This window comes from Bacteroides sp. NSJ-48, from assembly GCF_014287405.1.
Taxonomy (GTDB): Bacteria; Bacteroidota; Bacteroidia; order Bacteroidales; family Bacteroidaceae; genus Bacteroides; species Bacteroides stercoris.
Window position 1 is genome coordinate 56139 of sequence record NZ_JACOOD010000002.1, and the last position, 115343, is coordinate 171481.

At 45.0% G+C, this 115343-nt stretch carries 111 protein-coding genes and 6 pseudogenes (1 of these 117 only partly in view); 63 read left to right on the plus strand and 54 right to left on the minus strand.

The features are described from left to right. The first annotated feature begins 19 nt into the window (after positions 1–19). From H8S52_RS01280 to H8S52_RS01335, 12 genes are all read left to right on the plus strand, one after another. Positions 20–2383: a DUF5689 domain-containing protein gene (locus H8S52_RS01280; protein ID WP_186909212.1), complete on the plus strand. Its 2364-nt coding sequence runs from the start codon at positions 20–22 to the stop codon at positions 2381–2383. A 78-nt stretch (positions 2384–2461) separates the two neighbouring features. Continuing rightward, positions 2462–3661, plus strand: coding sequence for a DNA/RNA non-specific endonuclease (locus H8S52_RS01285; RefSeq protein WP_370527529.1), 1200 nt, complete (start codon positions 2462–2464; stop codon positions 3659–3661). A 14-nt stretch (positions 3662–3675) separates the two neighbouring features. After that, entirely contained in the window at positions 3676–4713 is a 1038-nt protein-coding gene (locus tag H8S52_RS01290) for an endonuclease/exonuclease/phosphatase family protein (RefSeq protein ID WP_186909213.1), read from the plus strand. Between the two features lie 12 nt (positions 4714–4725). Beyond that, positions 4726–7467, plus strand: coding sequence for a TonB-dependent receptor (locus H8S52_RS01295; RefSeq protein WP_186909214.1), 2742 nt, complete (start codon positions 4726–4728; stop codon positions 7465–7467). Between the two features lie 21 nt (positions 7468–7488). Then, positions 7489–8508 carry a DUF5689 domain-containing protein gene (locus H8S52_RS01300; protein WP_222620277.1) on the plus strand — a complete coding sequence of 340 codons (1020 nt, stop codon included), beginning with the start codon at positions 7489–7491 and terminating at the stop codon, positions 8506–8508. Between the two features lie 216 nt (positions 8509–8724). Continuing rightward, complete coding sequence (locus H8S52_RS01305; RefSeq protein WP_186909215.1) at positions 8725–9063, plus strand: hypothetical protein; 339 nt, start codon at positions 8725–8727, stop codon at positions 9061–9063. Positions 9064–9629: 566 nt separating this feature from the next. Continuing rightward, positions 9630–11474 (plus strand): zincin-like metallopeptidase domain-containing protein, encoded by a 1845-nt coding sequence (locus H8S52_RS01310; protein WP_186909216.1) that lies wholly within the window; start codon positions 9630–9632, stop codon positions 11472–11474. A gap of 22 nt (positions 11475–11496) precedes the next feature. Then, positions 11497–12642 carry a hypothetical protein gene (locus H8S52_RS01315; protein WP_186909217.1) on the plus strand — a complete coding sequence of 382 codons (1146 nt, stop codon included), beginning with the start codon at positions 11497–11499 and terminating at the stop codon, positions 12640–12642. 26 nt (positions 12643–12668) lie between these two features. After that, positions 12669–14573: a hypothetical protein gene (locus tag H8S52_RS01320; protein ID WP_186909218.1), complete on the plus strand. Its 1905-nt coding sequence runs from the start codon at positions 12669–12671 to the stop codon at positions 14571–14573. 5 nt (positions 14574–14578) lie between these two features. Further along, positions 14579–15613, plus strand: a complete 1035-nt coding sequence (locus tag H8S52_RS01325; RefSeq protein ID WP_186909219.1) for a hypothetical protein — start codon at positions 14579–14581, stop codon at positions 15611–15613. A gap of 65 nt (positions 15614–15678) precedes the next feature. Continuing rightward, on the plus strand, positions 15679–17283 hold the full coding sequence (locus tag H8S52_RS01330) for a toprim domain-containing protein (protein WP_117742225.1): 1605 nt from the start codon (positions 15679–15681) through the stop codon (positions 17281–17283). A gap of 152 nt (positions 17284–17435) precedes the next feature. Further along, positions 17436–17591, plus strand: a complete 156-nt coding sequence (locus H8S52_RS01335) for a hypothetical protein (RefSeq protein ID WP_186909220.1) — start codon at positions 17436–17438, stop codon at positions 17589–17591. 34 nt (positions 17592–17625) lie between these two features. Here H8S52_RS01335 and H8S52_RS20130 read toward each other — a convergent pair. The 7 genes and pseudogenes from H8S52_RS20130 to H8S52_RS01365 form a co-directional block, all read right to left on the minus strand. After that, positions 17626–17736, minus strand: a pseudogene (locus tag H8S52_RS20130) (IS66 family insertion sequence element accessory protein TnpB); the annotation flags it as partial. A 325-nt stretch (positions 17737–18061) separates the two neighbouring features. Then, positions 18062–20380, minus strand: a complete 2319-nt coding sequence (locus tag H8S52_RS01340) for an SIR2 family protein (RefSeq protein ID WP_117742222.1) — start codon at positions 20378–20380, stop codon at positions 18062–18064. A 288-nt stretch (positions 20381–20668) separates the two neighbouring features. Continuing rightward, positions 20669–21304 (minus strand): recombinase family protein, encoded by a 636-nt coding sequence (locus H8S52_RS01345; RefSeq protein ID WP_186909221.1) that lies wholly within the window; start codon positions 21302–21304, stop codon positions 20669–20671. Next, positions 21301–22017 (minus strand): Abi family protein, encoded by a 717-nt coding sequence (locus H8S52_RS01350; protein ID WP_186909222.1) that lies wholly within the window; start codon positions 22015–22017, stop codon positions 21301–21303. Before H8S52_RS01350 ends, H8S52_RS01345 begins: the two co-directional genes overlap by 4 nt. A gap of 300 nt (positions 22018–22317) precedes the next feature. Then, positions 22318–23952: a type IV secretory system conjugative DNA transfer family protein gene (locus H8S52_RS01355; protein ID WP_255469950.1), complete on the minus strand. Its 1635-nt coding sequence runs from the start codon at positions 23950–23952 to the stop codon at positions 22318–22320. Beyond that, a complete protein-coding gene (locus tag H8S52_RS01360) occupies positions 23949–24872 on the minus strand; it encodes a DUF5712 family protein (protein ID WP_117742277.1) in 924 nt (307 codons plus the stop codon). Before H8S52_RS01360 ends, H8S52_RS01355 begins: the two co-directional genes overlap by 4 nt. Further along, the gene (locus H8S52_RS01365; RefSeq protein ID WP_186909223.1) at positions 24865–25458 is read right to left on the minus strand and encodes a BfmA/BtgA family mobilization protein; all 594 of its coding nucleotides are present in this window, start codon (positions 25456–25458) and stop codon (positions 24865–24867) included. Before H8S52_RS01365 ends, H8S52_RS01360 begins: the two co-directional genes overlap by 8 nt. Before the next feature lie 1170 nt (positions 25459–26628). Between H8S52_RS01365 and H8S52_RS01370 the strand changes: the two genes are divergently transcribed. Then, positions 26629–27912 (plus strand): hypothetical protein, encoded by a 1284-nt coding sequence (locus H8S52_RS01370; protein WP_117742275.1) that lies wholly within the window; start codon positions 26629–26631, stop codon positions 27910–27912. 11 nt (positions 27913–27923) lie between these two features. Next, positions 27924–28826 (plus strand): hypothetical protein, encoded by a 903-nt coding sequence (locus H8S52_RS01375; RefSeq protein ID WP_186909224.1) that lies wholly within the window; start codon positions 27924–27926, stop codon positions 28824–28826. Between the two features lie 154 nt (positions 28827–28980). On the opposite strand, the gene H8S52_RS01380 is transcribed toward H8S52_RS01375, so the two are convergent. The 21 genes and pseudogenes from H8S52_RS01380 to H8S52_RS20135 form a co-directional block, all read right to left on the minus strand. After that, positions 28981–29430: a hypothetical protein gene (locus H8S52_RS01380; protein WP_117742273.1), complete on the minus strand. Its 450-nt coding sequence runs from the start codon at positions 29428–29430 to the stop codon at positions 28981–28983. A 26-nt stretch (positions 29431–29456) separates the two neighbouring features. After that, the gene (locus H8S52_RS19865; protein WP_370527536.1) at positions 29457–29975 is read right to left on the minus strand and encodes a phosphoadenosine phosphosulfate reductase family protein; all 519 of its coding nucleotides are present in this window, start codon (positions 29973–29975) and stop codon (positions 29457–29459) included. Between the two features lie 12 nt (positions 29976–29987). Continuing rightward, complete coding sequence (locus H8S52_RS19870; protein ID WP_255469951.1) at positions 29988–30422, minus strand: hypothetical protein; 435 nt, start codon at positions 30420–30422, stop codon at positions 29988–29990. Positions 30423–30449: 27 nt separating this feature from the next. Continuing rightward, positions 30450–30746: a hypothetical protein gene (locus H8S52_RS01390; protein WP_186909225.1), complete on the minus strand. Its 297-nt coding sequence runs from the start codon at positions 30744–30746 to the stop codon at positions 30450–30452. A gap of 86 nt (positions 30747–30832) precedes the next feature. Beyond that, positions 30833–31000: a hypothetical protein gene (locus H8S52_RS01395; RefSeq protein WP_181979038.1), complete on the minus strand. Its 168-nt coding sequence runs from the start codon at positions 30998–31000 to the stop codon at positions 30833–30835. 96 nt (positions 31001–31096) lie between these two features. Further along, complete coding sequence (locus tag H8S52_RS01400) at positions 31097–31582, minus strand: hypothetical protein (RefSeq protein WP_186909226.1); 486 nt, start codon at positions 31580–31582, stop codon at positions 31097–31099. A 374-nt stretch (positions 31583–31956) separates the two neighbouring features. Further along, on the minus strand, positions 31957–32727 hold the full coding sequence (locus H8S52_RS01405; protein WP_186909227.1) for an N-6 DNA methylase: 771 nt from the start codon (positions 32725–32727) through the stop codon (positions 31957–31959). Positions 32728–32735: 8 nt separating this feature from the next. After that, complete coding sequence (locus H8S52_RS01410) at positions 32736–33053, minus strand: DUF2958 domain-containing protein (protein ID WP_117742269.1); 318 nt, start codon at positions 33051–33053, stop codon at positions 32736–32738. Positions 33054–33594: 541 nt separating this feature from the next. Beyond that, positions 33595–33768: a DpnD/PcfM family protein gene (locus H8S52_RS01415; RefSeq protein ID WP_117742268.1), complete on the minus strand. Its 174-nt coding sequence runs from the start codon at positions 33766–33768 to the stop codon at positions 33595–33597. 59 nt (positions 33769–33827) lie between these two features. Beyond that, entirely contained in the window at positions 33828–35525 is a 1698-nt protein-coding gene (locus H8S52_RS01420) for a ParB/RepB/Spo0J family partition protein (protein ID WP_186909228.1), read from the minus strand. Between the two features lie 473 nt (positions 35526–35998). Beyond that, positions 35999–36586 (minus strand): hypothetical protein, encoded by a 588-nt coding sequence (locus H8S52_RS01425; RefSeq protein WP_117742266.1) that lies wholly within the window; start codon positions 36584–36586, stop codon positions 35999–36001. 88 nt (positions 36587–36674) lie between these two features. Further along, positions 36675–36965 (minus strand): HTH domain-containing protein, encoded by a 291-nt coding sequence (locus H8S52_RS01430; protein WP_186909229.1) that lies wholly within the window; start codon positions 36963–36965, stop codon positions 36675–36677. Then, entirely contained in the window at positions 36962–37294 is a 333-nt protein-coding gene (locus H8S52_RS01435) for a hypothetical protein (protein ID WP_147331250.1), read from the minus strand. Before H8S52_RS01435 ends, H8S52_RS01430 begins: the two co-directional genes overlap by 4 nt. A 29-nt stretch (positions 37295–37323) precedes the next feature. Then, entirely contained in the window at positions 37324–37875 is a 552-nt protein-coding gene (locus H8S52_RS01440; RefSeq protein WP_117742263.1) for a M23 family metallopeptidase, read from the minus strand. A 1-nt stretch (position 37876) separates the two neighbouring features. Further along, positions 37877–39070: a conjugative transposon protein TraN gene (gene traN, locus H8S52_RS01445; protein WP_186909230.1), complete on the minus strand. Its 1194-nt coding sequence runs from the start codon at positions 39068–39070 to the stop codon at positions 37877–37879. A gap of 18 nt (positions 39071–39088) precedes the next feature. Further along, positions 39089–39187 (minus strand): annotated as a pseudogene (locus H8S52_RS19875) (methyltransferase); the annotation flags it as partial. Between the two features lie 2 nt (positions 39188–39189). After that, positions 39190–40212, minus strand: coding sequence for a conjugative transposon protein TraM (locus H8S52_RS01450; protein ID WP_186909231.1), 1023 nt, complete (start codon positions 40210–40212; stop codon positions 39190–39192). 6 nt (positions 40213–40218) lie between these two features. After that, positions 40219–40857: a hypothetical protein gene (locus H8S52_RS01455; protein ID WP_117742260.1), complete on the minus strand. Its 639-nt coding sequence runs from the start codon at positions 40855–40857 to the stop codon at positions 40219–40221. Positions 40858–41022: 165 nt separating this feature from the next. Then, positions 41023–41844, minus strand: a complete 822-nt coding sequence (locus tag H8S52_RS01460) for a type IV secretion system protein (protein ID WP_117742259.1) — start codon at positions 41842–41844, stop codon at positions 41023–41025. After that, positions 41841–42398 carry a hypothetical protein gene (locus tag H8S52_RS01465; protein ID WP_147331249.1) on the minus strand — a complete coding sequence of 186 codons (558 nt, stop codon included), beginning with the start codon at positions 42396–42398 and terminating at the stop codon, positions 41841–41843. Before H8S52_RS01465 ends, H8S52_RS01460 begins: the two co-directional genes overlap by 4 nt. 12 nt (positions 42399–42410) lie before the next feature. Then, on the minus strand, positions 42411–44519 hold the full coding sequence (locus tag H8S52_RS20135) for a conjugal transfer protein (RefSeq protein ID WP_186909232.1): 2109 nt from the start codon (positions 44517–44519) through the stop codon (positions 42411–42413). A 475-nt stretch (positions 44520–44994) separates the two neighbouring features. Here H8S52_RS20135 and H8S52_RS01475 point away from each other — a divergent pair, with 475 nt between their 5' ends. The 30 genes from H8S52_RS01475 (at position 44995) to H8S52_RS19790 (ending at position 72333) form a co-directional block, all read left to right on the plus strand. After that, the gene (locus tag H8S52_RS01475; protein ID WP_007569236.1) at positions 44995–46125 is read left to right on the plus strand and encodes a site-specific integrase; all 1131 of its coding nucleotides are present in this window, start codon (positions 44995–44997) and stop codon (positions 46123–46125) included. Positions 46126–46382: 257 nt separating this feature from the next. After that, positions 46383–47027, plus strand: a complete 645-nt coding sequence (locus H8S52_RS01480) for a hypothetical protein (protein ID WP_044301893.1) — start codon at positions 46383–46385, stop codon at positions 47025–47027. A gap of 198 nt (positions 47028–47225) precedes the next feature. After that, the gene (locus H8S52_RS01485; protein ID WP_004294465.1) at positions 47226–47600 is read left to right on the plus strand and encodes a helix-turn-helix domain-containing protein; all 375 of its coding nucleotides are present in this window, start codon (positions 47226–47228) and stop codon (positions 47598–47600) included. Further along, positions 47578–48702: an AAA family ATPase gene (locus H8S52_RS01490; RefSeq protein WP_007569240.1), complete on the plus strand. Its 1125-nt coding sequence runs from the start codon at positions 47578–47580 to the stop codon at positions 48700–48702. The genes H8S52_RS01485 and H8S52_RS01490 overlap by 23 nt, the downstream gene beginning before the upstream one ends. 81 nt (positions 48703–48783) lie before the next feature. Continuing rightward, positions 48784–49671, plus strand: a complete 888-nt coding sequence (locus H8S52_RS01495; RefSeq protein ID WP_007569241.1) for a toprim domain-containing protein — start codon at positions 48784–48786, stop codon at positions 49669–49671. Positions 49672–49912: 241 nt separating this feature from the next. Then, on the plus strand, positions 49913–50362 hold the full coding sequence (locus H8S52_RS01500) for a hypothetical protein (protein ID WP_007569247.1): 450 nt from the start codon (positions 49913–49915) through the stop codon (positions 50360–50362). Position 50363: 1 nt separating this feature from the next. After that, positions 50364–50690, plus strand: a complete 327-nt coding sequence (locus H8S52_RS01505; protein ID WP_004289321.1) for a DUF4134 domain-containing protein — start codon at positions 50364–50366, stop codon at positions 50688–50690. Between the two features lie 74 nt (positions 50691–50764). Beyond that, positions 50765–51130 carry a DUF4134 domain-containing protein gene (locus H8S52_RS01510; protein WP_007569248.1) on the plus strand — a complete coding sequence of 122 codons (366 nt, stop codon included), beginning with the start codon at positions 50765–50767 and terminating at the stop codon, positions 51128–51130. Positions 51131–51142: 12 nt separating this feature from the next. Further along, positions 51143–51439 carry a DUF4133 domain-containing protein gene (locus tag H8S52_RS01515; protein WP_007569249.1) on the plus strand — a complete coding sequence of 99 codons (297 nt, stop codon included), beginning with the start codon at positions 51143–51145 and terminating at the stop codon, positions 51437–51439. 106 nt (positions 51440–51545) lie between these two features. Beyond that, positions 51546–54251 carry a helicase HerA domain-containing protein gene (locus tag H8S52_RS01520; RefSeq protein ID WP_080783882.1) on the plus strand — a complete coding sequence of 902 codons (2706 nt, stop codon included), beginning with the start codon at positions 51546–51548 and terminating at the stop codon, positions 54249–54251. Between the two features lie 24 nt (positions 54252–54275). Further along, a complete protein-coding gene (locus H8S52_RS01525) occupies positions 54276–54686 on the plus strand; it encodes a DNA-directed RNA polymerase subunit alpha C-terminal domain-containing protein (protein ID WP_007569251.1) in 411 nt (136 codons plus the stop codon). Between the two features lie 33 nt (positions 54687–54719). Continuing rightward, complete coding sequence (locus H8S52_RS01530; protein WP_032587840.1) at positions 54720–57275, plus strand: hypothetical protein; 2556 nt, start codon at positions 54720–54722, stop codon at positions 57273–57275. Beyond that, the gene (locus H8S52_RS01535) at positions 57272–57994 is read left to right on the plus strand and encodes a hypothetical protein (protein WP_007569256.1); all 723 of its coding nucleotides are present in this window, start codon (positions 57272–57274) and stop codon (positions 57992–57994) included. Before H8S52_RS01530 ends, H8S52_RS01535 begins: the two co-directional genes overlap by 4 nt. Positions 57995–58149: 155 nt before the next feature. Continuing rightward, a complete protein-coding gene (locus H8S52_RS01540; RefSeq protein ID WP_007569258.1) occupies positions 58150–58908 on the plus strand; it encodes a site-specific DNA-methyltransferase in 759 nt (252 codons plus the stop codon). Positions 58909–58983: 75 nt separating this feature from the next. Beyond that, a complete protein-coding gene (locus H8S52_RS01545; RefSeq protein ID WP_007569261.1) occupies positions 58984–59751 on the plus strand; it encodes a DUF5045 domain-containing protein in 768 nt (255 codons plus the stop codon). A gap of 13 nt (positions 59752–59764) precedes the next feature. Beyond that, positions 59765–60898 carry a membrane protein gene (locus H8S52_RS01550; RefSeq protein WP_008655099.1) on the plus strand — a complete coding sequence of 378 codons (1134 nt, stop codon included), beginning with the start codon at positions 59765–59767 and terminating at the stop codon, positions 60896–60898. A 27-nt stretch (positions 60899–60925) separates the two neighbouring features. Beyond that, the gene (gene traK, locus H8S52_RS01555) at positions 60926–61540 is read left to right on the plus strand and encodes a conjugative transposon protein TraK (RefSeq protein ID WP_007569263.1); all 615 of its coding nucleotides are present in this window, start codon (positions 60926–60928) and stop codon (positions 61538–61540) included. A gap of 13 nt (positions 61541–61553) precedes the next feature. Further along, entirely contained in the window at positions 61554–61937 is a 384-nt protein-coding gene (locus tag H8S52_RS01560; protein ID WP_007569264.1) for a hypothetical protein, read from the plus strand. A gap of 72 nt (positions 61938–62009) precedes the next feature. Next, positions 62010–63161, plus strand: a complete 1152-nt coding sequence (traM, locus tag H8S52_RS01565) for a conjugative transposon protein TraM (protein WP_007569265.1) — start codon at positions 62010–62012, stop codon at positions 63159–63161. A 13-nt stretch (positions 63162–63174) separates the two neighbouring features. Further along, entirely contained in the window at positions 63175–63528 is a 354-nt protein-coding gene (locus H8S52_RS01570) for a hypothetical protein (RefSeq protein ID WP_007569266.1), read from the plus strand. Continuing rightward, positions 63525–64337, plus strand: a complete 813-nt coding sequence (locus H8S52_RS01575; protein WP_007569267.1) for a site-specific DNA-methyltransferase — start codon at positions 63525–63527, stop codon at positions 64335–64337. The genes H8S52_RS01570 and H8S52_RS01575 overlap by 4 nt, the downstream gene beginning before the upstream one ends. A 9-nt stretch (positions 64338–64346) precedes the next feature. Beyond that, positions 64347–65198, plus strand: coding sequence for a conjugative transposon protein TraN (gene traN / locus H8S52_RS01580; RefSeq protein ID WP_007569269.1), 852 nt, complete (start codon positions 64347–64349; stop codon positions 65196–65198). After that, positions 65195–65707 carry a hypothetical protein gene (locus tag H8S52_RS01585; RefSeq protein ID WP_007569273.1) on the plus strand — a complete coding sequence of 171 codons (513 nt, stop codon included), beginning with the start codon at positions 65195–65197 and terminating at the stop codon, positions 65705–65707. Before traN (H8S52_RS01580) ends, H8S52_RS01585 begins: the two co-directional genes overlap by 4 nt. A gap of 7 nt (positions 65708–65714) precedes the next feature. Further along, positions 65715–66386 (plus strand): hypothetical protein, encoded by a 672-nt coding sequence (locus H8S52_RS01590; RefSeq protein WP_007569275.1) that lies wholly within the window; start codon positions 65715–65717, stop codon positions 66384–66386. 4 nt (positions 66387–66390) lie between these two features. Then, positions 66391–66873, plus strand: coding sequence for a hypothetical protein (locus H8S52_RS01595; RefSeq protein WP_007569279.1), 483 nt, complete (start codon positions 66391–66393; stop codon positions 66871–66873). 7 nt (positions 66874–66880) lie between these two features. After that, positions 66881–69067 carry a type IV secretory system conjugative DNA transfer family protein gene (locus H8S52_RS01600; RefSeq protein ID WP_007569281.1) on the plus strand — a complete coding sequence of 729 codons (2187 nt, stop codon included), beginning with the start codon at positions 66881–66883 and terminating at the stop codon, positions 69065–69067. 228 nt (positions 69068–69295) lie between these two features. After that, positions 69296–70060, plus strand: coding sequence for a type IV toxin-antitoxin system AbiEi family antitoxin (locus H8S52_RS01605; RefSeq protein ID WP_032571833.1), 765 nt, complete (start codon positions 69296–69298; stop codon positions 70058–70060). Beyond that, complete coding sequence (locus H8S52_RS01610; RefSeq protein WP_007569286.1) at positions 70053–70964, plus strand: nucleotidyl transferase AbiEii/AbiGii toxin family protein; 912 nt, start codon at positions 70053–70055, stop codon at positions 70962–70964. The genes H8S52_RS01605 and H8S52_RS01610 overlap by 8 nt, the downstream gene beginning before the upstream one ends. Next, positions 70862–71473, plus strand: a complete 612-nt coding sequence (locus H8S52_RS01615) for a GNAT family N-acetyltransferase (protein WP_225719309.1) — start codon at positions 70862–70864, stop codon at positions 71471–71473. Before H8S52_RS01610 ends, H8S52_RS01615 begins: the two co-directional genes overlap by 103 nt. Continuing rightward, the gene (locus tag H8S52_RS19790; protein ID WP_007569291.1) at positions 71470–72333 is read left to right on the plus strand and encodes an AraC family transcriptional regulator; all 864 of its coding nucleotides are present in this window, start codon (positions 71470–71472) and stop codon (positions 72331–72333) included. The genes H8S52_RS01615 and H8S52_RS19790 overlap by 4 nt, the downstream gene beginning before the upstream one ends. A gap of 14 nt (positions 72334–72347) precedes the next feature. Here the strand turns inward: H8S52_RS19790 and speD are convergent. Further along, positions 72348–73859, minus strand: a pseudogene (speD, locus tag H8S52_RS19885) (adenosylmethionine decarboxylase); the annotation flags it as partial. Positions 73860–73965: 106 nt separating this feature from the next. Between speD and H8S52_RS01625 the strand changes: the two are divergent. Next, a pseudogene (locus H8S52_RS01625) lies at positions 73966–74259 on the plus strand (type IV secretory system conjugative DNA transfer family protein); the annotation flags it as partial. A 405-nt stretch (positions 74260–74664) separates the two neighbouring features. Next, on the plus strand, positions 74665–75558 hold the full coding sequence (locus tag H8S52_RS01630; RefSeq protein WP_007569300.1) for a DMT family transporter: 894 nt from the start codon (positions 74665–74667) through the stop codon (positions 75556–75558). Between the two features lie 2 nt (positions 75559–75560). Here H8S52_RS01630 and H8S52_RS01635 read toward each other — a convergent pair whose 3' ends face one another. Next, entirely contained in the window at positions 75561–76460 is a 900-nt protein-coding gene (locus tag H8S52_RS01635; RefSeq protein ID WP_007569301.1) for an AraC family transcriptional regulator, read from the minus strand. A gap of 265 nt (positions 76461–76725) precedes the next feature. Between H8S52_RS01635 and H8S52_RS01640 the strand changes: the two genes are divergently transcribed. The 5 genes from H8S52_RS01640 to tatC are packed head-to-tail and all read left to right on the plus strand — an operon-like array spanning position 76726 to position 80064. After that, on the plus strand, positions 76726–77913 hold the full coding sequence (locus H8S52_RS01640) for an aldo/keto reductase (protein WP_007569302.1): 1188 nt from the start codon (positions 76726–76728) through the stop codon (positions 77911–77913). Between the two features lie 9 nt (positions 77914–77922). Next, a complete protein-coding gene (locus H8S52_RS01645; RefSeq protein ID WP_007569304.1) occupies positions 77923–78951 on the plus strand; it encodes an alpha/beta fold hydrolase in 1029 nt (342 codons plus the stop codon). Then, the gene (locus H8S52_RS20140; RefSeq protein WP_080783879.1) at positions 78948–79031 is read left to right on the plus strand and encodes a twin-arginine translocation signal domain-containing protein; all 84 of its coding nucleotides are present in this window, start codon (positions 78948–78950) and stop codon (positions 79029–79031) included. Before H8S52_RS01645 ends, H8S52_RS20140 begins: the two co-directional genes overlap by 4 nt. 30 nt (positions 79032–79061) lie before the next feature. After that, entirely contained in the window at positions 79062–79259 is a 198-nt protein-coding gene (gene tatA, locus H8S52_RS01655) for a twin-arginine translocase TatA/TatE family subunit (RefSeq protein ID WP_007569305.1), read from the plus strand. A 1-nt stretch (position 79260) separates the two neighbouring features. Beyond that, positions 79261–80064 carry a twin-arginine translocase subunit TatC gene (gene tatC / locus H8S52_RS01660; RefSeq protein ID WP_186909233.1) on the plus strand — a complete coding sequence of 268 codons (804 nt, stop codon included), beginning with the start codon at positions 79261–79263 and terminating at the stop codon, positions 80062–80064. A 202-nt stretch (positions 80065–80266) separates the two neighbouring features. Here tatC and H8S52_RS01665 read toward each other — a convergent pair whose 3' ends face one another. Genes H8S52_RS01665 through H8S52_RS01680 form a run of 4 tightly spaced genes read right to left on the minus strand, consistent with a single transcriptional unit; the run spans position 80267 to position 81441 of the window. Then, positions 80267–80644 carry a hypothetical protein gene (locus tag H8S52_RS01665; protein WP_007569310.1) on the minus strand — a complete coding sequence of 126 codons (378 nt, stop codon included), beginning with the start codon at positions 80642–80644 and terminating at the stop codon, positions 80267–80269. Between the two features lie 32 nt (positions 80645–80676). After that, complete coding sequence (locus H8S52_RS01670) at positions 80677–80949, minus strand: hypothetical protein (protein WP_007569311.1); 273 nt, start codon at positions 80947–80949, stop codon at positions 80677–80679. Between the two features lie 10 nt (positions 80950–80959). Beyond that, entirely contained in the window at positions 80960–81232 is a 273-nt protein-coding gene (locus H8S52_RS01675) for a hypothetical protein (RefSeq protein ID WP_171059051.1), read from the minus strand. A gap of 11 nt (positions 81233–81243) precedes the next feature. After that, complete coding sequence (locus tag H8S52_RS01680; RefSeq protein WP_007569317.1) at positions 81244–81441, minus strand: hypothetical protein; 198 nt, start codon at positions 81439–81441, stop codon at positions 81244–81246. A 369-nt stretch (positions 81442–81810) separates the two neighbouring features. Here H8S52_RS01680 and H8S52_RS01685 point away from each other — a divergent pair, with 369 nt between their 5' ends. Both H8S52_RS01685 and H8S52_RS01690 read left to right on the plus strand, forming a co-directional pair. Beyond that, a complete protein-coding gene (locus tag H8S52_RS01685) occupies positions 81811–82125 on the plus strand; it encodes a helix-turn-helix domain-containing protein (protein ID WP_007569322.1) in 315 nt (104 codons plus the stop codon). Continuing rightward, the gene (locus H8S52_RS01690) at positions 82122–83402 is read left to right on the plus strand and encodes a type II toxin-antitoxin system HipA family toxin (RefSeq protein WP_007569324.1); all 1281 of its coding nucleotides are present in this window, start codon (positions 82122–82124) and stop codon (positions 83400–83402) included. The genes H8S52_RS01685 and H8S52_RS01690 overlap by 4 nt, the downstream gene beginning before the upstream one ends. A gap of 69 nt (positions 83403–83471) precedes the next feature. Here H8S52_RS01690 and H8S52_RS01695 read toward each other — a convergent pair whose 3' ends face one another. Beyond that, positions 83472–83948, minus strand: a complete 477-nt coding sequence (locus H8S52_RS01695; protein WP_007569325.1) for a hypothetical protein — start codon at positions 83946–83948, stop codon at positions 83472–83474. A gap of 137 nt (positions 83949–84085) precedes the next feature. On the opposite strand from H8S52_RS01695, the gene H8S52_RS01700 reads away from it, so the two are divergent. Continuing rightward, the gene (locus H8S52_RS01700) at positions 84086–84283 is read left to right on the plus strand and encodes a hypothetical protein (RefSeq protein ID WP_154396197.1); all 198 of its coding nucleotides are present in this window, start codon (positions 84086–84088) and stop codon (positions 84281–84283) included. Positions 84284–84407: 124 nt separating this feature from the next. On the opposite strand, the gene H8S52_RS01705 is transcribed toward H8S52_RS01700, so the two are convergent. The 8 genes from H8S52_RS01705 to H8S52_RS01740 all read right to left on the minus strand — a co-directional run bounded on the left by H8S52_RS01705 (position 84408) and on the right by H8S52_RS01740 (position 90682). Continuing rightward, positions 84408–84923: a DUF4313 domain-containing protein gene (locus H8S52_RS01705; RefSeq protein WP_007569328.1), complete on the minus strand. Its 516-nt coding sequence runs from the start codon at positions 84921–84923 to the stop codon at positions 84408–84410. A gap of 413 nt (positions 84924–85336) precedes the next feature. Beyond that, entirely contained in the window at positions 85337–85504 is a 168-nt protein-coding gene (locus H8S52_RS01710) for a hypothetical protein (protein ID WP_007569330.1), read from the minus strand. A gap of 60 nt (positions 85505–85564) precedes the next feature. Then, complete coding sequence (locus tag H8S52_RS01715; protein ID WP_007569332.1) at positions 85565–87319, minus strand: ParB/RepB/Spo0J family partition protein; 1755 nt, start codon at positions 87317–87319, stop codon at positions 85565–85567. A gap of 53 nt (positions 87320–87372) precedes the next feature. Then, entirely contained in the window at positions 87373–87624 is a 252-nt protein-coding gene (locus H8S52_RS01720; protein WP_007569334.1) for a hypothetical protein, read from the minus strand. A gap of 465 nt (positions 87625–88089) precedes the next feature. Continuing rightward, the gene (locus tag H8S52_RS01725) at positions 88090–88344 is read right to left on the minus strand and encodes a plasmid partition protein ParG (RefSeq protein ID WP_007569339.1); all 255 of its coding nucleotides are present in this window, start codon (positions 88342–88344) and stop codon (positions 88090–88092) included. Positions 88345–88351: 7 nt separating this feature from the next. Next, positions 88352–89107 (minus strand): ParA family protein, encoded by a 756-nt coding sequence (locus H8S52_RS01730; protein ID WP_007569340.1) that lies wholly within the window; start codon positions 89105–89107, stop codon positions 88352–88354. Positions 89108–89353: 246 nt separating this feature from the next. Continuing rightward, positions 89354–89767 carry a single-stranded DNA-binding protein gene (locus H8S52_RS01735; protein WP_007569341.1) on the minus strand — a complete coding sequence of 138 codons (414 nt, stop codon included), beginning with the start codon at positions 89765–89767 and terminating at the stop codon, positions 89354–89356. 468 nt (positions 89768–90235) lie between these two features. Continuing rightward, positions 90236–90682 (minus strand): hypothetical protein, encoded by a 447-nt coding sequence (locus H8S52_RS01740; protein ID WP_007569346.1) that lies wholly within the window; start codon positions 90680–90682, stop codon positions 90236–90238. A 17-nt stretch (positions 90683–90699) separates the two neighbouring features. Between H8S52_RS01740 and H8S52_RS01745 the strand changes: the two genes are divergently transcribed. After that, positions 90700–91008 (plus strand): hypothetical protein, encoded by a 309-nt coding sequence (locus H8S52_RS01745; RefSeq protein ID WP_171059048.1) that lies wholly within the window; start codon positions 90700–90702, stop codon positions 91006–91008. A gap of 491 nt (positions 91009–91499) precedes the next feature. Here the strand turns inward: H8S52_RS01745 and H8S52_RS01750 are convergent, their stop codons facing one another. From H8S52_RS01750 to H8S52_RS01770, 5 genes are all read right to left on the minus strand, one after another. Further along, positions 91500–91910 (minus strand): hypothetical protein, encoded by a 411-nt coding sequence (locus H8S52_RS01750; RefSeq protein WP_007569349.1) that lies wholly within the window; start codon positions 91908–91910, stop codon positions 91500–91502. A 29-nt stretch (positions 91911–91939) separates the two neighbouring features. Continuing rightward, a complete protein-coding gene (locus H8S52_RS01755) occupies positions 91940–92464 on the minus strand; it encodes a hypothetical protein (RefSeq protein WP_007569350.1) in 525 nt (174 codons plus the stop codon). A 452-nt stretch (positions 92465–92916) separates the two neighbouring features. Further along, a complete protein-coding gene (locus H8S52_RS01760) occupies positions 92917–94020 on the minus strand; it encodes a DNA methylase (protein ID WP_118364388.1) in 1104 nt (367 codons plus the stop codon). Further along, on the minus strand, positions 94004–95671 hold the full coding sequence (ltrA, locus tag H8S52_RS01765; protein ID WP_004323414.1) for a group II intron reverse transcriptase/maturase: 1668 nt from the start codon (positions 95669–95671) through the stop codon (positions 94004–94006). The genes H8S52_RS01760 and ltrA overlap by 17 nt, the downstream gene beginning before the upstream one ends. 656 nt (positions 95672–96327) lie before the next feature. Beyond that, positions 96328–100356, minus strand: coding sequence for an N-6 DNA methylase (locus tag H8S52_RS01770; protein ID WP_118364386.1), 4029 nt, complete (start codon positions 100354–100356; stop codon positions 96328–96330). A 436-nt stretch (positions 100357–100792) separates the two neighbouring features. On the opposite strand from H8S52_RS01770, the pseudogene H8S52_RS01775 reads away from it, so the two are divergent. Beyond that, positions 100793–101431, plus strand: a pseudogene (locus H8S52_RS01775) (DUF1016 N-terminal domain-containing protein); the annotation flags it as partial. Positions 101432–101497: 66 nt separating this feature from the next. Here the strand turns inward: H8S52_RS01775 and H8S52_RS01780 are convergent. Both H8S52_RS01780 and H8S52_RS01785 read right to left on the minus strand, forming a co-directional pair. Beyond that, positions 101498–102253, minus strand: a complete 756-nt coding sequence (locus H8S52_RS01780) for a LytTR family DNA-binding domain-containing protein (protein WP_007569354.1) — start codon at positions 102251–102253, stop codon at positions 101498–101500. Beyond that, positions 102250–103299: a sensor histidine kinase gene (locus H8S52_RS01785; protein ID WP_226794729.1), complete on the minus strand. Its 1050-nt coding sequence runs from the start codon at positions 103297–103299 to the stop codon at positions 102250–102252. The genes H8S52_RS01780 and H8S52_RS01785 overlap by 4 nt, the downstream gene beginning before the upstream one ends. Before the next feature lie 412 nt (positions 103300–103711). Here H8S52_RS01785 and H8S52_RS01790 point away from each other — a divergent pair, with 412 nt between their 5' ends. The 7 genes and pseudogenes from H8S52_RS01790 to H8S52_RS01820 all read left to right on the plus strand — a co-directional run bounded on the left by H8S52_RS01790 (position 103712) and on the right by H8S52_RS01820 (position 111781). Then, positions 103712–104251 (plus strand): GNAT family N-acetyltransferase, encoded by a 540-nt coding sequence (locus H8S52_RS01790; protein ID WP_171059046.1) that lies wholly within the window; start codon positions 103712–103714, stop codon positions 104249–104251. Beyond that, entirely contained in the window at positions 104248–105372 is a 1125-nt protein-coding gene (locus H8S52_RS01795) for an efflux RND transporter periplasmic adaptor subunit (protein ID WP_007569358.1), read from the plus strand. The genes H8S52_RS01790 and H8S52_RS01795 overlap by 4 nt, the downstream gene beginning before the upstream one ends. Then, positions 105369–108482 (plus strand): efflux RND transporter permease subunit, encoded by a 3114-nt coding sequence (locus tag H8S52_RS01800; RefSeq protein WP_007569360.1) that lies wholly within the window; start codon positions 105369–105371, stop codon positions 108480–108482. Before H8S52_RS01795 ends, H8S52_RS01800 begins: the two co-directional genes overlap by 4 nt. After that, positions 108483–109838, plus strand: a complete 1356-nt coding sequence (locus H8S52_RS01805) for an efflux transporter outer membrane subunit (RefSeq protein ID WP_007569361.1) — start codon at positions 108483–108485, stop codon at positions 109836–109838. It abuts the gene before it with no gap. Positions 109839–109894: 56 nt separating this feature from the next. Then, positions 109895–110206, plus strand: a complete 312-nt coding sequence (locus H8S52_RS01810) for a helix-turn-helix domain-containing protein (RefSeq protein ID WP_007569362.1) — start codon at positions 109895–109897, stop codon at positions 110204–110206. A gap of 165 nt (positions 110207–110371) precedes the next feature. Beyond that, a pseudogene (locus H8S52_RS01815) lies at positions 110372–111203 on the plus strand (phosphoribosyltransferase family protein). A gap of 131 nt (positions 111204–111334) precedes the next feature. After that, the gene (locus H8S52_RS01820; protein ID WP_007569366.1) at positions 111335–111781 is read left to right on the plus strand and encodes an N-acetyltransferase; all 447 of its coding nucleotides are present in this window, start codon (positions 111335–111337) and stop codon (positions 111779–111781) included. Positions 111782–112270: 489 nt separating this feature from the next. Here H8S52_RS01820 and H8S52_RS19795 read toward each other — a convergent pair whose 3' ends face one another. The 4 genes from H8S52_RS19795 to H8S52_RS01835 all read right to left on the minus strand — a co-directional run. Then, the gene (locus tag H8S52_RS19795; RefSeq protein WP_054349832.1) at positions 112271–112453 is read right to left on the minus strand and encodes a hypothetical protein; all 183 of its coding nucleotides are present in this window, start codon (positions 112451–112453) and stop codon (positions 112271–112273) included. Positions 112454–112515: 62 nt separating this feature from the next. Further along, positions 112516–113994, minus strand: a complete 1479-nt coding sequence (locus H8S52_RS01825) for a PepSY domain-containing protein (RefSeq protein ID WP_007569370.1) — start codon at positions 113992–113994, stop codon at positions 112516–112518. Positions 113995–114004: 10 nt separating this feature from the next. Beyond that, positions 114005–114898 carry a hypothetical protein gene (locus H8S52_RS01830; RefSeq protein WP_007569372.1) on the minus strand — a complete coding sequence of 298 codons (894 nt, stop codon included), beginning with the start codon at positions 114896–114898 and terminating at the stop codon, positions 114005–114007. A 12-nt stretch (positions 114899–114910) separates the two neighbouring features. Beyond that, positions 114911–115343, minus strand: the end of a protein-coding gene (locus tag H8S52_RS01835; RefSeq protein ID WP_007569373.1) for a hypothetical protein. 497 nt of this gene lie beyond the right edge of the window; 433 of the gene's 930 nt are visible here — the last part of the coding sequence; its start codon lies beyond the right edge, outside the window; the stop codon is at positions 114911–114913.

Genomic DNA, 115343 nt, shown 5'->3' on the forward strand with positions numbered 1-115343 from the left:
AATTATTTTATCTAAACTTATGATGAAATTAAACGCTATCAAGTATTGGTATGGGTTTATACTCATGTTGGGTGTAATGTCGTTTGTCGCATGTACAGACGATAATGAGGACACGGAAGCACCTGTTTTGGAAGTTTCCCCTACAACCCTTAACTTCACGGCAGAAGGTACTGTTGAAGAAGGTAGTCAATCTTATTTTGAGATTATTGCTAATAGAAAATGGACTATTACGGTACAGGATGAGAAGGACTGGGTTACACTTTCCAAGACTGAAGGTGAGGGCAATGCAAAAATTGAGGTTAGTGTACCTGCTGGTACTACTGATGAAGCTAAGGTTGATATACAAATAAGTAATAAAACAGGGGCTTTATTGTCGAAAACCGTAACCATCAAGCGCGGTATGGGCAGTGAACCTATCGAAACTGTTGTGATTTATCAGGAATCATTAGGAACTACAGCCGTTTCGGAAAAAACGCCGGTCAAGGACTTTACTGGTTGGGATAAACAAGGTACAGGGGTAGCTAATGTAACTTATACCGGTAGTTCGGAGAAGATGGATGTACGTGCCAAGAGTAGCGGGGGCTATGAGGGTGCGTCTGGTGGTAATGCTTTCTTCTTTGGAACTGGTCCGGCTTCATTGATTATCAATAAGATTGCTTTGACTTCCGAACAGACTAAATTGAAACTGACTTTTGGTGCAAATTCTTATGTGTACGATACAAAAGATAATTCATTTGATGAATCCAAGTTCCCGGTATATTTGAGCGCTGACGGTACGAACTGGAAACAACTTACCTATACAAGAAATAAAGGAGATGAGCAATCTCCCAATTGGGTATTGGCTACAGCAAACTTTACTTTGAAGAATGCTGTTTCAGAGTTGTATATCAAATTTGCACCAACAACTGCATCTTTGTTTAGCCTGGATGATATTGTTCTTGTTACTGGTATTGGCGGTACAGAGATTGATTTAGCTGGTGGCAGCACAGAACCTGGTGAGGCAACTCCTATTACCATTACCGAACTGGTAGATTTGGCAAAAGCTAATACAACTCAGGTAGAAATAGATGCTACCGCCGATAGATATTTTGAAGCAGTAGTGCAAGCTGATGTAAATGCTGGAAACTATACCCAAAGAAATTTAGCTTTAGCAGTGGAAGGAGCAACTGATGCTAAACAGGGTATTACATTATACGGAGATCAGGTAGAACCGTCCACATTGAACTTGACTAAAGGCGATAAGGTAAAAGTCACATTATATAAGAGTCTGGCAAAAGTTGTAAACTATTCTGGACTTTATGAAGTGACTGGTGCACAAGGAAGCACTTGGTGCAAAATAGAAAAGATAGGGACAGCAGAAATAACTCCTATCGTTCTAACAGACTTATCTAATCTTGCCGATTATCAGGGAACAACAGTCACTATAAATAATGTGACTTCTCCCACGGAAAGTAAAATATGGGGAGCGGAGAGTGCTCAGGAATTTACCGTAAACGGTACGAAACTGAATGTTTTTTGCAAAAGTGTAGGAGATTTTGCTACTACTGCTTATCAAGCTAATACAACAGGAAATATAACCGGTCTTATCACTGTTTACAAAAATGCTGTACAGATTGTGCCGCGTACAATTGCAGATGTGGCAGATTTCACTTCCAGTAATCCTTATATTTCAAGAGTGGAACCGGCAATGCTTACATTTCCGTTGACAGGTGGTGAGCAAGAAGTTACCGTTATAGGAGCAAACTTGGAAGGAAAGACATTGAATGTATCAGGGATTTCTAACCCGGTTTTTGCAGAAGTTAATGGCAATATAGTAAAAGTAAAGGTGGAAGGAGCAACTGCATCAGGAACCCAGACTTTAACTATAAGTGTAGATGGCGGCAATTCACAGGACGTAACTATCAATATTGTGGATGAATCGGCTGCCCCTACTATTTCTTTGGACTTTACAAACGATGAAATATTTCCAACGGACTTTCCTAGTGGGAGTGCGGATGCAAAGAAAACAGAAGAAGATAATCCGGATAAATACACCTTTAACGGATATACTTTGAAGATACATTCCGCCGGTGGCTATTATAAAAATGCTGGTTATTTGATGCTTAAGAACGCTAAATGTTATATAGAATTTCCTGTTATTAACGGTAAAAAATTAGTAAAGGTCGTAGCATCTAATAGCAGTACAACTTCTACAGCTCTATCAATGGCGATTCAAGATACTAACGGGGCTATTGTTACCGGTGGTGAATCACAAAAATGGAGTACACAGAATTCAAGTTATACCTACATCTTAACAGGAACATCTGTAGATACAGCTTATCGGATTGTTCAAACAAGTTCAAAAAATGCCCAAATAAGCAAACTTGATTTGTATTACGAATAATATATAATAACAAATTTATAAGACCCTTGAAGAGAGAATTATCTTTTCAAGGGTCTCATTATCTAAAACATTATTGATGTGATACTTAGAAAATATCCTCTTAACACTTTATACTTCATCCTCTGCTTTATTCTGACATTATCATCGTGCAGTGACAATTCAGAGGGAGATCAACCTGTACTTCCCGGTCAGGTATCCTGGAAAACCACTTCTTCGGTAACTGCAGAAGCCGGAGTGGCCACCTTGTCCATATCAGGTGCAGTAGGAATTAAATGGACAGCCGAGATAACTGCCGGTACTGATTGGAGTTCTTTTGTTCACAACGATTTCACTGGTAACGGAACGACTGTTCAGGGAGAAGTGAAAGACGGAATAAACGTACTCTACCTTTACTATACAGCAAATACCGATACGGAAGGACGTACAGCCATTATTTCCTTTACTTTCGACGGAGAGAAGGAACCCCATACCCTCTCTTTGAAGCAAGTGGCTATAGGTCAGTCTGTTTTGCCAGACTTTAAAGGTGGATACGCAGAAATTCCCATTTATAAACAAGATGCGAACTACGTTTATGCCACCCATTATGTAAAACTGGGCAATAAGAATGTGCGCAATTACTCATTGTGTTTTGATAAGGCCAAGAAAGCCGCCCTATGGGTAGCTTATCCACTACACAAAGCCTATACCAACGGTGATGCAGGTCGCGTGGATGAATGGAACTTCGACCCTTTGTTTGAATCCTCTTTCCAGCCGGAACTGTTTAGAAGTTATAAGGGAAGCTACGACCGTGGACATCAAATTCCCTCTGCCGACCGTCAAGCCACTGATGAGATGAACCGTCAGACTTTCTATTTTTCCAATATGACTCCGCAGCTAAATCGTCTTAATCAGGACATGTGGGGAAAGCTGGAAGACAAAGTGCGTACCTACAACTGCGAAGATACTCTCTACGTCGTTACTGGAGCCTATTTTGCGAATACTTCCACCACCACTTATGACGGTGGCGGCAATCTCGTTCCTGTACCAACCAACTACTTCAAGGTACTGCTCCGCACCAAAAGCGGAAAGACCGGGAAATATGTCAGTGACTGTACAGCGTCCGAGTTGAAAACTATCGGCTTTTGGGTGGAGCACAAGTCCTACGGTAACGTACAACCGCCCCGTTCCATTTGCACCAGCGTGGCTGACATCGAGCAGAAGACCGGCTTTACTTTCTTCCCTACTATTCCCGACGAAGTGAAGCAGGACTATAACCCTACAGACTGGAATATAAATTGATAAAAGCAATCATTATGAACAGAAAATCTATCTTAGTCTTTCTCTTCTTTGCCATAAGCCTTACGGTGTATGCGCAAACCAAGCCCTATAAGATTGTTTTCTACAATCTGGAGAATTTCTTCGATACGGTGAATGATCCGGAAGTGCTGGATGATGAATTCACCCCTGAAGGCCCCAAGAAATGGACTCAGGACAAGTATGACAAGAAGTTACACAACATGGAGCGTGTGTTCTTCGACATCGCGGCTATTAACAAAGACTATCCTGTAGTAATAGGCGTGTCCGAAGTAGAAAACCGCAATGTGCTCGAGGACATTGTGGCTGCTCCCAAACTGGCGCCTGCCAACTACCGTATCGTACATCACGACTCGCCTGAAGCACGTGGAGTAGACGTGGCTTTCTTTTATCGTGCTGACGTGTTCAAGCTCGAAGGAGAGAAAGCCATACGTACAATAATACCTTCATTGCCCAACTTCAAAACCCGTGACATCCTTACCATGTGGGGAAAAATAGACGGAGAGGACTTCCTTTTTATGGTGGGGCACTGGCCTTCGCGGCTGGGTGGAAAAGAAGCGTCCGAGTACAAGCGTATAGCTGTAGGCGAGCAGATGCGCAGTATTGCCGACTCTGTGAAGCAAATCCGCCCTGATGTTAAAGTAGTGCTGATGGGTGACTTTAATGACGATCCTACCGATCCCAGCATCACACAGGGGCTGGGCGCCAAGCTCAAAGTTAAAGAGTTACAGAAAGGCGACTACTACGCACCTTATGCATCCATGCTGAAAGCTGGATACGGCACTCTTGCTTATGGTGACGCATGGAACATCTTCGACAATATTGTTGTGACGGAAAACCTCGTAAACGATACCACAGACAAGCTGAAGATTCAGAAAGCCCCCGGTTCCAAATTCTACGGCAACATTTTCAAGCGTCATTATATGGTGCAGAAAGAGGGCCAGTATAAGGGGTATCCCTTGCGTACCTATGTAGGCAACAACTTTCAGGGAGGATATAGCGATCACTTCCCGGTATATATTTATATAGGAAAATAAAAACATCTATTTATGAAAATAAAAACATTATTGCTATTATTGGTTTCTTTGCTTTCGCTTCCGGGCATTGCCCAGAACATGGGTGGAATCAAAGGTACGGTGGTATCGCGTACTACCCGCGCGACCATAGACAAAGTGAAAGTAACAATGATGCCGGGTGAAGTCACAACGACTACCGATGGCTCTGGGCAGTTTGTATTCGACAATTTGGGACAAGGTGAATATACTCTTGTTTTTGAAACGCCGGAATATGAAGTGCTAAATCTTCCAGTACGTGTGGACAAGATGATACGTGAGATACGTGTGGTTCTTGTTCCCGAGCGAAACGTCATGATGGATGATGCCATATTCGCAGAGTTCGATACGGAGACAATGGAAGATGCGCAGTCTCTTCCTTCTTCGTTATCCGCTTCAAAAGACATATTCAACAATATCGCATCCTACCAGTTCAGTGAGATGCGTTTCAATGTCCGCGGCTACGACTCTCAGTTTTCCGATGTCTATCTTAATGGTATTCAGCTCAATGACGCTATGACAGGTTATACGCCTTGGTCGTTGTGGAGCGGTCTGAACGATGCGACCCGCAACCAGGAAAACACCACCGGCCTTGCAATGGGTGATGTGGGAGTGGGCGGTATTGCCGGTGTGACCAACATTAACACCCGTCCCTCGCAGATGCGCAAAGGCTGGCGGATGAGTCTGGTTAACGCCAACTCCATGTACCGTTTTCGTGGTATGGTAACTTACGCGTCGGGTATGCAGGACAATGGCTGGTCGTATGCGTTCTCTGTTTCTACCCGTCAAGGTGGCAATGACTACATCAAGGGTGTGTACTATAATGCCTATGGATATTTCGGCACTGTAGAGAAGCAGTTCCGTAACGGACACCGTCTGGGCTTGTTGGTACTTGGAGCGCCTACCGAACGCGGTGCGCAGCAAGCTTCCACGCAAGAAGTCTATGACTTGGTAGGCAACAACTATTACAATCCCAATTGGGGCTGGCAGGACGGAAAGCGCCGCAATGCACGTGTCCGTAATTACCATGAGCCTGTCACCATGCTCAACTACACGTTTGACATCAACGACCGTTCGCAGTTGAATGTAGCTACTTCTCTCCGTTTCGGTCAGAACGGTTATTCGGCACTCACATGGTATGCTGGTCCCGACCCGCGTCCCGATTACTATCGCTATCTGCCCAGCTATTACGAGGGTACAACCACCGGTGCATGGTTGCAGGAAGCGTGGATGCGAAACACCGATAACATTCGTCATATCAACTGGGACCGTATGTATGACATCAACCGCAGCCAAGTTCCCAATTCCATTTATGGAGAAGGCAATCGTTCCATCAACATGATCGAGGAACGCCATACAGACCAATTGGACTGGAACTTGAGTTCACACTTCTCACACATTTTCAAGAATAACTCCAAGCTGAACGCCGGTATTAACCTGCGTCGTAACCGTACGGAGTACTACAGCGAAGTGAAAGACCTGCTTGGCGGTGATTATTGGATAGATGTAGATAAGTTTGCTGAACGTGACATGGGCGGACTTGATCCTATTCCTTATCAAAACAACATGGATTACTATGAAAAATACGGTCATGCACAAGCTGTGAAGAAAGGAGACAAGTATAGTTATGACTATTATGGGAATGTCCTTAGTGGTCGCGGCTGGGCACAATACGGATTTAATCTTGCCAATTTGGAGATAGGCGTAGGCGGTGAAATTGGACATACTACCCTATGGCGTCACGGACTTTGGCGCAAGGGACTTTTCCCTGATGATTCGCAAGGTGATTCCGAAAAGCAGAATTACCTAACTTATAAAGTAAAAGCAAATTTCCGTTACCAGCTTTCTGCTTCTCACACTTTTGATGCCAACATTACTTATATGCAGGATGCACCCGCTTTTCAATATGCGTTTGTTTCTCCACGTACACGTAATGCGGCAACTCCCGGTGTAGGGACGGAGAAAGTATTTGGTGTAGATGCATCTTATAATTTCCGTTGGGGTGATTTTCGTGCACGAGTTTCCGGTTATTATACCACTTTCCGCGACCAGACTAAGGTAATTTCCTACTATGACGATGTAGAGGCCACTTACTCCAACTTTGCTATGAGCGGTATAGATAAACGTCACTTTGGATTGGAACTTGCAGCGTCAGTACCTATCTATGAGGGACTTGCATTAAAAGGAGCATTGAGTTGGGGACAGTATACCTACAATTCTAATCCTGATTATATCCAATTGCAGGATAATAGCGGAGAGATAAAGAACCAGGGTAAAGTTTACTGGAAAAACAAACGTGTGGAAAGTACTCCGCAATTGGCTGCCAATATTGGATTGTCCTACCGTAGTCGTAACAATATCTTCATTTCACTGGATGGAAACTTCTATGACAATATGTATCTCTCTATGAGTCCACTCTACCGTACTGATGCCGTACTTACACAAGGCATGACGAAGGAAGAGATTGCAGCTATACGCAATCAGGAGAAATTTGGTTCAGCTTTCGTTATGAATGCCAGTGTAGGCAAGAACTGGTACATTCAACGTAAGTACACGCTCGGTTTCAGCCTCAGTGTAGACAATCTGCTTAACAACCAGAATATCAAGACAGGTGGTTATGAGCAAATCCGACTGCTTAAGAACAAAGAACAGAGTACGCTGACGTATGAGCCGTTTGATGCCAAGTATTTCTACATGTTGGGTACAAACTATTATTTGAATCTTTACTTCCGTTTCTAAAATTGATAATACGTACAGATTATGATAAATAAATTTATACATATATGTTTAATCGCGCTGCTGGCTTTGAGTGTCAGCGGTTGCTATAATGACTTCGATGATCCGGCTCCTGCCAAAATTTGGTCGGACGCCGACTTCGGGGAAGGACAAATAATCTCCATCAAAAAGTTCAAGCAGTTGTTTTACAATAAATACGGGAATGGAGCAGCATCCCTGAAACAGTATTTGGAGATAACGGAAGACTACGTTATTAAAGGTAAGGTAATCTCCAGTGATCAGGCTGGCAATGTTTACAAGTCGGTTTACATCTACGACGGTGAAGAAGCCATTGAGCTAAAACTTATGGTAAGTAACTATGTTTATTATCAAATGGGACAGACACTCTATGTTAAGACAAAAGGGCTGGCTATCGGTTGTTATCGCTATATGCTTAGTGTAGGACTTCCGCCTACTGCTGAAGATCTGCAAAAAGGGTATGCCAATCGTAACATTGAAACTCAGTTGGATTTGAATGCTCACGTGTTTGAGGGAGCAGAAGGTGAACTGACGGAGGATGATATTATTACTGTAACTGCCAATGACTATCACACTATTCTTGATGATAGTAAGTTAGGCTGCCTTATACGTTTTGAAAAGCTTACTTATAAAGAAGGAAAAATAGGGAGCAATACTTATCCTATGTATTTGGAAAGTGTATATCTTAATAACTCTACTCAGGCCACTTATACAAGTAAATATTATAAGGAAGAAGGACTGATACCTACATATGCTTATAGTTACAATAATCAACATTTCTATGGTTCTGCTTTGTTTACCTATGTCCCTGATGAAAATGATGGGGGAAATGACAATAGTGCAAAACAGGGTGACTATATAGTACGTGTAAGTGGTTATGCCAACTTCGCATTACAACCGTTACCGGTAAATGGTGATATCGGCAATATAACTGGTATCTATACTAAATATTCCAGCAAGGATGGACGTTATCCGGTTTATCAGTTGCTTATTAATAAATTTGACGATATAGAATTCTCAAAATAAATATCGTATCTATTCTGCTTTTAGAAGTAGATTAATTAAAGTTTAAAAACATTTAAGGGGCATGTCTGTGAAGATATTGCCCTTTTTTAGTCCTAAGATGTACTTGGGACATGGGAGGGGTGTTTCATTTGAATGGGGTAGGGGAGTGATCTGGTATAACCTAACAGAACTTTAACAGCCAAATTCAAACAAAGTTCTATACATGTGAAGCTACACATGACTTACGGTAACGGTGGTTCTATTGTTGTTGAAGATTTCTATATTGCAGCAGAAAAGCCGCTGCCATTCGATGTAAGAGTCACTGTGAATCAGGATGTGATAGAGTATGATGACAGAGAAGACCCACCAATCTATAATACTTATACAGTGTCTGAAAGTGTAACACTCAATGCCGGTTCAACGACTTCAGAACATAATAAATTAGATTCCGGAACATCCGGAGTGGATCAGTTAGGCTCTTTTTGGACATATATAGTGATTAATGGAAAAACGTATGATCCATTCAAAAATACCATTACTTATACATACAATGGCATAACTTATATATTCGAATAATATATTTGATACAAAAGAAAGGCTTTTTCCCATCATTGAGAAGAAGCCTTTCTTATATCCAACATTTATCTTATTCTTCACATATATAATTATATTGAGAATCGGAGAAATTATCGAAATCTATCCAGGCAGAGGATATAGTCAATAAAATGGCATCACTTGGCATGCCCGGTTCTAATGTACCGTACACATCTGGAACAAATGAGAACTCCCATTCAGATGCTCCCACATTCAAAGTCTTAGTCCAAACTCTACTGTCAAAATAATCTGTAGGTGGCTGACTGGGTGCATGTGGATCATCATAATATGTGAAAGTTCCTTGTGCGCTGTATGATATTGTAATAGGGGATGCTATTGGATAGTCAGCAGATACTTCTACTGTAATACGAAGACCAGGCCCTAAGGTAAACCGAGCGCTGATTATATTATCCCTAATCTTTTGCTCAAATTTGGCTGTTAAAGTTCTGTTAGATTTAAAACACATTATTCTTAAATAAATTCCTAAGATGCAATGTATTTGCATCCCCACAGACTTACATTTGCACAAACCCACAATAGAAACCAATATGAACAATCAAGTAAACCCTGCACTAGCAAAATATGCAAATCTAATGATTGAAAAGATGAAAGAGGTTGAAACATCAGATTGGCGTAAACCCTGGTTCTCTCAACAATTTAGAGGATTACCTCAAAACTTATCCGGCAGGACATATAACAATCTCAATAAGGCTATGTTATATTTCCTCTGTGAGAAATACAATTACCAAACACCAGTATTTCTTACTTTTGCCCAGGCACAAAAAGAGAATGTACTTATCATAAAGGGGCAATCATCTTTCCCTATAAGCTACTATGAGCTAAACATAAAAAATCAAATAACCGGCGAACGAGTTACAAAAGAATTTTATAACAGCCTGAATAAAATTGAACAGAAAAAGTATAAAGTAATTCCATTTTTAAGATACTTCAATGTGTTCAATCTCGACCAAACCAACTTTGCTGAAAAATATCCTGAGAAATGGGAAATTATAAAAAAACAGTTCTGTTTCAATGAAGCCATCAATGACGGCTATCGAAACCCATTAATAGATCAAACCATAGAAAAGCAAACATGGGTTTGTCCTATTAAGTTAAAAGAGCAAGACAACGCTTTTTATTCTCCGATCACCGATTCTATTACCTTACCTACAATGAAACAATTTCCCAACGGCAAAGAGTTTTATTATACCGCATTGCACGAAATGGCGCATTCCACCGGCCACCCCGAAAGGCTAGCTCGCAAATTCGGTTATCATGGAACTCTCCTATACGCTCATGAAGAACTCATAGCTGAATTATCAAGTGCCGTAACCGGTAGAGACTTGGGATTAGCTGTTTTACCAAGAAAAGAAAACGCACAATATTTGAAAGGATGGCTATCAGAAATAACCAATGATTCGAAATATATCCTGAATATTCTTCAGGATGTTAACAAAGCCGTAACAATGATAGAAGAGGGAATAGGGCTAAATGCAGAACAAAACAACAGTCAGGAAGCTATAATCTCTCCAACTCCAGTTATGACAGAAGATGAATATCTTGCCTCAAAAGGATATAGAGATTCTTTCTGTTCAGAGCAAACTCTACATAAAAGAATACAAACAACTGCCTGCCAACAAGAAAAATCATTGAATTTCAATATTGAGAGGAGTAAGAAATACCTAACTGAACGTACTGCAATAAAAAAAGAATACCAAAGCTTACTTGATAGGGGAGAGATACGCCAGCCTACGAGAGTAGAACGAATTATTAAGGCTGCCAATGGGCATCCTGAGCTAGAGAGTACGCGAGCAGCAAGACGTATTGCTTTAGCTGAAGGTATTTCCTGGCAACCTACAAGAAAGGATTTGCCTATCATTTGCAAATACTATTACGATTCCAAGCAACAACTCCATGCCAGATTCTTCCAAAAAGGGAATATCTATGATCATTTAGTATGGAATGACAAAGGAAACTATATTCTTTGTACAGGCTCTAGAGCAGAAGGAAATTATGTCGAACATATATTGCCTCCTGAAGAAATAGTCGAAATAAATAAACTAAACGACAATATAAATCAAATAGAACTTCAATCATCCGGATGCAAAAGCCTAATTGGTGACATATCCAATTCTTCCGACCGAGAACAAATTAGCAATTATCGCATTCTAGATAAATCTACTGGTAGGGTAGAACCTTTGAATATTGAAAATATCGATTTGAAAAAGCAGCCTCCGGAAGCACTAAAAAAGTTGTTGTCCGGACAACAGACAGAAATAACCAACAAATCTGGAATCACCCAAATGATGGGGTTGAGCAAATCACCAACCGGTTGGACATTAGAAATAGGGAAACAATATTTTGATACAATGGAAAATTCTGTAGAAATATAATAACGATAAAAGCAACATACATATGAAATCAATAAAAGAACTTATCAACGATATTTTTACTTCATACAGAGAATTAGATAATATTAAAAAACATCCGGGAAATATCAAAGACATAGCTAATCCCACAGAGGCACAACAACTTGCAGCTGTCAAAAGTTCTCCGCATACAATAAAGTATATTAAAAGTCCAACAGAAAAGGTTCAACTTATTGCTTTGAAAGAAGACATATACAACTATCCCTATATAAAAAAGCTAAGTGAAAAAAGCCAGCTATATTTATTAAAGCATGGCATTGAAATTCAATATATTAAAAATCCGACAGAAAAAGCACAACTACACGCCTTGCGTTGGAAAGGAGTTTATTCTATAGCAAATGTTAAAAACCCAACAGAAAAAGTGCAATTAATGGCTATAAAAAAATCAAAAGCAGTTTTCTCAGAAATTAAGAATCCAACCATTGCTGTATGTAAAGAAATTGCAAAAGAATTCTGTGGAAATATCGAAATCCCCACAGATCGTAAAATTATAAAAGCAACAAAAAAATTAATATCTGAACTAAAATATATTGAAGGCGATGCTTACTTAAAAGAAATGAATATTGATTATAATAAAGGGAATCATTATGTTAATAATGAATCAGATAAAATAACAAATTGGAAAATACAAAAGCAAAGAGAAATCATAGATAATTATAAATATGAAATTGGAATTACAACAGAAAAGGATATAGAACCCAATATTAAAAACCATAGGAGAGCTCTTGATAAAGAAAATATATCAACCAAAAGTATGGATAAATGGGAAACAGTAACCAATAAATATACGCAAATGAAAGCAAATAGAGCAACAAACCAAATAGAGCTTCAATCATCCGGCAGCAAAAGTCTGATTGGTGACATATCCAATTCTTCCGACAGAGAACAAATCAATAATTACCGTATTTTAGATAAATCTACTGGTAGGGTAGAACCCTTGAATGTTGGAAATATCGATTTGAAAAAGCAGTCTCCGGAAACACTAAAAAAGTTGTTATCCGGACAACAGACAGAAATAACCAGCAAATCCGGCAGTACTCAGATAATGGGATTAAGTAAATCACCGGCCGGTTGGACGCTTCAAGCCGGAAAACAATTTTTTAATATGGTAGATTCTTCAGTAGAAATATAATTAACCACATTTAATTGATTAAAGCAATGAATAAAATTACAGAAAAGTTAAAGGAAACCATATCATATATGAGTTTATTTTTTAATGCAGAAAATGAATATACAACAAAATTAATGCAGAAAAATCCGTATAAAATACAAGATTTGATTAATCCATCAAAAGAGTTACAAATTGCAGCTATACAAACAGATCCATCCGTTATACAATTCATATCAAATCCTTCAGAAAAAATACAGTTGTTAGCCATTACAATCAATCCGTCCACAATAAGATATATATCTAATCCAACAAAGGATGTACAGTTAACAGCAGTGAAAATTAGCCCTTCAGTAATACAACATATAAAAGCACCTTCTAAAGATATAATATTAGCAGCCATAGAACGAGATTTTTCAGTAATTAAAACTATACCTAATCCTTCTGAGGAGTTACAACTGATTGCTATAAAGAAAAATCCTGAAGCAATTCAGTATATCAAACATCCAACAATAGAGGCACAATTAGAAGTAATACATACCTCACAGAATAAAAAACTAATAGAAAAAGTAGAAATGGATATGGTAAAAGAAAATCCCGGAGTCATAGCAATACTGCCGAACCCTTCCGAAGCAGTTCAACTAGAAGCTGTAAAAGCTGATCTCTTCGTAATTGGAAAAATTAAGGAACCTTCGGAACAGGTACAACTAACTGCTATACAAAAAAGCATATATTCGATACAAAATATACCTAATCCTACTCCAAAAGTACTATTTCAGGCAATAAAACTATCTTCAAATGACCCTTTCTTTATAAATATTCTACCCGAATCATTACAAATCACTGCTGTACAAACTAAGCCCAATCTTTTTTCATTAATAACTGACCCTTCTCCAGCAGTCCACAAAGCTATTATTGAGAATATATGTAATATAAAGATTCATAGCAATGTAGATAACGGATTCATACCCAAAGTACGTTCGTTATTATACCAACTTGATTCAATCCAATGTAGACATAGTGAAATGTTATTGAAAGCAGATTATTCCGATGATCCTCAACAAACAAAAAAAGAACAAGATGAAGCGGATAGATGGAAAGCTACAGAAACCAGTAAGGCAATAACAAGCTTTAAAGAAGATATAAAAAATGACTATTCTTTTATTGAAAGGAAAACAGAAGATCTATTCTCATGTCCCCAAACAGATTCCACTAATAAAGAAGTCATAGGAACCATCTCATACTATGGCTTTAATGGTGAGGTACGTGAAGTTATTGAATACGATAATGCTGAAAGTTATCTGAAAGCAATAGAACATGAACTTGACTGTAATCCCACAGGATTCAGATATAAAACATTGACCACCAATCCTGAGGTCAAGAAGGCAGTAGATGATCTTACTTACGATATATATGATATGAATAATCCACATCCTTTAGAATGGTATTCCTCAAATAATACAAAAGCTGTAATAAATCCAGATCAATATTTATCAGAAGAACGTAATAAAATAATGCGTGAATATGCTAAAAATCCTTGGGGAGCTCTTGATAAAGAAAATGTATCAGCAGAAGGTATGGATAAATGGGCAGCTGTCACAAACAAATATATTGAGATGAAAACCAACATAACTACAAACCAAGCAGAACTTCAATCTTCTGGCAGCAAAAGTCTGATTGGTGACATATCCAATTCTTCCGACAGAGAACAAATCAATAATTACCGTATTTTAGATAAATCTACTGGTAAGGTAGAGCCCTTGAATGTTGAAAATATCGATTTGGGAAAGCAGCCTCCGGAAGCACTAAAAAAGTTGTTGTCCGGACAACAGACAGAAATAACCAGCAAGTCCGGCATTACTCAGATGATGGGATTAAGTAAATCACCAGCCGGTTGGACGCTCCAAGCCGGAAAACAAATTTTTAATATGGCAGATTCTTCCGCAGAAATATAAAAAATATGAAAGACCAAAAATCACTATTAGCAAAATGTTTGCACAACGATATCCCCGCCATTGTATTTCAAGGATCGGACAGTTGTGCTATGGAAATTCTCCAAGCTGCCGAAAAAATATACAGCAAAAACGGTTGCAGCCCCGAATTCCTAAAAGATTTCCATGAAAATGTAGTAGAAAATTTCAAAGCCTACCAGCAGGAAAACCAATCAGAAATTAAACTTCCTGATTTAACCCCCAGTGAAAAAGAAGCGTTCTATATCTTCCAAGAAAAGAAGTTTACTGATTTTCCTGCTCCAATAAAAGATTTTGAAAGATATCTAAAAGGGAATGGCTTCTCACAAATCAATGAGAATACCGTATCTCATGGCAAATATATTATATGCGATGAAAAAGAATGGAATGGAATAACTGCCCAAAATGGAGACTATAATTTTGCCATTAACCATAATAAGGAAACAGAACAAATAAGCTATTTTCTTTTTTCCAATGATAGAAACTACCCAGAGCGAATAGGAGATTATAATAGCTTAAAAGCATGTTTTTTTGACATAATGGCAAAACACCCATTATTTGCGCAGAAAACCAGTCTAATTCCTATAATTGAAGCATACCGCAATACGGGCTATAAAAATATAGCAAATGCTATAGAACGATATTCCATTAACATAGAAACGACCTTTATCTCTGGAGAATCCAAGTATACAATCAAAGATATTGAAATGCAATCTTGTGGTGCAAAAAGAATGACTGTTGATCTCACAATCTCGCAAAAAGACAACAAACCAATAACTGAAACACACAATTACCGTATTTTAGATAAATCTACTGGTAGGGTAGAACCCTTGAATGTTGGAAATATCGATTTGGAAAAGCAGTCTCCGGAAGCACTAAAAAAATTATTGTCAGGACAACAGACGGAAATAACCAGCAAACCCGGCATTACTCAGATGATGGGATTAAGTAAATCACCAGCCGGTTGGACGCTCCAAGTCGGAAAACAAACATTTAATACAGTAGATTCATCCGTTGAATTCTAAAAATTAAGAATCTCTCTTTCAAACTTAAAAATAATATGTACCTTTAACTTTTAAAAGACAACTCAATGGACTTCAACGATTATAGAGCAAAAATAACTATAGCGGAAATGGCTGAATATCTTGGTTACACCAAAATATCTGGTCCAAATGCAAAATATCTTGAATATACCTTAGGGTCAAGACAGATGCCTGAAGATAAAATCATTATATACCCAAACGGAAAAGCCTACTTTTCCTGTAAAGGAGATATAAAAGACAAAGGTGATCTTACTAAATTCGTTTTATACAGATTGGATAAATTTACTAATTGCACTCAAACAGGCTATAAAGGAGTAAATGAAGTATTAAGTAAATATTTAGGAAGTGACCTAAAAGTTGCTACACCAACAAAAAACAATATTACACAATCTAAAAATACCGTCTTTGACATTAACAAATATTCTCCCCGTCCATTAACAGAAACAACAGCCACTTATTTAAATAAAAAGCGCTATTTATCCAGAAAAACAATAGAAGATTTCAGCAGTAGGCTACTTATTTATTCTGTGGGTAGTAAAGACAATGCCGGTTTCCCATTCCGTAAACCAGGACAAATGGAAATTACAAATTTTGAAATGCGTAATTATGATCCTGCCCAAAATATTAATTTCAAAGGATTTTGCATTGGCGGCGATAAATCAAACAGTTGTTGGATCGCAAACTTTGTACCATTTGATAAAGTAACGGAAATATATCTATTTGAATCCGCTATCGATGCTATGAGCTTCTATGAAATCAATCATTTCAATAAGAATACAACTTGTGCATTTATCAGTATTGGCGGTAACGTTACTCAAAGTCAAATTATGAGCATTAAATCTCTTTTCCCTAATGTGAAATGGAATTGCTGTTTTGACAATGATGGTGCTGGTAACGGTTTTGATATTGCTACTGCATATTATCTGAAAGGAGATGACTGTAAAGCATTTTCAAGGACTGTTCCTGGAGATAACTTTAAAACTATTTTTATTAGCTTTCCAAATGGGCAAACACAGTCTTGGAAAGAAGAGGAGTTTTCTTCTAGTCATTATCTCAGTTCCATGAAAATGGAAAATACCATTAATATAATAAAGACTCCAAAGTGTAAGGATTGGAATGACCTGTTACGTTATTACAAGCATTTTGACCTTAATTTAGGTCCGGGGATGAAATTCATTCCAGCAATAGAAGATACAGTGTCACAACTTAATCTAAGAGGTTATCATCTTCTTGCAGATATGTTTCAAATAAACGGAAAAGAACTCATCCAAAGCCTAATTCAACGTTCTACATATTGCCTATCAGCTCCACTTGCAGAAACCAATGCTTACAAACTTATCGTCGATTGTAACGTATTCATGGGTATTGATACAATGGTTCCTATCCCCAATAATCTTCATATATTTGACAAAACAACACAAAAAACAGTGTCTGCATCTGCAATCAATGAATATCTTAAGAAAGAATGTATCAATATCTTCAGAGATTTAAATGCCAATGATTTTAAAAATTTATTAGAGAAACAAGTACTTACCTATACTAAAGGAAATATAGAAAGAAGCTTTGAACGCATTCTTTCCCCAACAGGTTGGGGATTAAAAGAATATACCCCACTAAAAAAAAAGGATATTAATTTAGGAGTAGAAATATGATTAGAAAGGAATGTAACAAACTCTTGAATATGTGTGACTATACGTCACACTGGTATAAACTCTTGGCATGGGCCTCGCTGTTCTTTGGAGCGACAGCATGTACCAAAGAGCCCATAATTCCTGAGCCTGAACTCTCAGGATTTACCATACACATGGACAAAGAAAACATCGTAGAATACCAAGAGGACGAACAAGGCATTTATCCCCACCTATACACGGCTTACCTCGTCATGGAGAACCTGCCCCCAAGCGAAAATACTATACATGGGCGGATGTTACTCAAGCTCAAATGGAAACACGAAACTTGATCTCAGCAATTACACGTTTATTTGTAAACATCCGATAATGAAAGCATGAAACCGGATACGATTCATTATCACAGAAATCCTTTATTGTTAGTCCACTGGACTGTTGGCGCTTATATAGCGCTAAAAAGGGACATTCATTAAATATAACAAAATTAGCCAACTAATTCATACACAAATTATTGCGAATTAGTTGGCTTTTTTGTATCTTTAGGTAGGGATATTCAGTAAATGTCCCTAAAAAACTCTTCTTTACTCATTGTTCGTTTCATAACTACTTTTTGCCTGCAAAGTAATAGAAGAATTTTCAGTACTACAATATGTACTTTATCGGATGCTTACAGAACTTCAGTTCCAAAAAATTCTGCTATTTGAGCCTGAACCAGCCAGACCCTTTCATCTTACATCCTTACTTCCAGCTTGACGGCTTCATCCGGCTGATATAATATGATTTCTCATTGTTCCATTTATTCTTATTTTATATTATCAAGTATTTCATTTATATTAAGTAATTTCCGCCGAATATCATAATTCCACTTTTTTTCTTGATTTTCTTCTTTTAACCATTTAGCTGCTTTTACCAGATAACTTATTGTCTTCTCTGAATTTACTTTATTAAAATATCTTATAGCTTGCTCTGCAAACGTTATTGCATGAAAAGTTTTTCGTTGGTCATTTTCATAACATTTATGTAAAATATTCATACTATCATCTAACATCCTCTCTGTTTCATTGGAAAATGGAACATCAATATTGGCTTCAAAAAGAATTATTGCATGAGAATTCCTAATAGAAAAGTATTTATTATTGGTCATCATCTTTGCTCGGTCAATCCAATCAAAAGCTTTCTGATACTGTTTTTTTGCGGCCAAATACAGTGCCCCTTGTTGTAATACATAAGGGTTTTTATAATCATATAAAAAAGCTTTCTCATAAAAAGAGACCCCATCTTTCCATCTTGGAAAAGCTTGTAATACAAGTTCTTTATCAAATGCGAATTTTTTAAATTTATTGTAACTACATATTTGAATTTGAGGAACATTCTCTACTACTCCATGCATTACCTCTGCAAGTAATTCTGTTTTTGAGTATCGCAAAATAATATCTGCAATATAGAATGAACGTGGATAATAATAATCAATATTAAATTCCGCTTCTTCCTCTTCAAATTCATTTAATAAATCACTTAATTTCTCTTTTATTTCATATACATACTTATAATCATATGTATTACTAAAAAAACTATAAGCTACTTCCATTGACAATGGAACCCTACAGTAATGCATATAAGCGCACAAAATTAAGAAAACAGCCAAATCCCTGTCATCTTCCTCCATTTGTGCTAAAATACTTTTATATCGTTCCTTAATATTCTCTCCTTTGATGTTACGAATTACAAATTCGAAAATCGAGTCTCTTTGATATTTATCGCTTTTTCCCTTTTGTAATGAATCACGCTTTACTTCAATAGGTAACATGTTATAAACCTCTTGAACATCATTATCAGATAATTCTGTAACATTTATTATCTGATAATGATCTTCTGAAAAATAATTACTAACAGTTTCAAAACTATGACTTCTATCTATTCCAACCAAATTTATATTAGCAGCCTTAGATAGAGCAATAAATGCATCAACTTCATCTGTAAAATTTTCTATAAATATTAAAGCTTTTTGTTCTCCTAATATTTTCAATATATACTCAGATTTAGTCTTTGTTAAATCATTAAATATAAGTTTTGTATCATATCCTGATATTTGATAAGCTACTTGCATTATCAATGTTGTTTTACCACTTACTGGCGCACCAATAACTAAAGTATGTTTATGTGGATTATATATAGCATCTTGGATTATTTTAAAATAAGATGTTTTAAAGATATTATTGCTCATTATATCTCCCCAAATTGGTGGCATACCTTTAAAAAACTCAACAATAGGTCTTACCATTTGTTTTTTATGACTTGTTGGAACAAGATTAGCTTTAAATAACTCTCTTAAGGTATTCTGAGCAGAATTTTCTACATTTTCTATTGAAGTACATAGGTGAGGTAAATATTCTAAAAATTCTTTTATATCCGCAATTATAACATTAAAATTCATTGTCTCAAAATATTCAATCTCGTCATCTGTTGGATTATGTAGTATTATCCATTTTTCTTTTTGCACATCTTCAAAAGTATTTCGAGAAGTAAGAGCTTGAAGAGTAGAAGAATCATTCAAACTATATCCTATAAACAACGTTGGATACTTTTCAACAGAATGTGATACATAATTCCATATTCTAGGAACATTACTATATATATTAGCTAATGACGCCGTATCAAAAATATATGTATCCGAAACACTATCAACATTTCCATGTAAAGGCAAATAATTTATAGCATTTACATCAGGACTTTCTCCATTATCTCTTTGATCATTTATGAAATAAAGGGAATTCTTTGCTATAATTTGAGGTATCAAATTATCAATATTAGTTGTATATATAGATTTTATTTTAACTAAATTGAGATTCTCATATATACTTGGAACATAAGTAACTGTAAAGCGTTCTGTTAAATATGCTCTAAATTTAAGTTGTTCTTTTTTTTCAAGTATAGTGCATAATCTAGGCAAATCACACATATTTTTACCGAACTCATTATTAAGTTCTGCCAACAAATTAGATGCTAAAGGTAAAGTTCTGTCCTGTTTATCTTTGGCCAAAATAGAGAAGCCTGCACCAGCAAATATATTAATCCCTGTCTTCAAAGCCATAGATAAAGAATTTTCATTCGCTATTTTCATAAACAAACATTTTAGAATAATTTTATTATATCATTTTTTTACAAAATACAAATATAAAAATATTAGACTTAAAATCGAACTATTGATGAACACTTAATTCATTAATTCTGTTAATAATAAATTCGCTATAATTCCCAATATTATTAACATATTGTTGCTTTTTCTATAAAGTACGATGTACAAATATTGTGAAAGCAGATAATGCTCTATATCATTCACCAATTTGGAAATAACAACGAGTAGACTTTTTATAATTTTATGTTTTGCAAAAAAACAAAGATTATAGTATTAAAGGCCAAACTCTTTCTTTATTATTTGGATGGTAGAAACGGCTCTGCCTGTCAGCTTAGCCACGTTACGAATAGAATAGCCTTTCTTCAACAAGGCAATAGCTTCCTTGTATTCTTCTCTTTTCCGTTCAAGGCTTTTCTTGCTTCCTATATTTCTACCCAAACGCCCACCTTTTTCGATGTAAAGGGCACGTCCACTGTTTAAGCGATCAAGTATGCCCTGACGCTCCATTGCTGCCAGTTCGCCAAGCAGCGTGGTAATGAGTGAGGACAAAGGATTTACCGTCTTGTCCGGCAAAAGCGTTTCAATGTTCAGGTTTTGTATATACACACTGACCTTATGGCAGTGCAATGTATCAAGAGCCTTCAGCAGTTCCAGCGTAGAACGGCCAAGACGTGAGATTTCGGTAACGAGCAACATATCCACCTTGTTTTGCGGATTGGTACAATACTCCAGACAATTGAGCAATACTGGACGGTCAAGGTTCGCCTTACGTCCGCTTATCTTCTCCTCAAAAACCGTACACACCGTATAACCCCTATCGATTGCGAACTTGCGAAGCTCTGTAACCTGCCTCTCGGTAGACTGTCTGGCAGTCTGAGAACTGACACGTGAATAGATAACCACATTCATTGCTTTTGTTTATTTTCTTCTTTTGCTATCACTTTGCATACCTTATCCACCTCTTTTAATGAAGGCATAATTGCCGGGTCTATCCATGTAAGAAAATCACTAATCATCCTATACATATCCCTCACATAGGAGAAATCGCATTTCCTATTTACGAAACATATCGGCTCGTTATGGTTGATGCGGTTGCGCAGTTCGCGAACCTGCACTATTATATCGTTAATTTCCTTGCGTCCATACCCGTAAGGTAGCTTCTTGAAAATCTGACAAGGGACACCAGCCAAAAGCGCATAGTGGTGCGTTTCGTAAAAGCTGTTCCAAAACCCCAAGGTCTGTTCGGCTATTACCCTACCAGTCGTAACCTTAACACCCCTATCGGCAATTTTCTTTTCTGCTTTCAGAATTTCCTTCAGTATATAGTCATTGATCATTTTTTTCTTTGTCCGCTTGTTCGTATATGTCAGGGAAGGAGCAACCATGAATCCGGTCTTCTGATTGATAATCCAATTTCCATCGGAGAAATGGTGTGCCAACGCATAATGCAACTGGTTGCGCAATATGACCTCAAAGGAAGACAGCAATGGATGAAATGCCTGTGCAATCTTCATATTGGCAAAATAGAGCATGACTGCCTTGTTCTTATTGCGGTTGGTCGCCCTATAATATTTAGCGACCCTCGAATTGGAATATAATCTGACTACTTTTTTATATTTCATTTTGCATATTCAAGTAAAAAACATACCTTTGTATCGTAATGCTTGGTAAAGCCTCTGTTATCAAAACACGTAACCAAGTCAAAGATATACCCGTTCATCAAGAACGGGTTTTTTCGTTTATGACCGTCCCATTCGGTTTACCCCACAAATATACTGAAAAAAATCAAAGAATTTATTTGATATACAAAAAAGTGTACTAAATATATGCTTGTAGATTTATTTCAGTACATTTCAGAAATCAGTACAGAATCAACAAGAGACATTGATTCATTCAGCATACTTTCTTTTTAAAAACAACTCCTATACACCTCTACCACATAAATCATGCAACAGCTTTAAACAATCTAACTGTATATTCTGATAATTATTATCAATCTCCCTATTAGTAGTAAGCTTTACAATCGGAAGCGGTTTTTCATCTAAAATAAATCGTTTAAACCGGGTCTTTATTCTCTTTACATTAGAATCTCCAGCCGATAAAATAAATTCCCCTGTTTCCAATTCTACAAAAGTCTTACTATCGTAAACTTCCTCTTTCTGCTTACTGGTAGTAACACTGCTATTACTTCGGCCAGAACTAGATCCTGCAGACATACTTTTTTTCACTTTCTCTTCTTTGCCAAACATCAAAGGATATGTTTTCAACGCTTCAGGGTCTTTTGTTCGGCCAATAAACAAATTAGCACAATTGGCAAGAATCGATGATCTGTCTTCCTTTCCGTACAATTTATCAAACTTAGTAATAGATTGAGTCAATATAAGAAAACAAGCACCAAACTCACGCAAAACACTTGGCATACCCTCAAAATCATTTACTTTGAATGTTGTCATTTCATCTAGTACAAAAGCAAACCTTACCCTGTTGCCGAACTTAATACGACGCGAAGCAATAGGAACCAACATCGCAACTATTGGAGAAATGATACCTTGCAAAGCGTAGTCATTACTGACTGCAAACATCTTAGGCGCTTCCGGGTCAACCAGGTCAAAAACAAAGTCATCACCCGTTAAGACATAACAGATGTTCTTGTTGGTAGCGATGCCAGCCAACATATTATTCAATGTAAAGATGATAGAACTCTGTGTTTTGTCGCTGCCAGCAGAACCCAGAAAGCCGGAAGCCATCATAGAAGCACTCGTATCATTACGCAGAAAAGTAGTAAGTTCTTTAGGAGAAGCCATCAGAGTAAACGCAAGCATATGCGGTAAGGTGCAGTATTTTTTATAATCACCCTCAAAATGATAGAACACGATGGCGATACCACGAAGCAAACCCAATGCGGCCTGAAACCATTCATTCTCCTCAGCTTTCTTTGACTTCATCGCCTGAAGAAAGTCATCCATTGCCTGAAGAAGCGCTGCCTCCGTAGTGATCACACGCTTATCCAAAATATTGAACCGGTAGGTACGGTTCATATCCGTAAAATTAACATAGTAAAATTTATAAGGATAGCCGTATTTCTGCATCAGATTCCAAGCTGTCTGAGTATAGTCGTAATTTTTAAAATCATAGATAAATCCCGCCCAGCCAAACTTAATAAATTGCTCTATGATCGGCTTGCCGATGGAAGCAGTCTTACCACTACCAGCACCGCCCAATACCAAAAAATTATCTCGTGGATAATAAAATTCTAAAGTACCTGACTCACTTTCCAGTTTAAAAATGTCTTCTCCCTCTCGAGGGTTAGATTTCGGTTTAATAAGTCCATAGACAAAATAACTACTAATAATAAATATTGAATATGGTACTAAAAGATATAAGGTCTTAGCGACACCCATAACTGATTCAAAGAACCATGAAACAGACAATAAAGCAACAGAACTTAGTAGTATATAAAAAAATATATTTTTCCATCTTTTAGTAAACAGCCTGATGCACCATAGAGCGATCAAAACTGCTGAAATAAATAAACATTCAACAAAAATATAATTCATATTACAGACTCATTTTCTGATAAAATATTTTTAATTTTTCTCATTAAATATAAGCTAAGAGCTTTTTTTGAAGGATGAATGATCATGTTTATTTTTTTCACTCCTGACAATAACTTGCGTTCTTCATACATATCTTCCATAACTTCATGCAGTATTTTATTTTTTATCTGAGATTTATATTTTCCATGTACTGAATGTTCATAAAAACGTTCATCAGCAGTATAAGCATATCTAAATTTATTACTAAAATGTTCAAAACATTCGACTTGCCATTTCCTCATATTAAAACCATTCTTTACCTCTTTCCCATTAAGTAAATTTGTATTTCCTGTACTTTTCGCTCTTGGAGATAATGCAATGGTTTGAGTTGCATCCATACGAGAAACAACGACATGTGCATGCAAGTTGAGACCTTCTTTCAGCTGGCCTTTTTCTTTCAATCCAAGACGTACTTCTTCATCCTTATAAGAATAATGCCGAAATTCCTCAATCCTTCCAAAATAAATAAGATCTTCAACGTTCAAAGTCCGTTCTCTATTAAAATTCCTGGCGTATATATCCATGCAATCCCGAACATAATTTCTAAACTCAGCAAAGACTTTTGTCTTTTCTTCATTTGTTAACTCGGCCAGATCCGTTACTTTTTTCCCGGTAGTCAGATACACCAAATGAGCAATTTCTTTTTGCGAAGGATTGTATGATAATGAGTAAAATTTCTCCTGATTCTTTTTTAATGTCTTTTTATTATTATCTATTTTTTCAATTACCTTACTCAAACTTACATGATCCTCATGTTGTGAAAAGTATTGCTTATTATCGTCTGATTCTTTATTCAGATAGTTTGCCAATTTAACACAACTGCCAGCATTAACAGGCAACTTTAGCTCATTTTTTTCTAACCTATCTAATTTGCTATACATTAGAAATTGTCTTAATTTTTTCAATAAGTAGGTTTCTATACTCACGTGGAAGAATAAGATTCCCTTTTGCGTCCTGACTCAAATTATTTTCAGATAATAATTCGGCAACAGCTTCTATAACATCTTGTATTTTAGTGCTATTCTTCAAAGAAATAATATCACTCTGCAATTTTTGTATAATATTTTCTTTCTCTTTTAGTTCTTTTGCTAATGTCTCATTCAACTGAATAAAACGGTATATCTCATCTTGGTCAAAGGCTTCTACGACTTCAGGATTATTAGTTAAATTACCCGATTTTAAGCCTTCCAGAGCATGTACCATTACATCAATCTTGTTCGTTTCTATATTTCGCAATATTTTAATTACATCATCCATTCTCTTATATAGAGCAGCGGACGTTTCACCAATTGCCTTATTAATGGTTGCTACTGGTGGAACCTGCCCAAGCTTTGGTTCAACTCCTGTCATTTCAAAATAGGCAATCATCTGTTCTATATAAGAAGAATAAGTAGATCTTTTCTTTTGAAAGTCTAATCTTTTTTTTACTTCACTATTTATTTTAATAGATTTCAATTCACCTGTCATTTTCTACTTCTATTTATTTGCAACAAAGGTAGTTATTATTCTATACTCTACCTATTTTCTACCTATTTTTAATATAATAATTTATAAACTATTGAATTATAGATATTTATAGAAATCAATGAAAAACATATTACTACTATTTAAATATTTGATTTTTAAGTATTTAATATAAATTATTCTACCTATTTTCTACTTATAAAAAATATATATACTTATATCTATTTGATTATTAACGCTTTGCGTTAAATGTTCACAACTATGCGTGAACTCTTCTTGCTAATCACATTACACTCCGTTCCATTTCCCTTACTGGGAAAGCTACCATTAGGGAAGAATGATTAAAAAATATTTACATAAAAACACGAAAATCTGTATGCACACGCACGCAAAAGAAAGGCTCCTAAAAGAAGAGCATCAGAATACTCGAAAAACAACAAATGACTACAGCTTTCAAAAGACGCTATATAGGCTTGCTTTCGCTCTGATTGAATTTTCTCCGATCATTCGAGGTATTTCTCACCAAAAACAAAAAAGTTCCTAAAACGGCTTGAAAATGCCTTATCTGAATTTCTCATTTATTTTTCCCTATTTGTGTTTTTTGTTGAGAAATCATTTTTTGCAAGGTTTTTTGATTTTTGGAGTATTTTTTTTGTTGATTTTGCTATATCTTTAGCAGCAATGAGTTTAGAATATTCTTTAGCTAAAGCTAGGGGAAATTATTCATTACAAATATGTCTTGATTTTCAGATAATTACAATTTTACGCTCACGTTTTTGGGGAACGCTCACGCTTTTAGGGAAGTTACGCTCACGTTTTTGGGGAACGCTCACGCTTTTGGGGAAGTTACGCTCACGCTTTTAGGGAAGTACGCTCACGCTTTTGGGGAAGTACGCTCACGCTTTTGGGGAAGTACGCTCACGCTTTTGGGGAAGTACGCTCACGCTTTTGGGGAAGTTATTTTTATAGATGTTCATATATTTTTTTAGCTTCCTTTATTTTCAGAACGTTAACATACCTAAATCGTATTTCGATATTTTAAAACCACATTTAACAAATTGATAAATACTGCAATAATAGCTGGAATACACGCTCACGCCATTTTTTATTTTTCATGCACATTTATTTGCACGAAAAAAAATAAAGCCTTATATTTGTCTCAAAATAAATAATATGAATACTTCTAAAACTGGGAAAAAAGAAAAAGAAGCTTTGATCAAAAGGAATAATTCTGCTCCAGATTTTCCTTCAACTCTAATTTTAAGTAGAAGCCAAATGATTGTCGAAAGATATATCCAAGAGTATTCATATAATTTAGAAGACTATATTCAGAATCGCAGAATACTGACTGTCAATATTGACATCCAAACTTTAAGAAATTGGTATCCTACCAAACATTGGAAAAAAGATCTTGAGAACACATGCCTTTATATGATGAACGCACGAAAAGGCATTTCAGCAAAAGGTGGATTCGAATTATATAGTTTACTAACATTTGCAGAATTAGATGATACAGGATTACATGTAAATGTTGACCCAATGGTATTGCAAAAATATATAATAGCATCTAATACACCAAATACATTGATAGATTTTGGATTGTCAAATAAATTCAAAGGAGCATATACCCACGAATTTTATTGGTTAACTTGCCTACATGATCAACCAAGTTCTGGATATAAATTTGACCTTACACCTGAATGGATTAAAGATAAATTCGGAGTTAAGTATCAAAACAGTAATATTAAATTACAAATAATCATACCTGCACAAAAAGAAATAAAAGAACTTTACGACAATAGATTATGTCCCCGCTACTTTACGTTTGAAGAAGTAAGACAAGTTGTAGGAAAGTGTACTAAGATTGTTAAATGGGAATGTACCATTCATAATGAGAATAGAGAGGATAAACGTAAAATAGAAGCAAACAAAGCATATAGGGATATAGACCTATTTCTCACAAATAATCTGCCTAAGTACCGAATAAATATATTGGAACAAATAAGGCAGTTTGATACAGAACAAATTATTAGAATTTGGATGAGATTAAATAAATTTGAAAATTCGGATAAGGAAAAGATTCGCAATAAAACGGCCTATTTAATTTTTATTCTTGACAAGTATGGAGTTTCGGCCAAACAGAAAAAGAAAATTGCATCGTCTATAAGCTCCGCACCTCTGTTTGAAAAAGAAGAAAAGGATACAGTAGCTGGTATTAGCTATTGGAATGAATGTTTAAAGCATATAGACGAGAGTCCGAATACAAGCAAGGAAGTTAAAGATCTCTTTAAACAACTATATTTTTATTCATATACTGAAGAAGAAGAGAATTTTATTACATTTCAAACTTCCAAAGAATGTTATACGGCCATAGAAACCTATTTTACAGAGGTCTTTGCCGCTGTTCTCCAAAGATATTTCCCATCTCCTATAAAAGTGTTTTATAAAGTTCGCTAATGTTTTTATGTATGGAATTTGAAAATTACGATATTATCCAACTACACCACTTACTAGACAAATATGTTTACTCCCAGGTTAACTATGAAAATGAGTTGAACCGCAAAACCATAAAAACCAATATAAGTTGGAAAGAAATTCTTCCATTTCTCCATTGTCCCTCTTTAATCGAAGCAAAAAAACAAATGAGAGAGGCTTTCTATTGTTATGCGCAGACCTTTGTTACTATTTATACAGAAAATGATTTTTTTTCTTCATATCCTTTAGTCGTAGATGTAGATGCGACTGATTTTGGAATCATGATAGAGCATAATACAATAGCACTTAAACATTATCTTAAGCACTTTGATAAAAAGGTCGAAATTTGGAATCGGTTTATAGAAAACCTTTTAACCCTACATTTAAAATCACCTGGAAGAGTCATATACTCGTACTTGTGTCGTGGATATGAGAATACTATATCGATGGAGATATTAAAAAAGGATTTAGGTTCCACTTTGTCTAATCCACAGTTCCTATATCGAATTATCAGACCTATTGAAGCTGAAATTTTATCTCTTTATAATAAAAGATTAATACCTTTTTATGTGAAAGTAGAAACCCAAAAATCAGCATCAGGATCTGGTGGCCGTCTGCTTGGAGTTACTTTCAACTTTATTGATGAGGTATCCTTAATAAGACAAACAAAATTGTTACCTGAGTATTTAGAGTATCTAGAGGAACAATTACTTTGCATATATCCAATGGAATACCCTTTCCTTATGGAACAAATAAAAGAAATGCCCACTGCCGTTATTGAAAAACTCCATAACACTATCAAATACATAGGTGCAGATCCTGTAGCGTATGAATTGCCCATTGCCAGAGTTGTTAAAACAAAACTTGAAGAAGATTTTAACATCAAATTCTCTTAGTGCAATCTACCTATTCTTAGGTATATCTAAGAAGTCTAAATTGCATAGAAGTACCGCCATTTTCAAAGTTCAAGGCAACAAATAGGGAAATAAAGACATCAAATTATTATATATCAGTTTTACATATATGGAAATTTGATGTCTTATTACATCATTAATTTTCACAGATAAAAAAAGAAATGATTGGATTCTGAAGCCCTCTATATGTGTCTATAGAGTTATTTTCTAAAGCCTGTTTCACCATGTAAATAAGCCGTTCATCATCAGGTCTGCACATGGCTTCGTCAAACTCAACTATCACATGAAATTTCAGTTCTATAGGTTCCGGAACTTGTTCCAATTCACTGGCAAAACATTCAAATAACCGGTGATACTCTGCCCATTGAGAAGTTCCAAAAATATACTGGCCAATATAAGCATTAATTTCACTTGTCGATAAATGAGCATCTAATACATTGCCGGTTAGCTGTTCTATAGCCTTAATTTTGGCTTTCTTGCCGGCATATTTTCGTCTCGTCCTCATAGGTACGTGCGGTTCTCCATAAGCTATAATCAGCTCAGATTTTGAGCCGGCAACTTTATAAACTCCATACTTTACTTCCATATTACTTTCCCTATCTATGTAATTAACTAAGTAGCACCACAGTTTTCTCCGAATGCTCCAGATGGCAATGTCCATTCTTCAGCAACCGGTAAAATAATTGCTTGGTTATAATTGTAAGATGTTGCGAGACGTTGTAACTCCGGAGTGATATTCTTATACACACATCCCATTGCTATTAATTCCGGTAAGCTTAGTTCTCTTTTTAAAGTATATCCAAAATCCCGCTCCAACTTTATTATTCTACTTATCTGTTCCAGACTGATACTTGCAGCACTGGCAAACTGATTTTTGTTGCCAAAGATACTAAATTTGCAGGAACATCTCCTCCATCCCATGTAATAACATGGATGTACTCTTATCCGGTATCGCTTTATAATGTCCCACACTTGTTGTTCTTTCCAGTCCCGAATAGGACGAAACCTATCAACGTGCCTAATAAAGCACTTCGCATTTCGAAGGTCTGCGCGATCCGGCTCAAATATATTATATTTAGCCCTCGCCGCCGACTCCTCTCCTCTTTCACCGGATAATACTAATGTGCGGATGCCCCGAAAGCGTTACTGATTGATGATGGCCGATGAACAAACATCGATCTTCAGATAACTGGAGCACCACCTTACTTTTAAATCTGGAGAACATTGTGGAAATTTACACCTGATAGACAACTTTCCACGTTGACCACCTGTTCTATCTATTCCACCATATGGCAGCTCAAAGCAATTAGGAGCTGTGAGACTATTCTTCCTCACCAGTTCCCGGTAAAATCCTCCTTCTTTCCACTGGAAATAAATAGCTACGCCAAAAGCTTCAGCAAAACGCCGGCAATAATCAGGAGTTATTTCCCAATCAAAAAAAGTCTTTTCCCGGCCGTCTATTTCCTGATGCCATAGCTCTATTCGCTCAACAGGAACTCCATGTTCAAGGAGATACAAGAAAGTAGCTGTACTATCCTTTCCGCCAGAAAAGCTAACAATATATTTATCGTAAGACACAAATCTATATAATATGATTCACCATATTCATTTTTTCACATGCTCTTTTTCTGGTAATATAACCTCAAGGCATTTAAGCTCTTTCAAAGCCCCGAACGCTTTTAATAGATTTTCAACACAACGGTCTTGTTTCCTGTACTTCTCCTTTAATGCAGCGTTTTTATTAATCTCTTCGATATAACGATTATTTAATTCCACAAAATGAGAAATTAAATATTGAATTGCCTTAGTGTTGGTCTTTGCGCCGATTAGCCCCTTTATCCTGAATAATTCCTTATATTCTTCTTCATCCAATCTTAATGTAAACCTTTTCTTATCATTCATATCCGCATTATCTTAACTTAAAATCACTTTCGTTCATTCATATTAAACTGTACAGAATGTGGGGATATAAAACTATCATGCCACTTTTAGAAGAAAGGACTTTCTTTATCATCACCTTCGGAAAAAGCAGCAACAATACGCTGTTGCTCTTTTCGAAGTTCTTCTTTTGATATGCAATCAAAAGTAATAGGCCTTATATCAAGAGTTGTGTTTTTACCCCATTTAATAGTGTATGTTCCTTCAAATGTTTTCATAAATATCCTTTTCTTATTACTATTTTTTTCTTTTCGGTTGCTCGGAAGCTAATAGAACTGTAGAATATTGTGGTAGCCCGAAGGCTACCAGGTTATCTATTTTTTATTAACAGAAGTATGAAGTGAATTATATATTTGGGCAAACTTTTTTCTCTGCTCTTTATCAGTGATGGAACTCACAAACTTGTGCATAACAAGTTTTTTCCTATCATCCCATATAATACGAGCTTTATCTACACCTTCTACAAACATGATATGAGGGTATTTACCCCATTGCCTTAAAGTACCGTTGTCTATCAATACTTGAATTTCTTCTGGCATTATATCCTTGTTGCAGTCAATGCGTCTTATTTTGCTTTCTTCACGTTCAATTGCCATTTTTGTTTTTTCAATTTCTTTTTCCATATTAAAAAGAACATTATTCTGCTTATCCCAACGTTTCATAGTTGAAGCGCCGTTTTTCTTATCATTAAGGGGTTGCCCGTTAGCACTTCTTACATCTGCAAAATGCTCATTCAATTTCTCATAAAACTTTGCTTGTTTTTTCTCTAAAGATGCTTTCAAAATATCTAATCTACTCATAATTGGTTTGCTGTTCTTTATCCTGCCAGCTAAAGCAGTTTTAGGTTTGTTAAATGTTTGTAATCCCTTATTGATTACACTACAAATATAGTGATTTTCAATGAGATAGCCAAATTTTTAGCACAATATTTTTAAACTATTTTTCTGATTATCAATATATTATTCATTTCCCTATTTGTTAAAACATAGGAGGGAATAAGTCTTGATAGGAACTGTTTGGTATAAAAAGTCATACAGAGCATGGGCGTACATGAAATAGTTCCTTTCAAGAAACAGACCTTAACAGGGGGGAGATTGAACCAGTGGGAAGGTCGGCTTTTGCCGAGCAAAATTTTAAAGGAACAGCCCCATTTATAGGAGCTGCTCTAATTGCATCAATCAAACAAATTTAACTGCAATCTTTTAGCTTCTTCCCGTTTTTCTCGAATATTATTCTTTTTTACAGGATTGATTACTCGTACATTATTTTTTTGATTTTGCCAATTTTGCCAAACAATAGACTCTTCTTTTGCAATTCGACGAATTGTCGGCAACCCTGTAACAGCCAATACCTCATTTACTTTCCAACCATCATAAAAGGTATCCGGGCAAAGTGAATCATGCCAAATTACCTCTCCAACACAACCATGTATAAGAAAATTGCAAACAGTCATAAAACAGCAAGTACGGTCCATATCTTCAGCACAAAGATAACTATTTAGATGTTTTGCGTGCCAAGCAAGAAGATTTCTTCCACTTCCACAAGCCGGGTCACTACAAAGTTCTCCAGAATTGTCCTGTGAACCGCAAAGTTCTACCATCAAATCACATATATGTGGCGGAGTAAAAAACTGCCCGTTGCTTCGTTTTCGTGTATTCCCGGCCACACAAGACATATACAACTCCCCCAAAACATCATACCACCCTAAAGCATCGACTTGCACATTCATTATCTGTACCCATTCTGCATACATCTGATAGAACATGACCGTCTCCTCTTTCCCATATTTCCAGTTTTCAAGAGATTTTTCTCCAGGCGAAAATCCATAAATGACGTAAGTCAGAAAATCATCAAAAATAGTGCTTACTTCAGCCTTGCATATAAATGCAAGGCTGGCAATTGAACGTTCAAGACTTCTTATTTCTGTTGGAACACATGTTTTCATATTTCACTCTATTTTAATATGCAGTTTCTCACTGTGACGTCATCAGCAAGATGTAAATCCCTCTCGATACCTAACCCAAACGGGAGTTTGACTTCTTGAAGTTCCGATAAAAGTACATAGCCCCACTCCCATTCGAAAATGTGCATATATCCAAAAAACTTCCAATCCCCATCTAGCAACTGTTCTGCTTCCGTTACAAGCCATGTGCCTGCTCCCATAGGATTAAAATATTTCACAATCACTTTTGCATCCAACATCATACTCTTTTGCGAATAGATAGGATAGTTTGAAAACTTTCTCTCTAGTTCTTTTGTTATCAGTTCCATAATGCAGTTTTTTGTTTTTCCCTATCCGGGTAGTGACTTTTTTTTAAAGTCCTGTTCTAATACGATAATCTGTCTTTTTGTATTGGCTATAAAGCTCCGGAAATAAATAGTGCAAATTTTTTTAAGAAATACTATCCGTTTACGGACTGGAGATTTCTGCAATAAAAATTTCCAATATTTTCAGTTCCGGAAATAGCTTTGCCAATACAAAAAGACAGATTATCGTATTAGAACTACCAATTGCTATATGAGGAACTACCCCAATAGGGTAAAAGATACATCCGCTCTCCCTGGCATATAGCCAGGGGGAAAAAGGGGTAAGCAACAAGGGTATTTGCTGATTATTGAATACTTTACACTTGACAATCAGCAAATGCCCGCCAACCTTAGAGGGTGGGTGGGGAAAAAAAGCGTATGAACAAGAAAACATGTCTTGCAAAACAAGGACAACATTATGAAACAACGGTCGGCTTCGCCGACCACAAATTTTAAAAGGGTGGCGTCTTAGTTCAATCTAATCGCCACCAACAATTATATACGCCTACTGTAGTTTAATAGTCAGTTCAAATTCGGTATTTGTATGATTATCCGCAGTCAGCACCACTTCTTCATCATAATACATTCGTTCTACTGTATTTTTGGCTTCATTATAATCTTCAGCTTCAACCTCAACTTTTTTCTCCAATGTTTCAATTATAGTAAAAGTAAATTTCATATCGTGTCTTTTTATAGCAAGGAGACAAAACTCCCTGCTATATAGTTTATCAATTATATTCAGTCTCTCTCATTCATTGCTTCAATACGTTCTTGCAGTCTGTTATTGCGATTTTTATAAACACTTTTCAATTCAATATCAATATTCGCTACCTCTTCCGCTTCATGCAGATTAAGAAAGGCTCTCAACGGGCTGTTTTCCTGCGCTTTAATTCCACCAATATAAATTTCCTTAAGATGTGAAGCAATGAAGCCTCTCACTATGATGTTCTTTTTTTCTTCTGTCAATTCAAGAAAATCCACATAGTCAGTCCTATATACTTCTTTGCCTAGTTCCAACTTTCCATAAGATTTTACATCCATACTTTTTGCCATAAAAGAATACATCAGGGCAACTTCAACATCCAATATGGTACAACTTGGAATGTCCATTTTTTTAATCAGCTCCTTTTGTCGTTCAACGATTTTTTCACTGCACAGCTCATTATTGCGGGTTATTTTCTTCTGTAGTTTTTCTACTTCGGGATTGTGCTTAATTTCGACACCATCGGAAAAGCCCTCTTCTGTTTCTCCCTGCATATTATCTTCTCCCGTTCCCTCTACAGTTTCGTCAACCTCGGCATAAGCAATTCTTGCACATTTATCCGTAATCTGAATATAGGCTTTTATTTCACCTTTCGATAATCGTTCATCCCTTTCCGACAATTCCGATTGATAATCCGCAAGTTCTTCCTCATACCCACTCTGTGCATCCTCATATTCTTCTTCTGTTTCAAAATCATCCTTATTAGGCATTTCGGGTTCTGCATCAAGATAACTGCTAAGCAAGTTCACTGTTTGAATATCAAAGCCTTTTTCGATTAACTGTTCTATCGCTTCGTGACTAGTTGCCCAAATGCTATCATAACACATCTGCAATTCGGGCTTTTCTTGTTGCAGTTTAATGCTACTTTCTACAATGTAAGCTACCTGCTTTTTTCTCAAACACTCCTTTTTAAGACACTTTCCTGTACAGTCCTCTCCAACAAATAATGAAAATGTTGCAGTATTAAACTGACAACTTTCACATTCCGTTTTATCAAAAGAACAATTCTCCAACCTGGTCGAATACAAATCATTAATACTTTTTTGCAATTTTGATGCACGATAATCGCTCCATAAAGCATACGGTGCACAATTTCGCCCAAAGTGGTTATCAAAAATATCTTGTTGCAGTTCTTTTTCATAATTTGCCAAGACACCTGCCACTCCTAAATTAATATCCTCTGTATCTAACAAATCACGAAAATCAGAAATGAGGTTTAGCAATTGTAACCGTCCCTTAATATATACTTTATTCTTCCCAAATTTAACAGCCAATGAATTAATATCATCTTTTCCTTTTTCAATCAATCTGGCATAAGCCTCTGCTTCTTCTAAGGGGGCAACATCTTTCCTATGTAAATTCTCAACGATAGCAGCATCTTCCGCTTCATCATCTGACATAACTGAAATCATTGCAGGAATTTTTTTCAATCCAGCAATAAGTGCAGCACGATATCTGCGCTCACCAAAAACAATCTCATAACGATTTGTTCCCGTAATAGGGCGAATTTTGATAGGTTGTAAAAGTCCTTGTTGCTTGATACTTTCAGACAATTCATCAAGAGCCGTTTCATCAAACTTTTTACGAGGATTAAAAGTACTCTTGTCAATTAAAGACAAATCTACTAAAGAAACTTCATTAACGGCTTTCTTTGCTTTTTTGGAATTTTTCATAAATAGGTTTGCTGTTCTTTATCCTGCCAGCTAAAGCAGTTTTTAAGTTTATTAAATGCTTGTAATCTCTCATTGATTACATTACAAAGATAATGATTTTCAATGAGATTGCCAAATTTTTAGCACAATATTTTCAATATATTTTCCTGATTATCAACATATTATATTATTATCCCTATGCGTGCCTTTATATCAAAGAGCATTCTTGAATCACATTGCGTTAGGGATAGCAGACGAGTATGAGTGTAAGGAATATGTCTGAGGCGGAAAGCCCGACCGGAACGGGAACGCCCCAATAATAAACAGATATAAGAATCAACAAATATCACTCCTCTAAGAGTTAATATATTGTAATATCCTAAAGGATTTTTTAGAAAATAGAAAAATGTATGTAGATTTGCATCATTAAGAAAATTAACAAGATTTTATTGTTGTTTTTAGAAACAAAACCTATTGATATGAAAAGTAATTTATCACGTCAAATAAAAGCAGAAAGTTCTGTTAGAACTAACCGCAAAAGTATAGCTGGCTGAAGAACTTACTTTCGTATTTCCCTCATACCATCCTTCAAAAGAATATCCGGAGTTTGCTGAAGCATTTACAGTACAATTTTCTCCTTCAAGAACTGTGCCGCCACCTGACACAGAGCCACCTGTATCGGCACTGACTGCAATTGTGTACTCTTTCTTAAAAGACACACTAAATCGCCAATCTTGATTATTTACATTAAAACCATATTGGCTAGCACCACTGAATTGGCTAGAGTTTCCACCAATAGGCCCACCAGTAAAACTTACAAGTTGATAACCTGAATAAGGTACAGCTTCTACCACAGCATCCGCTTTTCCGTCATACAACCCCGCACCGGTAGCGTAACCGCCAGAGAACTCTACACGCCCATTGGTACTGCGCGTTGTTATCATACTATCACCCATAATGGTAATACTCGCCTGACCATCTTTAAATACGGGTTTCTTAATCTCCTGATCGAGCATTTCACTCTCACAGCCCACGGCCAGTAACATGCTAGCCAATAGAGTAAATAAACTAAACTTTCTCATAACTAATTTAAATTTAAATTATTAAACAAATATAGCAAATACAAGATGCAATCACATTGCATTTTAACAGAAAAATCACATTATCTAACTAGCCATCAGAAATGCGAGTAGGCTCCTCTCGTAACATATTATCTTCTGTAGAGGAGACTTTGATTTCAAAACGATAAACCATATCAAAACCGTTTTTATAGTAATAAGTGGTATGTAACTCATCAAAACCTATCTTAGCACCCATTTCACGGAGTTCATCAAAATAATTACTTATAGTACGGACAGAGACGTGAAGCTTCGCAGCCAAGTCAGTATAATGACCGGTGCGTTCCGAACGGATTAATTTGTGAAGCTCCAATATTCTATGCAATTGAACAAGTGTATTCATGGCATTTTCTTTTTAAGTTCACTAAGGAATGTTCTCCAATAAAAATTGTTATCGTCAAGGAACAATTTGGCTTGCTTGTTTCCAGCTGACAGTTTATACTCTTTCAGGCAAGCAAAGTCACTCTGGATAGATGCTGCATGCAACGAAGCATCACTCTTTACCGACTTCTCCAACAGGCGTATGTCACCACCTTTTATTGACCGGTCTACAATCTCAAGATATATATTCAGTAATGAATGGCGTCTGAGAAAATTATAATCCTGGGGCATTGCCGCATACCCGTACCTGGCCATACTAAGCAGGATTATTTTTTCTTTCTCCTTGTTCATTTGCTGTGTTTTTTTCTCATCATGTTCTGTCATTTCCATGTCGCTGAATAATGTTTATTAATAAATAAAGGCTTTACCATGCGCCCATTCTTTCTTACTTCATAATGCAGGTGGTATCCAGTACTTCGTCCGGTACTTCCTACGAAACCAATCACCTTGCCGGCTGGAACATACGTTCCCTTTCTTACATAATATCCGGAAAGATGGGCGTAAATAGTATTGAATCCATACCGGTGACGAATCTCTACGCATTTGCCATAACTGCCACGCTGACCGACAAAGCTGACCGTACCGTCAGCTGTAGCATATACCGTCGTGGCCAGGTCACAAGCGTAATCAATCCCGGAATGGTATTTCTGCTTTCCCGTAAACGGGTCCTGACGTACCCCATAGGGAGAAGATATGCGCCTGGCTCCACGAACCGGCTGCCGTAAAGGCAGATAGTCAAGCATGCCCGCAGACCGGTATAAATCCGCCACTTCCAATATAGGTGACAGGGAGGTGGACCTGACAGCAAGCTCTTCCAAAAGTGATATGGGAACACTACCTAAAATGAATAATGTCAGTAACAGCTTAATCATTTCAATAAAAAACTTGTTTTGGGGGTAATAGACTTTTTTCTTTTGCTCCCGGATTAAGGATTTCAGCGGATATGATAGGCTCATTATCCAGTTTATAGATAAAGTGTCTGCCACCGCCAAGCTCCTGCATTTCTATTATGAGCTTCTTCTTATCAGGAATGGTAAATTTATTCATGGCAGCCGTAAAACTTTTGGTTTCATGCGCGGAAACACGTTCCGGAAGGTCAAAAAAGAACAACGGTGTCTGTTCAATCTGTTGAATAGCTGTTTTCTTCCGGATTTTGGAATCCTGAATATAGAAACGGACAAAATCAGGTACATAATCAATATTACTGTAATTGGTCAGTTTGAATTTGAAAAATAAGATATCCTTATCTATAAAGATATTGGTTATGGCAAATCGGATACCGGCATAATCTTTATAGAACTTGTTGAGAGATTGAAAACGAGAATTAATCTCCTTCCGCAGATTCTCACGCTGCACACTATTCAGCTCTTTGTTATCCAGCAAAGCCACACGTTTGTTCGCAACATTAGCAGCCGGATCAACCACAAAAGAGAGTCGGGACGGTTTCTCCGCAAACTCCAGATTAAAAGTGTAGAACTTCCCGAAGTGAGTAATCACCGTAACATTCGTCTGCTGATCAAAAGCAGCAGATGCACGAACAGCAACAATATTATCCACGCCGGAAGCTTTCACGACCTCTACATCCGTCGTTCCGTAATCGACATAGATTATTTTATCAGGAAATATTAAATGACTCTGTTGGTTATCATTTACCGCTATAACTGGTGGTTGCTTATAATCTTTCCCCACCTGCAAGTAAGTTTCAAGAAGCTCCTGAGCAAACGAAATATTATAACTGTAATATTGGCCATCAGCCGTTACTACACTCATATTCGTTAAACCCTCAAAAGAAGGGACGACAGACTTCAGACGAATTGCACAAGGATAAGCATCTATCTTTTCTCCAGCCACATTCTCATCACCTATTGAAAAATATTTCACCTCATTAGGAAAAATCAGATGGAAGGTCTTATTGGTTGATACAGAAAACGACGATGAATGAATTTCCTGTAATGTTACAGAATTATCAGCAGAAGAAACACCATTGTCGAAAGTCTGGGCATATAAATTTTCTATATGTATACAACACAAAAATATAACCAATAGGGAAAATAATTTTTTTTTCATTTGTTCCTTTCTTTTTTGTCATACGTTAATTGGTAATTTCATAAAGCACATCCACATGGCCTTTCCATGTCTTCCGGTGGTATGCCCAAACAGCGGTTGCCGTTCGATAGCTTTCATCTTTATCTATTTTTTTCATCCGGGCGAAGGTATATCTCATAGTTCGTTTTAATGGTGACCTTGATTTTTCGCACATTTTTCGATAGGGCCTGTTTGCCGGCATTGGCCGCACTGCTGGCAACCACACCGGCAATCTGTGCAGCAGCATCAACACCGGGAATCCCGCTGGTTGGCAAACCGTCTAAAGCACCACCGGTAACATCTTTCGTAGCATCTGCTTTAGGATTACCGGGAACATAAATACCTAAAAGGGCGTCTTTTGAATACACTTGTTTTTCGAATGGGAGAATATTACCATTAACATTAATATGGGTAATCCGTACATTTACACGTTCACCGTCAATACTGGTGACAATACCGAATACTGGTGAGTTCTTGGGTATCTTAACCCCATTATCCGTATATGCAGCCTCTCCCAAACGCATTTTCAGCGTACTACCGGCCATTACTACTTGTTCTGAATGGACGTATGCCTTAATCGCGTTCCTATTCGTCGTGCTGGTAAGGGCAATGGTATGAAATGGAGAGGGCTTTGTTGGGACAGCAGGCTCAGAGAGTTCAGCACTATCCAACTCCTCGACTTCTTCCCTATTCGTATTTTCTTCATTTGAAAGTTGCCGACGCTCACGGACAAAAGTATCGTTTTTCTTTGAAGATATCATATCGCCATTACGTTCCGTCTCTATATCCTGAAGTCCGGAAGAAAGATTTTCTTTATTGGCTCGGATAAGAGCCTGCACACGAGCAACTGCCTCAGGATCGTCAACTTGTTCCACCGATAGGGAAGAAGCATTATTATAGGCCAACTCGGAAGATGAGTTAAGATTGGAAACGCTTTTACGTTTTTCTATAGTTACCAGCATATCCGACAAAGAAACATCACTTACATCTGCACGGAGAGAGACTTCTTGACTCTGCTGCTCTGGCATCGGAACCGGTTCAGTTGAGAAGATAGATAGCAATAACACCCCGGATACCGCAAGACAACCACTGATAATCAATATATTCTTTTTTCTTTTCTCCATTATCTTTTAATTTATTGGATAATATTCCTGGGTATAATTCTTGAAATAAAACCCCGTAGGATTTTCAGGGAAACGGGGTGTAACTCTTATGGCTGTACCCTTTGACAAGATTTGGAACTTCTTCATGCCAATGTTATCCACAATACTGAGAATTGATGTAAAGACAACCTCATACATGCTGCCGTTATCAATACTTCTGATGTTCTCCATTTGGTTAAATTCGCATTGATAAACCACCCCCTTATTGATTGCATCCGAATATGCCTGATCATATTTGTACTTACCATATATGGCATTAAGTTCCGCTTGATTTACCAAAAAGGCCGCACGTGACTGGTTGTTTTTGATATTATTCACGTTAAAGCTATTGACGTAATAACTCACTGAATAACAATGAGCAGCAAGCAAAGTCTTGTATAATTGATCAAGCTCCATCGTTTCGGTAGGGAGAAACTGCCCGCCAGTACTGACTACCAATATCTGCTCTGATGCATGCTTTGTTATCGAATAGGCATAGAATAGCACAGACACAATAACGACTGTAGCGGACACGAAGAATAATTTCAGATATAATGCTTGCTTGCGTTTGGCCGATACATAAGCACAGAACTTCTCAATCAAGAGTTTTTTATTTATATTTTCCATTTTAATAGACTAATCTTCTGAGATATGTTATTAATATACTTATCATAATGGCAAGGATTGCAAGTACCAGTTTTACCTTCCACGTTGCCCGTTTAGAATTAAAGGAGGTGAATATAGCCGATAATACTAAGAGCAAGTTACCATTATTCATTTTATCTTTCATGTTTAAAATAATTGAGATGATTTTGTACGAACGACTACGAACATTTTTATTTTGACCCAAACCCCTACACATATCACCATACAAACAGCAATGTCACCGGTAGCTTCGATTCCTTTTATCCCTTCCATAAAGAAATTAGCCACTTCATTGGAAAACTTCTCAGCCAAAAGAAACATTGGAATAAGCATATAGCAAATCAGCATATTTTTCAACCATGTATAGAAATAACTACGGGTATTTTCATGGATAACAAGCATTATAGCTACGGGAGCAATCAATTCCAGCATAAGCAACCACATATACCGACCAAGAATAAAGAAAGTATAAGTGTATTTATAGATAAAGACACCTATTGACATAAGGGTGGCGGTTAAGGTAGTTCCCAAAAGTTCAAAAAAACCCTGCCCGACAAATATTTCCATATGCTGTCCCTGAGCAGCCTGTGTAGCCAAGACCTGTTTGTGGACCAAATCTCTCATACTTTGGAAGGCTTTATCCGAAAGATCACCGCCAAAACCATTAATCAGGTTAGTCTGAAGTTCACCAAAAACATTTTCAACCAGATTAAATATCGTACCGGCAGAAGTGGAAATCACACATACAATTATATAAATCCTAATATGTCCCCAATAGCTACCCAAATCAAACGTATTGTTATTATTTGTAATGTTTTTCTGATACTCATCGAACAGTTTCATGAAAACTAAAAACAAGACTATCGCAATCATCACAGTTTTAAAAGAATCATATACGATATATTCTTGAGTACGTTCGTATGCTATCTCTATGGACTTGATATTTCCTATATTTTCTTCCATTGTCATCTAAATAATTGGTAATCCATTATGTCTTTGGTATTAATGGAAGTGGATATAATCATATCGGTTGTGTGCAGGTTCTGAAGCAATTGGGTTTGCTCCGCTTTTATGCTCATCAACGTATTCAAACGCTCCGAATCATTCATTTTAAATCTGGTCGTCAGTGTTGAAGTAAGCAAATCAATAAGTGAATTGTTATTCACAAGCACAGACGAAACGGAACTCTCCACATTCCTATAAAGTGAAACATCTAAGCCATCCGCACGTTTTAACAGTTCTGTACATCTGTCAACAATATATATCTGACGCTCCAATAAGGATTTTGCATAAGCAACATCCCGTACCGCCGCCGATACATCCGTCACAAATTTCAGTGTTTTCGTCAATATAGAGGACTGCTCCTGCAAATTAAGAAGCTGTTTACCCCAGGTAGCCGCATTAGTAATTTGATTTCCGACGTTCGTGCTCAATGCAGCACCATCAGTCACAGGTATCTGTGCGCATATCTCCTGCACGCTGTACAAGAATACAACTGATAGGGAAAAGAATATCTTTTTCATAATCATAACTGGTTATTTAGACTGTTCTATATATTGTTCTATGGCTTTTTGCATATTATGCCCGTTATTTCCATAAATCCGATCCAGTTCCGAGCGGATTTCTCCTTGTGTCTGGAAAGCAAGATACTTAGGCTGGGATGCTTCCAACCGGACAGTAAGTGCATAGTTCTCTCCGAAGCGAATCCAACACTCAGAATAGGGATGTAAGGATGTATAATTGTTCTGAATGGATTTCAACTGATTGATTTGAGCGGATGACTTTATTTTAAATGTATCTATGACAGAATCGTAAACAACTTCAGTACCTTCCAAAACATAGAGCAACTGGGTATTGGCAACAATACCTTTAGTGTATTCATTATCCGGAAGTTGAACCGGGGACTGTATAATAGTCATTACTGCACCATTTTCTTTACGAATCTTCTGATAGAAAAAGGCTACCGTCTGATGAATATCCACATCCAAAGAGGAAGCAGACTTCATTTGAGCCGTTTCCGCATATTCATCAAAAACAATCAGGCCTTTCTTGGAAGGATCAGACAATATCTTATTGTTGATAGTGTCAAACAGTAGCCCCATGACAACGGATGCGACAAAAGGACTGGCCTTGACTTTAGTGAGTTCAAAATGAATAAAACGCTTGTCACTAAAACTGGAAGCCACCCCTTCCGCAGAGCACAAATTTTCATAAGTTCCACCAGGCATAAAATCACTGCAAACATGAGTAAATGAGTCAATATCAAAATACTCCGGTTTCAAATTTAACTCCGGGCATAAGTTTTCGTATTGGGCGGTGACAAAGGTGTAGAAACCCTGAAAACTGTAGCCGGAATGTATCTGTCTATAATAGGCATTTATCAGTTTACGCAACGATACGGTAAGGTTGGCATCAGCAGCAGGACGAGACCAAAAGCGTAAACATAAAGTTATCAGCATGTCCTCTTTTTCCGTTGTTAATGGTTGCCCCTCAAGATCAAAGGGATTAATGCCGAGCGGTTGACTGGGTTCGTATTCAATATGAACTGCTATATCCGGATAAAGGTAACATAATTGTTTGAAGGAGTTACCGAATTCCACGGCAACGACTGTAAATCCCTGGTCAAGCAACTGATGGACTATATTGTTCGTAAAGAAGGATTTTCCGCTACCGGTGGGAGCAATTACAACGGCATTTCTTGCTTTGATACGACGGTTCTTAGCATCCCAAATATCCTTGCGTAAAGGAATCTGAGTTAACCGGTCATTAAAGAAAATACCTTCAGGATCATTCTTAAACCCCGAATAATGCACAAAACAAGATACGGCAAAAGACAATGATGTTGTAAACATGTACGGAATCCCAAGTGAAGAAGCACAAGCTATAATTCCACCCGCATACACATCTGCCAGATTTCCATAACCCGGTATATAATAATTTATATTACGAATATCAAAAGCAGATCGGAGATCCTTATCGGCCATATCCAGCCGGTCGGTATCTTCATCCCACAGCATGACAGAAAAATGGGCATAACAAAGAATGTCCTTGTTCCTATTTATCTCATCTGCAAGTCCTTTTAATGCCTCTATTTTTCCAGGAAGATTTACTCTGTCAAACCCTCTGTTTCTGATATGATCATCCAAATTCTTTCTTAGCCTTTCTTTCAGCAGTTTATCAGAGTAAAAATACAGTATTTGGTTATACACATGGTTATGTTGAAGATGAATTCCACCAAACACCTCTGCCGGAGACATGTACAGTTCTGACCTATCAAGGCTGACCGTATTATCCTTATCATATACCGGATAAACACCGGCAGAGAAAAACTCCGCATCCGTTAATGCATACATGTGAGCTGTGTACTTACCGGCAGTAATCTCTTTCCCGAAATGAATATCCTTGACGCCTTCGGTCTCATAAAAATTGACAGTAGAAAAAACATATCCTCTTAAAGCATCTACAGAGAAGCTTGATATTTCCAAATGTAAGGAAGCAAGGTTATTCAATGCAAATTGTACAGCAGAAAGAAAATCATCCAAACGTTCGGCATCAGCTTCCGTCAGAGCTTCTTTATAAGAAAAGCAGTTCTCCTCATAGGCTTTTGAGAGAGAAGAAAGACCAGAAAGGGTAAAGGCAAGCACACATGTATGCTGCATATATTCCCTTCCAGAAAAGTGTTCAGCATCGCTCTTTGACAGATAAGACGTTCCTACGCAAGAAGAATGGTACTGCATACGGCGATAGACATCCTGTTTATGCACATAGGAATTATGCGGCATATGGGAAAAAGCCTGCATATAAACGGCATGAAACCGTTCTATCTCGTCTTTATAAAGTGAATATACTTCAGGAAAAGAAAGACGGACAGCATAAGTCAGGCTTCCATTATTACCAATAAACAAACAGACATATTAAAGATGAAAATAAAATCCAAATAAGTACAAGTAAATAGGCTTTATATCAGACATTTATAAAGAAATCGTTTCTTTCAGTTGTTTTCGCTATTTTCTGTTAATTAGTTCTTTTTGGGTACATTTTTGTTCCTTGTTTGTTTCTTGATTTCGGTTTTAATTCGTACATTTGCATACGAAAAAGAACGAATGAAAGAATACGATTATGCCACGAATAAAGAAGCCTAAAAAAGTAAAAGAGCCCATCCGTCTTCGGATGAAGGATTTGTCCGATGGCAGCAAAAGTCTGTATCTGGATATATACCGCAATGGCAAGCGGACATATGAGTACCTGAAGCTGTATCTTATCCCGGGAACGGACAACAATACCCGTCGGCAGAATGAAATAACAATGGCCGCTGCGAATGCCATCAAGTCGAAACGCATTATCGAACTGACCAGCGGCGAAGCCGGTATCGTGAACCATACAGATAAGGTTTATCTGCTGGACTGGATGCAAACCTATTTGGAGTACCAAGAGAAACGCGACAAGAAAGGCATCGGTCAAATCAAGGCCGTTACCCATATCCTGAAAGAATATGCAGGGGAAAGGTTTTTGTTGGATCGGGTTGACCTCGCTTTTTGCCAAGGCTATATCGACTACATGCTGACGACCTTCCGCCCTAAAGGAAAGCCGATAGCAGCATCTACACGCAATACCTATTATCAGATATTCAACGGTGCCCTGAACGCTGCCGTCCGGGCTAAACGGTTGTTGAGAAATCCGTTTAATGAAATGGAAAAATCGGAGAAGCCCAAAATGCCGGAGAGCGTGCGGTCCTATATGACCATCGAAGAGGTACGGGCGTTGATTGCCACTCCGGTACAGGATGGGAGGGTTAAAAACGCCTATCTGTTTTCCTGCTTCTGCGGACTGCGTATCAGCGATATTGTCGGCCTGAAATGGAAGAATGTCTTTGTCGATAACGGCCAATACCGTCTGGCGGTGGCTATGCAGAAGACCAAAGAACCGATTTACCTGCCACTCTCCAACGAGGCGTTGAAGTGGATGCCGGAGCGTGAGGACAAGGCGGCGGATGACCATGTGTTCAGCTTGCCTTCAAACATCAACCAGTATCTCAAGCCGTGGGCCGAAGCGGCCGGAATCACCAAGCGTTTTACTTTTCACACGGCCCGGCACACATTCGCGACCATGATGCTGACGCTCGGTGCGGATCTCTATACCGTATCGAAGCTGCTTGGTCATACCTCCGTGAGAATGACACAGGTGTACGCCAAAATCATCAACCAGAAAAAAGACGAAGCAGTCAATTTGGTCAACGGGCTATTCGACTGATGTAGTTATACATGTCAAATTCAATTTACAGGTAAATATTTCCGGCTTTTCTCCGACTTTTCAAATAGTCGAAGTAATGCCACTATTATAATAAGTATAAACCCATAAAAACAATTCGACATGAAAGGACAAAACAACAGGTCCTCTCTTTTTTTGAAGGGAGACCACATCTGCACCACTTCGCTACGGAACAGGATGTAGCGGAAGAATTTTACGAATTGCTCTCCGAAGCGAGGGAGCTTTATCTTCAAGACGTCATGGCAGGCGGCAAACGGTATGGCCGCTATGTGGATGACTTTATAAACAGTCACCGGTACATCGACTGCAACAGTGCGGTTTGCAGGAATTGCCATGAAATGAACATCCATATCATCAGAGGGCTGTTGATCGATTGCACAAGTCTCGTCAAAAGCCTCTTTACCGCAGAAACATTTTCTTTCGAGGAGTGCATGGCCTTGAAACGAAAGTACGACATTGCCGGAGTATGGTTCGGCTCTTCACGTATAGAAGATTCCAGAAACGATCCACCTCTCTCCTTCGGTTGTAATTTTTCCCGTGAACAGATGACAGGTATTGTGGCTTGCGCCAACGCTTATCATCTGTTTTGCGTTTCCACACTCCGCATCGAGGACATGGAAGCGCTTTTTGCCTGCAAGAAGGGCTTCTGCATACGTGTGAACAATATCCGCCATGTGGCGGTCCTGTTCGACGCGTTGCTCGAAAACACCTTCATCCTGCCTCACTGGCAGTCGGTTCTCGACAAGGGGCGGTTCCTGTTGTCCAAAGACGGCACAAGATACGTTACCGCTTCAAGCCTCTCGTCCGCCCTGTCTGCGGCGAGGAACAACATTACATCGGCAAACCTCGGCATACGAAAAGCCGTCAGCCGACTGAAAATATAACACGAAGTGCCAAAAAGCCAAGTATGTGAAAGATAAAACAGTGACAATTGCCGTGATACGTGCATAGTATCACGCCGGTATTTCCGGCTGTCCGGTTCACATCACATAACTTTGACCTCCGTTAGCGCGCTGCATAACGGAGGTAACTCTCCATTGTCTAATTTTAACATGTATTTTATGCAAAACAGAACAACATTCATGGAGCGGTTGAGCGAACGGCTGACCGCCATAGAAGCGGTTCTCAAGAAGTTGGAACCGGTGGAAGGTCTGTTGGAGCGTGTGGCTTTGCTGGAAAATACCATTTACACGACCAAGAAGGTCTTCACTTTTCAAGAGGCGTGCATGTATATCGGCGTGTCCGAAAGTATGTTGTACAAACTCACATCGAACAAGGAAATCCCGCACTACAAGCCTCGCGGCAAGATGCTCTACTTTGCGAAGGAAGAGCTGGACGCGTGGCTCTTGCAAAACTACGAACCTACGGTGGACGATGCCATGCGTATGGCGACGGAAGTGTCCGCAACCCAACCGTTCTTTAACCAGAAGCGCTATGGAAAACGAAAAAAGAACTGACCGTAACTCGTGGGCGGAGCTGGACGAGAACCGCCTGTCGGATATCCTCACGGCATCGCAAATAAAGGCCACGGACACCTACGAGACTCCGCCCCAGATTATATGGATTGACAACTCCACCATAGCGACGCTCGGTAATTTCAGCGCTTCGACGGGTAAGGCGAAGGCGAAAAAGACGTTCAACGTCTCGGCCATCGTCGCCGCGTCGCTGGCGGGCCGGCAGGTCTTGAACTATCGGGCGCACCTGCCCGAAGGCAAACGCAGGATTCTGTACGTGGACACTGAACAGAGCCGTTTCCATTGCCACAACGTGTTGGAACGCATTCTCCGCCTGGCGGGGCTGCCCACCACGACGGACAACGAGAATCTCGATTTCATTTGCCTGCGGGAATACACTCCTGCCGTCCGTATCGGGGTTATCGACTATGCCCTGCGTCAGAACAAGGGGTATGGGCTGGTCATCATAGACGGCATCCGCGACCTGATGCTCGACATCAACAGCACCAGCGAATCGGTGGAGGTCATCAACAAGATGATGGAGTGGTCGTCGAAATACGACCTGCACATCCATTGTGTGCTACACCTGAACAAGGGCGACAACAATGTGCGCGGGCATATCGGTACGGAAATGAGCAATAAGGCGGAAACGGTGCTGGTCATCACCAAAAGTGCGGAGAATCCCGTTATCAGTGAAGTTCATGCGCTGCATATCCGCGAGAAGGAGTTCAAACCGTTCGCCTTTTCCGTTGATGACGAAGGGTTGCCGGTCATGGTGGATAACTATTCGTTTGACGGCAGTGTAAGACCGAAAGCCCGGAGCAGCTTCATGGATTTGTCCATCGAACAGCACCGGGAGGCACTTTCCGCCGCTTTCGGGGACAGGCCCATCAAAGGTTTCGAGAACGTGCTGCAGGCCCTCATGGCTTCCTATGAGGCTATCGGGTTCAAACGGGGACGCAGCGTCATGATAAAACTGCTGCAATACCTGACGGAAAACCTGAAGCTGATCGTCAAACGGGACAAGCTCTTTTATTACGATGTGACCCCGACCGAAGCCCTGCTTTTCGACGAAGAATGCGAGGAAGCGGAAGGTGAAAAATAATTTAGTTTACTTTGGTCCGGGTATATATAGGAGAAAAACCAAAGTAAACTGTTTTTTGAAAACAAGTGAAAAGAAAATGACATGACCATAGCGGAAGCAAAACAACTGCGTATCGTGGACTATCTCGCCAGTCTCGGCTACCATCCCCAGAGTGTGATATCAAAACAATACTGGTATCTGTCACCGCTGCGCGATGAACGCACTCCGTCGTTCAAGGTCAACGACCGGCTCAACGAATGGTATGACTTTGGCGCAGCGACGGGCGGCGACCTTGTGGAACTGGGCAAATACCTGTACCGGACGAACAGCGTGAGCGAAGTGCTTGCCTGTATCGGGAGACATGAAAATGCTGCCCCGATACAAAGAGTGCGGATTCCGGGGACAACACCCCGTCCCGTCGAAGCTGACATGAAGGACGTGCTCGTCGTGCCGTTGCAGCACCATGCGCTACTCTCGTACCTTCATTCCCGTGGAATCGACGGGGACATCGGCCGCATGTTCTGCCGGGAGGTCCATTATGAATTACGTAAACGGCGCTACTTCGCTCTTGCCTTCGGCAACGCGGCGGGCGGGTACGAGGTGCGCAATCCTTATTATAAGGGCTGTATCCGGTGTAAGGACATCTCTGTCATCAGGCAATCTCATGGTGAAACACAGAACCGTGTTTGCGTGTTCGAGGGCTTCATGGATTTTCTCTCTTACCTGACGCTGAAACAGGCGGGTGATGATACGGTCTGCATCGACGCACCTTGTGATTACCTCGTGATGAACTCGGTGAACAACCTGAAAAAAGCATTGGAACACTTGCAGGTGTACGAGGAAATCCACTGTTATCTCGACAATGATCTCGCAGGGCAGAAAACGGAAGAGACCATCGCCGGCATGTATGGCGGGCGTGTACGCAACGAAGCACCCCGTTATCGCGAATACAAGGACCTGAACGATTACCTACGCGGAAAGAAACGGTAAGGCATCATCGTTACCCTTTCCCTTGAAAGCTCTCCTCCCGGAGGGCTTTTTTTATGCCCGATTTTTCTGCTTCGATACCTCAAAGTATGAAATTAAAGTTCAATTTTAGTGTTTCAAACTTATTTCTATGTAATAAAATACTGTTTGATATAAAGAGTTTTTGTTACATCAAATATAATATTTTTCTTTGCAACCGTACTTTCAAAGTTCAATTAAAGTTTAATTTCATACTTAAAAACAGATGGGTTCATACTTTATATTCGCCCTTGTACTGACGGTGCTGTACATCGTCTATTTCGCGGTCAATATCATCCGTGACCTGTATGGAAAGAAGGGAACGGAGAAGACTGACGAGGAAGTTTTCGACCTCGGTCCGATGGATTCCACGGAAGAGAGTGTCGAGGTTTCGGAGAACGAGACCGGGTTCAAAATCGGAAATGAAACATACGGCACGGAGACTGTACCTGCCGCTTCGCCTGCCGCCCAAAACGGCGACACCGGGAAAAAAGATGGAACAGCCAAGGATCGGCTCGAACGGCTGAAAGCCAAGGCAGAGGCACAGATGGAAAAGGTCGCACCCTACCTGTCCGACGGCTTTACCGACGAAGAGATGTATAAGGCAATGATTTCCAAAGGACGCTTGGACAACCGTCCCAGCCTGAAATGGAGACCGGTCAAAGATAAGCTGTAAGATGTCGAAAACGAAGAAGATACTATGTGCGCTTTGTTCCATCATCCCCTGTTCGGCTCTGGCGAAAAGTGGCAGCGTGAATTACAGTTGGGGGGCGGATGCGCTGGCGACGATGCACGACTACGTGGTAACGATGATGTTCTACGTCCAAGCTCTCTGTTGTGCCATCGCCGGGATTTGTGTGATTGTGTCCGGATTCCAGATTTACGTAAAGATGAACACGGGCGAGGACGGTATTACCAAGTCCGTCGTAACGCTTGTGGGCGCGTGCCTGTTCCTGATCGGTGCCTTCCTTGTCTTTCCTGCCTTTTTCGGCTATCGCATATAGAAACGGGATGCAGGAATGAGGTGCCGCCATAACGATTCGAAAGAACTGCAATACTTACCCTAAAATAAATAATCATGTTTCAAAAAACAAAAAGACAAATGAAAAGAATGTTTTCTGCTAAAAAGGTACAGATGCTCACACTGATGTTGCTGTGTGGCACGACGGCCGTCATGGCCCAAAACTCCGCAGGCGATTACTCCGCCGGTACGACCGCACTGGCGACCGTGACGGAGGAAATCGCCAAGTACGTCCCCGTCATGGTCAAACTGTGTTACGCCATTGCCGGTGTAGTGGCTATCGTAGGCGCTATCTCGGTGTACATCGCCATGAACAACGAGGAACAGGACGTGAAGAAAAAGATTATGATGATCGTTGGCGCATGTATTTTCTTAATCGCTGCCGCACAAGCACTTCCGATGTTCTTCGGTATCGGCGCATAACCCTCCCGCACGATGAAAGGCAAGGACGAACGCTATCCCGACTACCCGCTGTTCAAGGGCCTGCAACGGCCTTTGGAGTTCATGGGTATTCAGGGACGCTACATCTACTGGGCGGCGGGCGTTGCCGGCGGAGCCATCGTCGGATTTATCATCGCCTACTGCCTCGTGGGTTTCGTGGCCGGACTGGTCGTGCTGGTTGCGGTCGTCTCGACGGGTATTGCGCTTATCATGCTCAAACAGCGGAAAGGGCTGCATACCAAGAAAGACGGTCGCGGAGTGTATATCTACGCCCACTCGAAGAAACTGTGAGAAGAAAAGAAAAACCATCACGGGCAACGTGTGGTCTTGTTGAATGTTGAACGCGGGCCGGCCGCCTGAAATCCGGGTGGACCGGCCTTTTTTATTGTATTTTGAAATGACCTTGTACATCATTCTACTTTTTATCGCCTTGTGTGCCGGCATGGCCCTGTCGGTCTATGCGTTCGGTACCGGAGGCAAGCGTAAGCGTATCTTTCAGGACATCTATTTTTCTGTGGAAGATACGAACGGCGTGGGCGTGCTGTACACCAAGACGGGCGAATATTCAGCCATCCTGAAAATAGAGAATCCCGTGCAGAAATACTGTGCGAACATCGACAGCTACTACGAGTTCACGCACCTTTTCACCGCCCTCGCGCAGACGCTCGGCGAAGGATATGCCCTGCACAAACAGGACATCTTCATCCGGAAACAGTTCGAGAACGAGACGGGGGACAAACACGAGTTCCTCTCATCGGCCTACTTCCGTTACTTCAAGGGGCGTAACTATACGGACAGCGTGTGTTACCTGACCATCACGCAGGAGGCGAAGAAGAGCCGCCTGTTCTCGTTCGACAACAAGAAGTGGCGCGACTTTCTGGTCAAGATACGCAAAGTGCATGACCAGCTGCACGATGCCGGGGTACAGGCCAGGTTCCTGAACAAAGCCGAAGCGAGCGAATACGTGGACCGCTATTTCGCCATGAACTTCAAGGAGCGGATCGTGTCGATGACCAACTTCAAGGCGGACGACGAAACGGTCTCGATGGGCGACAAACGCTGCAAGGTATATAGCCTTGTCGATGTGGACTGTGCCGCACTGCCCTCACTGATACGGCCTTACACCAATATAGAGGTCAATAACACGGATATGCCCGTGGACCTGCTGGCTGCCATCGACAACATTCCGAATGCGGAGACGGTCGTCTATAACCAGATTGTCTTCCTGCCCAACCAGAAAAGGGAACTGGCCCTGCTGGACAAAAAGAAGAACCGGCACGCCAGTATTCCCAATCCGAGCAACCAGATGGCCGTGGAGGACATCAAGCGGGTGCAGGAGGTCATCGCGCGGGAAAGCAAGCAGCTCGTGTACACCCATTTCAACCTGATCGTCGCCGTACCGGCCGATACGGACCTGCAAAAATGCACGAACCACTTGGAGAATGCTTTCGGACGTATGGGTATCCATATTTCCAAAAGGGCGTACAACCAACTGGAACTGTTCGTGAACTCGTTTCCGGGTAACTGTTACGGCATGAACGAGGACTATGACCGCTTCCTGACGCTGGGTGACGCGGCGATGTGTCTGATGTATAAGGAGCACATACAGCACAGCGAGGAGACACCGCTGAAAATCTACTACACAGACCGCCAAGGCGTGCCGGTGGCTATCGACATCACGGGAAAGGAGGGGAAAAACAAGCTGACGGACAACTCGAACTTTTTCTGTCTCGGTCCTTCGGGCAGCGGCAAGAGCTTCCACATGAACTCTGTCGTGCGCCAGTTGTACGAGCAAGGAACGGACGTGGTGATGGTCGATACGGGTAACAGCTACGAGGGACTTTGCGAATACCTCGGCGGCAAGTACATTTCCTATACCGAGGAAAGACCGATTACGATGAACCCATTCCGCATCAATCGGGCGGAAATGAATGTGGAGAAGACGGGCTTCCTGAAAAACCTCGTGCTGCTCATCTGGAAAGGCTCGCAGGGTACGGTCACAAAGACAGAGGACCGCCTGATAGAACAGGTCATCACGGAGTATTACGACACTTATTTCAATGGGTTCGACGGCTTCACACCCCTGCAACGGGAGGATTTGCGTAAGGGGCTGCTCATCGACGACCGTAACCATGCCGAGAAGCAGGACGAGGACGAAGGAGAGCGGACCGGGCGTATCGAGCGCATGATCGACGAGATGGAACGCCGCCGTAAGGAGTTGAAAGTGGAAGAGCTGTCGTTCAACTCGTTCTATGAATTTTCCGTGCAGCGCATCCCCGACATCTGTGCCGAAAACCATATTTCGGGCATCGACATATCGACGTACCGTTACATGATGAAGGACTTCTATCGGGGCGGCAATCATGAAAAGACGCTGAACGAGAACATGGACAGTTCATTGTTCGATGAGACGTTCATCGTCTTCGAAATTGACAGTATAAAGGATGATCCTCTCCTGTTCCCTCTTGTCACACTGATTATCATGGATGTATTCTTACAGAAGATGCGTATCAAGAAGAACCGCAAAGTCCTGGTCATAGAGGAAGCGTGGAAGGCCATTGCCAGCCCGCTCATGGCCGAATACATCAAGTTTATGTACAAGACGGCCCGTAAGTTCTGGGCCTCGGTCGGCGTGGTGACGCAGGAGATACAGGACATCATCGGCAGCCCTATCGTCAAGGAAGCCATCATCAACAACTCCGACGTGGTGATGCTGCTTGACCAGAGCAAGTTCCGCGAGCGGTTCGATGAAATCAAGGCTATTCTCGGACTTACCGACGTGGACTGCAAAAAGATATTCACCATCAACCGGCTGGAAAACAAGGAAGGGCGCAGCTTCTTCCGAGAGGTGTTCATCCGCCGGGGGACGACCAGCGGCGTGTACGGCGTGGAAGAACCAAGAGAGTGTTACATGACCTACACCACCGAGCGGGCGGAGAAAGAAGCCCTGAAACTCTACAAGCGGGAATTGCGGTGCAGCCATCAGGAAGCTATCGAGGCGTACTGTCGGGATTGGAACGCCAGCGGTATCGGAAAATCCCTGCCGTTCGCCCAAAAGGTCAACGAGGCCGGGCGGATATTGAACCTTCATGTAAAACAATAACAATCAAATCATCAATTACAGAAAATGGAAAAGATAGACATCAGCCAAAGTGTGAAGACACTTGAGTTCGGGAGCAAATATGAAGCCCGTATCCAACGGATATTCCGTGAGTTCGACATCAAAACCATCCGGGATTTGTGCCAATGGCCCGGAAAGGACTTGGTAAGGGTACGCGACATGGGAAGAAAAAGCATCGAGGAAATAGAGGATGTTCTGGAAAGGTACAATCTCCGGTTGGGAATGCCCGGTAAGGAACTGGACGAATACGCCGGTATCGGAAATTCCGTGCAGGACGAGGAAGAAGAGGCGAAGTGGGAACAACGCAGGTACGAGATAGCCAAGGAGGTATTCATACACCACCGTCTGGTGGCAAATTCCGCCGTATATGAGGCCGACGAACTGATACGTGCACTAAGAGGCATGACGCGCCGTTGACGGGGGCTGTTTTTAACCGGGGAGGAATCCATGATGAAACGGCTGTCACTTATCCTTATGCTCCTGTCGCTCGTTGTCGTACAGCACATCCACGCGCAGTATTACAGCGTGAACTACGATGCGCGTACCGTGGCGGCAATGGCTACCGCTTTCGGTACGGAAGCCGTGGCGGAAAGCTATTACCGGGAGCAGGTCGATGACATACTCAAGCACTACAATGCGGCGGAAGTGGCCACGGCGGGGATTTTTGCCTCCAAGTTCTTGGAGCATAAAGCCTTTTCCGACCTCGGTATCTGGAACAGCAGTACGGAGAACTACTACTACCGCCGCATTTACCGCATGGTCTCGGAGAAGATCATACCCAAGATATGGGTGGTGGCGAAACTGATGCTCCGCTCACCGCAAACGGCTATCTACTGGGGCAGCTACCTGATGAAAATCTGCGACGAAACGAAAAGCCTGTGTATGCAGTTCGAGAGTGTAGTGACGAACAGCACGTTGGGCTTTTCGGACATCGTGTTTCTGGAAATCAACCGGAACATCGCCCCTCTGTTGAAACTCTCGGAGATAGGCGACATCGACTGGCAGCACATGCTGGACGACATCGCCAGCGTGCCGGGCAATTTCACCAAGGAGAACCTGCAACACGACATCGACAACCTCTACAACATGGGTGTCGGTCTCGCCTCGGCAGGTATCGGGAACATTGGTGACGCCCTGTTGCAAACCAGTTCGTTCCATGAGCTGATGGGCGGCAGGGTCAGCAAGGTCATCGACCTGTATGACCATTACGGTGCGCTCTTCGAGCAGGCGGAGCATGACCTCGGCGGCCTGCTGATTGACATGGTGGGCGGTGAGGACAACGTGGCGGGACTGTTCGATTTCAGCAACTACGACCTTACCTCCTGGATGACGGACTATCTGGACGAGACGGCGGGAAACTACTACACGCAACGGTGGTATATCGCCCGGCGTGAGCAAGGGAGTATCGCCTTGTGCGACTACTACCCGCCGACGGACGATAACAGCATACTGAACGGCGGCGAATGGACGCGTTTCGAGACAACCGATCCCGACTTTTATCCCAATGCCTCGCAACGGGAGCAGGCGCTCGCCAATTCGGAACGGTACGCCGGTTGGTCGAGAAGCCGGGTACAGCAGCTCAACAACCAGAATGACGGCTATACCTATAGTATCAACTACTGGCAGAACGGCTATATCATCAGCCGGGGCGGCAAACAGACGAAGAAGGCATACGCCTACGAAATCCATGTGAAGAAAAGCTGGAACCGGGAAGAGGTCGTCTATGAAGAGGTGTTCGATTCCTACTCGATGGACCTGAACACGTTCAAAGCCGGGCTTAACGCCCGACTCTCGGAGTTCAACGACAACGAGGAAGGTTATACCTATTATATAGCTTCTGACGCGCGGAACTATTATCAGGCGACGGACGCCGCGAAATTGCAAGGCTGCGAGAGCGTGACCATCAGTGTAACCTGTTCGGACGGGGCTACGCTCGGTCAGGGCACGACGCAGTACAAGTGCCGAACGTGCGGCAAATCCCTGAACGCCCATTCAAAGGAGTGTGCCATGCAGACCACGGTTACGGAGAACGAACTGGACTTGTCCGAGCTGGACGCCATGCTGCAGGAGGCAGAGAATCAGGTAGCCGCCATCCAGTCGCAAATCAACGCGTTGGAGAGCGAGAATGCCGACCTGCTGAAAAAAATCGCCGAGGCAAGCGTGGAAGATGCGGCGGTGTACCGGCAGCAGTACAACGCGAACAAGACACAGATAGACCGCCTGAAAAGCGAGCTGTCCGAATGGCAGAAGAAACAACGGGAATACACCGACGCGAAAACCGAGGCGGCGGGCGATAACGATGTGGCAACAGACGACTATTACCGCATACCGGCCATCATGCAGGACTGCAAGACGGCTTACAGCCTGTCGTGGCAGGACGGCGGGGCGTGGAACGGCTACACCTATGTCCGTAAGGCGACCATGCCGAACATCAACGGGGTCATCACGTTCAAGGCGACGGTCTCGATAGCCCGCAAACCGAAATATTTCCTCGGTATCAAGATACACCGTGCCATCGTGCAGATCAGTTGGGAACTGACCACGGAATACACCGACACGTATGTGGCCGACGTGCTGACGCTCGACCCTAACCTGTCGGACGCGGAGAAAACGAAACTGGTGAACGACCGTATTGCGGAGATTGCACGAGAGCATCCTTCGTGCAAGATCACGACGGAATATGCCCGTACCCCACCATTGGAAGAGACTCCGACCGGGGAGGTGTACCATCTGCTGTGGTCAAGCGACCGGCTCGAAATCGCACGGGAAGTGGATTCCCGGATTACGATGATATATGCCGACCTCGTGTCACTGGAGAAGATGATGCACTACAAACGGAGCATCATCGACGTGCTGAAGGACGTGCTGCCCGAATTGGATATGGACGAGGGACGCAGGCTGACGCTCGTGGAGGAATGCCACGAACGCTGGGTGGAGAATGCGCGGAACCTGCGGAGCGGAAACGGCAGGAACGGCAAAGGCAGCGGAAAGGAGGTGCGGCCATGAAACGTGCCCTGCTGATGGCAGTCGTGCTGCTGGCTCTCCTGCCCGGCATTGCCAAGGCGCAATGGACGTTCGACATCGTGTCGGTAGAAGCCTACATCAACGACCACAAGAAGCAACGCAGCCTGCTGCTGGCCCGCAGTACGCTGGAATACAGCAACAAGCTGCTGCACGAGTACAGCCGCAAAGAGGTCGGCGAGTACAAGGAACTGAATGTGGACTTGGACCGCTACACCCGTGCCTTCGACGTCATCGACGTGATGTACCAGTCCTTGCGGACGGTGCTGAACGTGAAAAGCACCTATACGGCGGTCAGCGACCGTATCGGCGATTACAAGAGACTGCTGGAGGACTTCAACGATAGAATCGTGAAACGGGGGCGCATCGACCCCGGCGATGCCGTGATACTGGCCATCAACGAAAAGGCAATACGGGACATCGCCGATGACGGGAAACAGCTTTACAAATCGGTCAGTGACCTCGTGCTGTATGCCACAGGGGCGGCAGAATGTTCGACCTCCGACCTGCTGATGGTGCTGGAAGCGGTGAACACGTCGCTGGACGACATCGAGCGGCACCTGAACCGGGCGTATATCGAGACGTGGCGGTACATACAGGTGCGCATCGGTTACTGGAAAGCGAAGATTTACCGTCCCAAGGTCAAGGAGATTATCGACGGGGCTTTCGGACGATGGCGCAAAGCGGGACGGCTGGATTATTAACGAACGATAAAAGGGAAAGAAGGCAAACTATCTACAGGTTAGAGTTTGACTTCCATGCCATCGACATCGGGAAATAAAAACAGAGAAAGAATTTTTAGTACAAACAAGCCTATTGGGATTATACCAAGGGATAAAAAGACATTCAGATTGATGCAATGGAAAAGATTGTTTTTGCAAAAGACATTACGTTATATAAGGCCGATTGTCTTGAAGTGATGCCTTTTCTTCCGGAATCAAGCATTGATTTGGTTTTATGCGATCCCCCTTTTGGAATTACAGCTTCACAGTGGGATAAAATAATACCATTCCCGGAAATGTGGAAAGAGATCAGGAGAGTCAGGAAAGAAAATGCACCTACGGTCTTATTTGGCAGCGAACCGTTCAGCAGCTTTCTACGCTGCGGCAATTTAGATGAATTTAAATATGACTGGGTTTGGGAAAAGTCAAAAGCAAGCAATTTTCTTCTCGCTAAAAAACAACCTCTAAAAGCACATGAGCTAATAAGTGTCTTTGGCAAAGGCAGAACCCCTTATTATCCAATCATGGAGGAAGGCGAGCCTTACGGGAACCGCACGAAGAGAGGAAGCAATTGGACAGGGATAAACAATGTACCCAATCCTACATTCAGGCATGAAAACAAAGGGACAAGATATCCACGAAGTGTGATATACTTCAAAACAGCGGAATCGGAAGGCAAAACGATTCATGTCAACCAAAAGCCGATTGCATTATTGGAGTATCTGATAAAAACATACACAAAGGAAGGAGATACTGTCCTTGATTTTGCTTCGGGGAGCATGAGCACCGCAATTGCCTGTATCTATACGAATAGAAAATGTATTTGCATTGAAAAAGACGAGACATATTTCTCGCAAGGAGAGAAACGAGTCAGGAATGAATACCAATATTTATGACAGTAAAGGAAGCTCAAAAAAAGTATGACTATACGATATAAATAACTGTAAAATAATGAATAACCGGAAATTAATATGAACAGAACTCTCTTACTCATGGCGGTTGCAGCAGTTGCAACGAGCGGTGTCAAGGCGCAGTCGGTTACTTACAACCATGACTCGCCGAAACAGAACCAGATTACGGTTATGGAAACCGGTACGGGCGCTCTGTCGCCCGAACTTTATTACACGCTGCTGCACAACAAGTACAAGAAGTCGGCGGCAAGCAAGAACAAACTGTCGTTCCGCACGCTGGCGGGTGTGAACCTGTACAACCAGACAGACGAGGCGGAAGCCATCGACTCGGCACTGGTCAAGCGGGCCGAAATCGAGGCACTGAATGTAGCCGACCGGCAGATTGACCTCGCGTGGCTGGCCGAGGGCGATAAGATAAACGCTCAAATGGAACGGCTTCAGCGCAACATCGACCGCATCCCCCTTGCCGGGGGCACAACGGACGACAGGGAGCGGTGGACGGAATACTACCACGTCTACCAGTGCGCCATTGACGCTACGAAGGACGCCTACATGCCCAACGCACAACGGAAGAAAGAGTACCTGCGAATCTACGAGGACGTGGTACGGCAGAACGAGATTCTGGTCGGCTACCTTGCCCGAAGACAGAACGCCACGGTTGCGAACGGGCTGCTGAATGCAACCGCCGACCGGAGACTGGACAAGGGCGGTATCGTCCGCGAGGCGATGGGCCGGTGGAACGAATCGCGTTCCGCCGTGCGAGGGGCGCAATCGGGCGGCGAAACTGATACGGGAGACGGAGACGAGACGGTAAACAGAAAGAACTAAAAACACACAACGTATGGCAGACGGAAATATTCTTTCGGATTTCGGTATCGACCTCTTGGAAGAGGAAATCGACGACGTGATTTTTCAGACCAACGAGTTTCTGACCGATGCGACCTTTACCGGCTCGCAAGGTCCCTTCTGGTGGATTCTTCAAATGTGCATGGCACTGGCCGCCCTATTCGCCATCATCATGGCGGCAGGCATGGCGTACAAAATGATGGTCAAGCACGAGCCTTTGGACGTGATGAAGCTCTTCAGACCGCTGGCCGTGTCGCTTATCCTCTGCTGGTGGTATCCTCCGGCAGACACGGGCATGGCAAACAGCGGGAGCAACTGGTGCTTTTTAGATTTCCTCTCCTATATCCCGAACTGCGTCGGTTCGTACACACATGACCTGTACGAGGCCGAAGCCTCGCAAATCTCGGACAAGTTCGAGGAAGTGCAGGAGTTGATTTACGTGCGCGACACGATGTACACTGCCCTGCAGGCACAGGCCGATGTCGCCCATACGGGTACGTCGGACCCAAACCTTATCGAGGCAACGATGGAACAGACAGGTGTGGACGAGGTAACGAACATGGAGAAGGATGCGGCGAAGCTGTGGTTCACCTCGCTGACTTCGGGGGTAATCGTGGGGATTGACAAAATCATCATGCTGATAGCCCTTGTAGTATTCAGAATCGGTTGGTGGGCTACCATCTATTGTCAGCAAATTCTTTTGGGAATGCTCACCATCTTCGGCCCTATACAGTGGGCGTTCTCGCTCCTGCCCAAATGGGAAGGTGCGTGGGCGAAGTGGCTCACGAGGTATCTGACGGTGCATTTCTACGGGGCGATGCTCTACTTCGTGGGCTTCTACGTGCTGCTGCTGTTCGACATCGTGCTGTGCATACAGGTGGAGAACCTGACGGCAATCACGGCGAGCGAGCAGACGATGGCGGCTTACCTGCAAAACAGCTTCTTCTCCGCCGGCTACCTGATGGCGGCAAGCATCGTGGCCCTGAAATGCCTGAACCTCGTTCCCGACCTTGCGGCATGGATGATACCGGAGGGCGATACGGCGTTCTCGACCCGAAACTTCGGTGAGGGCGTGGCGCAGCAGGCCAAAATGACGGCGACGGGCGCAATGGGTACGGTAATGAGATAACAAAGTAACGATAAATATTCAAACAAAATGGTCATCAAGAATTTAGAGAACAAAATCAAACTGGTCGGAATTATCTGCACCGCCTTTCTCGTGGGGTGCGTCATCATCAGCATGTCGAGTATCTGGACGGCCCGCATGATGGTTACGGACGCTCAAAAGAAGGTGTATGTGCTGGACGGCAACGTGCCCATACTGGTACGCCGCACGACGATGGAGGAAACGCTCGACGTGGAAGCCAAGAGCCATGTAGAGATGTTCCACCACTACTTTTTCACGCTTGCCCCTGACGACAAGTACATCCGCTACACGATGGAGAAAGCGATGTACTTAGTGGACGAAACGGGCTTGGCACAGTACAACACGCTCAAGGAAAAAGGTTTCTACTCGAACATCTTGGGAACGAGCGCCGTCTTTTCGATTTTCTGCGACAGTATCGCCTTCAACAAGGAGAAGATGGAGTTTACCTACTACGGACGGCAGCGTATCGAACGGCGCAGCAATATCCTGATGCGCGAACTGGTTACGGCGGGACAGCTCAAGCGTGTACCCCGGACGGAGAACAACCCGCACGGGCTGCTCATCGTGAACTGGCGCACACTGCTGAACAAGGACATCGAGCAAAAGACGAAAAGCAACTATTAACACCATCAGCCCTATGAATATCAAAGGATTCAGACGTATGCTGTTCGGTGAAAAAATGCCGGACAGGAACGACCCGAAATACAAGGAACGCTACGAGCGTGACATAGATGCCGGACGGCGTTTCGCCAAGGCAACACGCATCGACAAGGCTGCGGCCAAGGTGCAGGGCTTCGCCAACATGCACCGGACGCTGTTTCTCGTCATCGTATTTGGCTTCGCCATCTGCGGGCTGACATGGAATATTTACCGCCTGACGGTGGTGTACCGCCATCATCCGACCCGCCGGACGGCCACGGAGATGCAGGATTCCGTGCTCCGGGAACGGCATAAGATGCTTTCCGTACCGCATGTACGAAGATTCGATACGAAGGAAAGTGGTACGGAAAGGCCGGAATAGAACGGCAGGCTTATGAATATGCCGTTTGAGAGAACTATAAGCAAGTATGTGCAACTCAATTAAAGGGAAACAATGAACAATATCTTCAAGAGAATTAATTTCAGGCAGCCAAAGTATATGCTTCCGGCTATCCTCTATATTCCCCTTCTCGGCACGTCGTACTTCTTTTTCGACCTGTTCCATACCGAGAAGGTCGAGGTACAGGATAAGACACTCCAGACGACCGAGTTCCTGAATCCCGAATTGCCGGACGCCCAAATCAAGGGTGGCGACGGTATCGGCAGCAAGTATGAGAACATGGCCAAATCATGGGGCAAGATACAAGATTATTCCGCTGTGGACAACATCGAGCGGGACGAACCGGACAATAACCAAGAGGAATATGAATCGCAGTACACCGAAGAGGACATCGCCCTGCTTGACCGGCAGGAAAAGGAAAATGATCTGGCAGCGGAAGCGGCCGATGCCAAGAGGCGGGAACAGGAGGCTCTCGCAGAACTGGAAAAAGCACTCGCCGAAGCGAGGTTGAGAGGACAACGGGAGGTCATGCCGTCCGAAACGGACAGCACCGCAACGGCGGCTCCGCCGGACACGATGACGCAGGCCAAGGGAACCATCGACGAGGAAAGCCGTTCGGTCAAAGCTCCTGCGGAGACGGACAAGGCAAGCGAGGTGGTGAAGAAGGTAAAGACGGCTTCGGACTACTTCAACACACTGGCGAAAGACGCTCGGGAACCGAAACTCATCAAGGCGATCATCGACGAGAACATCAAGGCCGTGGACGGCTCGCGTGTGCGGCTGCGCCTGCTGGACGACATCGAAATCAACGAGAGCGTGGTCAGGCGTGGTACTTACCTGTATGCCACAGTCAGCGGTTTCTCTTCCGGACGTGTAAAAGGAAGCATCAACAGCATATTGGTGGAGGACGAACTGGTCAAGGTCAGCTTGTCAATCTACGATACGGACGGGCTGGAAGGACTTTACGTACCCATCAGCCAGTTCCGCGAGACAAGCAAGGATGTGGCGAGCAGTGCCATGTCGGGCAGCATGAACATGAATACCAGCGGATACGGTAACAGCCTCGCCCAATGGGGTATGCAGGCGGTGAACAATGCCTACCAGAAAACGAGTAACGCCATCAGCAAGGCTATCAAGAAAAACAAGGTGAAGCTGAAATACGGGACGTTTGTGTATCTGGTGAACGGACGGGAAAACAGGAACTAAAAGGGCAGTGACAATGGAATCAGACATATCAAAACTTCATAAGGGAACGGACGGCTTCTATTACGAGGACTACATCGCTCCCGATAAGCCCGAAACATTCGTTGGGAAGCTCGTAAGTACCGAATGGTGGCACAAAGGGGTACGATTCGCCCTGATATGCAACTTTCAGGCAGAAGACGGGCGGAGGATTGCCTTATTCGCCTTCCAGAAGCATACCGGTTTTTACGGGCCGAGAGACGGTGCGGTCAATTTCAAACATGTGGAGAAGAATACCCTCTGGGAGTGTGAAATCCGGAAAACCCGGACGGAACGCTGTACCTGGATGAGCGCCCGACAAATTGTAGAACTGAAAACAGACGCAATATGATAGAGACGGATCGCATTTACCTTATGGACTGCATGGAGGGCATGAAACAGATAGCGGATAGTAGCGTGGACGCCATAATCGCCGACCTGCCTTACGGGGTGTTAAATCGCAGCAATCCGTCGGTGAACTGGGACCGCCAGATACCGTTCGCAGCCTTGTGGGAGCAATACCGGCGGATTACCAAGCCGGACAGCCCCATTATCCTGTTCGGACAGGGGCTTTTCTCCGCATGGCTCATGCTGTCGCAACCCCGGCTATGGCGGTACAACCTCGTGTGGCAGAAAGATCGGGTGACGGGACATCTCAATGCCAAACGTATGCCGCTCCGGCAGCACGAGGATATTCTGGTATTCTATAAAAAACAGCCGGTCTATCATCCGCAGATGACACCGTGTCCTCCGGAACGGAGAAATCACGGGAGGCGTAAAACGGAGGGATTTACCAACCGTTGTTACGGAACGATGAAACTCTCACCGGTACGCATAGCCGATGACAAATATCCGACCTCGGTCATCTTCATGCCGAAGGAACACAAGAAAGGCGCGTTCTACCACCCGACACAAAAGCCCGTGGCGTTGATGGAGTACCTGATACGGACCTACACCGACGAAGGCGATGTTGTACTGGACAACTGTATCGGGTCAGGCACAACCGCCGTGGCCGCTATCCGCACGGGACGACACTACATCGGATTTGAAATCGAACAGGTGTACTGCGAGATTGCCGAACGGCGGATTCAGGAGGAACTGGAATGCAGGAACAAAGCACAAGAGGAAAAAGAGATAAGGGAAGAAAAACAAAATCAATAAATCAATGACATGGACAAAAAAGGAATCGTAACGGCATTTCTTCTGGCGGCAGGACTGCTGGGAACGCCGAATGTACAGGCACAACGAACCTACGAGGAGATGGAACAACTTACGGTAAATGAACAGGTAACGACGGTCATCACGGCCTCGGAACCGGTACGCTTCGTGGACATCTCCACCGATAAGGTTGTCGGTGACCAGCCGATAGATAACATCGTCCGCCTGAAACCGAAAGAGGGCGGACACGAGGACGGCGAGGTGCTGGCCATAGTGACCATCGTAACGGAACGCTACCGCACGCAGTATGCACTGCTCTACACCACACGGGTGCGGGAGGCGGTAACTGACAAGGAAATCCAGTTGCAGGAACGAAACGCCTACCACAACCCGGCGGTCTCGATGTCCACCGTGGAGATGACACGCTTCGCCCGGCGTATCTGGAACTCGCCCGCGAAGATCCGCAACGTCGCCACCAAGGCACACCGCATGACCATGCGGTTGAACAACATCTACACCGTGGGAGAGTATTTCTTCATCGACTTCTCAATAGAGAACCGGACGAACATACGTTTCGACATTGACGAGATACGGGTGAAGCTGGCGGACAAGAAACTGACCAAAGCGACTAATGCGCAAGTCATCGAACTGGTCCCGGAACTGGTGCTGGAGACGGGCAAGACGTTCCGGCACGGCTACCGGAATGTGGTCGTGGTCAGGAAAATGACGTTCCCGAACGACAAGGTACTGACCATCGAGATGACGGAGAAACAAATCAGCGGGCGTGCTATCAGCCTGAATATCGACTATGAGGACGTGCTGTCGGCCGATTCGTTCAGCACGGCATTGCTGGAGGAGGAATGACAATGAGAAAGACGATTATCCTGACGATTGCCTGCATGTGCCTCGCCGTCGGCGCGAATGCACAACGGGGCAGCGGCCGCCTTTCGCTCGGAGCGGGGCTGCTGTACAAGAACGGGCTGGACGTGACGCTGGCCTACGAACACGAGATGAACTACCGCCATGCGTGGGAGTTCTTTGCCAACGGCTACCTGCAATGGGCAGAGTGCGAATCCTGCAAGCATGTATGCCCGAAATCTTTCTGGCAGAATTACCGTACCTACGGCTTCGGCGTGGCTTACAAACCCTGCGTCACGAGGGGACGCAACCATTACGGAAGCCTCCGTATCGGGGCTTCGGGCGGAAGCGATACGAGGAAGTTCCTTGTCGGGCTGCATTTCGGCTACGAGCACAACTATGTGTTGCGGGCGGGCTGGACGCTATACTGGCAAGTCAAGGGAGACGTGATGATAAAGGGGGCCGATGTGCTGCGTACAGGAGTTGCCCTCGGTATTAAACTACCTATAAAATAAGGGAAAGATGAAACAGAACACTATCAGAAAAACGTGCCAGGTAGTGCCGGTTCTCCTCATAACCGGGGCATTGGCTGCCTGCGACGCACATATAGAAGAACCCGACAAGACGGTACGTCCCGGACATGTCCTCTGCGTGGACGGCAAGGCCGTGCCGTACAGCGAGTATGAAAATTCCGGGAAACAGGCGATTGCCGTCGTCTTCCATACCTATTCGGACGGGGAAACGGAAGGAAACGGCTATGCCGTCTATCTGTGGGACATGACGCCGAAGGCTTTTGCCGACAGCCTCGGTGTCGAGCAGGGTACGTCGGCGGACATTGCTGCATACGACGGGAATGAGAACACGTTCGCCCTGTACGATACGGAAGAAACGGCCTCGCCGATGGCTGAAGCCGTTTTTGCCTTGTGGAAATACGGACAGAGCGCCTATATCCCCTCGGTGGCACAGATGCGTCTGCTGTATTCGGCACAGACCGTCATCAATCCGATTATCGAGAAATGCGGCGGCGACCCGCTGCCGACCGAGGCCGACGAGTGCTGGTATTGGACATCGACGGAGGTGGAAGGACAGCAGACAGTCAAAGCATGGCTCTACTCGACAGCCAGCGGAACCATGCAGGAAACGCCCAAGACACAGGCGCATAAAGTGCGTCCCATTATAACCATCAACAACTGAATTTATGATTATGAACGGAATTAAAGATTTTCAAGCACCACAGTATGTGGATATAGTACATCCGGACAAAGGATTCTTCGGGTATCTGTTAAGATGCAAATGTCCTAAACAAGAGGACGTTTCCGGTAATTTCATATTCCTCGACGATGGAATAGACTGCTACAAGAGGTTTCCCTCCGTAAAGAATCGCAGGGAAGAAATCCGGGCAGAATGGAACGGCCGTATCAGCCGTTACCATGATATTTTCCAAGGTCAGCTCTGCTATGTCAATGAAGAATTGATTGAAGATTTCATTGATTTCATGACTTATGGCTCTGACAATGCCGTCCGGATTTTCCTTGAGAAGTTTACAGCGGAAGTACGGGCTTCTGCAATATATGACGGGCTTAAACCTCTATATGCAGTTTCCCATGTCTGCCAGCTTTCCGCTGATAACCGTATGCAATGGCCTCACATCCACGTCCTCTGGGGTATTAAAAAGAATTGACATAGCAATGGAAGAGAGCAAGGAATTACAGGGATTTTACCGGATATTCCGTGCGGTGGTGTATGTCTCCGTACTGATGGAGTTTTTCGAGTATGCCATCGACCCGGCCATGCTGGACCACTGGGGCGGCATACTCTGCGACATTCACGGACGTATCAAACGGTGGGCCATCTATAACGACGGCAACCTCGTGTACAGCAAGGTCGCCACGGTGCTGCTGATCTGCATTACCTGTATCGGCACCAGAGCCAAGAAACATTTGGAATTCAACGCCCGGCGGCAGGTCTTGTACCCGCTCGTGAGCGGCTTTGCCCTGTTAGTGCTGTCCGTATGGCTGTTCGGTCATCCGATGGAGACGCGGTTCTACACGCTGCCGCTGAACATTATTCTCTATATGGCGGTATCGCTCACGGGGGTTATCCTCGTGCATGTCGCACTGGATAACATCTCCAAGTTCCTCAAAGAGGGACTGATGAAGGATCGTTTCAATTTCGAGAATGAAAGTTTCGAGCAATGCGAGGAACTGATAGAGACTCCGTACAGCGTGAATATCCCCATGCGATATTACTACAAGGGCAAGTTCCGTAAAGGCTGGACCAATATAACCAACTGTTTTCGTGGAACATGGGTAGTCGGAACACCGGGGTCGGGCAAGACATTCAGTATCATCGAGCCGTTTATCCGACAGCACTCGGCCAAGGGGTTCGCGATGGTGGTCTATGACTACAAGTTCCCGACGCTGGCCACGAAACTGTACTACCACTACAAGAAAAACCAGAAGCTCGGAAAGTTGCCCCAAGGCTGCCAATTCAATATGATTAACTTCGTGGACGTGGAGTACAGCCGCCGGGTAAATCCAATTCAGGCAAAATACATCAACAACCTCGCTGCGGCGAGCGAAACGGCGGAAACGCTGCTGGAATCCCTGCAAAAAGGCAAGAAAGAGGGAGGCGGCGGCAGCGACCAGTTTTTCCAGACTTCGGCTGTGAACTTCCTCGCCGCCTGCATCTACTTTTTCGTGAACTATGAACGCGAGCCTTACGATGCCAAAGGAAACAAATTGTACGCTGAAAAACGGCAGGACCCGGAGACGAAATTCTGGAAACCGACGGGTGTGGTACGCGCCAAAGAGGGCGGGGAAATCGTTGAACCTGCCTACTGGTTAGGCAAGTATTCGGATATGCCGCATATCCTGTCGTTCCTGAACGAGAGTTACCAGACCATCTTCGAGGTACTGGAGACCGACAACGAGGTTGCCCCGCTGCTCGGTCCGTTCCAGACCGCTTTGAAAAATCGCGCGATGGAACAGTTGGAAGGTATGATCGGTACATTGCGCGTCTATACCTCTCGTCTGGCGACCAAAGAGAGTTACTGGATATTCCACCGTGACGGTGATGACTTCGACCTGAAAGTGAGCGACCCGAAGAATCCGAGCTACCTGCTGATAGCGAACGATCCGGAAATGGAAAGCATTATCGGAGCGTTGAACGCCCTTATCCTGAACCGCCTCGTTACCCGTGTGAATACGGGACAGGGCAAAAATGTCCCCGTGAGCATTATCGTGGACGAGCTGCCGACGCTGTACTTCCACAAGATAGACCGCCTGATCGGCACGGCACGAAGCAACAAGGTGAGCGTGACGCTCGGCTTCCAAGAACTGCCGCAGCTCGAAGCGGATTACGGGAAAGTGGGTATGCAGAAAATCATCACGACGGTGGGTAACGTGGTGAGCGGTTCGGCCCGTGCCAAGGAAACGCTGGAATGGTTGTCGAGCGACATCTTCGGCAAGGTGGTGCAAATCAAGAAGGGTGTCACGATAGACCGGGACAAGACTTCCATCAATCTGAACGAAAATATGGACAGCCTCGTACCCGCCTCGAAAATCTCGGATATGCCGACGGGCTGGATCTGCGGCCAGACGGCACGGGACTTCATCCAAACAAAAACCGGCATAGGCGGCTCGATGAACGTGCAGGAAGCGGAGGAGTTCAAGACCTCGAAGTTCTTCTGCAAGACGGATTTCGACATGAAGGAAATCAAGAAGGAGGAAGCGGCGTATGTACCGCTGCCGAAGTTCTACACGTTCAAGTCGAGAGAGGAACGGGAACGCATTCTTTACCGGAATTTTGTGAATGTGGGAATGGAGGTGAAAGAAATGATAAAGGACGTGCAGAACAAACGAGGGGCGAAATAAGAAACCTGTTTCCGATATGAGGGAAAGTAAAAAAAATGCCTGCAATGATTCCGCGATTATTGCAGGCGTTTTGGCGTTTCCGGTATCTTGGAAAATCCTGTGGAGTTGGTTTTGGTATTCAATACTACACAAAAAGTATATTATACCGAAACAAAATCAACTTTCAAGACCTTTGGAACGGAAAATAATGCTACCTTTGCAGTTGAAAAAGAAAACAAATCATATACTGTGGATATAGAACAAAAAAGCAAAATAAACCAACTGCTGCTTTCCGCCACTCCCAAAGGATTGTTATTCTCCGAATGGCTGAAAAGGAACGGTTATTCCGACCAGTTGATAAAAAGATACCGGGAATCCGGCTGGCTTGAGATGCTGTCAAAGGGAGTCATGTACCGAACGGGAGACAGCCTGTCGGCATACGCCGCATTGTCCTGCTACAACAGGCAATTGGGCAAGACGTTCCGTGTCGCAGCTCATTCTGCATTGGAACTGTTCGGCTTCAACCACTATGTGCCTATGGGGAAACCGTTGCTGATGGTGGCACACGGCAAACAGCGTGTTCCGGAATGGATACGCCACGATGTTTTCGACAGGGTGATAAAACCGTTTTCCACCGATACCTTTTCAGAACCGCAGACCGCAACGATTGTGAAATACGAAGTGGATCTGCTGGTTTCTACACCTGAACAGGCATTCTTGGAATGTCTGTTGCTTGCACCGCAACAATATTCCTATATGGACTTGTTCTATATGATGGAACAACTGACAACGCTGCGTCCCGAAATGCTACAGCAACTGCTCGAAACGACCAAGAACCTTAAAGTAAAGCGTATGTTCCTTTATATGGCAGAAAAAGCGGGACACTATTGGTTCGAGGCACTTGATACATCCAAAATAGGACTGGGAACCTCCAAATTGCAACTGTCAAAAAACGGGATTTATATCTCCAAATACAAAATAACCGTACCTAAAGAACTGAACGAATATGAATGACATCTATAAAAAACAGGTGGCATTGTTGATACGCATTATGCCGTCCGTGTACCGCATCAAAGATTTTGCTGTGCATGGAGGTACGGCTATCAACCTGTTTCATAAAAACATGCCTCGCTATTCAGTCGATATAGACCTCACCTATATTCCCGTAAAGGAAAGGGCCGAGAGTCTGGACGCAATCAACAACCATCTGCGAACTTTGAAAAGCTACATAGAAAAATCCATACCGGGCATAAAAGTGATCCACAAGCATGATGTCTGGAAATTACAATGTACTTTGGACGGTGCGACCGTCAAAATCGAAGTGAACGGGACAAAGCGGGGTATCATCGGAGAGACAGAGGACAGGAAACTGTGCGAACGGGCTGAAACGGAGTTCAATATGACCTGTAAAGCACGTACAGTTTCTTATTCGCAGCTTTACGGGGGCAAAATTGCAGCGGCATTAAGCCGCCAACACCCACGGGACCTGTTCGATTGCAAGTATATGGAAATGGCGTCGTTTCATGATGTCAAGAACGGCTTCATGCTTTGCCTGTTGGGGAGCGACAAGCCTGTCATCGAATCTTTGCAGCCGAACGCCATCGACCAGACGGAAGCACTGGAAAAGCAGTTTGAGGGAATGTCCGATACTCCATTCACTTATTCGGATTATGAAGAGGCAAGGCATAACCTCATTCAGCAGGTAAACGACAGCCTGACCGAAACAGACCGGGAATTTCTTCTGTCATTTGAAAACGGCGAACCCGATTGGGAAAAATGCTGTGCCGGAGATTTAAGCCGCTATCCGTCCGTAAAATGGAAATTACAGAACATTGCCAAGCTGAAAAAGAGCAATCCTCAAAAGCACAAGGCGGGATTGGAAAAGCTACAGACCTTCTTATTTCCGAAGAAGGGATAAGTTTTTATGGGCATCATGCCGGACAGATTGGTGTTAACGGAAAAACAATATTTGGAATCATGTACAATATGCGAGAAATAAAAGAGGAAGACTTTGAAGCGGTGGCAAAATTTGAAATTGAAATTTCTGAAATCTCATTCGGAGAAAAGGCTATTACTGACCTCGAGTTCCACTGCAAGAAATTAGCCAAAGCAAAAGACCGACGCGGAATGATCGTGATAGAAGACACGGAATCCGGTAAAATTGTGGGCTGGGTATGGATGGAGAAAAAGCAGAACAGCCTGACCGGAGAGGTTTATGCCAACTTCAAGTCCATTTATGCGGATGAGTGCATTCGAGGAATGCAAATTGTAGACGACCTGTTTGAAAAAAGCATAGAATATGCGAGAGAGTGCAAGGCGGCTTATATTGTCGGCAAGGTTCATGCCGGGAACGTACCGATGCGCTCTTTGTATAAAAAGCATTGCTTCGAGCCAACCCATGTAACGATGGAAAGGAAATTGTTATGATAACGTCCGGCATACAAAGTTTTGCTCTCTCGCATGGCGAACAATACAAACACGGAAGAACAAGCCTGCGTGACTTGTCAGGTAAACTGCCTTTCGTGGCAAACGGGTGTACCATGCTGTTATGCGTTGAAGGCCGGGCTGTCGTAACCACCAATACACGAAAACGGACATTCCGCAAAGGTGATTTGCTTGTGTTGTTTTCGGACACCTTATTTGCACCGCTGTGTGTTTCTCCTTCATTCACGGCAGAATATATATCCTTGTCATTGGAACTGACAGGGGAGATTTTCTACAAAATGACTTCCCCCGCATTTTGGGACGGACTGTATGAATATCCGGTCTGCCGACTTTCGGAAGCACAATACTCATTGGCAGACGGAGTGTTCAAGCAGATGATATGGGCGATGGAGAACGGTGATGAAGAAAGCCGGAAAAACATCCTGCAAAATTGCATTTACAATGTTTTTCTGGCTTTAGATATTGTGTTCAAGCCGATGTTTCCCGACTTGGGCAAGTGTTATCAAAAGGATCAGTCAAGGGTGCTGTTCGGCAAGTTCATGTCACTGCTGGCTAAGAATTTCCATGTAAAAAGAGATGTACGATATTATGCGGACAGGCTTTGCATCACGACCGATTACCTTTATAAGATAACCTGCAAAATAGAACAGCGGACTCCGAAGGAAATCATTGACCTGTTTGTCGTAACGGAACTCAAACGCTATTTGGACAACACAGAACAGTCCGTCAAAGACCTGGCCCGTCTGTTCCATTTCGAAGACGCGTCGTACCTTTGCCGCTTTTTCCGCCGCACGGCAGGCTGTTCCGTTTCCGAATACCGCAACAGGCTTAGCCGCTCATAGGCTCCCCGTATCAAATCGCTGTATTCCACTTTCGCACATCCGAGCCGCTCCTGCAAATAGTCGAAAGCAGTCCACGGACGGACATTGGTGCCGCATGTGAACAAATCGACAGCGGCATAACCACACTCCGGCCACGTGTGTATGGTCAAGTGGGATTCTTGGATGACCACCACACCGCTCACACCCACTGGGGCGTATTTGTGAAAGTTTTCCTGTACTATGGTCGCTCCGGCACTTACTGCCGCTTCGTGCATGAATGTGCGAATCTGTTCCACATCGTCCAGTTTTTCCGGGTCGCAGTTGTAGAAGTCTGCAAGGATGTGATGCCCTAAGGGAAGGTATTGCTTTTTATCCGTATTCCCGTTTTTGTGCAGTCTGTCGAAAACCGTAGCTCCGCATACATTGCAGCCTTGTTTTTTCAACTCCCTGATGGTCTGATATTCCGCCTCTTTCCCCACGGCATAGACTTTGCCGCATTGCCGGCAGCGGTAACGGTTTTGCCGGAGATTGCGGTCTGCGGTGTAGATGTCATCGCGCCCTCGTTTTTCGAGAGGAAACAAGGCGCGTGTACGTTCTGTCGTTTCCAGGACAAAGAGCTGTCCTTTGTTGCCCAAAAGAGATGCGCCCATGTATTCATTGAACCGGGTGAACATCTCTTTGATGGCCAGTCCGTGCAGTTGGAAACATTTTTGCAGAAAGTAAACCTCCGTTGCCGACTTGTTCCCGAACGAGAAAAAGATTCTCAATCCGGACTCTTCTTTCAGTACGCTAATGGCACGTGACAGGAACAAGGAAGCTCCCTCTTGCGTATAAGGCGGATCGGTGAACAGGCAGTCGAAACGCCCGCACAAATGCGGAGGCAGAGGCATCCTCAAATCCACCCGTTCACAACTTATCGGCAGGGCGAACCGTCCGGCCAGCCGCTCCAGACACTCGATATAACGACCGTCCATCTCAAGTACATGGATGTGTGTCGGGCAGATGCTTGGACCGGGATAAAGTTCTTTCAGCAGAAACCCGATGGCAAGGCTGACAAAATCATCATCGCCCATGCATACGATTTGTCTGCCTGTCAATGTGCCGTTTGCCAAGCAGAGCAAAGCCCTGCGGAATGCTGTCTGTACGGTACATTGGGCTTGGTCCAGTGCTACATCCGCTACGGGGCGTTCGTCGAATGCCGCACGGTATTTTTTACTCAGCGCGTCAGCGTATGCGTCCCTTGCCTGTTCGCTTTCCGCCAGTCGGCGATACAGGCAGAGGTCAATCCCCTTGAATCCAAGAGCTTGTTCCACATACTCCTTTCCGTTATGAGTAAGCCCTACGCCTCCGCTGCATTGTTCCAATATGCCCAGCCTGATACCTTCGTTCTTTATGGCGGTCACGATAGGTACCGGCAAGAGTAATTTTTGAGAGAGGGCTTTGTTGGAAAGTGGCGCAAAACAATACAGCTCCTGAAAATAAAGTTCAATAATCCGTCGGCTATCCTTAATTGATACTGTCTTAAATATTTTGTCGATATAATCCATTTATTACATATCGTTGATTTACAGGCTGCAAAAATAGAACAACATCATTAAGTAATAGAGAGCAAAATCCTGCTGATATGGGTACTTTTCAATACAAAGGCAGATAGGTTGGATATATGGCCAGACGGCTCAGGACTTCATCCAAACAAAAACCGGTATAGGCGGCTCAATGAACGTACAGGAAGCGGAGGAGTTTAAGACCTCGAAGTTCTTCTGCAAAACGGATTTCGACATGAAGGAAATCAAGAAGGGGGAAGCGGCGTATGTACCGTTACTGAAGTTCCACACGTTCAAGTCGAGGGAGGAACAGGAACGCATTCTTTATCGGAATTTCGTGAATGTGGGAATGGAGGTAAAAGAAATGATAAAGGACGTGCTGAACAAACGGGAAACTAAATAGAAAGCCAGATTCCGATATGAGGGAACTAAAAAACGCCTGCAATGATTCCGTGATTATTGCGGACGTTTCGGCGTTTCCTATCTATTGTGAAAATCTTATAGTTCAAAATCAGCTTCTTGCGGCCCTACATAAAAGAAGGGAAATCAGGTGTTTTTTATATAACGGGTACATTTACCAGTCCCCCTTTTTTTGTATAATACCTGCATCTTCCGTTTTGGAGATAAACTCCCGAACCTGTTTTTCGGACAGTATATCTGCGAATATTTCCTTGAGGACAGCCCGGTTGATACAACCATTTTTACGGAAACAACAATAAAATCCTTTCAGTCTTTTACCGCAGTTTCGACGGGAGTTTATGAAAATAAAGTCGTATCTTTGCACTCTCTATCAAACAGATAAATCCATGTGAACAAAGGGTTGAACGGACATATCGCCATGCTTTCGACACAAATTATTTGTGGTTTGAATGTACCTGTCGGTAAATCGCTCCTGGCAGAGTGGATGACACCGATTGGGCTTGCCTCCTCTCGTGTTTTATTCGCCACGCTGATATTTTGGACGATCGGGCTTGTTTTCAGGAGAGAAAAGGTCAATGCCAAAGACTTGATGGTGATTGCTTTGGGCGGTATTTCCGGTGTTGCTTGTACTTATCTTTCCTTTGCGTGGGGACTTAATTATACGACACCAGTTCACTTCGCACTTATTGTCGCCTTAAATCCAATCGTAGTTATGCTCTTTTCCGTATTGTTTTTAAAAGAAGCTATCAACCGGCGGAAGTTGACAGGTGTTCTGTTGGGAATTGCAGGAGCATGGGTCTTGATTTCACAAATGGATATTGCCGCATCCGTTGAAAATCATATACTTGGCATTGTTTTCGCCATCGTCAATACAGTTATGCTCGGATTTTATCTGATTATCATCCGAAGAGTGGCGATAAAATACTCTCCTGTCACACTTCAAAAATGGATGTTCCTATTTGCAGCATTGTCCATGCTGCCGTTCAGTATAAATGAATTGTACGTGCAACCGCTTTATCAGTCCGCGTTCTGTTGGCAACCATTACTCCAGCTTGTATTCGTATTGTTGCTGGCAACTGTTCTCAACAATCTGCTATATCCCGTCGCTCTCAAGGGGATACAGCCCACCACTGCCAGCATTTACATCAACCTACAGCCTATTATAGCTTCTGTCGTTGCCATTTTAATCGGGCAGGACATTTTTAGCTGGGATGAACCGGTTTCGGCCATACTTGTCATATCCGGTGTTTTACTGGTCAGTCATTCACAAAATAAAAAATAAAGCTAATTTGCGGTTCTGTATTCATTGGGCGTACACCCGGCCATTTTCTTGAACCAACGGCTGAAGTGTTGCGGATATGGAAATCCAAGTTCATAGGATATTTCACTTATGGACTTCGCCGTATTGAATACCCGCTCTTTAGCGACATCGAGCATTTTCTGCTGGATGTGTTTCAGGGCAGGCATTCCCGTTTCTTTTTTCATCAGGTCACTGAAATAATTCGGGGAAAGACAAAGTTTGTATGCACAATATTGCACAGTCGGCATCCCTCCATGCCTTGCAGGGGCATCAGAGGCGAAATACTCATCCAGAAGGTCCTCGAAACGCGCTAACAGGTCGTGATTGGCATTGTCGCGGGTGATGAACTGACGGTCGTAGAAGCGGATGCAATAATCAAGCAGCAGCTTGATGTTATCCACGATGAGCGAACGGCTGTGCTTGTCGATAGGATACTGCAGCTCAATGCGAATTTTTTCCATACATTCTATAACCGTCCGTCTTTCTTGTTTGGAAAGGTGCAGGGCTTCGTTGGCATTGTAAGAAAAATATGAATAATCTTTCATTATATGCGCCAATGGTGTACCTCGCAGAAATTCGGGATGAAATGCAACAACCCATCCTTCGGGCTGGTGCAGCTGCCCGTCATCTTCAGATCCCATTACCTGACCGGGGGCGAGGAAAAGCATCGTCCCCTGCTGATAATCGTATATACTTTTTCCATATTTAAGATTTCCACAGTTCGCATCTTTCAATAGAATAGCATAGATGTTATACAGTTTTTTCCCGAACCGGAGAGGCTTCCCTTTACTGCCTTCAATAACGCTGACCAACGGGTGCAGGGTCTCCACGCCAAAATAGTCGTTGTACTGCTGGACTGTATCAACCTTCATTATTTCACTCATAATTTCCTCTTTTTTAAGTCATTGCAAATATAGCTATTTTTCTGTGATAGCTTTTCATTCTGCTTTTAATTAAAAGCAAAGATACGGATTCCCGATGGTACGGCATATACCGAAATCATCGTTTTGGATACCAATTTTACTGGTATACCGGCATCGTTCTTACCGGCCCGTTGAAATTGGTAATTCTATCCGTGAAATTGATACACAGGCTCTTAATTCCCCTATCTAATTTTGCAATCAGAAAGATAATCAAACAGATAACGACATGAAAAAAGAACAGATTCAAGAGAACGGCATCAGTCGTCGCGGGTTCCTGAAACGAACCGCATTGGCAGGCGCGGCCATCTGCATCGCGCCGGCATTGGAGAAAGTAACGGCCGCGGAAAAAGCCATTACAGGTAAATCGTCAGTATCGGCAGCAACCATTCCAGCAGGAATGGCAGCAGTCCGCGCACAGCGTACCTTGAGCAGCGGCAAGGCAGCCTTTACCATTTCGGCGATGGGCTTCGGCTGCATGGGGCTGAACCATCACCGCAGCCAGTCTCCCGATGAAAAGACCTGCATCCGGTTGATTCACGAAGCGATAGAACGGGGTGTAACCTTATTCGATACGGCTGAAAGCTATGGCTACCACAAGAATGAAAAACTGGTAGGCGAAGCCCTGAAAGGCTATACCGACCGCGTGTTCGTCTCTTCCAAATTCGGGCACAAGTTCGTGAACGGCGTGCAGGTGAAGACCGAAGAGGACAGCACCCCGACAAACATCCGGCGCGTATGCGAGAACTCCCTGCGCAATCTCGGCGTGGAGACGCTCGGCATATTCTACCAGCATCGCGTCGACCCTGCGACGCCCATCGAGGTCGTAGCCGAAACATGCGGCGAGCTTATCCGGGAGGGAAAGATACTGCACTGGGGCATGTGCGAGGTCAATGCTGAAACCATCCGCCGGGCGCACAAGGTATGTCCGGTTACGGCCATACAGAGCGAGTATCACTTCATGCACCGCGCGGTGGAAGAAAACGGCGTGCTGGCGCTTTGCGAGGAACTGGGTATCGGTTTCGTGCCGTACAGCCCGCTGAACCGTGGTTTCCTCGGCGGCATGATAAACGAGTACACCCGGTTCGACACCGCCAACGACAACCGCCAGACGCTTCCGCGTTTCCAGCCCGAAGCCATCCGTGCCAACACGCGTATCGTGGAGGTACTGAACGCTTTCGGACGGACGAGAGGCATTACCACGGCGCAGGTGGCATTGGCATGGCTGCTGAACAGGAGGCCTTTTATCGTTCCTATTCCCGGCACGACCAAGCTCTCGCACCTCGAAGAGAACCTGCGGGCCTGCGACATAGTGTTCACGTCGGAAGAAGTGACCGAGCTGGAAAAGGCCGTGGCCGCAATTCCGGTCGTGGGAAGCCGCTATGACGCTTTGCAGGAATCGAAAATCCAGAAATAGGAAGGGCGTATGAGAAAGGTTGTCTTTTATATGATGGCCGCCGCCTTGCTGTCGGGTTGCAACGCACGCAACGGGAATATCATGCAAATCGAGGAACAGGGCAGTTTCGCCGTGGGCGGCACGGTGCTCACCGATTCACTGGGGCGCACCTATCACGGCGACCACGCCTACGTGTTCTATCAGAAACCCGTCGATGCCCGGAAATACCCGCTTGTCTTCGCCCACGGCGTGGGGCAGTTTTCCAAGACATGGGAAACTACGCCGGACGGCCGCGAGGGGTTCCAGAATATTTTCCTGCGCCGCGGTTTCCAGACTTATCTCGTCGACCAGCCCCGCCGGGGAAACGCGGGGCGGAGCACGACACCCGCAACCGTTACCCCCGTCTTCGACGAGGAGACGTGGTTCAACCGTTTCCGCGTGGGCATCTGGCCCGATTATTTCGAGGGCGTGCAGTTCAGCCGCGACAAGGAGGCTCTGAACCAGTATTTCCGTCAGATGACGCCAACTCTCGGCCCTCCCGATCTGGATGTCTACGCCAAGGCGTATGCCGCACTGTTCGACAGGATAGGTCCGGCTGTCTTCGTCACCCATTCGCAGGGCGGAGGTGTCGGATGGCTTACACTGCCGCAGACAAGGAACATCCGTGCCATCGTCGCCTACGAGCCGGGAACAAACGTGCCTTTTCCCGAAGGGCAGATGCCGGAGGAAGGGAAAGTACTAACCCTGTCGAAGAAGACCGAAGGCGTGGAAGTGCCGATGGAAGAATTTCTGCAGTTCACGAAAATCCCTATCATCATCTACTATGGCGACAATCTGCCGGAAACCGACGAACGGCCGGAACTGTACGAATGGACACGACGCCTGCATCTGATGCGCAAATGGGCTGCCTTGCTCAACGAACACGGCGGCGATGTCACGGTCATTCATCTGCCGGAGATAGGTTTGAAGGGCAACACCCATTTTCCCTTCTCCGATTTGAACAACGTGGAGGTGGCCGATCACCTGTCGAGATGGTTACATGAGAAAGGACTGGATTGAGAAGGCGGAGTCATGGACGAAGGAACTTTCTGAAAATGGCGGGAATAGCCGGCGGAACGATGACTGAAAACGACTATTGAGTTAATCGAACAACCTTTAACAATTTTCATATGATACCATTATTTATCGGAGGCATCGGTATGCAGGAAGTGCTGCTGATTGCATTAGTCGTCCTGCTGTTCTTCGGAGGACGCAAAATTCCCGAACTGATGAAAGGCATCGGCAAAGGTGTCCGTTCATTCAAGGAAGGTATGAACGGCATGGAGAAAGAAATCAGTCCCGAAAATACCGACAAGAAAGAGGAGTGACATGGCAAAGGAAGACAAAACGGACGGCTTGAGCTTTTGGGAGCACTTGGACGTGCTGCGGACGGCGATTGTTAAAATCGTCGCCGTGGCCGTCGTGTTCGGTATCGCCGCCTTTTGTTTTAAGGAAAAACTTTTTGCCGTTATCCTTGCCCCGAAAAACGACGGCTTCATCACGTACCGTCTTTTCAACCGGATTGCAGCATGGGCCGGCGGCGAGACCGGGAGTTTTGCCGTGCAGCTCATCAACACGGGACTGGCCGGGCAGTTCGTCATCCACATGAAGACGGCATTATGCGCGGGTGTCCTGTGCGCGTCGCCCTATATCCTTTACCAGTTGTTCCGGTTCGTGTCGCCTGCCCTGTATGCCTGCGAGCGGAAATATGCCGTGCGGATAGTCGGAGGCGGCTATGCAATGTTCCTGATGGGTGTGGCGGTCAGCTACTTTCTTATTTTCCCGCTGACATTCCGTTTCCTTGGAACCTATCAGGTCAGCGGTGAAGTGGAGAACATGATCGTCTTGCAATCCTACATTTCGACCCTCGTGCTGATGTGCCTGACAATGGGTATCGTGTTCGAGATTCCGATTTTATCATGGCTGTTTGCCAAATTGGGGTTTCTCACCGCCGATTTCATGCGACGTTACCGGAAGCACGCTATAGTGATTATCCTTATCGTTGCGGCTGTCATCACGCCGACTTCGGACGTGTTCACGTTGTCATTGGTCACATTGCCGATGTGTGTTTTATATGAAGCGAGCATTCTGGTCGTAAATAGAGCTGCAAGTAAAAAGGCAGTAGACAGATAAAGAAACGACATCTTGAAGTGAAAAACAATCTGCCGGCCAAAAGATAAAACAAACCTTTTTACAATAAGAGGTAAGGTACTGTAACACGTAGGTAATCCGTTTTATAAACGGCAGGTTTTTATTCGTTTCTGCATTATACATAGAAAAGCCGTACCCTGCTCGTTTTCCGAAAGGCACGGCTTTCATCCCCTAAAAAGAGGAATCAGACAGTGACAACAGTTACATATAAATTCTGTCGCTCCTGTTCGCAGAATTTATCGTACTCGGCTTTGTCCGTGCCGCTCTCGATAGCCCGGTCGATAACGTCTCCCAACTCGTCGAAACAAACCTCTTCGTTCACACATTCCACCTCCATTCCTTTCACAAGATAGACCTCGTAATAATCCGATCCGTTGAGTGCGACGATGACGTACCCTGCGTGCAGCCGTCCGTTCACCTTAATGCGGAGTGCCGGCAAATCCCTGTATAGGGTGGCGGCAAACTCTTTGATACCCCACGACATGAGGACGGTCATGGGGGTTAACGCTACTAACTGTTCCTTAATGGTCTGTGCGACCTGCATTACATATTCTTTTTCCATAATTCTAAGTTTATAAATTATTATTCCATGATTTACTCGAACCAATCGGGGTTATCCTTTTTGAGTTCGGCTATCAACTCGTTTTCGGGAAGCTGAAGCGTTCTCTCGTCGGTAAAGAAGAAAATCTCGTCATAAATCCTTTCGGCTTCTTTACTGGCAAAACCTTCGTTCTCGTCATTGAAACTGCCGGGCTGCAAGGCATCGAGCAGGATTGTCGAACCGATAAGCAATTCTTCGCCATCGACAGATTCCACGATGCGGGAGTAATAAGACCTGCCGTTGAATTGAATCTTAGTTGTTTTCATATCGTCGTTTTTATATTAATGGTACATTTTTTCCGTGTTCATTGAGGTATTCCATGATATGCTTCGCTTCCTCGTGCGATGCCCGGTTCCGGTCATCGTAACGGCGTGTTTCGTCCGCCATGACCTTGATACACGCCTTAATCAGGCGGTACAGGCTTTGCTGAAGCGTCGGGTGCATGTCCGGGATTGCCGCCGCGAACCGTTCGGGGTTGAAACTGAAACTGTTTACCGCCATTTCCCAGTCTTTGGCGAGGCGGTATTCTTTGCTTTCTTTAATGTCCATATTCTTGAATTTTAATAGTTCTCGTTGCATATTCTGTCAAGTTCCTCAATTATGGGTGTCACCTTTTTGCCTGTAAGACTTTCTATGTCATACAGCAAGTGCTCCAAGCGTTCATACGCCTTTTCTCCCGCTTTTGTAAATTCTCCGGTACTGTCGAATGCGCTACCTTCGCAGCCCAGTTCTTGCAATAATTCTTCTAATGTCTTCATTTGTTAAATTTTAATAATTGTTTTTCTTTCCCTCTGTTCGGCTTCCTTGTTGCCGGAGCCGCTTCGGGTTTTATGGTGCTTTCCGGGGCTGGCGAAAAAGCCCTTTCCGACGTTTTTTCTTGCCAATTACGCTTCGCAGAAGGAAGAATTTGCAAGAAATGCACTTCAAAACGACGGAATCAGGCGCGACAGCCCATATTTGCACCGATAAAAACCGGTGCGGTGACGGACGGGAAAGCCAGACGGGAGAGAATACGGAGACCTGAAAGCGGTAGAAAAGGACGGCTGGAAGCTAAAAAAGAGAATTTATATATCTATATATGGATAATTGTTGTTATATTTGCATATAAATAGTGATATATTGACATTATGGAAACAACGAACTATACCACAAACAGCGATATGCTGACGCTTTTGGCGAAGCGGGTCAAGGAGTACCGTCTGGCCGCCCGCATGAGCCAGAAGGAGCTGGCCGAACAGTCGGGTGTAAGCCAGACGACTATCAGCCATTTCGAGCAGGGGGTCAGCCGTAACCTGACCTTGGCCAATTTCATCTCCCTGCTGCGTGCGCTCGGTCAGGCAGAGCGGCTCGCGGAGATTCTGCCGGAACTTCCCATGCCGCCGATGGCGCTTCGGGAAATCGAGAAACTGATACCTAAACGAGTTAGGAGGGGCAAGAAATGATAGAAAGTCTCGATGTAATCCTATGGGATAAAAAGGTCGGCACGCTTGTCGCCAATCGGGAAGGACACCGCAGCAAAGCCTGTTTCTACTTCGACAGCGATTATGTCCGCGACGGCTACGACATCGCCCCGCTCCGTGCGCCGGTAAAAGGGGTTGCCGCACAGCGCGGCCTGCCGGTCTATCCCGATGAAGAGCGGCTTTTCGGCGGCCTGCCCTCGTTCATAGCCGATTCGCTGCCCGACCATTGGGGAAACACCGTGTTCAACGAATGGGCCAAAGTGCATCATATCCGTATGAGGGACTTGTCCGCCCTCGACCGTCTCGCCTATATCGGACGGCGCGGCATGGGGGCATTGGAGTTCGTCCCGCCCACTGCCGAGGAACTGGAGACACCGTTCAAGGTGGAGATCGCTGACCTCTACCAACTGGCCCGGCAGGCTTTCGAGGAAGCCGGACGGTTCAACGTCCCGGTATCGGGCAACCTGATGGTCGAAAGCCTGTTCAAGGTAGGAACGTCCGCAGGAGGACGACGGCCCAAAGCGGTGGTCAACGTCAATTTCGGGGAAGGACAATGTTACTCCGGACAGGTGGCGACCCCTTATCCGGGCTACACGCCGATGATCGTCAAGTTCGACGAACACCAGAAGATGCCGACGACACGGATAGAATACAGTTATTACCTGATGGCCGTAGACGCCGGGCTTCAGATGATGCCGAGCCGCCTGTTGGAAGGTGAGCAGACAGCGCACTTCCTGACCGAGCGTTTCGACCGCCGGAACGGCAAGAAGGTGCATATCCAGACATTGGCTGCCATGAACCCCCCGGCAGATTCTTACGAAGCACTATTCGAGGCGGCCTGCCGTATCGGCGTGCCGCCGGGGGAACTCCGGCAACTGTTTCGCTTGATGGTGCTGAACGTGCTGGGCGGGAACGTCGATGACCATAACAAGAATTTCAGCTTCCTGATGGGCGATGACGGGCGTTGGCACGTTGCTCCGGCCTACGACTACACGTTCTCGGTCGATCCGGACGCACCGTATTACGTCAACCGCCACAGCATGACTATCAACAACCGGACAGAGGGTATTACTGCGGCAGACCTGCTGGAAGTAGCCCGCCGGTACGGTATAAAGGCCGCAGAGCCGTTCATAGAAAAGACCATAGGCATCGTTTCGCGTTACCCGGAATACGGCCGGGAGGCCGGTGTCGGAGAGGAATGGATAGGAACGATAGAAAAGGAAATCGCTGCACGAGTGGAGTGCGTGCGAGCCGATTAAAATAGAGCATGGGATTTCATGCAGGGGAAATGAACCCACCCGTTTTTGTGGCGGGTGGGTTTGTCGTTGTCATTCCGCCCCTTTCTTGCTTAGGAGGGTCAACTGGTCGGGACGGTCGGGAAACCAATAGGCGTCGCTGTCAAGATACACGCATCTGTCACCATTCCAAGGCTTCCTGAAAGCTAATACCTCTTGAGGGCCGAATACTACTCCATAATCGTTTGTAAATGCTACCATGTCGCCTACGGCCAAATCGTCCTCCGTTTCCATGACTTCGGAAAGGCGATTATAAAACTCCATGCCTTCGGCTTCACGTTCCGCTTTCCAGCGCAAAAAATCCTCTTTATGACTTCTGCCCGTGTTTATCGGCGATAATTCCGAAGGCAAAACCTCCGCTTCCGAAGTACCGGACGAAATCAGAATAATGCTGTCGTCTTCCATGTTTTCCGGTGCAGAAATCACTCGGTAAGCCCCATCGGACAAACCGTTGTCCGGGTCATGCCAATAAAGCAGATTCCCTGTCTTGATAAAATCGTATTTTCCCATTGTCTTGTGAATTATTGATTATTTATTTCCCTTTTTTCGATCCCTTTCCTTTGGAACCGCTTCGGGGTTTTACTGATGCAGTACACGGTCGTCGGCACAGCTTCATACGACGGCTCTTCTTGCCAATTACGCTTCGCTTGGGAAGGAAGAATTTGCAAGAAGTGCACTTCAAGCCGGAGAATCAAGCGCGACGACCGACTTTCGCATCGGATAAAACCCGTGCGGTGAGGGACGGGAAAGCCGGACGGGAGAAACAGGCGGCTCGTGCCGCTACAAAAGGGAAAGAATGCAATTATAAGAGGAAACGGGCGGTGGCGGGGTATCCGGGAGGCTGACTATAAAAGGACGAAGGCGGGCGATAAAGACAAAGGAGATAGCGCACTGACTGTGTTATCAGTACGCCATCTTGTACATTCAATCTTCGGAACCCGACACTTTCATTTTTGGGAACAATCCTTTTCAAAAGCATTCTTCTCCGAATGGCTCGATGTTCGCTTTTTGGAAAATTTGCGGGTTATGCTGATAAAGAAGCGGCAGGTTCAACATAGCCATAGGGTATTCCACGAAGCCGCTCCTGCGTTTGTAGCCGGAATCGGTCGCCAATCTGTTTTCTACCAAAAAGTCCAACGCATCCGGGTAATTGTTCACGTCGATAAAGGTACGGTCCGGCAAACCGAGCGCATCCATTTCCTCCAAATTGACGGAAAGTACGATATATTCGTCTTCATCTTCCACCATTACCAAGATAAGAGCCAACCAGCCATTGCGATAAAACCGTGGTACGAGGTAATACCGTTCGCCTCTGAACTCGTATTCTTTCTGTCTGAAAGAGCTGTCCGGCTCTACGATTTCAAATTCATCTTCACCTGCGGTAAAAGCAATCATAGGGTTGCTGGCATCTACATACGCTTCACCTGCTTTGTAGCACAAATACTCTCTGTTTTCGGAACGCACGATAGCAAATTGAATTTCCATAAAATCTTAACATTAATCAGTTGAACAATCTGTTTATTTTTTCCCTCCTTTCGGAAGCCTTCAGGCTTCTCCTGTCGGGATTTGATTTTTACGTGCATTAAAGATTGCCTTTCAGGGAGAAACAGGCAAGGAATTTGGGCAGAATTTTATAGTTGCGGTATTGAGCGTCCGCGAAATATGGACGATTGAAAATCGGGAAAGCTGCTGAAAAATTGTGTTCAAATAGCGTAGCGGTACTTGAATGTTCCTCCAAGGCAATACCTTTGCACCGGAAAAAGCATGTCCCGACGGGCAGAGCCGTTGGCGAAGGGATTTCCGTACAAAAGGAAAACGAAGGGATAAAAAGGGAGATCTGCCAACGGCAGTGCTAAAAAAGACAGCCGCTCCTGCGGCTCTCTCTCTGTAGCGTTGCGCTATTTCTTCCCGGTCTTGCTATCCGGTTCGTCTTGCCGTTTTTTCGGGGTGAACAGTCCATTGAAACAGACCGTCGTGGCAAAAGTACGTGCCTGCGTGGCATTGCACAATCCCGCTCCGGGCATTGTCGCACCGTTGTAATGTTTGCAGTCCTTACATTTCATCATTACCTCTTTTGATTGGTTAGACAGTAGGACGGATTTCTCCGTCCTACTATTGAATTATGGTCAAGCTGCGACCTCTTCGGGTTGCGTATGTTCTTCGGGTTGTACCTCTGCCGTGGGTTGTGTATTTTCTGCCTCGGCGGCTTCTTCGGGCTTTGTCTGCCGTTCCTTTGCCAACAAGGCGGCTTTGCGTTCCTCGATACGTTTATGGCGTTTCTCATACACCTCATTATATCCACTTTCAATTTCGGCGAGCGTGTCGGGCATGTGCTTACGGGCAAAATCGAGCAAGAGGGTCGCAGCAGCGTTATTGCCGTATGCGCCTTTGAAGTTGTCTATCAAGAAATCCCTGCGGATAACGGCTTTCTGCTTGGCCGTGAGGTTGGCGATGATGTTCATTTTTTCTTCGTCCTCAAGGTGTTGGTAGGCTTTTTTCTCCCCGATACCGAATACCCCGAAGTGTTCCCTGCGGAGAGACGACAGCAGGAAGAAATATATCATCTTTTCCTCGTCCTGCGTGAATTTGCTTTCAGACGTATCAACGTCCAAAATCTGTTTCTTAGCGTCTGCAACGGTTTTCTCGACGGCTATTTCCTTGTTACGTTTGTCCTGCTGTTCCAATTTTTCCACCGGGGAAAGTTGTTTTTCGGTAGCCATGTCCGCATTGGCGGCAGCACTTGCCATGTAACACAGCGTAATTTCTTTCTGCCCGATGCAGATATAAAACGTGAGTTCGCCCGTATCGATTCGTTCATGAATTGACTTGCATTTTTCCATATAGTTGCTGAAATCCTGCTCGTACTCCTTGTATGCCGCCTCGTATTCCTCGGTAGTGTCGTATTCTTCCTTTTCGGGTGCTACCGGCGTTTCGGGGTATGCCGTGGCATAGGTATTGAGGTGCTCGACCTCGTACCCCATAGCGGTAAGGCGTTCCACCGCAAGCATGTTATTGTTGAAATCTTGGTAGCCCAATGATACGGAGGGGTATTGTTCCACAAACTGCAAGGCTTTCTCCACGAGATAGGAAGCGTTCATTTCGGCCAGACAACTCCGATTGGCGCAATTTCCGCAACCACCCTCGCAGAACAACATCATGTTGTTGGTATTGTGGGGGCATGAGGCGCATAGGGTCTTGTCGAATGCGTAACGGCTAAGGTCTGTCGTGAAATCCCGTTCGATAAACTTTGCCACCTCGGCGGCTTTCAGTCCTCGCCAACAGTCGTACAACATGCTGTCGCTGTCTTTCAAGTGTTTATAGTACACCTCTTTCTGAATATCCGTACCGTATCGGCAAATCTCACTCGCTACACTGATTGTGATTTCGTCCTTTTCCAGAAGTTCGGCGATTTCGGGTATCAATGATACGAATTTCAGACGGGTACGGATATAGTTCTCGTTTTTGCCGAACTGCACGGCCAATGACTGCACATCGTAGCGACCGCTTTCCATGAGCTTTTGGTAGGCGTTGGCTTCCTCTATGGGGGTAACGTCCTTGCGCTGCAGGTTCTCCGTCACGGCCATTTCGGCGGCGGTCTCGTCCGAAACATGCAAGATGACAGCCGGAATTTCGGTCAGTTCTGCCATAAGGGCGGCACGATACCTGCGCTCTCCGAAAATAATCTCGAAGCGGTCGGTGTCCACAATGGGGCGCACGCCGATAGGTTGCAATACTCCCTGCTGACGAATACTCTCGGCCAGTTCGGCAAGGCTCGCCTCGTCAAAGTGCTTGCGTGGGTTATAGTTGCTCGGTTGAATATTCATCAATGCAACTGATACGATGTTGTTCTCTACTACTGATTGAATGTTCGCTGTTTCCATAATTCATAAATTTTAATTTGTTATTACATTAGATTGTTTGATTACTATTGTCTTTATTGTGCGGTGTCATACTCGTATATTTCCGGATTGTCGTACCCGTCGAACACTATCCGAAACGTGTCAAAGTCCTTTCTGCCCGCCAGTCTGACGGTATCTCTTTTCCCGATGAAATAGGGTTCATTCATTGTCCGAAACGGTGCGCCGAGCGTTATCCTATCCACCAACGTACAAACTTTGCCGGGTTGTTCGGGCATGATATAACCCAGTGCGTACTCGTTGTAAACTACCAATTTGATTTTATCCATATCGCTGTCAATTTTACGTTGTTTTTTTCTTTCCCTCCTTTCGGTTCCTTTCTCTGCCTGAACCGCTTTGAGGTTTTACGGATGCGGTACACGGCTGTCGGTACAGCTTCATACGACGGCTTTTCCTGCCAATTACTCTTTCGCAGAAAGGAAGAATTTGCAGGAAATACACTTCAAGCCGCCGTATCAAGCGCGACAGCGGACCTTTGCATCTGATAAAACACAACGGTGACGGCAGAGAATGAAGCCGGGAAAGCGGTAAGGGAATCGGTAGAAAAGGGATATGCCCGTCAGGGTTAGAATAGGGATAAAACGGGCCATGTGCCTGTACTTGCGGGCAGGTAAAAAAGAGAAAGATGGTAAGACTATAAAGGAGGAATGCGCCCTATGGAAACAGCGGGCGGATAAAAAAGGACGCATGGCTGCCGTCTCCGGGGTGGGCAGACGCGGTAGCCATGCCTGTGTTTATTGTTCGTTCTTCTCCAGATACTCTTTCATTGCCTCGTTCACGATGTCTTTCAGCGACATGTTCTTCTTGATGGCGAGGAATTTCATACGGGTATGAATGCTTTTGTTGATGACGAAGTTGCAATGAACCGCCGTTTCTTTTTCCGTGGGGGCTGCTACCGGCTGTTTTCCGCCGGTAGTCTTTTTCGTAGGTGACAGCAACCCGTCCAGTCCGCCTTTCATGCTGTCTTTCAGTAAATCGCTCTTGCTCATATCGGGATTATTTTAATTTCAGTACCTCTTGCGCCAGTGCCATGTAGTCCTTGGCTCCGTTGCTGTTCCTGCTATACTCGAAGATGTTCTTGCCCTTTATGGGAGCTTCGGCCAAAGATACGTTATCCCGTATAACGGTCTTGAACACCTTTTCGCAGAATGAATCCTTGACGAGTTCGGCCACACTTTTGTTCAGTGTCTTGCGTTTGTCGAACTGGGTAATTACAATGCCACCAATAGCGAGTTTCGGATTCAGGCGTTCCTGGACGGTGGCAATCACATTCATGATCTTGGCCATGCCGCGCATGGCGAGGAATTGTGCCTGTACCGGGATAATCAGGTAGTCTGCGGCGGTAAGGGCGTTCAGCGTCAGCAACCCCAACGAGGGCGGACAGTCGATAAGGATATAATCGAATTTCCGGTTTTCGAGCAACTTGCCAATCAGGCCGTTCAATATCAGTTCCCGTCCCGGCTCGTTGATGAGTTCTGCCTCGGCAGCCGAGAGGTCGAGGCAGGACGGTACGACGGTTACACCTCCTGCCGTTTCAACTAATGGCAAGGGGTATTTGCCTTTCATCGCCCCGTACACCGTCTGTTCTTCCTCAATGGAGAGGCCGAAGGATTCCGTAAGGTTCGCCTGACCGTCCATGTCGATAGCCAGCACGCGCTTTTTCTTTTGCTGCAGGGCCGCAGCCAGATTGATGGTGGTGGTCGTCTTTCCGACCCCTCCCTTATGGTTCAAGACCGCAATTATTTTTGTCATCGTTTCACTCTTTTATTCCACTTGCAAAGTTAATACTATTTTTCGTAAATACTAAAATTAGTATATACTAATTCACTAAAAACTATTGTTTTAGCAGTGTAGTATTTTAGTATTTACTACTATACTAAAATAAAGTTTGACTAAGAGTAGTATATCCTACATTCGCAGACGAGTGGCTTACTAATCTACTACATATAGGATATACTACATTTAGTATTCGCTTATTTTCAAAGGTTTACTCTCTTATCAGAAAGGCAAATCCTCCTTTTCGTCCTGCGGGAAATCTGCAGGAGGAACGGGTGCGCCGTCTGCTCCGCTTACTGCATTGTCCTCTCCGGCTGCCGCGCCTTCCCGCCTTCCGGTATTGATAAAGGCAATACTCTCTGCCGTGATGGAGAGCTGTATCTGGCTCTCGCCGTTCTTGTCTTTCCACAGGGAAGATGACAGCGTGCCGTCAACAAGTATGAGTCTCCCTTTCGTCAGATATTCGGACAAGCGGATATGGTTGTCCTTGTTGCTGCGTACCCTTATCCAAGTGGTGATGTTTTGCCCCTTTGAATAATCGTCAACGGCTATGTCCATAGCCATGAATGAGCCGTGTGCTCCTGAAATTACTTGGCAATCTTTGCCGATGCGTCCGATAGTGTGAACATGTAACATAATAGAAAATTGTTTGTGGCAAGGTGGTTGGTCCTGCCGTTACCTAACTGTTTATTTTTTCCCTCTTTTCGGTTCCTTTCTCTGCCTGAACCGTTCCGGGATTTTATAGATGCGGTACCCGGCTGCCGGTACAGCTTCATACGACGGCTTTTCTTGCCAATTACTCTTCGTAGAAGGAAGAATTTGCAAGAAATACACTTCAAGCCGCCGGATCAAGCGCGGCAGCCTACCTTTGCATCTGAAAAATCGGACGGTGACGGCAGAGAGGAGACCGTAGAGGTTATACATATAATTGATATAAAGGGAAGAGGGCTTCGCCCAAGTATAAGAGCAGAGGAAAAGAGAGAGGTATAAAAGGAAACCGCCAACGGAGTTGCGGTAATTTACAAACGGGTATCGTGCCCTTCACCGACGATGTTGTCATAGGCACGATACCTTATCATAGCTTATTTTGTCAGAACCGGTATCTCAAAGGGAGGAATGCAGCAAATCGCCCATCCTTTGTTCTGGCAAAGTACAAAACCCTCTGACGATAGTATCTCCGTTTACGCCTTCAAGTCCGGCGAACATTTGTAATGCGTCAAACCCTCTGTCGAACTGTTCCATGATGACGGCGGGGGCAAAATGGATAATCCCGTGAGGGTAGCTTTTCGATGTGCCAATCCACCCGCGCAAATAATCATCGAAACAGCCTTCTGCTCTTGACGCATGGAACTCTTGTGAATGGGAACTGCAAATGGTTTTACCGTAGATTTCGTCTCCTAAAATTAAAGTTCCCGTTTGCGGATTGTACATAAAACGCCGATTGGTTATTTGAAGAATATCTATGATTTCCCATTTGACATTGATAACCATCAGGATTTTTTCAACCTGCCTTTTCATGCGTTTGCCTGTTTTACAATTTTTCTTGTCCATCACTTGTCTTTTATGCCGTGAAACATCTGCTTTTTTACCCTTTTTTCGATTCTTCTCTCTGTCTGAACCGTTCCGGGATTTTACAGATGCGGAACACGGCTGCCGACAGGGCTTCATACGGTGGGTTTCCCGGCCAATTACGCTTTCATGGAAAGGAAGAATTTGCGGGGAATGCACTTCAAGCCGCCGGATCAAGCATGGCAGCCGACCTTTGCATCTGGCAAACCGGACGATACCGGCAGAGAGGAGACCGGAACAGACCGGTAAATATGATGGTAAAAAGGGAGTACGGCTTTGCCTGTATAAATGCAGGGGAAGCGAAGTAGAAAAGGGTCCGGCTTGGGCGGGTCAGGCAAGGGTCTGCCGGGGCAAACATGAAAGGGATTCTCCTTATCCGCTCCACGCCTGAATTTCGACCGGGCGGAATGAAAGCGCGGAGCGAATAAGAAGTATCACCGTTTGCCCTTGACGTGGCAGGTCACAAGGGAAAGATACGGAACAGAGGCGGAAAGTCCGAAACCAGCGGCATAAAGACCGGTCGGGCTGTGGAATACCGTGTTGTTTCGACAGGTCGAAGCTCCGGCATGGAACGGCACGATCCGGGCTGCCGCCGGTTTTGAACGGCCTCCCGTACCTTTCCCTGACGACTTGTTACGGCACAGACTTTCCACTGGTTCACGGGGTTGGGAAAGCCGGCGTATAATAGGGAAACAGCCTGAAGGTAAAAAAGGAGTAATCGTACTATAAAAGGTATCGGTTGCCCCGCAATCCGTCCGGAGGGCTTTCGCCCATCGGACAGACCACAGAGGTTATCGGCTTATAGTTTGGGCTTGTTCTTCGGGAGAATGGGGCAAGAAAGTATTATTCTGTAAAATGGCCCCAGCTCGGTCTTTACCGGGTCTTTCGATACCAAGAATGTTGCGCTCTCCTTGACCTTCGCTATATCCAAAATGGTCTTACAGATGTACTTATTCCTCAAACGTGTTCCTCCCCTGTTGAACTGCAGCGGAAAACCTCGCTTGTCAGTGGTTTTGTGCAGAAACCACTCTTTCGGGTTGTTTTCATCACAGCCAAACTCCAGTCGGTCGTTCATTGTGATATTCATTTCTTTTGCCAATTTGGTGGATAGATACATGTTGCCGGTAACGCTGTTGAACCTTATGCTTCTTTTACCTACACGGTTTTCTCTTGTCCGGCAATTCTCGACGTTGTAAATTACAAATTTCATTTTCTTGAATTATTTACGGGTTATACAAATTACATGCTTACGTGGGCGTACCTTTTGGAAAATCCTTCGTGATTGCGGATAGTGTCGGTTATATCGCTTATTCTCCGGTGTATCGCACTTGCGGAAATGCCTGCATAGGCGGAAAGGTGTCTGTATGAACATTTCGCCTCGTACTCTTTCAGTCTGAAAAGCTCGTAGTCCGTTTGGGGATATTTCTTCTTCACAAACAGCAGTATGTCATACACCAGCTTGTCGGAAGCTGCCAGCACCTCGACGGACGGTGTTTCTTCTTCCTGCATGAGCAAAAAGAAATGTTCGTTGTCGGGGAAACAGTAACAACTATCCTTGTGAATACATTTCAGTCTGCACTTTTTGTACACGCCGAAAAAATAAGGCTCGAAGCTCTCGACAGGTATTTCCGAAATCACGACTTCCCGTTTCATCGCCAAATAGGCGTCGTGAAAGGCGTCCTCGTGCAGGTAACGTCCGAATATGTTACGCAATCTCTGATAGTTGTAAACGAACCAGTTGTCAAAAAGCGAATTTTTTTTCATGTTTCAATTTGTTTTTAAGTTTTTTTTATTTCCCTCCGGTTCGAGCGATTACCGGAAAGTTCGATTCTTTTTTCTGCCTCGTCTTTGCATCACGGGGTTTGCAGCAAGGATTCCATGAAAAATACTCTTGGAATGGAATGAGAAGGAAGATTTTTCATCAGGAAAATCGAAGATGGGCCTTGAGGCAAAGTTTTGAGATGCAATCAACTTTGCGGAAAAAAGTGTCGGGCTTTACGGTCGTCGGTTCGTGATAGCATCTCAATCTACAAAGGGGGGGGAAGCGAAAGCCTGCCTATAAAAGACAAGGTGTGTGGTATAAAAGGAGTGGCTGGAGGTACAAGGGGAAGATTCCGTTACAACCGGGTATGGCCGTGGCAGACCGGAAGGTGAAAAAATCCCCTGTCCGGTGTTGTAACCGAACAGAGGGAAAAGGTTAAATCTATGAATTATGGTCATGCCGCTTTGTCGGTGGCCTCGTGTTCGGAAAGGGCGGACTGCGTGCGTTCCGCCTCTTTCATGCTTTCGTCGATCCGATGCTGTAAAGCGTTGCACTCCTGTTTGAGCCTTGCCAACTCGTCCGCCTTGCTCCACTTGCGGGCGATGATTCCCTGCAAAGCGGGTATCTCGCTCTCCAGCTTGGCTATCTTCTGCCGTTGTTCCTCAATCATGCCGGGCAGCTTGGCGAGGGCGGCTTGCGGGTATCGGGAGGATTCCACGAAGCCCAGAGGCAATGCTCCCGATATGCCACAACGGTATTTCAGTCCGCTTACGCCCTCGACGAGGAACGTGTTGCGGTAGAATGTACCGCCCATGTCATACTCGCTGTACACCGACAGGTTCAATCCGGCATACGTGCCTATCGTACCGATTGCCCCGTTGCGGTAGGTCTTGGAAATGCGGTGCAGCTCCCGTCCGGTCTCTTCCGCCGTGGCTTGTGCGAGGTTCAACAGCCGGGTCGTCCGGTCTCCGGTGTAAGAGGTGATATATTCCCAGTCCTGCGTCATGCGTGCCGCCGCACTCTCGGCCTTTGTCATGTCTTCCCGGTTGGCCGCAATCTTACGCTCGGCCCTGATACGGTCTTTCTTGAAAATGGCCTGTTCCTTTTCGAGCTGCATAATCTTGTTGTCGAGCTTCGTTTTCTCCAACAGGTCGGTATTTCCCGACAGGAGAGCCACGAACTCGGCGAAATTCATGCCGTTATCCTCGTCCATAGCGTCCTCGTCGATACGGCGCACAGCAATCGTACCGTTGTTAATTTGGTTGATGAACATTTGCTTGGTTTTCAACAGGTTAAATTTGTAAGCGTCGAGCGTCTTTTCCGTTCCGTAAATCACCACGTCCACGGTATTGTTTCCCCAGAGCTTAACGGTGTTGCCTTTGCGTACCGCACGACCGTTGCGCTGCTCCATGTCGGCGGGGCGATCGGGTAGGTCAAGGGCATTACTGCCCTCTTCCCCCCTCAGAACCGTACGTGAGGGTTTCCCCTCATACGGCTCAAGCTTTTCAAAGTCTCTGTTCGTGTGCAGAGACCGGCTCATCCTACTTCTTGTTTCCATTGTTTTTACGGGATAATTTGAAACATTCATCATGAACCAACAGATTGCATTTCCGTCCGTCTTGTACGGTCGGCATTACATTCCATGCCTTATGCGTGTCAATCGGTTCACCACATATCGGACATTTCCGACCTTGCTTTTCCCATAGGTAAAGCAGGGATTTACGTCCTTTCAGCGTCACAAGCATCTTTGACTTCATTCTTTTATTGAAGTACAGGCGGCAGTCTGCGTCAAACGGATTCATGTCCCCCTTTATCTGCGTATATTGCAGAAAAGGAAACGAAGATGCCAGTTTCAACAAGGTAAGTTGGTCTTCTTTGCCGTTTGATTTCTTGAACTTAGCCGCAAAAGTCCAGCTGTTCCCTCGGATATTGTGCCAATAGCGGTCTTTTATCCACTGTTTCCCTTTCTTGGAATGACGGCGTTTAGCCCATTGCCACAAGGCGAGAAATATCTGATGGTCGATTCTGTGAAAAGAATCACGTGTCGCCCCATGCTGATAATATGCTCCCCATCCTCGAATTTTAGCATTCAACATCCTGATTAATGATTCCTGCTTGCAACCCTTATGACCTTTTGTCACCTTACGGATATTCTCCATAAAGCGTTTTTCGGCTTTCTTGGTCGGCTTGGTCAATATTTCATTGCCGAATTTGCGGATGTTGAAACCGAGAAAATCGAAACCGTCACGGATATTGGTTATCACCGTCTTTTCTTCTGATAAGGTCAGACCTCTTTCAGACATAAAGTCGGCTACCAATGGCTTGATTTCCTTTTCAAGTGTTTCACGGTTCTCGCAGGTAATTATAAAGTCATCAGCGTAACGGACAAGATTCACCATTGGCGAATATAACTTACCTTTGATTCTAACTCGTTTATATTTCTCTGCAAGGACTTTCTGCAATCCGTCCAATGTCATATTGGCAAGCGTGGGAGAGATAATGCCACCTTGTGGCGTTCCCTCCTCTGTCGGGAACATCTGTTTGTTGAAGATATAGCCGCATTTCAACCATTTTCGGAGTATTGCCTTGTCCATAGGGATGTTGGCAAGCAGCCATTCATGGCTGATGTGGTCGAAGCACCCCTTTATGTCACCCTCCAGAATCCATTCGGGAGAATAGCCTTTTCGGAGAATGTTATGGCATTGCATTACCGCGTCCATACAGCGGCGTTCCTTGCGGAAACCGTATGAACGTGAGTCGGCTGTTGTTTCCGACACTGGTTCTAATGCCATAAGGTAGAGTGCTTGCATGGCTCTGTCTTTCATTGTCGGTATTCCCAACGGTCGCAGTTTGCCATTACTCTTTTTGATGTGGACTCTTCTCAATGGCTTCGGCTGGTAGCCTCTGCGTTTGAGTTCGCTTATCGCTTGTGTTTTTGCTTCGGGTTTCTCCCATGTTTCCATGTCCACTCCGGGGGTGTTGCCACCTCCGTTAGAAGTAACTCTCTTTACGGCTAAGGCTTTTGCGTAAAAAGAGTGGGTCAGCGTCCACTGCAAGGCTTTCACCTTGTTGTATCTGCCTTCCTTCTGAGCCTTTACAATTCGTGCTTGTAGCTTTCTGACAGCCAACTCCGCTTTAGTCCAGTCTATTCTGTCCCAAAGTGTTTGCTGATTGTCAGCAGGCGCACACGATGTCTTGTTTTCGTTCATTTGCTTTCCTCCTTTTGAAAGTTCTAAAAGTTAATTGTAAAGAATCACCATTTGACAACATTCGGTTTGATTGCCTACCTAATGTCGTCACAGAAGTCTGCCCACTTTCGTGTCGGATGATGTCGCCCACATCAGCCCGTGATGTCGGTTCAATCCGTATCCGCTCCATTACAGAACGGCATTCGCTTTTTCTGTTATCTTATACCTGCACACCATTCGGCTTTCATTGCTGTCAGCTTACCTGTCATTTTTACATGACAGGAGATATACAGGCTTACCATGTTCCACATAGATAACTAACGGATAGGTTAGGTTCTGTCTCATCCTCCGGCGGTGCTTATATCCGTGTAATCCTACCATGGAGAGGATTAACCGACCGCTTCCCTTTTGGGTAGAGTGTGCCAGTATCTTACACTCTTTCGTGACATTACGAAGTTTACTAACAGTTCGCTTGCGCTAACCATACTATCCAGCCTCGCCACTCTACGGTATGATACTAACCGTACTTGACTTCCCCTCACGGTTCTGTCTTGTCTTGCGAAAGTGTACTTCGTCCCGACCGCTTAATACAACATTAAGGTGCATCGGTCGGTAGGCTACCGCTGACGGAACAGCGGGTTAAAGCTGATACCCGTAAGTATCATTCCAACAATTATCTATGCGACTTCATGTCGCACCCAAGGTATCTCCAGATGATGCACCGCAACGGCCCTTTCTTGGGCGTTTACTCCCGTTCCCAACATCGAGGTAGAGCCGAACAACACCCGTACCCTGCCACTGTTCATGTCCGCAAAAAGTTTCTTTCTCGCCCGTTCGGTCTTGGCGTACTGGATAAACTGGATTTCATCGGCAGGAATCCCCATTGCCACCAGCTTGTCCTTGATGTCGCTATAGATGTTCCACTCGTTCGGCTTGTAAGTGGCAAGGTCGCTGAAGACGAACTGTGTACCACGATTGGCATTTGAACTTACATAATAATCATAAATAGTTCTTGCGCAAATCGAAGCCTTGTTGTTCGGGTCATCAGTAAACTTATCGCCCAACAGACGCATATCAAGAGACATCTTACGGGCCACGTTGGTAGCAACAAGCATTTTTGCCTTGTCGAGATTGTCCGGCTGCGGAATATCCAACCCCAAATCTTCCCATTGTCCGCTGTGCGCAAAGGCGACGAGCCGCCCGATCATTTCCTCCTGTTGGATAGTGGGTGCATGGGAAAGGAAACGCACGTTTTTGTCCGGCACATCGAGGTTTATCATATCGGCTGTACGATAGTCGGTAATCTCCCGCAGGAACATCGCCAGTTCCGGCACTTTGATGTAAGTGCGGAAACGCTCTTTGCGCTTTATCGTACCCGTTACGTTCAGCTCGTAGTCGGCGGCCTTTTTCGTGAAGATAGCCGCCCAAGCGTCGAAACAGCTTACTTGTTGCCGTTTGAGTTCCCTTGGACGCAGATATTTGAACATCACGTACAGTTCGGTCAGCGCATTGACGACCACCGTACCCGACAGGAACGTAGCCCCCAAGTCCTTTCCCGTGCGGCGTTGAATGTCCCGAATGGCAAACAAAAGGTTCATCGCCCTTTGCGAGCCTTGCGCATTGCCGATGCCCGCTACTCTCGTGTGGCGTGTCTGGAACATCAAATTTTTATAGCAGTGGCATTCGTCTACAAAAATGTGGTCTATGCCCATCGAACGGAAATCGATGGTATCGTCTTTCCGGAGGTCTATCTTCATCTGCAGTTCGGCGAGCTTGGCTTCAAGGTTCTGTTTCCGGGTTTCCAGTCCTTTCTGCATCCTGCCGCTCCGGTAACGCATAGTGGATTGCTCCAGCACTTCGAGGCTGCGCTCCACATCGGCCAGTTCTTCCGAGAATATGTCGTACATGGTTTCTTCGGATTGCGGAATCTTGCTAAACTGGTCGTGTGTCAGGATAATGCAATCCCAGTTGTTGTTCTTGATTTTTGAAAACACTTCCTTGCGGTTGGCGGGGGTGAAATCTTCCTTGCCCGGATAGAGCACCTTGGCCGTGGGGTATGCCTTTCGGAATGTATCGGCAATCTCGTGTACATTGGCTTTCAGCCCGATAATGAGGGGTTTCTGCACCAGTCCGAGACGTTTCATTTCGTATGCGGCCACGCACATAATCATCGTCTTGCCCGTGCCGACCTCGTGCCAGCAGATACCGCCGCCGTTCTGCTTAATCATCCAGATAGCGTCTTTCTGTGAGGGATAAAGTTCTTTGTACGGGAACAGCTCGAAAGAGAGGCCGGGGAACGTCTGCGCCGAGCCGTCGTAGTGCGGACGCACGTAACAATTGAAGCGCTCGTTGTATGTCCTTACCAGTTCGTCCCGGACTTCCAAAGGCTCATCGTCAAGCCACCGGTTGAAACGGTCTCTAATTTCCTGTATCTTGGCGGCGGCCTCCTGCATGGCTTCCTCGTCCGGCACACGTATTTTGCTGCCGTTCCGGTATTCCTCTTTCGTTATCTCAGGTACGGTATCGTGCAGGGCGTGTACAAACAAGTCCTCGCCGTTGTAATTGCGCACGGAATAGGTATTGTATGCCACGGGCGAATATCCCTGCAGCCGAATCAAGTAGGTATCGTTCACGTCGAAATACATCACGTCCGCACCCACTCCGAATAGGTCGGAGGCGAAATCGGCGTACAGCTTCGTATCTATCCACCGCTCGCCCATGTTGATGTCGAGTTCTTCATAGGGTATCGGTTCGGGTATGGTGTTCTCCAGTGCCTTTGCGGACGCTTCGGCCCATTCTTTCTCCTTGCCTGCGAGATTCGGGAGAAAGGAAAGCGTCTCTTCCTGCTTGGCGATGATGTTTCCGGAGAGGAACTTTCCTTTGTGCTCCCATTCCCCATTGGCCGGATTGTAGAAAATTTCCCCTTGCAGGGCTTCGATGATTTCTTCTTCCTCCTTGTTCGTGGCTTGTGCCATGTAGCCCATATCGACCTTGCCGTAAAAGTTCAGGCTGCTTGCCAAGGCTTCCACGGGGGACAGCGTTACGGCGGTGTCTATCTTCTTGAAAGCTACAGGTTCACGCATAACGTCGGCTTTGAAGATGTCCCTGCCGACCTGCATTTCTATCGTGAACACCTCCGTACCGAGGCTGTCGAGCAAGATAAACTCCTTGTTGTCGTTGTCGTGGAAAAATCCCCATTTGGCAATAAAAGCGTCGTATAGGGTGTTGAGTTGTTTACGCAGTTCCGAGCACTCCTTTTGTTCTTCCCGTTCCCTGCCGGACAGCTCGAAATACACCTTGCGTATGGGGAAATAGTCGGCGGCCCTGTCCGTATTTACCTTGCCCTCGTCCACGGGTACGAAATCAACGGCTGTCTCCGTGTAACGGCTCGACTTACGAAACCGAAGCGTACCTACCTGCCCCTCGAAAACGACCATTGCGCCGTTCTTCATCCATGTTTCCATGTCCTCCGTGTAGGCACGTATGCCTTTGACCGTCTGCGGCTCGCCGAAAAGAGACATCTGCACGGGGGTGTTGTCCTGGCCGTGATTGGCAAAAAGAGCCTTGCGAAAATAGCGGTCGAAATCGTATTTGAGCAGTGCGGAAAGGTATTGGGACATGGCGTTTCCATCGCCTAACCACTGGTATTTGCGGACGTACTTACCGAACTGGTTCAGCGCAATGCGACTGTCCGTGGCAAGGGCGGTCTTGGGGAGGGTAAAGATTTTGTTCGCATAGTCGGTCATCGTTCCTGCCGTGTCGACCTTTTCCTTGGAGACCTGCAAAAACATCTTCTCCCGTAACGAGAGCGTCGCCTTGCGGCTGTGCTTTTGGAATATCAAAAGGTCGCTCCCTACCTCTATGCCGCTCGTCTGCATGAAAAGGGTATCGGGTAGCCGTAAGGCCGTTATGAGGTCGGCATGATTGACGAGGTACTCGCGCACGAACTTGTTGCCCGGCGTGTCGGCAATTCCTCTCGGCGCAACGAACGCCAGCAGTCCGCCCTCGTTCAACAGTTCCATTGCCTTGACAAAAAAGTAGTTGTGTATGGTCTTGGCTGACTGTTCGTACATGCCGCCTTTCTTCCACATTTCCGCATCGAACACCCGGAAATTGCCGAACGGGATATTCGAGGCGATAACATCGAAGCTCTCATGCTCCAGATGCTGGTCGGCTATCGTCTCGAAGCCTGCCGTTACCGTGGTCGCCTCGTCATACAGAAGCGACAGGATAAGCCCCGTAAGACAATCTTTTTCAAAAGCGTAGCTGCGAGTGCCGGGCATGGAGACGGGCAGAAAGCCGCCAATTCCCGCACTGGGTTCAAGAAAGGTACTCATTTGCAGGCAGTTATCCTTGAATGTAGCGTGTATCTGCCGGGTTACTGCGTCCACGAGGAATTTCGGTGTGTAAAAAGCAGTCAGGACGGAGGATTTTATACTGTTGATGACGGCTTGCCGCATGGCGTCGTCATAATAGGGATATGCGCCTATCAAGTCCTGCAGCTTGCGGATAGGCTCGGCCACATCATCGCTGACGGTATGCTCCGTTCCTATATTCAATACATCTTTAATCCCCCCGAAACCGGAATATCGGGATAATACCTCTTTCTCTTCGTCAGTGGCTTGTCGGTCGTCGATACGGACTTTCATTGCCGTTGCAATGGCTTCCACGTTTGCCACCAGTGATTTTAATTTGCTGTAACTCATAATTTAACCTTGTTTGTTTCCCTTTATTCGGCCTGTTTGCGGCCTCCGGGATTATTTTTCTGCCTCTTGAAGGTGGCAGGGACAATCGGACAAGGCTGAAGCGAAAAAATACGCTCGACAACGGAGAGGAAGATTTTTGCGCCTCACTCGCGGCGCAGCCGGCATTGGCAAGATTGGAACGGCCCGTTACCTTCGCGGAAAAATAATACCCCGCAGGTCGCTGCAAGGCTGGGCACGGAAACCGACAGCTAAAAGAGGGAGGAAAATGCGTACAAGGGAGAAAGGACGGAACGGGTATAGAAAAGGGAGAAAGCGTCGTACAACGGGGAATGCTGCCGACAGACCGGAAATCCGGAGAAGATGGGATAAGACAAGGGAATCCTGTGCATAATCAAAAGAAAAACTTACCCCTGTAACCGATTATAATGAATAACCTATGACTGAAAAGAATACTCCCATCTTATCTCCCGAATATCTCGATTTCAGAAACGAGATAACCTCCCGCATCCGGTCGCCCCAATACGAGGCATTGAAGGCCGTAAACAAAGAGATGATCGCCCTGTATTGGGAAATCGGCAGGCGGATTACCGAACAACAAGCGGCCTTGGGCTGGGGAAAATCCGTCATGGAGAACCTTTCGCGGTACATACAAAAGGAGTTTCTGGGTATAAAGGGATTCGGTGTTTCCAACATGTGGGACATGGCCCGTTTTTATACCGAATACCGGTCGAATGAAATTCTCCAACCGTTAGTTGGAGAAATTAGCTGGTCGAAGCACATCGTCATTCTGACCAAGTGCAAAGAGATGCAACAACGGCAATTCTACATCTTGTCAACCAAGAAATACGGCTGGACGAAAGATGTACTTATCAACAAGATAGAAGCAAAGACCTACGAAAATTATCTGCTCGGTCAGAGCAACTTCGACATGACCTTGCCGGAGAAGATAAAGAACCAGGCCATACTTGCCCTGAAAGACGAATATACATTCGACCTTGTGGGCCTTTCGAAAGAACATTCCGAATACGAACTGGAACAAGCGATTATAAAGAATATCCGCGCGTTCCTCATGGAGTAGCGAGATATTCAGTTTTTTCTAACTGAAAGTGAGTACAGAAATGTTATCATAGCATGGCAGAGACTATTTGTCAATCCACTCTTTTAGCCGTTGAGCCTTCTCTTTACTAACGGTTATTTTTGTGTTCGGATACCCTTTTAAGCGGACAATAAGTTTCCCTCCGAAATAATTAGAAAGAAACAATACGTATTCTATGTTAATTATGTATTGGCGGTTGGCACGGAAGAAGCAATCAGGATTGAGTTGCTGTTCGAGTTCGTCCATTGACATATTGACAACTTCTGAAGTTCCATTATTAAGACGAAGGTATACCGTCTTGTTTTCGGTTTCGATATGGTTGATGTCCGAAACACGTACGGTCTTATACCCGTCACGATAGGGCAACAGGAAACGTTCCCGATAGCGGAACTGGTTCTTCTGCAACGAATCGAAAAGCTGCCGGAGATTTTCGTCAGCATAATTCTTGCCAGCTTTGGTAGCTTTATCTATGGCAGCTTCAAGTTCATCGGCATCCAAAGGCTTCAGAAGATAGTCAAAGCTATTGAACTTGAAAGCCTGTACCGCATATTCATCGTATGCGGTGGTGAATATGATTGGAACGGTTGCCGGAGCATATTTAAGCGCTTCAAAACTCAGGCCGTCAGTAAGGCGGATATCCGCAAGGATGAGGTCTGTTGTTTTGCCTGATTGGAAAAAATCGACCGCCTCTTTGATATTTGTAAGTGGTCCTTCAATTATAAACGTCGTATCAATGTCGTTCAGCAATCTAATGAGACGCATGGCATTGCGCTGTTCGTCTTCAAGAATCAGTATCTTCATAGGGACTGTTTTTTTATGATGGGCAAACTCACCGAATAGAAGTTCTCGGCATTTTCTATCTTGACTTTTTTATCGCAGAGCAACGAATAACGCTCTATTATGTTTTTATGACCCAAGCCGGTCGATTCCATTTTTGAGAGCAAGGAAGATTTAAGGTTGCGCACTGTGATATAGTCGTCAGACAACGTGATGTCAATAAACAACGGATTTTCCATCGAAAAACCGTTATGCTTTATTGCATTCTCCACAAGAAGTTGCAACACGGCCGGGGGAAGGTATCCTTTGCATTCTTTCAGTTCGAGGCTGATGTTCGTGACGACCCCTCCGACGTGGCGCACCTGCATCAGATACAAGTATGATTCAAGGAACTTTATCTCATCTCTGACGGGAATCAGATTCCGGTCCAGATTGGTGATGATGTACCGGTACACTTTCGACAGGTTACTCAGGAACTTGCCGGCAAGTTTGGTATCTTCCTCTATCAATTCCAGCAGGTTGTTGAAGTTGTTGAACATGAAGTGCGGATTAATTTGCAGCTTCAGCGAGTTGAGTTGCGACTGTAAGGCAATCTCCTTCTCCTTCATCAGTGCCATTTCAAGAGCCTGCTTCTCATCGCGCGCCCTGATGTATGACTGGAGGAAGAATGTGTTGGCATAAACGCTTGATATGAAAGTGGCTATCATGGCAAAAGTGTAAGCCCCCTTCATGTTGATCAGTTCGTCAAGAAGCCCGTTGCCGGTTTCATCCCACAAAAGATTGAACAGAGATGTCATGCCGAACGCAACGAGGTTATTCAGCGTCAAAAGACAGGAAGCATAGACAATCACCCACACATAAGATGTTCTGAACGGCAAAATCTTAAAAACAAGGTAAGAGAACCCCAAGGATATGTAGGTAAAGAGCATACACAACAAAAAATCGACGACATAATCGACTGTCGCCATTCCCGGTAATTGGTTGGCGGTTTCGTCATCAAGAATTAACCATATAATAAGGTAGAGGATATAGGAAACGAGCGATAGCAGGAAGCCGTTCCGCCAGTTCATTATTTTTACATTTTCTTTGATCATATTTGGTTGCAAAGTTACTTCATGTTGCAAAGGTACGACTTTGCTTTTTCATTTGATAGGTCGAAACCGGATGAAACAGACAAAACAGCAGTTGAAACAGATAAAAGGAGTGTCGAGACAGATGGTTCTATCATTTATACTGTATTCGATGCTTGCATAATGAACGTAGATTGCCAAAACAGGGTATGATTTTGGTAATCTGTAGGAAGGTGACGCATCAAGAAGCATGGCTTAACTGCCCAAAGATGTGCATCTTTGAAAAGAGCATTTACAATGACATTTCAGAAGCCATTTTAGCTGTTTTATAAATGTTTTTTTCCGTTTCGACTGCATGCCGGTTGTCGGCAAATTGGGTATGGAATATCTTTGCAGCCAAAATTGGCGACTTATGATTATTGAAACAGAACACCTTATCATCAGAGATTTTCAGGAGAAGGATGCCGTTGGTTTGCTGGAATACCTCTCCCATCCGCGTGTCAACTGCTTCGTGAGCGAACGCTTGTGCTCTGAAGAGTCTGCACTGGCTTATATATCCAATACTCCAAAGGAGTTGCTGCGCTATGCCGTGTGCCTGAAGGAAGACGATTTCATAATCGGTGATGTTTTTGCATTGCGTGAAGAAGCCGACACATTCAACGTGGGCTGGCATTTCAACCAACGCTTCGAGGGCAAGGGATTGGCGCATGAAGCGGCAACGGAATTTCTGGATTACCTTTTCCGTGAAGCAGGCGCACGTCGCATCTACGGCTTTGTGGAGGATGACAACCTGCGGTCGAAAAGATTGTGCGAACGTCTCGGAATGAGATATGAAGGATGCATGAAGGAATTCATATCGTTTGTGTGCCATCCCGATGGAACACCACGGTATGAGGACACCTGCATTTATGCGGTATTGAATAAGGAATGGAAAAACAATAAGAACAGATGATGAATAGAAGAACATGGATAGCCGGCATCACGGTAACAAGCCTGCTGGCTGCATTATTGACAGCCTGCAAACAAGAACAGAGGGAACAGGAAATGAGACAGACATTGCCCGTCATGGTGGTTTCTTCCCGGGCAGTTGAATTTCAAGAAAGTTATTCCGCCTCCATCCGTGGGCGGCAGGATGTGGACATAGTACCCCAAGTGTCGGGCCGTATCACCCGCCTGTGTGTGAAAGAAGGGGAGCAGGTTAAGACGGGACAAGTGCTTGCCGTCATCGACCAAGTGCCCTATCAGGCAGCCTTGCGCACCGCACAGGCAAACGTCAGCGCAGCACAGGCAAAAGTGGAAACGGCACGGATCGAGCTGCAAGGCAAGCAAGCCTTGTTTGATGAGAAAGTCATATCCGATTACGAACTCTCTCTTGCCCGCAACGGGCTGGCGGTAGCACTTGCCGAACTCGAACAGGCAAAGGCTCAGGAAACGGATGCCCGCAACAATCTCTCCTATACCGAGATAAAAAGTCCCAGCAACGGAGTGGTAGGCACGCTTCCTTTCCGCATCGGCGCACTTGTCAGTCCCGGCATGACGCAGCCCTTCACGGTAGTTTCCGACAATGCGGAAATGTACGCCTATTTCTCCGTCTCCGAAAACAAGCTGCGTCAGTTCAGGACACAATACGGTTCCATAGACAAGATGATTTCCCAAATGCCGGAAGTCGGCCTGCAACTGAATGACGGCACGTTCTACGGACGGAAGGGACGCATAGAGACTGTCAGTGGCGTGGTCAATGCCACCACCGGGGCGGTGCAAATCAAAGCCCGCTTCCCCAACCCCGACCGTGAGCTGCTGAGCGGCACCATCGGCAATATCGTCCTGCAAGGAGTGGATGCGGATGCCATCCTGCTGCCCAAGACCGCCACCGTGGAATTGCAGGACAAGATTATCGCCTACCGCCTCAGAAACGGAAAGGCCGAAGCAGCCTACCTGACCGTGGACCGTCTGAACGATGGTAACCACTTCGTGGTGAAGCAAGGTGTGTCCGTGGGCGACACCATCATCACCGAAGGGGTAGGACTTGTAAAGGAAGGAATGATTGTTACACCTAAAAACGTAACCCCATGAATCTACGATTTTTCATAGACCGCCCGGTATTCTCGGGCGTTATTTCCGTGGTGATTGTCTTGATGGGACTCATCGCCATCAAAGTGCTCCCGGTGGAGCAATATCCCGACATTGCACCGCCTACTGTCAACGTGTTCTGTACCTATCCCGGTGCGAATGCCGAAACCGTGCAGAAAGCGGTAATCGTCCCGCTTGAGGAAGCCATTAACGGAGTGGAGGACATGATCTACATGACCTCTACCGCATCCAACACGGGCGATGCTTCCATCAACATCTATTTCAAGCAGGGTGCCAACGCGGACATGGCGGCGGTGAACGTGCAGAACCGTGTGAATGGCGCGTTAAGCCAGCTTCCGGCGGAAGCCACCAAAAGCGGCGTCACGACAGAGAAACAGCAGAATGCCGAGCTGATGACTTTCGCGCTTTACTCACCCGACGACCGTTTCGACCAGACTTTCCTGAACAATTACATGAAAATCAATGTCGAGCCACGGGTGAAACGTATAGGCGGTGTCGGAAAGGCACAGCTGTTCGGCTCGAACTACAGTATGCGTTTGTGGCTCAAACCGGACAAGATGGCGGGGTACGGGCTTATCCCGGATGATATTTCGGCGGTATTGGCACGGCAGAACATTGAGGCCGCCACCGGTTCTTTCGGACAGAACTCCGACGGGGCAAACGAGTACACGATGAAATACCGGGGCAGGCTCTCGACTGCGGAAGAGTTCGGCGAACTGGTGGTCAAGTCCCTGCCCGGCGGCGATGTATTGCGATTGAAAGAGGTCGCGGATATAGAGCTGGGCGATGAGTATTACAATTATTCATCCGAAGTGAACGGACATCCGGCAGCCATGATGATGATAAACCAGAAATCCGGTTCGAACGCATCAAGCACCATCAATGAGATACACGAGGTACTCGATGACCTCAGCCGCGATTTGCCCGAAGGGGCAGAGTTTGTGGTGCTTACCGACACCAACAAGTTCCTGAATGCCTCCATCCATTCTGTCATCAGGACGCTTATCGAGGCGATACTTTTAGTCATCGTGGTGGTGTATGTGTTCTTACAGGACATCAAGTCCACGCTGATTCCCACGATTTCTATCTTCGTGTCCATCATCGGAACGTTTGCCGTAATGTCACTGATAGGCTTTTCCATCAACCTGCTTACGCTTTTCGCCCTTGTGCTTGCCATAGGCACGGTGGTGGACGATGCCATCGTGGTGGTGGAAGCCGTGCAGGCGAAGTTCGACGAGGGGTATCAGTCTCCGGTGCTTGCCGCCGATGATGCCATGAAGGGCGTGTCGTCGGCCATTCTGACCTCCACCCTTATTTTCATGGCGGTGTTCTTCCCTGTGGGCATGATGGGCGGTACTTCAGGGGCGTTCTATACGCAGTTCGGTATCACGATGGCGGTTGCCGTGGGCATTTCGGCCATCAATGCCTTCACCCTTTCTCCGGCATTGTGCGCCCTGCTGCTGAAGCCTTACATTGACGAGCACGGGAACACGAAGAACAACTTCGCGGCACGCTTCCGCAAGGCATTCAATGCGGTTTTTGACCGTTTGAGCCGTCGTTATGTGCGCGGTGTGCTATATGTCATTCATCGCAGGTGGCTGCTGTGGGGCACTATCGCGGTATCGTTCGGGCTGTTGGTGCTTTTTGTCAATACGACCAAGACCGGACTTATTCCTGAAGAAGATACAGGCACGGTCATGGTCAGCATGAACACGAAACCCGGTACATCCATGGCGCAGACCGGCAAAACCCTAAAACGTATAAACAGCCGTCTTGACAGTATCGCAGAGATTGAATACAACGGTACTGTGGCAGGCTTTTCTTTCAGTGGCTCGGGACCTTCGCAGGCCATGTCTTTTCTCACTCTCACGGATTGGGACGAGCGCAAAGGGGAAGGGCAGTCGGTGAACGATGTAATAGGCCGTATTTATGCCGCCACCGCCGATATTCCCGATGCCACCGTATTCGCCATGTCGCCCCCGATGATTGCCGGATATGGGATGGGCAACGGTTTTGAACTGTACTTGCAGGACAAAAACGCCGGAGACATAACCGCCTTCAGCCAAGTGACCGACCGGTTTGTGGAAGCGTTGTCGGGCAGACCGGAGATCGGTGAGGTCTATTCATCGTTCGCGGCTGATTATCCGCAATACTGGGTGGATATAGATGCTGCCAAATGCGAACAGTCCGGTGTGTCTCCTTCCGATGTCCTGTCAACACTCTCGGGATATTTTTCGGGAGAATATGTATCGAATTTCAACCGCTTCTCAAAACTGTACCATGTCACCATGCAGGCTCCTGCCGAATATCGCATGGACACCGAATCGTTGGACGGCATGTATGTCCGTACTTCCGACGGCTCCATGTCGCCGTTGAGCCATTTTGTCCGTCTTACCAAGACCAACGGTCCGTCGGACCTGACCCGCTTCAATATGTTCAATGCCATTTCCATCAGCGGGTCGCCGGCAACAGGATACAGTTCGGGACAGGTATTGAAGGCCATAAGGGAAACTGCCGACCACGTTCTCCCGTCAGGTTACACCTACGAGTTGGGAGGGTTGTCGCGCGAAGAAAGCAATACGACGAACAATGCCGTGTGGATATTCGTGCTGTGCATGGTCTTGATATACCTCATACTGTGTGCCCTCTATGAAAGCGTGTTCATCCCGTTTGCCGTGTTGCTGTCCGTGCCTTGCGGTTTGATGGGCAGCTTCCTGTTCGCGGGACTGTTCGGGCTGGAGAACAACATCTACATGCAGACCGGACTGATTATGATTATCGGGCTGCTTGCCAAGACAGCCATTCTGCTGACCGAATATGCCGGCAAGCGGCGGTCGGAAGGCATGACCCTCGCGCAGGCGGCATACAGTGCGGCAAAGGTTCGCCTGCGCCCCATCCTGATGACCGTATTGTCTATGGTGTTCGGACTCGTTCCGCTGATGATGGCTCATGGTGTGGGTGCCAACGGCAGCCGCTCGCTCGCCACGGGCGTAATCGGAGGTATGATAGTAGGTACGCTGGCACTGCTGTTCCTCGTACCGTCACTGTTCATCACATTTCAATATATTCAAGAACGGATTAAACGTAATTAAATGAAGAAGATCATCTTATTTACCATATCAACCTTGATGCTTACCGGCTGTGGCACATACAGCCGGTATCATCGGGCTGACATTCCGACAGAGAAGCTGTACCGGAATATCCCGGCTGGCATTGATACAACAACGCTTGCATCCATGTCATGGCGGGAGATGTTTACCGACCGTAAACTTCAGTTTTTGATTGAGACAGGACTCCGGCAGAATACCGACCTCAATGTGGCACGCCTGCGAGTGGAAGCGGCAGAAGCCGCCCTGATGACAGCCAGACTGTCGTACCTCCCTTCATTGGGAATCAGTGCGGAAGGCAGCGGAAACAAATATGACGGAGCTACGGCAAAGGCGTACAATGTGGGAGCGTCCGCAAGTTGGGAGCTTGAATTATTCGGCAAACTTACGGCAGCAAAGCGTGGTGCGGTTGCCGCATTGCAAGGAAGTCGTGACTACCGGCAGGCCGTACAGACACAGCTTGTCGCTACGATAGCGGACAGTTACTATACCCTCGCCCTGCTTGATGCGCAAAAGGTGATAAATCATCGGACTTTGGAAAACTGGCAGGCTACCGTGCGCACACTTGAAGCGTTGAAAAAGGTGGGCAAGGCGAATGATGCCGGTGTGTTGCAGGCAAGGGCAAACGTGATGCAGCTGGAATCATCGCAACTGGCTATATGCAAAAGTATCTCTGAGACAGAAAACGCCTTGTCGGCGATACTTGCCATGCCGTCGCACTCGATTGAGCGGAGCGATTTGGCAGAAGCGTCTTTCCCCGATACAATCTCTGTCGGAGTTCCTTTGCTGTTATTATCCAATCGTCCTGATGTTCGTCGGGCTGAAATGGAACTGGCTCAAGCGTTCTACGCCACCAATGTAGCCCGCTCGGCCTTCTACCCCAATATCACTCTTTCGGGTACATTGGGCTGGACCAACAATGGAGGCGGGGTAATCACCAATCCCGGACAGTGGCTGTTCAATGCAATCGCTTCGCTGACACAGCCGTTATTCAACCGTGGAACAAATATCGCTAATTTGAAAATTGCTCAAACCCGTCAGGAAGAAGCCAGATTGTTATACCAACAGTCATTACTGAACGCGGGGAAAGAGGTGAATGATGCCTTAACCGCATGGCAGACGGCAAAATCGCAATTTGAAATAAACACCCATCAGGTTGAAACCTTGCGTGAAGCTGTGCGAAAGACGGAACTGTTGATGCGCCATTCCGGTACCACCTATCTGGAAATATTAACTACCCAACAGTCACTCCTTGAAGCAGAGACAAACCGGTTGCAAACCAGCTTTGACCGCATACAGAGTATTATCAAACTTTATCATGCACTGGGAGGTGGAATATAAATTAGAATCGGGTATCGAAAATACCTTTTGACATTGATTACGGAATCAGAATTGCAATGGAAGTTATTAGTGGGACATGGAAAAGTTGTATCATTTTTGAGCTAAGCGATGGGGCTAAATGTCCGAGCAAATTACACAAATTGTTTCCTGAAGCCAATGCTCGTGTTATAAATCAGCAATTAAAGAAATTGGAAATGTATGGAATCATAGAGAAGAAAATATTTGCGGAACTTCCCCCACATTCCGAATACTCGATTACTCCGATAGGTGAAACCCTTTTGCCTATCATTGAGAAACTGGAAGAGTGGGGCAATTTCTTTCGTCCCAATATGGAAAAAATATTAGGAATGTCAGCAGACAAAATGTAATTCATTCCTTTGCTTATATATTACACAGTAATAAATTGCATAAATACATGAAAACAAGATATTTCGAGAAGACATTGAAACAGGTGAACGGCAGGTGCAAAGCTCCCGTGGCAGAGAAAACTGCCGGTTGTACAGGTATGTCGGAATAACCTTATCCCAATGAATATGGAAGCAAAGCTCTGGTTCATGGTTTTGTGCGGCCTTGCAGTCCTGCTGTCGTATCTTGCCGGTTTCTGGCGACGGAAGACTGCAGCTGCTGCGTTCGCAGCAGCACGCCGCTACCGCCAAAGAGCGCGACCGTTATTGCCGTCTGGCGGTACTGGCGGGCCATCGGGAAGCCTGCCTCATGTTCTGTTTCGCCCGTTCGGACTTTTTCGAGGACCATCAGCCGCTCAAGCCGTTCAAATCGCACGGAATAAAAGTCGCTTTCTATGGGTATTACTATCCTTCACGGTACGCCGACCTGATCGACGATGAACAGCGGGCGTTCTGCTGTTCCCTCTACCAGTTCAAAGAGGGCGAAAATCACGGTATCGAGTTTTTTAAGGCGTGCATGTCCGTCTTGAATTTGGCCGATGCCCCTTACCACATCCTGTTTATGCCGTGCAGCGACGAGTTCAAGTATGCCCGGCGATTCAAACGGCTCGACTGGTACATCACAACCCACCGGCCGGACCTAAGTTCGGGCTTATATGATGTCGATGTGTTCGAGTCACGCGACAGCTTGCACGAGGCGAAAGGCGGCGAAAACCGTATCCTCGAAAGGAACTACCGTATCACGGGGAATATCGAAGGGAAACAGATTATCATCGTGGACGACGTGCTGACAAGCGGACAGAGTATGGCCGACTACAAGGAGGAGATAGAAAGGTGCGGCGGCAAGGTGGTGGCGGCCATCTTCTATGGAAAAACCGTTACCCGGCCGCCTCTGCTTCTGATAAAGGCGCACGTGTGGGGTGGCTGCATCGTGAACAAAATCAAGGAACTGACGAAATGAAAGAATGACTATTGTTGAAATTCGTTTGAACATCATCGGGAAAAAGCCTTATCCTTTTTATCAAGGGGTGGTAGAAAGGGGACTTGAACACTTGGAAACGGTTTTGGAACATTGGAAAAAGAATATATGACATGGAAATAAAACTTATTACTTCTAACAAGAAACAATTCTTGGATTTGCTGTTGTTGGCAGATGAACAAGAAAGCATGATAGACAAATATCTGGAACGAGGTGAGATGTTTGCCCTCTATGATGACGGTCTGAAGGCTATCTCTGTAGTGACGTGTGAAGGAGAGGGTATTTACGAAATAAAAAACATAGCCGTTTGTCCCTCCTCCCAACGCAAAGGATACGGAAAACGGCTGGTTGATTATCTCTTTGGATACTATCAGGGCAGATGTTCCGTCATGCTTGTCGGTACGGGAGATACGCCATCTACACTCTCTTTCTACGAACATTGCGGCTTTCGTATCTCACACCGACTGAAAAATTTCTTCACGGATAATTACGATCATCCGATTTATGAGGATGGAAAGCTGCTTACCGACATGGTGTACTTGCGGAAAGATTTCTCTTAATTCATATTTTGAATGGAATCTCATTTTTCACATCATTTATTATAAGTGATTTGTGATTATTGAATTATATCTCTATTTTTGGAAACGTAATTTTAATTTTCCCGAAAAACCAAGAATAATAGGGACAAGTATTTTTAGTCATTACATTAAAACATTATAATTTATGAAGAAAATCGTATTGACTTGTGTCCTCGTTTTTTCAGCCTGCTGTGTGACCCTGTTTGCACAAAAGGACAAAAAAGAAAAGGAAACAGTGAAAATAGAATGTTGTTGCGAGGACTGTACCTGCCGCAAGTGTAAATGCGATACGGACTGCTCGGAATGCAGAGGTTGTCGCAAGAATGAAGAATGCAGAAGTTGCGTAGATTGTGATCATGAAGGTCGTTGCTGCGATTATCATCGTCATCACAAGAAACACAGAAGAGGCGGATGTTGCGGAGGATGTTAAACAATCGCTGCCCCAAATTATAAAAAGTGAGGTTGTTCACTTCAAACCGGCACAACCTCACTTTTTATGCGCAAAGAGGCGATGTCTCCGTATGCGGTCATTCCAACCAATGGAATCTTGAACAAAGCCTCCCAAATTTTCAACTGGCAATCCGTTTCTTTCAAATGCCGTTTTATCTCTCCGGTCCTGCATGAAAATAAACAGGGCGTTCTGCCGTATGCCATCGCATTTTGTGTAGAATCGGGTGTGCTCAATCTCCAAGAGACTTTCTTAAAAACAAGTTTTATTACTTGTTTCCTTTTCTCACCCTATATCCTGTCCACAGACACCATACGCATCCTCCTCCCACGAGGAAGACAAACACGTAAGTAGCCACGCTGCCTATGAACACCCGTCCGCTGTGTACTTCCAAAGCGAAGTTCCAAAGCGACATGGGTTGTGTGGAGAGTTCGCCGGGCTGGACAAGTGCATCCGTTCCCTCGTAATATTCCACCACGCATTCCTTTCCCTTGAAATCCGCACTGTAACCCGAAACGGCAAACTTGCCGAAAGGAGGACCGGCTGTATCTTCGGCTTCTTCTCCCGTGAAGTAGTCCGTTACCCAGCCCTGCTGTCTGTCCCAAACGAACAGGCCGCTGAACGAACCGGCCAGCCAGTTCCCCTGCTTATCCTTTTGCCAGACATTCAGCCCCATGACACTGACCGGGGGAGCTTCCTCCACCTTCACGGGAACGGCATCCGGTGAAGCCAGCGAATAAAAACCTTCGGAAGTGGAGAGCAGCCAGTCACCGCACATATCGTCATAGCGCACCATGCGCAGCTTGTCGTGCCAAGGATTAGGGCTGTCTAAGGAAGTGCCGGGCAGAGCGGGTGTCTTAGTCAGAGCCAACGGTATCATGACGGGTGGACGGAGACACCAGCCCGTAACGGCCACCAAGAGGGTCAGTATGATAGTGGTGCGTCCCAGCTTGTCGTGCCACAGCAGGGAGAGGCGTGTCCATCGGGCTTCGCCTTCCGTGTGCCGCCCGTGGCGGTGGCGGCGGCGCATGTCCTTGGGCAGCAGCCAGTAGGCAAGCCCCGTGAGGCACAGGAGAACCAGCACAACAGCCACCGCATCCACAACCAGCTTGCCTGCCGTGCCGAACAACTCCCCGCTATGCAACATCCACACCGTGCGGAAAAGCGTCACCTTCGGCTCGTAACCGTCGGGAACTTTCACCTGTATTTTCCGAAATCCGGCGTGAGAAGACGTGGAGAGATAGAGGTACGAACGTCCGGCAACTACCAGCGTGTCGCCCCGGACGGTGATGTCCGAAAGACGTTCTCCCTCGTCCAAAGGCAGGGGGATTTCTATCCAAGCCGTTCCGTCGTGGCGGTACAGGCCGAACTGGCCGGCGGCATACAGCGTACCGTCGGGTGTTTGCACTATGCCTTTCATGCTACGGTAGTCCGCCCCTTGGGAAAGTCCTTCGTTGAAGTCCGCAAAAGCCGAGGCGGCAGTGTCCGTGCGCCATACCCCGGCTGCACCATAGGCCAGTATATGAGCCACGGAATCCTTGTCCGTATAGCGCAGCGTTCCCCTCAGCAGCCCGCCGTTCCATGCTTCGAAACGATAACCCGCAGGCAGCCACTTCCGGCTGACGTTGATGTCGGCCACCGCTTCACGATGATTCAGCACAATACCGCTCCAACAGAACATGAGCATGAAGAAGCAGAACAGCAACCCGAACCATTTATGATGTTTCCTCCAAGTTATCCGTTTCATGATTTATCTTTTATTGTCGTTTTACATCCGCAGTTTTCTTTCGTCTGTCACAAGCGAGATAAAGCCCGGTTACTGCAAACGAAACCAGAATCAACGCGATTTCCTGCACATGTCCTTGTGGATTTGCCCATAGCCCGTTCAGCAGGTGAATCCGGTCGAAGACCTCTACCGCGATCCAGAAGATAATTACGGTGGCGAAACCGAAACGCAGGCTCATGCCCCACGAAGCATAACGCAACAGCTTGGCGAACATGAACAGCGAACCGATGAAGCCCAGCATCCCGACAAGCAATGTCACCGGATGATGGTCACCAAAAAAACGCTCATCGTAGCAGAACATCAGCACCAAGTAGCACGTCCACAGCATGGTAATGACTTCCATAAAAGCGACAATGCTGGTATGGCGTGTCATGGGGCGTGCGGCGATTTCCTTCTTGTGCTTGCCGAAGAACAAGCGCTGCCACCAGTTCAGGAAATTGCAGCCGTTGGCAGTGCAGAACAGGTACAGCATCATCGTCATGGCCCAGAACCCGAATGTGGACGGAAGTATCAGGTATTCCGGCCGGCTGACAATCTCGCCCGTTACCGGGTCGAGCTGCGCCTGCGTGCCGAAACGGTTGGCATAGTACATAAACAGGAAGTCGATGGCGCCCATCCAGTAAAACATACCGCCGAACAAACCCAACAGCGTTTGTTTGACGTCGCCTTTTATGAATACACCGATAATGACCATCAGCAAACCGAACAGCCCCATTCCCATACCGGCATAGAACTGTTCCACCCCCGCCGTACCGTCTTTCAGCGCACGTGCCAGGATGTGTGTCAGCGGCATGGCAACCAATGTCACAGCGATGGAGACAAACGCTTTAAGCCAGTGCCTTTTTCTCTCTTTTGTTGCTGCCATATCCGGTTTTCTTTATTGGGAAACGGCATTCTTTTTCTTCGCACCCATATACCACAGGTAAACAGCCAGTACAAGGAACGCTGCCAGTATGATAATCATTTCCGTCTTATGCCCCATAGGGTCTACCCATATCTCGCTCAACAAATCCATACGGCCAAGGATCTCAATCGGTGTCCAGAACACGATAACGGTAGCGATTGCCATACGGATGTTGGCCCCCCACGCAGAAAGGCGCAACTGTTTGGCGAAGATAAAGAACGAGCCGATAAAGCATCCGACCCCCACCAACAGTGTCACCGGATGATTCTCGCCCAGGAATACATCATCGTAGCAGAACATCAGCAACAGGTAGGAAGTCCACAGCAACATCATCAGTTCCATGAATGTGACGATACTCGTGTGGCGCGTCATGGGGCGGGCGGCGATGTCGTTCTTCTTACCACGG

Bases quoted from the DNA above. Each gene is read 5' to 3' on its own strand.
- H8S52_RS01825 (WP_007569370.1), bottom strand. From the start codon at position 113,994: ATGAAACGGATAACTTGGAGGAAACATCATAAATGGTTCGGGTTGCTG.
- H8S52_RS01480 (WP_044301893.1), top strand. From the start codon at position 46,383: ATGGCAGGCGGCAAACGGTATGGCCGCTATGTGGATGACTTTATAAAC.
- H8S52_RS19795 (WP_054349832.1), bottom strand. From the start codon at position 112,453: ATGGCATACGGCAGAACGCCCTGTTTATTTTCATGCAGGACCGGAGAG.
- H8S52_RS01355 (WP_255469950.1), bottom strand. From the start codon at position 23,952: ATGAATTATATTTTTGTTGAATGTTTATTTATTTCAGCAGTTTTGATC.
- H8S52_RS01320 (WP_186909218.1), top strand. From the start codon at position 12,669: ATGAATAAAATTACAGAAAAGTTAAAGGAAACCATATCATATATGAGT.
- H8S52_RS01280 (WP_186909212.1), top strand. From the start codon at position 20: ATGATGAAATTAAACGCTATCAAGTATTGGTATGGGTTTATACTCATG.
- H8S52_RS01665 (WP_007569310.1), bottom strand. From the start codon at position 80,644: ATGGAAAAAGAATATGTAATGCAGGTCGCACAGACCATTAAGGAACAG.
- H8S52_RS01325 (WP_186909219.1), top strand. From the start codon at position 14,579: ATGAAAGACCAAAAATCACTATTAGCAAAATGTTTGCACAACGATATC.
- H8S52_RS01735 (WP_007569341.1), bottom strand. From the start codon at position 89,767: ATGTTACATGTTCACACTATCGGACGCATCGGCAAAGATTGCCAAGTA.
- H8S52_RS01820 (WP_007569366.1), top strand. From the start codon at position 111,335: ATGGAAATAAAACTTATTACTTCTAACAAGAAACAATTCTTGGATTTG.
- H8S52_RS01785 (WP_226794729.1), bottom strand. From the start codon at position 103,299: ATGAACTGGCGGAACGGCTTCCTGCTATCGCTCGTTTCCTATATCCTC.
- H8S52_RS01410 (WP_117742269.1), bottom strand. From the start codon at position 33,053: ATGGAACTGATAACAAAAGAACTAGAGAGAAAGTTTTCAAACTATCCT.
- H8S52_RS01330 (WP_117742225.1), top strand. From the start codon at position 15,679: ATGGACTTCAACGATTATAGAGCAAAAATAACTATAGCGGAAATGGCT.
- H8S52_RS01805 (WP_007569361.1), top strand. From the start codon at position 108,483: ATGAAGAAGATCATCTTATTTACCATATCAACCTTGATGCTTACCGGC.
- H8S52_RS01535 (WP_007569256.1), top strand. From the start codon at position 57,272: ATGAAACGTGCCCTGCTGATGGCAGTCGTGCTGCTGGCTCTCCTGCCC.
- H8S52_RS01485 (WP_004294465.1), top strand. From the start codon at position 47,226: ATGGAGCGGTTGAGCGAACGGCTGACCGCCATAGAAGCGGTTCTCAAG.
- H8S52_RS01335 (WP_186909220.1), top strand. From the start codon at position 17,436: ATGGACAAAGAAAACATCGTAGAATACCAAGAGGACGAACAAGGCATT.
- H8S52_RS01705 (WP_007569328.1), bottom strand. From the start codon at position 84,923: ATGGAAATTCAATTTGCTATCGTGCGTTCCGAAAACAGAGAGTATTTG.
- H8S52_RS01725 (WP_007569339.1), bottom strand. From the start codon at position 88,344: ATGAGCAAGAGCGATTTACTGAAAGACAGCATGAAAGGCGGACTGGAC.
- H8S52_RS01720 (WP_007569334.1), bottom strand. From the start codon at position 87,624: ATGGATAAAATCAAATTGGTAGTTTACAACGAGTACGCACTGGGTTAT.
- H8S52_RS01360 (WP_117742277.1), bottom strand. From the start codon at position 24,872: ATGTATAGCAAATTAGATAGGTTAGAAAAAAATGAGCTAAAGTTGCCT.
- H8S52_RS01505 (WP_004289321.1), top strand. From the start codon at position 50,364: ATGTCGAAAACGAAGAAGATACTATGTGCGCTTTGTTCCATCATCCCC.
- H8S52_RS01400 (WP_186909226.1), bottom strand. From the start codon at position 31,582: ATGAGTAGATTAGATATTTTGAAAGCATCTTTAGAGAAAAAACAAGCA.
- H8S52_RS01365 (WP_186909223.1), bottom strand. From the start codon at position 25,458: ATGACAGGTGAATTGAAATCTATTAAAATAAATAGTGAAGTAAAAAAA.
- H8S52_RS01680 (WP_007569317.1), bottom strand. From the start codon at position 81,441: ATGAAGACATTAGAAGAATTATTGCAAGAACTGGGCTGCGAAGGTAGC.
- H8S52_RS01315 (WP_186909217.1), top strand. From the start codon at position 11,497: ATGAAATCAATAAAAGAACTTATCAACGATATTTTTACTTCATACAGA.
- H8S52_RS01515 (WP_007569249.1), top strand. From the start codon at position 51,143: ATGAAAGGCAAGGACGAACGCTATCCCGACTACCCGCTGTTCAAGGGC.
- traN (WP_007569269.1), top strand. From the start codon at position 64,347: ATGGACAAAAAAGGAATCGTAACGGCATTTCTTCTGGCGGCAGGACTG.
- traN (WP_186909230.1), bottom strand. From the start codon at position 39,070: ATGAAAAAAAAATTATTTTCCCTATTGGTTATATTTTTGTGTTGTATA.
- H8S52_RS01395 (WP_181979038.1), bottom strand. From the start codon at position 31,000: ATGAAAACATTTGAAGGAACATACACTATTAAATGGGGTAAAAACACA.
- H8S52_RS01310 (WP_186909216.1), top strand. From the start codon at position 9,630: ATGAACAATCAAGTAAACCCTGCACTAGCAAAATATGCAAATCTAATG.
- H8S52_RS01695 (WP_007569325.1), bottom strand. From the start codon at position 83,948: ATGGGAAAATACGATTTTATCAAGACAGGGAATCTGCTTTATTGGCAT.
- H8S52_RS01760 (WP_118364388.1), bottom strand. From the start codon at position 94,020: ATGGAAACAAGAAGTAGGATGAGCCGGTCTCTGCACACGAACAGAGAC.
- H8S52_RS01755 (WP_007569350.1), bottom strand. From the start codon at position 92,464: ATGAAAAAAAATTCGCTTTTTGACAACTGGTTCGTTTACAACTATCAG.
- H8S52_RS01520 (WP_080783882.1), top strand. From the start codon at position 51,546: ATGACCTTGTACATCATTCTACTTTTTATCGCCTTGTGTGCCGGCATG.
- H8S52_RS01550 (WP_008655099.1), top strand. From the start codon at position 59,765: ATGGCAGACGGAAATATTCTTTCGGATTTCGGTATCGACCTCTTGGAA.
- H8S52_RS01290 (WP_186909213.1), top strand. From the start codon at position 3,676: ATGAACAGAAAATCTATCTTAGTCTTTCTCTTCTTTGCCATAAGCCTT.
- H8S52_RS01345 (WP_186909221.1), bottom strand. From the start codon at position 21,304: ATGAATGTGGTTATCTATTCACGTGTCAGTTCTCAGACTGCCAGACAG.
- H8S52_RS01420 (WP_186909228.1), bottom strand. From the start codon at position 35,525: ATGAAAAATTCCAAAAAAGCAAAGAAAGCCGTTAATGAAGTTTCTTTA.
- H8S52_RS01475 (WP_007569236.1), top strand. From the start codon at position 44,995: ATGCCACGAATAAAGAAGCCTAAAAAAGTAAAAGAGCCCATCCGTCTT.
- H8S52_RS01425 (WP_117742266.1), bottom strand. From the start codon at position 36,586: ATGAGAAAGTTTAGTTTATTTACTCTATTGGCTAGCATGTTACTGGCC.
- H8S52_RS01430 (WP_186909229.1), bottom strand. From the start codon at position 36,965: ATGAATACACTTGTTCAATTGCATAGAATATTGGAGCTTCACAAATTA.
- H8S52_RS01610 (WP_007569286.1), top strand. From the start codon at position 70,053: ATGAATGACATCTATAAAAAACAGGTGGCATTGTTGATACGCATTATG.
- H8S52_RS01300 (WP_222620277.1), top strand. From the start codon at position 7,489: ATGATAAATAAATTTATACATATATGTTTAATCGCGCTGCTGGCTTTG.
- H8S52_RS01830 (WP_007569372.1), bottom strand. From the start codon at position 114,898: ATGGCAGCAACAAAAGAGAGAAAAAGGCACTGGCTTAAAGCGTTTGTC.
- H8S52_RS01600 (WP_007569281.1), top strand. From the start codon at position 66,881: ATGGAAGAGAGCAAGGAATTACAGGGATTTTACCGGATATTCCGTGCG.
- H8S52_RS01465 (WP_147331249.1), bottom strand. From the start codon at position 42,398: ATGAAAAAGATATTCTTTTCCCTATCAGTTGTATTCTTGTACAGCGTG.
- H8S52_RS01810 (WP_007569362.1), top strand. From the start codon at position 109,895: ATGGAAGTTATTAGTGGGACATGGAAAAGTTGTATCATTTTTGAGCTA.
- H8S52_RS01690 (WP_007569324.1), top strand. From the start codon at position 82,122: ATGATAGAAAGTCTCGATGTAATCCTATGGGATAAAAAGGTCGGCACG.
- H8S52_RS01350 (WP_186909222.1), bottom strand. From the start codon at position 22,017: ATGAAATATAAAAAAGTAGTCAGATTATATTCCAATTCGAGGGTCGCT.
- H8S52_RS01640 (WP_007569302.1), top strand. From the start codon at position 76,726: ATGAAAAAAGAACAGATTCAAGAGAACGGCATCAGTCGTCGCGGGTTC.
- H8S52_RS01575 (WP_007569267.1), top strand. From the start codon at position 63,525: ATGATAGAGACGGATCGCATTTACCTTATGGACTGCATGGAGGGCATG.
- H8S52_RS01455 (WP_117742260.1), bottom strand. From the start codon at position 40,857: ATGGAAAATATAAATAAAAAACTCTTGATTGAGAAGTTCTGTGCTTAT.
- H8S52_RS01730 (WP_007569340.1), bottom strand. From the start codon at position 89,107: ATGACAAAAATAATTGCGGTCTTGAACCATAAGGGAGGGGTCGGAAAG.
- H8S52_RS01750 (WP_007569349.1), bottom strand. From the start codon at position 91,910: ATGAAATTTGTAATTTACAACGTCGAGAATTGCCGGACAAGAGAAAAC.
- H8S52_RS01340 (WP_117742222.1), bottom strand. From the start codon at position 20,380: ATGAAAATAGCGAATGAAAATTCTTTATCTATGGCTTTGAAGACAGGG.
- H8S52_RS01510 (WP_007569248.1), top strand. From the start codon at position 50,765: ATGTTTCAAAAAACAAAAAGACAAATGAAAAGAATGTTTTCTGCTAAA.
- H8S52_RS01670 (WP_007569311.1), bottom strand. From the start codon at position 80,949: ATGAAAACAACTAAGATTCAATTCAACGGCAGGTCTTATTACTCCCGC.
- H8S52_RS01450 (WP_186909231.1), bottom strand. From the start codon at position 40,212: ATGGAGAAAAGAAAAAAGAATATATTGATTATCAGTGGTTGTCTTGCG.
- H8S52_RS01545 (WP_007569261.1), top strand. From the start codon at position 58,984: ATGAACAGAACTCTCTTACTCATGGCGGTTGCAGCAGTTGCAACGAGC.
- traM (WP_007569265.1), top strand. From the start codon at position 62,010: ATGAACAATATCTTCAAGAGAATTAATTTCAGGCAGCCAAAGTATATG.
- H8S52_RS01780 (WP_007569354.1), bottom strand. From the start codon at position 102,253: ATGAAGATACTGATTCTTGAAGACGAACAGCGCAATGCCATGCGTCTC.
- H8S52_RS01795 (WP_007569358.1), top strand. From the start codon at position 104,248: ATGATGAATAGAAGAACATGGATAGCCGGCATCACGGTAACAAGCCTG.
- traK (WP_007569263.1), top strand. From the start codon at position 60,926: ATGGTCATCAAGAATTTAGAGAACAAAATCAAACTGGTCGGAATTATC.
- H8S52_RS01540 (WP_007569258.1), top strand. From the start codon at position 58,150: ATGGAAAAGATTGTTTTTGCAAAAGACATTACGTTATATAAGGCCGAT.
- H8S52_RS01590 (WP_007569275.1), top strand. From the start codon at position 65,715: ATGAAACAGAACACTATCAGAAAAACGTGCCAGGTAGTGCCGGTTCTC.
- H8S52_RS01710 (WP_007569330.1), bottom strand. From the start codon at position 85,504: ATGATGAAATGTAAGGACTGCAAACATTACAACGGTGCGACAATGCCC.
- H8S52_RS01790 (WP_171059046.1), top strand. From the start codon at position 103,712: ATGATTATTGAAACAGAACACCTTATCATCAGAGATTTTCAGGAGAAG.
- H8S52_RS01435 (WP_147331250.1), bottom strand. From the start codon at position 37,294: ATGAACAAGGAGAAAGAAAAAATAATCCTGCTTAGTATGGCCAGGTAC.
- H8S52_RS01740 (WP_007569346.1), bottom strand. From the start codon at position 90,682: ATGGACAAGAAAAATTGTAAAACAGGCAAACGCATGAAAAGGCAGGTT.
- H8S52_RS19790 (WP_007569291.1), top strand. From the start codon at position 71,470: ATGATAACGTCCGGCATACAAAGTTTTGCTCTCTCGCATGGCGAACAA.
- H8S52_RS01370 (WP_117742275.1), top strand. From the start codon at position 26,629: ATGAATACTTCTAAAACTGGGAAAAAAGAAAAAGAAGCTTTGATCAAA.
- H8S52_RS01490 (WP_007569240.1), top strand. From the start codon at position 47,578: ATGGAAAACGAAAAAAGAACTGACCGTAACTCGTGGGCGGAGCTGGAC.
- H8S52_RS01560 (WP_007569264.1), top strand. From the start codon at position 61,554: ATGAATATCAAAGGATTCAGACGTATGCTGTTCGGTGAAAAAATGCCG.
- H8S52_RS01305 (WP_186909215.1), top strand. From the start codon at position 8,725: ATGACTTACGGTAACGGTGGTTCTATTGTTGTTGAAGATTTCTATATT.
- H8S52_RS01685 (WP_007569322.1), top strand. From the start codon at position 81,811: ATGGAAACAACGAACTATACCACAAACAGCGATATGCTGACGCTTTTG.
- H8S52_RS01460 (WP_117742259.1), bottom strand. From the start codon at position 41,844: ATGACAATGGAAGAAAATATAGGAAATATCAAGTCCATAGAGATAGCA.
- H8S52_RS01495 (WP_007569241.1), top strand. From the start codon at position 48,784: ATGACCATAGCGGAAGCAAAACAACTGCGTATCGTGGACTATCTCGCC.
- H8S52_RS01390 (WP_186909225.1), bottom strand. From the start codon at position 30,746: ATGAATGATAAGAAAAGGTTTACATTAAGATTGGATGAAGAAGAATAT.
- H8S52_RS01295 (WP_186909214.1), top strand. From the start codon at position 4,726: ATGAAAATAAAAACATTATTGCTATTATTGGTTTCTTTGCTTTCGCTT.
- H8S52_RS01635 (WP_007569301.1), bottom strand. From the start codon at position 76,460: ATGAGTGAAATAATGAAGGTTGATACAGTCCAGCAGTACAACGACTAT.
- H8S52_RS01645 (WP_007569304.1), top strand. From the start codon at position 77,923: ATGAGAAAGGTTGTCTTTTATATGATGGCCGCCGCCTTGCTGTCGGGT.
- H8S52_RS01440 (WP_117742263.1), bottom strand. From the start codon at position 37,875: ATGATTAAGCTGTTACTGACATTATTCATTTTAGGTAGTGTTCCCATA.
- H8S52_RS01585 (WP_007569273.1), top strand. From the start codon at position 65,195: ATGACAATGAGAAAGACGATTATCCTGACGATTGCCTGCATGTGCCTC.
- ltrA (WP_004323414.1), bottom strand. From the start codon at position 95,671: ATGAACGAAAACAAGACATCGTGTGCGCCTGCTGACAATCAGCAAACA.
- H8S52_RS01375 (WP_186909224.1), top strand. From the start codon at position 27,924: ATGGAATTTGAAAATTACGATATTATCCAACTACACCACTTACTAGAC.
- H8S52_RS01530 (WP_032587840.1), top strand. From the start codon at position 54,720: ATGAAACGGCTGTCACTTATCCTTATGCTCCTGTCGCTCGTTGTCGTA.
- H8S52_RS01800 (WP_007569360.1), top strand. From the start codon at position 105,369: ATGAATCTACGATTTTTCATAGACCGCCCGGTATTCTCGGGCGTTATT.
- tatA (WP_007569305.1), top strand. From the start codon at position 79,062: ATGATACCATTATTTATCGGAGGCATCGGTATGCAGGAAGTGCTGCTG.
- H8S52_RS01715 (WP_007569332.1), bottom strand. From the start codon at position 87,319: ATGGAAACAGCGAACATTCAATCAGTAGTAGAGAACAACATCGTATCA.
- H8S52_RS01380 (WP_117742273.1), bottom strand. From the start codon at position 29,430: ATGGAAGTAAAGTATGGAGTTTATAAAGTTGCCGGCTCAAAATCTGAG.
- H8S52_RS01770 (WP_118364386.1), bottom strand. From the start codon at position 100,356: ATGAGTTACAGCAAATTAAAATCACTGGTGGCAAACGTGGAAGCCATT.
- H8S52_RS01415 (WP_117742268.1), bottom strand. From the start codon at position 33,768: ATGAAATTTACTTTTACTATAATTGAAACATTGGAGAAAAAAGTTGAG.
- H8S52_RS01570 (WP_007569266.1), top strand. From the start codon at position 63,175: ATGGAATCAGACATATCAAAACTTCATAAGGGAACGGACGGCTTCTAT.
- H8S52_RS01615 (WP_225719309.1), top strand. From the start codon at position 70,862: ATGGAAATTACAGAACATTGCCAAGCTGAAAAAGAGCAATCCTCAAAA.
- tatC (WP_186909233.1), top strand. From the start codon at position 79,261: ATGGCAAAGGAAGACAAAACGGACGGCTTGAGCTTTTGGGAGCACTTG.
- H8S52_RS01500 (WP_007569247.1), top strand. From the start codon at position 49,913: ATGGGTTCATACTTTATATTCGCCCTTGTACTGACGGTGCTGTACATC.
- H8S52_RS01675 (WP_171059051.1), bottom strand. From the start codon at position 81,232: ATGGACATTAAAGAAAGCAAAGAATACCGCCTCGCCAAAGACTGGGAA.
- H8S52_RS01525 (WP_007569251.1), top strand. From the start codon at position 54,276: ATGGAAAAGATAGACATCAGCCAAAGTGTGAAGACACTTGAGTTCGGG.
- H8S52_RS01405 (WP_186909227.1), bottom strand. From the start codon at position 32,727: ATGAAAACATGTGTTCCAACAGAAATAAGAAGTCTTGAACGTTCAATT.
- H8S52_RS01595 (WP_007569279.1), top strand. From the start codon at position 66,391: ATGATTATGAACGGAATTAAAGATTTTCAAGCACCACAGTATGTGGAT.